This window comes from Polaromonas sp. P4_H1, assembly GCF_056400945.1.
Genome location: NZ_JBFUKG010000011.1, coordinates 1 through 113455 on the forward strand (window position 1 = coordinate 1; position 113455 = coordinate 113455).

The following is a 113455-nucleotide window of genomic DNA, read 5'->3' on the forward strand; positions in this document are numbered from 1 at the left end:
CTGAGCTTCAAGCACACGGTGCAACTGTGGACAGAGTGGGTCTCGCGAGGCCTCTCGGCCACGAAGGATTGCGGGCGGCTATTCACGTTGATCGCACAATGCAGGGTCGGCCATCGACCCGGACGCATCGAGCCGCGAATGCGAAAACGAAGGCCCAAACCCTACCCCTGGTTGAAGGTGCCCCGCGACCAGGCTCGCCGACACGTCCAGAGGCATGGTCATGCCTATGAGCCAAAGTAAGTGCCATTCAGGTTAGGGGCGCATTTATTTACAGCGTGCATACATAAAACATGGCCTAGGTTCTGGATTGATGTTTGGGTGTACGGTATATCTTTCGAGCACTGCCTCGCGAACATAGCCAGATTTTTCCAAAGTACGAGCCGAAGCCTTGTTTTCCACGTCACATGTGGCTTGCACTCGAAAGCAATCAGGTTGAGCCAATGCTAACTCTGTGAGTGCCATGATGGCTTCGGGCATTAACCCGGCGCCCCAGTGTTTTCGCCCGAGAACATAGCCAATATCAATTAAGTGCGATTGAAGGCGTGCTTCTAGCATGCCGACGGGAGTGTTTATGTCGCTAGCTAATGCGAGGATGTAAGGACGAGCTTTTCCAGTAACCCATGCTTGGCGGCAATACGCAATGAAACCTTCTGTTTCACTGACAGATTTGTGCGGCTGCCAAACCATATAACGAGCAACTTCGGCATCTTGCGTGTAGGCATGGAAAATAGCCGCCGCATCAGCGACTTGTGGCTCACGCAGAATTAAGCGGGTTGTTCGTATTTGATCGGGCAGTGCAATTGTCATTGGGTAAAGACCCTAACGTAATATCGACCGCACGGCCTGCGGCGCAGCCAGATACACCACAGCACAGTGTGGCCGGCCACTACGGCCAGAGCCCTCACACAGTCTGAGTTTTTTCAACATCGTCATGTCTGCTCCCTGCTAAAAAACCGGCCCAACCCGGCGGGCAGTCTGGCCCATTCTATTGGCGAGGCCCGCGGCCATGGTCCAGAGCCTGATCCAAGCCAGGCCCCAGCGCCGCCTTGCGCCGGTACTCCGCCGGCGAGTCGCCCGTCCATTGCCGGAAGGCCCGGGCAAAACTTTTCTCGTTGCGAAAGCCGACGGCCAGCGCGACCTGCTTGATGGGGCGCGTGGTGCGGCGCAGCGCGTCCATGGCCTGCGCCTGCCGCACCTCGTCTTTCAGCGCCTGCAAGGAGGCGCCCTCTTCCTGCAGCTGGCGGTGCAGCGTGCGCGGTGACACATTCAAGGCGTCGGCCAAGGCCTCTGCATTCGCGGGGGCGGCCTGGCTTTGCAGCAGCAAGCGCACGCGCTGCACCAGCAGCCGGTCGCGGCGGTAGGGCCGCACCACCAGGGCCAGCGCCTGCGGCAGCATGGCCGTCAGGGCTTTTTCATCGCGGCGCAGCGGCATGGCGAGGTAACGCGCGTCAAAGCGCAGGCTCGCCTGCGGCGCGTCAAACTGCACCGGCCCCGGAAACAACACCGGGTACACCGCCGCATGCGCCGGGGCGGCAAACGGAAAGCACGCCGCCTGCAGCGGAATGCGCGAGTCAATCAGCCAGCAGGCCACGCCATGCAGGTTGCGCAGCAGGGTCACCAGGCAAAATTCACGCATGGCGGGGTTCACCCCCTGGTCATGCAGTGTCAGGCTCGCCACCTCGTTCGCCACCGACAGACTCAGGACCACATCGCCCGTCAGCAGGCCATGGTGACGGCACCAGCGCTTGAGCGCCACGCCCAGGTCAGGCGCGCTCAGGGACGCCCTGAGCAACATGCCATAGCTGCCCCAAGGCAGCTTGCGCGAGAACCAGCCCAGGGCCTCGTCGTCGAGTTCGCGCATGGCCTGGGCCGCCAGAACCTCCAGCTGCTTGGACGTGATGGCGCCGCCCGGCTTCTGCAAGGCTGCTGGCGCGATTTGTGCCCTGACCAGGGCGCCGGCCGGATCAACACCATAGCGCGCATACGCCAGCAGCAGCGTCCTGACAAACGCGAGCGGTGTAGCTGAAATGGGCTTCATGAATCAGAGTGTAGAGGGGTTCTATTTGGCAGAATCAGACCCTTCGCTGGCCACACATGCACCCTCGTCCACCCTAGACTGCAAATGAACTGGAATGCCGACATGATCACACTTCACCACTGCATGAGCGCCCGCTCGTTCCGCCCCCTCTGGGTGCTGGAAGAACTCGGCCTGCCCTACACGCTGAAGATGCTGCCCTTCCCGCCCCGGGCCTTGGCGCGGGACTATCTGGCCATCAATCCCCTGGGCACGGTGCCGCTGCTTGAAGATGGGGAGCTGCGCATGAGCGAGTCGGTCGCCATCTGCCAGTACCTCGTGGCACGGCAGGCCCACCAAGCCCCCACGCCACTGAACGTGGCGGTGACCGAGCCCGGCTTCGGCAACTGGCTGAACTGGCTGCATTTCGGCGAGGCCACCCTGACCTTTCCGCAAACCCTGGTCCTGCGCTACTCGCGCTTCGAGCCCGCGCGTTCGCTGCAGGCGGTGGCGGACGACTACACGCGCTGGTTCCTGGCCCGGCTGCGCGTGCTCGATGGCGCGCTGGCGCAGCAGCCGTTTCTCTGTGCGGGGCGCTTCACTGCCGCCGACGTCTCGGTGGGCTATGCGCTCATGCTCGCGGAGCATCTGGCGCTGGAGCCGCGCTTCTCGCCCGCGGTGCGCGACTACTGGCAGCGGCTGAAAAACCGTGAAGCCTTCCAGCGCGCAATGAAGGCCCAGTGGCAAGCGGCCGTGGACCAGGGCGTGTCCACCGTCGCGGCGCCGGACACACGCCCGGCGTGACCATCGCTCCCGCCTGCGCTCAGGCCGGCCGGCGCAGCGCACGGGGGTTCACACCCAGTGCGCTGGCCGCTGCCAGGTAGACATCGGACGCGGGCTTGGAGTGGGGCAGCTCATGACCGCTGAAAATTCGTATGAATTACGGCGGATGGCCTGGGCCGCCAAAACCTCCAGCTGCTTTGACGTGATGGCGCCGCCCTGCTGTCACCTGGGGAGTTTCGGCACAGAGCGCAGGAATGAAGGCGGCAACTGCTCCTCCATAACCGTCCGGCAGCCGTCGCCTCAGCGCTCTGCAATGTAGTGCGACATGCGCGCGCTTTCGCCGTGCGCCAGGAAGGCGCGCACCTCGACTTCAAGCGTGTGATCGGCCACGGTGGCGCGAGCGCGCTGGTGCAGGTAGTCCGCCCATGAGGTCACCAGGAAGCGCTCCACATAGCGGGACGGTTCGCCCAGGTCCTTGTAGACGCGCCAGAAGGTGGCGCCATCGCGCCGGCGCGGCGCCTTCATCTGGCCGATGGTGTCGAGAAAGGCGTGGTCTTCCCCGGGGCGGATGCGGTAGGCCACCTCCACCGCCACCGGGCCGGCCTCGGGGCTGGGTTCGGCCGCCACGAACAGATCTTCCCAGGGCGTGCCCTGTGTCACTTCGTGGTCCGCGCCCACGCGCAATGGGAACGGGCGCGCCAGCAGCAAGCCGGCGGCCATCAGCAGGCCGGCCGCGACCAGCGCGGCTGTCAGGCCGGCGATGTCGGACACCGCGCCCCAGAACGCCGAGCCGAAGGCGAAGGCGCCCAGCGCGGCCACGATATGCAGCGCCACCGCGCGCGAGCGCACCCACGGCGGCGCGCTGGACTGCGTGGCGGTGTTGAAGGTCGACATGGCCGACATCCACGCGGCGCCGCCCACCGCCATGGCGCCATAGATCAGCAACGGCACGCGGACCCATGCGGTGAGCAGCATGACCGCAGAAAACGCCACGCAGCTGGCGCCAACGACAGCGTCGAGTCCGAAACGCACACGCATACGCCCGATGACCAGACCGGTGACCACCGCGCCCATGCCCATGCAACCCATCAACAGGCCGAAGCCTTGCGCGCCGGCGCCCAGCTGGCGCTGCGCAATCACAGGCAGCAGTGCCCACAGGGCCGAGCCGGCCGCACCAAAGGCCATGGCCCGCACCAGTTGCGCCAGGATCATGCGCGAGTGCCAGGCAAAGCGCAGCCCGCTGAGCGTGCCGCTCCACAGGCGCTCGGCCGGCAGGCGCGACGGCGGGTGAGCGCGTGGCGGCCAGCGACGAATCGATTCCCACATGACCAGCGTCGTGAATACCGTGACCGCGAACACCCAGCCCGCCCCCAGGAGTGCAAACAGCACACCGGCGAGCGTGGGGCCTATGGCGCGCGCCACGTTGTAGGCAATGCTGACGGCGGTGATGGCCTGCGGCCATTCATCCCGGGGAACCGGGTCCACCACGGACGAGTTCCAGGCTGGCGTCAGCACCGCCGTGCAGCAGCCGCACACAAACACCAGGAAAAGTACCGATGCCGCCCCACCCCAGCCGCCCAGCACCAGCAAGGCCAGCAGCGCGCACGCGGCCACCTGCGCCAGCAGCGCGCTGGAGATCAGGCGCCGGCGATCGCTGGTGTCGGCCAGCACGCCCGCAGGCAGCGCCAGCAGGAACATCGGCAGGAAAACCGCGGTCTGCACGAGCGCGGCGAGGAAGGACGAACCGGTCAGCTCGACCATGAGCCAGGCGGCCACCATGGACTGCATGCCATTGCCAATGAAAAAGATGCCGCCGCAAAACCAAAGCCCGCGAAAGGCGGGCTGGCGCAGGGGACTCCAGATAGAGGGGGTGATCGGCATGGGATCATTCATAGGATCATTATTTCCCAGAACGGGTAACCGCAAACGACGCTGTGCAGTGATCCGTGGTGAATTCCGGACGGACCGCAATGGGTCTATTCTGTTGAAAACCCGGTTGCGCCCCCATCCAGACCAGTCAAGAATCAAATGCTGGAAAATGGATGCAGATTCGCGTTAACTGACAAAAGACACCCATGAACGAAGCCACTCCCACTCCCACTCCCACTCCCACTCCCACTTCATTGCCCCCGCTGCCCGACCGTCTGTCGATTGACCCGCGCAGCCCCCATCACGTCGCCGCCGTGTTCGAACATGACGTGGGCATTCGACTGAATGACAAGGAGCGTCTGGATGTCGGGGAATACTGCATCAGCGAGGGCTGGGTCAAGGTGCCCGCCGGCAAGACGCTGGATCGCAAGGGCAACCCGCTGATGATCAAGCTGAAGGGCAAGGTCGAGGCGTTTTATCGATAGGTAAGGTCAGTTCACCATGGGCCGCTACCGCCCGCCCCGGCGATCAGGCGCAGGGAGGCTCGAGCACATCCGCCGAACCCGGGCTACCCGCGTTCACGCGCGCGAGCCGTGCACACCGCGCATGCCGCCCAGACCCTGCTGCCTTGATTCGGCTATTTATTGCGGCTCAATCTTGGCATCGCGGATGGCCTTGGCCCACTTGGCGGTTTCCAGGCGGCTGCGCTGGGCCAGGGCTTCAGGCGTCCCGGGCTCGACCACGAAACCAATCGGCGCAAATTTTTCCTGCAGGTCCTTGCTCTGTGCCGCGGCATTGATGGCCTGGTTGAGCTTGGCAATGATCTCAGGTGGCGTTCCCGCTGGCGCAAACATGGCGAAGTAGGCAATCAGCTCATAGTCCTTGAGCCCCAGCGCCTCATTGACGGTGGGCAGCTCCGGAATCGCGGGCGAGCGCTTGGTCGATGTCACCGCCAGGCCGCGGATCTTGCCCGCCTTGACCTGGGGCAGGGTCACGGCAAAGTCGGCCGTGAACATCATCACCTGCCCGCCGAGGAGGTCTGTCATGGCCGCAGGGCCGCTCTTGTACGGCACATTGGTCATTTCGATGCCCGCCATGTTGGCCAGCATTTCAGAGGACACCAGTTGCGAGGTGCTGGCGCTGGCAAAGGTGACATGGCCTGGCTTGGTCTTGCCCAGGTTGACCAGCTCGCGCAGGGTCTTGGCGGGCACATCGTTGTTGACAGCCACGATGAGCGGCACCGAGCCCATGTAGCCCAACGGCGCGAAGGCCGTGTCCTGGTCGTAGGGCAGCTTTTTCATCAAGCTCTTGAGCGCCGCGTTGGTGCTGTTGGTGCCGATCAGGATGGTGTAGCCGTCAGGTGCAGCCTTGGCGACGGCATCGGCCCCCAGCATGCCGTTGACGCCGGCCCTGTTGTCCACCACGATGACCTGCCCCAGCGTTTCCGACATCTTGGCCGCGAAAGCGCGTCCAATCTGGTCCGTGGCGCTACCCGCGGCAAAAGGCACGATGGCCTTGATGGGCTTGTTCGGGTAGGCCTGGCCGAAGGCGGCGAGCGAGAAACTCGCCACCGCCAGGAAAAGAATCGATTTGCACTTCATGTTGATGTCTCCTGTAAAAACTGTTTGTTGAACTGTTTGTTGAATACGCCAAGCTTATTCGATGGACAGGCCGAGGATGGCGGAGCTCAGGCACTTGCCATGCGCATCCAGCGCGAGAGACCGGGTGACACCCCCACCCAGTGAGTCGTGCAGAACGAAGTTCAAGGCCCCCAGGTGCGGCACGACGTAGCGGTCAACCTCGCCTTTGACGATGTCCGCGTACAGCGCACGCACACGATCCGCCGTCACGGAACGCTCAATCGCCGGGAAGTCCCTGAGATCGTAAGCAATGACGGAAATGGTCGACCGGTTTCCCTTGTCTCCGGTGCGGGAATGGGCAATTTCTCGCAATAGCATTTAAAGCTCCATCGTTGTGACAGTTGGCTGAACAAGGTCGCGCGGAACCAGCGTGGAAGCCGCTGCGATCACCTCGCGGACCGACTTGGTGACACCTCCGCCACTGGCAGGCCCATTGAGGTACATGGCCTCCACTTCATTGGCCACCCGCTCGGCGTCTTTCCTGCTTCCCACGCGCATGGCCACGCGTGCCCGGACTTCATAGGGCTGGTAGCCAGAGGCCAGGGTTTGACCATGGATGGAATTTACCCCGATGAGCTCATAGCGGCTATCGAGGGCATCAATACCCGAACTCTCCAGGCGCTGCCGCAGTACGTCCAGGGCCAGCCGACCCCGCGCCTCGGCCCCCAGGCCAGCGTAGGAAATCTGGCCTTCGCCGATGAAGCCGTCGCGGTGTCCCACGGTCACCTTCAACGTCGCCGGTCGCGGATGACCGTTGGCACCTGCTATGCGTACCCGATCGGGCCCGACCTGGGTCAGCGTGACACCCGAAAAGTCCGCGACGACATCCGGCTGCAGGTATCTCGCGGGGTTTTCGACCTCATACAAGAGCTGCGCCGCGCAGGTGGCAGTCGTGACGCAACCGCCCGAGCCCTCCACTTTGGTGATGATCGCGCCCCCATCCGCGGACACTTCCGCGACGGGAAAGCCCAGTCTGGCCAGATCGGGCACATCGCGATAACCCGGATCGGCGAAATACCCGCCGGTGATTTGCCCGGCGCACTCCAGAAGATGCCCGACCACCGTGCCCTGACCCATCATTTTCCAGTCCGACATGGACCAGTCGAACTCATGGATGAGCGGGGCGAGAAACAGGGCCGGATCGGCGACACGTCCCGTGACGACCACATCGGCGCCGAGGCGCAGCGCCCTCACCAGCGCCTCGGCGCCGATGTAGGCATTCGCTGAAAGCACGGAGCTCCCAAGAGAGCGCAGCGGCGCGCCACTCTCGAGGAGGGTCAACTCGTGGTCATGGAGGCGCGGCAACACGTCGTCGCCCTGGACCACCGCCACCTTCAGGCGGTCCAATCCCAGCTCCCGCGCGATGTTGATAATTTCCCGTCCCGCCGCCTGGGGGTTGGCGGCCCCCATGTTGGTGATGATCTTCACCCCCCGGTCGACGCATGACAGCAGCACCGCCTCCATGCGGTCCCTGAGCAGGGGGTCAAAGCCCAGGCGGGCATCCCTGCTCCGCTCCAGCTGGGCCAGGGCAATCGTGCGCTCCGCCAGGCACTCGAACACCAGATAGTCCAGCTCGCCCTTTTCCGCCAACTCGATGGCAGGGGGAATGCGGTCCCCCGAGTAGCCGGCGCCGGCACCAATGCGGATGGTTTTCATGGAATGGTCTTTCAGCGGGTATCTCTGTTTCAAAGTACAACGTGACAGCGTACGCAACAGCGTCGCACCAGACGAACTATGGATGAAGCAAGGGCCCCTGTAAATTCGAAACTTTGAATGGGACTCAAAGGAAAATCGAATGACTCCCCTTCCCAAGGGCAAGGGCAGGAGCGCCTGCGGGTTCCCGTATCCGGCATCCGTGGCTATCATCGTCACGGATGAACCTGTCCACACGTCAACTCCGTGCTTTCCTGGCACTTTCTGACCTTCGCAGCTTCACGCGCGCTGCAGAGCAGATGCATTTATCGCAGCCGGCCTTCAGCTCCCTGATCCGTTCGCTGGAAGACACACTGGCGGCGAAGCTGTTTGACAGGGACACCCGGAAGGTCGACCTCACAGCCGCTGGCCGGCGCTTTGACCGCGCCGCGCGTGAGGTGATTTCACACTTTGACGAGGTGATGGGCGGCGTCTGCCGCGATCTGAGCATTGTTGATCGCGTCGCGGTCGCGGGTATCCCATCGCTCTGCGCCCGCTTCCTGCCCGTCGTCGTGGCCGGCTTCCGGCGCAGGCATCCGGCTATCGACATCGAGATCGTCGATGCGCTCCCGCCGCAATGCGTGGATCTGGTTCGCGACGGAAAGGTTGATCTGGCGCTGTCGACCATTGATGCAAAAGACGCTGACGTTCACAAGGAATTACTCTGTCTTGACCGCTTTTACGTCGTCTGCAGGCAGGACCACGTTCTCGCCGGCAAGGCGACGATAGACCTCGAAGAACTCGCCCGGTTTCCGTTTATTCACTTCACCCGCCCGACCCGCCTTCGCCACCAGATCGACGCGGCATTGCGGCCACACAAACTCAACACCGTTCTCGAGGTTGAAAGGGTCGAGGCGGTCAAGGGGCTGGTGGAGAGCGGGGTGGGAATCAGCCTGGTCCCCAGCCTCACCCTGTTTCATTTCACGAGCAGCCAGATTGCGATCAAGCCCCTCACCCCACCGGGCGTCGTTCGTGAGATTTTTCTATTGAGCGCGCAGGGTCGCACCCCATCCGCCGCAGCCGGCGCCTTGGCCGAACCCATCAGAGTCCAGATGCGGGCGCTGCTGCAGCCCGGCAGCCTTGAACTCGACCATGAAAAATTGGCCGCCCTGGTGCCGGGTCTGCCGACATAGCGCCGCAAGACGCCATTCCAAATCGCCGCGGTCCGCAGGAGCTCACGTCATCGCCAGCCGGGGAGCGGCTCACGCCAATTTGCAGCGCCCGCTGAACCACCGCGTTCGATGCCGGAGTGGTTTCCGTGCGACACACAGGGCGTCTGCCGGCAGGCGAAGCCTTACCATTGGGGCATGAAAACAACCTACATCCTTGGCGCCATTTTGGCCTGCAGCGTGACCGGCACATTGGTCGGCGCTCGCTCCGCAAAGACCGCACTCCTGCTGGTATCCGCAATACTTGCGCTCTACGGCTTGGTGCGCCTGTTGGGTTGAGCGCACGGGAGGGCTGGTCTGGCGCCCTGCATTGATACGTTGATACGCTGACAGGCAACCGCCCGGCATTCAACTCATTGGCCGGAATTCTGCCGCTCTCCCAAAGCGATGTCGACCATCATCTCGCGGGCCAAGGTGCCGAGTTCCTGTCGCAACGCATCGACGGACAGGGCGGCAGGTACCAGCAAGTGCGCTTCGATTTTGAAGGTCTGCTTGCCGGACACGCCGCTGCGGACGATCTCGGTATGAATGCTCTCGATGCTGATGGCGCGCTCCGCCAATATCCTGGTCACTTTGCTGACGATCCCGACCCGATCCTCGCCGACCAGTTCAAGCTCAACCACTCGAAGCGAGGTGGGCACGTTGGCGCCGTCGCTCCTGGCGATGACCACCTGCAAGCCGCTGGACTCGAGTCCGCGCAGCGCAGCCACCAGCGCGTCCGCGTTCCCGCGCGGCACCTCGAAGTGAACCGTGCCGGCAAATTCATTGGCAAGTTTTGTCATGCGGCTCGCCGCCCAGTTGGCACCGAAGCGCTCCGCCCGCTCAGCCAGCGAGCTCACGATGCCGTGACGGTCGGCACCCACGATCGAGACGACGAGCGATGTGTTCACCGAAGAGACTTCCTCGGTCAACACAACAGACTTGCGGATCATGGGGGCCTTGGTGGCAAAGCCCGGATCTTGCGGGTAGGCGGGAACGGAACCCTGCAACCGGGCCTGATGAACCACCTTGCGCAGGAGGGCCAGGCCCATCGGCGCCAGGGCGCGCTCCCATAATTCGCGCGCCGTCTCGCCCCTGGCGACAAAGCACCAGTCCTGGGCGGCGATGGCGCCCGCATCCCACCCGTCGGCCAGGTGATAGATCGAGCCCCCAGCAATCGGATCGCCTTCCAGAATCGTCCATTCGACAGCTGCAATGCCACGATGCCGGGGCAACAGCGAAGGGTGATAACCGATGCCGCCCAGGCGCGAACGCGCGAGCGCCTCGTCGCTCACCCGTGCGTGCGTGTGCGCGGCGATGATGAGGTCGGTGCCTTCGGCAATCGCGTTGCCCGGAACGAACCTGGGGTTCTCGAGCACATGCACCGGGATGCCGGCCGCTTGTGCAGCCAGCGCCAGCCGATCATCCGCAGCGGGAGCGACGATGCTTGTGAACGCTATCCCCTCTTCCTTGCGCATCGCCTCGAAGACCGAGGCGGCAAAGAAACGGGAGCCCACCAATGCGCATTTCATAGACACAGCTCTTCATTCATCTGAAAGGGGAGAAAAGAAAAAGGGGAGAAGGAAAAAAAGGAGACCGCCGGAGCCGGCCGGTCTTCAGCCGGTCTTCAACCGGTAACGGTCTCGGCAACCGGCGCTGTCAAGCCAATGCGATCCAGCGCCGCCGCCAATTGCCCCACCGTGCGATCCGACTGGTGCCACTTCTCGAGCCCGAACAGCCCGACGCGGAAGGTCATGAAGTCGGCGCCTTCGTCGCATTGCAGCGGCACACCGGCGGCCGTCTGCAGCCCCTGGTCCATGAATTTTTTGCCGGACTGGATCTCGGGGTCGGTGGTGTAGCTGACCACCACGCCGGGCGCCTTGAAGCCTTCGGCGGCGACGCTGGGCAGGCCGCGGCTTTCGAACAGCGCGCGCACCTTGCCACCCAGTGCTTCCTGCTCGGCGCGCACTTTGGCAAAACCGTAGGCTTGCGTTTCCTTCATGGCGGCACGCAGGCGCGTGAGAGCGTCGGTCGGCAGGGTGGCGTGGTAGGCGTGGCCACCTTTTTCATAGGTTTCCATGATCTGCAGCCACTTCTTCAAATCGCAGGCAAAGCTGGTGCTGGTGGTGCCTTCAATGGCCGCGCGGGCGCGCTCGCTGAGCATGACCATGGCGCAGCAGGGTGAGCTGCTCCAGCCTTTTTGCGGCGCGGAAATCAGCACGTCCACGCCCGTGGCTTTCATGTCCACCCACATGGCGCCCGAGGCGATGCAGTCAAGCACGAACAGGCCGCCCACGGCATGCACGGCATCGGCCACGGCGCGCAGGTAGCTGTCGGGCAGGATCATGCCGGAAGCGGTCTCCACATGCGGTGCGAAGACGACGGCAGGCTTTTCTTTTGCAATGGCGGCCTGCACTTCGGCGATGGATGCGGGCGCCCAGGGTGCCTGAGCCCCCGGGCCGGTCTGGCGGGCCTTGAGAACGGTGGACGAGGCGGGAATGCTCCCCATGTCAAAGATCTGCGTCCAGCGGTAGCTGAACCAGCCGTTGCGAATGACCAGCACCTGTTTGCCCGTGGCGAACTGGCGCGCCACGGCCTCCATGCCGTAGGTGCCGCTGCCGGGCACCAGCACGGCCGAGGGCGCGTTGTACACCTCCTTCAGGATGCTGGAGATGTCGGTCATCACGCCCTGGAAACTGCGCGACATGTGGTTCAGCGCGCGGTCGGTGTACACCACCGAAAATTCAAGCAAGCCATCAGGGTCGACGTTGGGCAGCAGTCCGGGCATAGGGTTTTCTCGGGGTAGTTTGAAAAAAACGACTTGGCAGCTTAGCATGCCGAGCCATTTTTTTGGCTCCCGAGGTTTTGCGCAGCGCCGCCGGGCTGTATCTCCCGAATGCGCACGAAACACGGGGCGAAGACGCATATGACCAAATACCTTCTTTGCCACCGCCTTTGCGCAATGACCTACTGGTTAAATGCCTGCTCAAAAAACCCAATAGGGTGCAGCTCGATCGCCCAGCCGACGTTTTCGCCCAAGGTGGCCGCCGGATGCAGCGAAGCCACCCGCACCGCCTCGTCACGGTCAGCCGCCTCAATGATGAAAAAGCCGCCAACCATTTCTTTGGCCTCGGCATAGGGACCGTCGGTCACCTGTGGTTTGCCACCGCGCGGGCGCAAGGCAAAGGCGGCCTGCGGGCCCTTGAGCGAGGCGCTCACCACCAGGCGGCCGGTCTTCTTCAGCTCGGCGTCTTTGGCTGGGCACTGGCTCACCAGGGCCTGGACCTCGCCAGGGGCCAGTGCGGCGAATTTTTCGGGGTTGTAGTAGGCGAGGCAGAGGTATTTCATGGGGAAGTCCTTTCAGATTTTGAACCTTACACCCCTACGACGAACGACAAACCTGCATTTCGACACCCGATCCGCAAACCTTGAAAAAAGAGTTCTCTCCCTTGCAAATGTCCGGCTCTCAAGTTGGCAGCGCGACAGTTATGCGCCTGGACAGCGCCGACTCGCGTTGCCACAGAAAGGCGCGCAGCAATTCAGGGTAGTCGGGACGGACCGCGTTGCGGACCGATTCGCGTTGTGCCAGCGCACGCCGCCAGGCGTTCACCTTGGGCATATCGGTGAAGCCGGCGAAGACACCGAAATCGCCCAAATCACCGATTTCGTCGAATACGTCGAAGTACCGGAAGACCGGGCCAAAGACCGCATCCACCATGCTGAACTGTTCGCCAGCGAAGTAGGGGCCGCTTCCCAGGGCCGCTTCCACCTGCTGGAACTTTGCGCGCAGGTCGGCAGCGCGGGCCACCAGGACTTCTTCATTGGGCGCGTTATAGAAGGCGCCGATGGTGTTGAGGATTGCAGAACCGAACTCCATCCAGCTACGGTGCCGGGCACGTCGCAGCGCGTCTTCGGGGTGCAGGCGGGGTGCGGCTGTTTCATCGAGGTATTCACAGATGACGGTGGATTCAAAAATCGCTTCGCCGTCCACCCGCAGCACGGGCGTCTTGCCCAGCGGCGATATCTTGAGGAACCAGTCGGGCTTGTGGGCCAGGTCAATGTCCTGCCGCTCAAAACTAATGCCTTTCTCGGCCATGACAATCGCTGCGCGCTGGACATAAGGGCACAGCGTGTGGCTGATCAATGTATGTTGGGAGGCCATGGTGCTCCTTCACAAAGCAGGCACAAACCGCTGGCTGCGGCGCAGGGCGAAGGCGCCGTCGCCGGCCAGCCAAAGCGCCACGGAGGCCACGGTCAGAAACACGGGGTATTCCCAGCCGCCACCCTGGCTGGTGTGGACCCAGCCGTTGCCAAAGTGCACCGACGCGGCCACGGCCATGATGGGCGCGAGAGCCAGCGACACCTGGCGGGCATACAGCCCGAGCAGGATGGCCAGGCCGCCCAGCAGTTCCGCGGCGAACACGGGGTAGGCCAGCACGCCGGGGAAACCCACGCTCGCAAAAAACTGCGCCGTTCCGGGCAAGGTAAATACCAGCCATTTCAACAGGGCGTGGGCCATCCACATCACGCCCAGGCTGAGACGAAGCAGGGTCACGCCGTAAGGGGCGGTGTTGTTGGCTTCCGGTTGCCGCATTGCATTGCTCCATTGAGTTGATTGACGGGGGTAATGTAGTATTGCAAACAAACAATGAAAATAGGCACAAGTGCAATCCATGAATGCAGCAACGCAATACAAACTCAGCGCCCCGGATATCGAGGTCGTGCTCGCGCTGGTGCGGGCCAACACCCTGGCCGGAGCGGGCGAGCGGCTTGCGGTGGATGCATCAACGGTTTTCCGTTCGCTGCAGCGCATCGAGAAGGGTTTGGGCCAGCGTCTATTCGAACGCTCAAGGACTGGCTACCAGCCGCTGGAACTGGCACAGGTGCTGGCAAGTCACGGCGAGCAACTGGAGGCGCAGCTGGAGTCGGCCCGCTCGGCCGCGCAGGCCAGTCCCGAACAGGTCTCCGGCAGCGTGCGCCTGACCACCACCGATACCGTGCTGCATGGCCTGGTAGCGCCAGCGCTCAAGTTGCTGCAGTCAACCCACCCGCTGCTGGTCTACGAGCTGCACACGGGGAACGAATTGGCCAGCCTCACGCGGCGCGATGCCGACATTGCCGTGCGTGCGACCAGACGGCCGCCGCAGCACCTGGTGGGCAAGCATGTCGGCCCGATCCGGGTGGCGTTGTTTGCCGCCAAAAAAGGCGGCCCCAGGCGCTTCGACGCCGACATGGCCGGAAAAGTCGACTGGATAGCCCCGGACGACGCCTTGCCGGAGCACCCGTCGGTCGTCTGGCGCAAGAAGCATTTCCCCAGGGTGTCACCTCGCTATCGGGTCAGCAGCATCCTCACCGTCGCGGAAATGGTGGCGCAAGGCATGGGCATCGGGTTGTTGCCACTCTTTCTTGCGCAAGGCCGGGCCGACCTCGTGGCCTTGACCGGCGCACTGGATGAATGCCAGACCGAGCTCTGGCTTCTGACGCATACCGAATCGCGGCACCTGCGGCGGGTCTCCACGGTGTTCAGCCATCTGGCCAAACACATGGCGCTGACCTGAACTGAATGGGGCCGCGCAAGCTCAGTTCAACAGCGCCGGCAACCCGCTCATGGCCACAAAGACCTGGACGGCTCCCGTCTTCGTCAACGCACCTGGCGCGTCATGCCCGGCTTCGGGCGGACTGTAGCCAAACACGGTCGCTCCTGCCGCCACGCCTGCCGTGACGCCGGTCACCGTGTCCTCCACCACCGCGCACCGCTTCGGGTCAACACCCAGCGCTGCAGCCGCCGCCAGGTAAACATCCGGCGCCGGCTTGGAGCGAGGCAACTCATGCCCGCTGAAAATGCGCCCCTTGAAGTAGGGCATCAGCCCGCACTTCTCCAGTTGTAGCTCCACCTTGAAGCGGTCAGCTCCCGACGCGCAGGCGATGCGGCCCTGGTACAGCGCATGAATCTTCGCCACAGCCTCCACCGCGCCGCGAATGGGCTTGACGCCCTCCATCAGCCCCACGTTGCGCCGCTCGCGAAAACGCACCATCCAGTCCTCGGTCAGCGGCTGGCCGGTGTGGGCTTCGATGGTGGCGACCTCGTCCTTGACGGCCTTGCCGACGAAGATGCGCATGCATTCCTCGCGCGTGAGCTTCCAGCCCCGCTCTTCCAGCATGTCGCGCAACACATCGTTGGTGATCGTTTCGCTGTCGACCAGCACGCCATCACAGTCAAACAACACCGCATCAAATTTCAAAGCAAAAACCTTTCAATACTACGCATTCAGTATGCGCACTACACCCGCCAGACATGGTTCGGATTGAGTCCCCCCGCGTTACCCCTTCCCGCCTTTGGGGGAAGGCCGGGATGGGGGCTCACCGCATGTGGGCGAGCGCGCCCTGGACTTGACTCCTCTTGTGGTTAGAGACAAAACTACCCGGACGGCCCTGACTAATCGAGCAAACCGTCTCCAGCCCCATTAAAGCGGAGCAAGCTGCCATGAACCAAACAGCGTTTCTCATGGGTCGCATGGCCCCCATCCCAGCCTTCCCCCAAAGGCGGGAAGGAGCAAGAAGGGCACAAAGGGAACGGCTCAGCGCCATGTGCTGTGACCGGTGTGGTTACCTCAATCACCACGTATCGCCGTCCACATAGTACCAACGGCCTGCCTCGTGCACGAAGCGGCTGCGCTCGTGCAGACGCACAGCCGGGCTGCCGGGGCTTTTCTGTCGGGCGACAAATTCAACTTCGGCATGGGTAGCATCCAGCGCGCGGTGTTGCCGCACTTCCAGGCCCAGCCATTTGACGCCCGGATCAAAATCAATCGATGGCGGCCGGTGACTGGCGTGCCACGTGGCCAGCAGGTACTCGGCCCGTTCCCGCACAAAGGCGGTGTAACGCGAGCGCATCAGCGACTCGGCGTCGGGCGCGGGCGAACCCGCAAAGTCATCCAGGTAGCGGCCGCAGCATTGTGAAAAAGCGAGGGGCTTTCCGGAGGCGGCCAGGCGGCCGCAGGGGCAAGGCTGCGACGGCAGCAACGGGGGCTGGGGCATCAGCAGTATCAGCTTTTGCCGGCCTTGCGCTTTTCCCGGTCTTCCAGTGTCTCGGTCGGCCCGCCCTGCTTGAGCCATTCGGCATACCCGCCGTCCATGTGCGCGACATTGGTCATACCCATGTCCTGCAGCGTCTTGGTGGCCAGCGCACTGCGCCAGCCGGCGCCGCAGAACAGGATGAACTCCTTGCCCTCGTCGGCAAACACGGGCTTGTGGTAAGGCGAGGCGGGGTCCACCCAGAACTCGAGCATGCCCCTGGGCGCATGGTAGGCGCCCACCACCGTGCCGCCCGCCAGCTCGCGCACATCGCGGATGTCGACGACCTGCACGTGGGGATCAGCAAGTTTGGCCTTGACCTCGTCCACCGAGTAACTCTTGACCTGCGCCATGGCTTCATCGACCAGGGCACGGAATCCTTTGGTAATCGGCATGTTTTTTGTCTCCTGCTGTGGATTGCGACTGAATCGGCAAGTTTACGGCGTGCTTTCCACGCGGCGAAGGCAAGGCCCATACCCAAACCAGCAGGGGCCGCGGAACCGGCTTTGCCGGGCCGCAGGCGCAGCGGCCTCCTCGGGGGGCAGGGAGTTACACGCAGTGAACGACCGTGGGGGCCTAAAGTGCTCTCTGGATGATGATTTTCTGCACGTCAGAGGTGCCTTCGTAGATCTGGCAAACCCGCACGTCACGGTAAATGCGCTCCACCGGAAAGTCGCTGACATAGCCATAGCCGCCCAGCGTCTGGATGGCGGCGCTGCAGACTTCTTCGGCCATCTCGCTGGCGAACAGCTTGGCCATGGCGGCTTCCTTCAGGCAGGGCCGGCCGGCATCGCGCAGGCTGGCGGCGTGCCAGATCAGCTGGCGCGCGGCCTCCAGTTTGGTCGCGCACTCCGCCAGCCGGAAGCCGACCGCCTGGTGGTTGAAGATGGCGGTACCGAAGCTCTGACGCTCCTTGGCGTAGCCCAGCGCAAATTCAAACGCGCTGCGGGCCATGCCCACGCTTTGCGCGGCGATACCGATGCGCCCGCCTTCGAGCGCGCCCAGGGCAATCCTGTAGCCCTCGCCTTCGGCGCCAATCAGGTTTTCGGCCGGAATGCGGCAGCTGTCGAAGTTGATTTGCGCGGTGTCACTGGAATGCTGGCCCAGCTTGTCTTCCAGCCGGGCCACCACGTAGCCCGGTGCATCGGTGGGCACGATGAAGGCGCTCATGCCTTTCTTGCCGGCGCCCTTGTCAGTGACGGCAATGACGATGGCCGCGTGGCCGTTCTTGCCGCTGGTGATGAACTGCTTGACGCCGTTGATCACGTAGCTGTCGCCGTCTTTCACGGCGGTGGTTTTGAGCGATGAGGCATCGCTGCCGACATGCGGCTCGGTCAGGCAGAACACGCCCAGCATCTGGCCCTGTGCCAGCGGGGTCAGCCACTGCTTTTTCTGGGCGGCATTGCCGTAGCGCATCAGGATGGCATTGACCGGGCAGTTGGTCACGCTGATGGCCGTGCTGGTGCCGCCGTCGCCCGCGGCGATTTCTTCCAGCACCAGCGCCAGCGTCACATAGTCGAGGTGGGCGCCGCCAAACTCTTCCGGCACACAGATGCCGTAGGCGCCGAGTTCGGCCAGGCCCTTGTGCGCGTCCTTCGGGAAATGATGCTCCTTGTCCCAGCGGGCGGCGTGGGGCCAGAGCTCCTCCTGCGCAAAGGCACGCACGGCGTCACGGATCATTTCCTGGTCTTGTGTCAACAGCATGTGGTCACCATGATTCGAATGGGCGCCCGTCGTAGTCGAGGAACGCGCCTTTGTGTTGGGCCTTCAGAGAGGCAACGGTTTTGCGCAGGGCGGCCACGCTGTCGCTGACCGCCAGCGGCGCGCCCGGGCCGCCCATGTCGGTCCGCACCCAGCCGGGCGACAGCGCCACCAGGATGGCTTGGGGGTAGTCGTGCTGGGCCGCAACCACGGCCATGTTGAGTGCAGCTTTGCTGACGCGGTAAGTCCAGCCAAAGCTGGAGCCCACCCCGCCGATCCGCCCCATGCCGCTGGTGATGAAGGCAAACTTGCCGCCCGCCGCCTCCACCAGCGGCGCGACCTGCGGGATGACCTGCATCGCGCCCAGCACATTGGTGTGCAGGGTGCGGTCAAATTCCTCGCATGTGGGCGGCATGGTGGCATCTGCCGTGGTGTAAACGCCGGCCACGTAGAAGGCCACGTCGATCTGCTCGCCGTCCAGCAGCCAGGCCAGGCCGCTGACGCTGGCCGGGTCGGCCACGTCCACCTTCAAGGTGTGGGCACCGAGCGCGCGCAGCCGCTGCAGGCCGGCATCGTCGCGCGCCGTGGCGATCACGCGATCGCCGGCCTCACGGTACTGGCGGACCAGTTCCAGGCCAATCCCGCGGGAAGCGCCAATGACCAACACCGTGCTCATGCGAAAGATCTCACGTAAAAGCCAGTCCGGGCCACCTCGCGCGGATGCGGCCAGCGGCCCTGATGACAAGACATTACATCAGCTCAACCGCCAGCGCCGTGCCTTCTCCGCCGCCGATGCACAGCGTCGCCACGCCTTTTTTCAGGCCGCGGGCTTTCAGCGCATGGATCAGCGTCACGATGATGCGGGCGCCGCTGGCGCCAATCGGATGGCCCAGCGCGCAGGCGCCGCCATTCACATTCACGATGTCGTGGCTGATGCCGAGCTCTTTCATGGCGGCCATGGGCACCACGGCAAAGGCTTCGTTGACTTCCCACAGGTCCACGTCCTTGACGCTCCAGCCGATCTTCTTGAGCAGCTTTTGCACCGCGCCCACCGGTGCGGTGGTGAACCACTCGGGCGCCTGGGCAAAGGTGGCGTGGCCGACGATGCGGGCGATGGGTGTGGCGCCCAGCTCTTTGGCGGTGGATTCGCGGGTCAGCACCAGCGCGGCCGCGCCGTCGTTGATCGACGAGCTGGATGCGGCGGTGATGGTGCCGTCTTTCTTGAAGGCGGGCCGCAGCGTCGCGATCTTGTCGAGCTTGACCTTGCCCGGGCCTTCGTCGATGGAGATCACGGTGTCGCCGGCGCGGCCCTTGACCGTGACGGGCGTGATCTCGGCCTTGAAGGCACCGGACTCCGTGGCCGCCTTGGCGCGCTGCACGCTGGCCACCGCGAAAGCGTCCTGCGCTTCACGGGTGAACTGGTATTTTTCAGCGCACTGCTCACCAAAGGTGCCCATGGCGCGGCCGGGTTCGTAGGCGTCTTCCAGGCCGTCGAGCATCATGTGGTCAAAGATGCGGTCGTGGCCAATGCGCACACCGCTGCGGCCCTTGAGCAGCAGATGCGGTGCGTTGGTCATGCTTTCCATGCCGCCGGCCACCACCACGTCGCGGCTGCCCACCATCAGCTGGTCGTGCGCCAGCATGGTGGCTTCCATGCCGGAGCCGCACATCTTCGAAAGCGTCACGGCGCCTGCGCTGGCAGGCAAGCCGCCCTTGAAGCCGGCTTGCCGCGCCGGCGCCTGGCCCTGGCCCGCCATCAGGCAGTTGCCAAACAGGACTTCGTCGACCTTTTCAGGCGCGATGCCGGCGCGCTCAATGGCGGCCTTGATGGCGGCGCCGCCGAGGTCGTGCGCGGCGAGCGCACTGAAGTCGCCCTGGAAGCCGCCCATGGGCGTGCGGGCGGCGCCGAGAATAACGATGGAATCCGACATGATGTGTGTCCTTTCAGGGTTGAATGAAAACTGTGGTGCTGTTCTTGCGCGCTTGCCAGGCTCTTGCCGCGCTCAGGGTGTCATGCCGCTGAGGCCGGTCAACACCGGCTCAGGCGGAAGGTGGGTCAACAATTGGTTGTCATGGCGGTCGGATGCATGGCGCCGCGTGAAGCGCTTTTCCCGTTCATAGGGAAAGACGTCGTGCACATGGCCGGCCTGTATGCGCGCCTGGTGGCTTTGCCAGAAATCGGCATCCAGCAAATCACCGTGGTGCTTCATAAAGACTTCGCGCACGGCATCGTTGCCCAGCAGGAAGGGCGCGAAGGTTTCGGGAAACACGTCCTTGGGTCCGACGGAATACCAGACTTCACCGCTCATTTCTTCTTCGTCATTGTGCGGCGCCGGCACGCGGCGGAAATTGCAGTCGGTGATGTATTCGATCTCGTCGTAGTCGTAGAAAACAACCTTGCCGTGGCGCGTGATGCCGAAGTTCTTCCACAGCATGTCACCCGGAAAGATGTTGGCCGCCACCAGGTCCTTGATGGCGTTGCCGTATTCGACCACGGCGCGCTCGATCTGGTCTTTGGCGGCGGGCTCGCCGACGCCGGCGTCAAATGCTTCCTGCAGGTAAATGTTCAGCGGAATCATGCGCCGCTCGATATAAACGTGCTTGATGATCACTTCGGTGTTGCCGTCGCCGTCGCGGTCGCTGATCTCGAGCTGGCTGGGCGCAAACTTTTGAAGTTCGGCAATCAGTTCGTCATCAAACCGCGCGCGCGGAAAGGCCACTTCACTGTACTCCTGGGTATCGGCCATGCGGCCCACGCGGTCATGCTGCTTGACGAGCAGGTATTTGCCCTTGATCTGCTCGCGACTGGTGTCTTTTTGCGGCGGATAGTAGTCCTTGATGACCTTGAAGACATAAGGGAACGAGGGCAGGTCGAACACCAGCATCACCATGCCCTTGATACCTGGCGCAATGCGGAACTTGTCGGTGGAGTGCCGCAGGTGATGGAGGAAGTCGCGGTAAAAAAGCGTCTTGCCCTGCTTGGCCAGGCCCAGTGCGTTGTAGATTTCCGCACGCGGCATGTGCGGCATCATGCTGCGCAGAAACTGCACGTATGCCGACGGAATGCCCATGTCCACCATGAAGTAGGCGCGCGCAAAGCTGAACAGGATGAGCAGGTCATCCTCGCCAAACAACGCGGCATCGATCACCAGCTTGCCGCACTTGCTGTGCAATATCGGCAGGGCAAACGGCACTTCGTTGAAGCCGTTGATGATCTTGCCGACGACGTAAGCGCCCTTGTTGCGGAAAAACAGGCCCGACAGCACCTGGATCTGGAAATTGGCACGCAGCTTTACGTCGCTGAGCCGCTCGCTCATGGCCTCCAGCACATAGCCGGCATCGCGCTCCAGGTCTTCAAAATCCAGGCGCAGGTCAAAGTCGCGCACCAGCCTGATGATGATCTCGCGCAGGTTGTCGCGGGTCGGGTAGTACGCGCGGTAAGTCGGCCGCGCCGTCGGCTCCTCGTTTTCGATGTACTCGGTGCTGACGGCCGGCCGGACAAAGATGAAGTCGTTCTGGAAATAGCTGCGATGCAGTATCTTGGTGGTGACCGAGTTGAAAAAGGTCTCGGCCAGTTCGGGCTGGTGGTGATTGACCAGCAGCCCGATGTAATGCAGCTTGACCTGGTGCCAGACATCCATGGACTGCTCGCCCGCCTTGAACTCACGCTCCAGCCGCATCGACGCCTCGCGCACGCGCAGGTCGTAAAACTCGATGCGTTCGCGCTGGGCGCGTTGCTGGCCGTGCCAATCGGCGGTTTCGAAACGGTGCTTGGCGCGCGCCGACTCGGTGCGAAACAGCTGGTAGTGGCGGTTGAACCCGTCCATCATCGCTTTCGCAATGTCGTAGGCAATGGTGGAGTCAAGGCGCTGGGGAAACACGGCGAGTCCTGGTTTTGGCGCTGTCTGGCGTTATCTGGTGTTAACGGCTGTTCCAGAGGTCCCAGACGCGGTCCACCGCCTGGCGGTAGCGGGCATCCAGCTCCTCGGGGTCTGAAACACTCATCTGCAGGTCCTGCAGCAGGCCGTCATGCACGCCAAAGGCCCAGCCGTGCACGGTGACGTCCTGGTTGCGAGCCCAGGCGTCCACCATCACGGTGCTGACCGAGACGTTCACCACCTGCTCGATCACGTTGATGTCGCACAGGGCATTGGCCCGCACGTCTTCGCGCAGGCTGTCGAGCAGTTGGCGGTGCCGGTGGCGCACGTCCTGGATGTGGCGTATCCAGTTGTCGGCCAGGCCAATGCGCGCACCTTCCAGCGCGGCCTGCACGCCCGAGCAGCCGTAGTGCCCGACCACCATGATGTCCTTGACCTTGAGCCGCTCCACCGCGAACTGGATCGCGGACAGGGCGTTGAGGTCGGAATGCACCACGATGTTGGCCACGTTCCGGTGAACAAACACCTCGCCCGGCTCCAGCCCGGTGATCTGGTTGGCCGGCACGCGGCTGTCGGAGCAGCCAATCCACATGTACTTGGGGGTTTGCTGCTTGACCAGGCTGGTGAAAAATCCTGGCCGTTCGGCTTCCATTTGTGCCGCCCAGGCGCGGTTGTGGCTGAAAAGGTTTTCAAGTGATGCTGTCATGGGAACGATCTTAATCAGTTGCAGGCCGGGCGGCCTCACAGGGTCATCCCTTGGCCATTCGTTGCGCCAGGGTACGGGCCTCAGCAGGTTTCGGCAAACAGCTCACGGCCTATCAGCATGCGGCGGATTTCGCTGGTGCCGGCGCCGATCTCGTAGAGTTTGGCGTCGCGCCAGAGGCGTCCGAGCGGGTAGTCGTTGATGTAGCCGTTGCCGCCAAAAATCTGCACGCCCTCGCCGGCCATCCAGGTGGCCTTTTCGGCGCACCAGAGAATGACGGAAGCGCAGTCCTTGCGGACCTGGCGCGCATGCTCCACGCCACGCATGTCCAGGTTTTTAGCCACGGTATAGGCAAAGGAGCGGCCGGCCTGCAGCACGGTGTACATGTCGGCGACCTTGCCCTGGATCAGCTGGAATTCGCCGATGCTCTGGCCAAACTGCTTGCGGTCGTGGATGTAGGGCACCACGTTGTCCATCACCGACTGCATGATGCCCAGCGGCCCGCCGGTGAGCACGGCGCGTTCGTAGTCGAGGCCGCTCATCAGCACCTTGGCGCCGCTGTTCAGGCCGCCCAGAATGTTTTGCGCCGGAACTTCGACGTTGTTGAACACCAACTCGCCGGTGTGGCTGCCGCGCATGCCAAGCTTGTCAAGCTTTTGCGCCACCGAAAAACCCTTCATGCCCTTTTCGATCAGGAAGGCGGTCACGCCGCGGGCGCCCAGCTCGGGCTCGGTTTTCGCATAGACCACCAGGGTATCGGCGTCGGGGCCGTTGGTGATCCACATCTTGCTGCCGTTGAGCAGGTAATAGCCGCCCTTGTCTTCGGCCTTGAGCTTCATCGAAATCACGTCGCTGCCGGCGCCGGGCTCGCTCATGGCCAACGCGCCGACATGCTCACCAGAAATGAGCTTGGGCAGGTATTTCTGGCGCTGCGCATCGGTGCCGTTGCGCTTGATCTGGTTGACACACAGGTTGCTGTGCGCCCCATAGGACAGCCCCACGGAGGCGCTGGCCCGGCTGATCTCTTCCATGGCCACCATGTGGGCCAGGTAACCCATGCCGGCGCCGCCATACTCCTCGCCGACGGTGATGCCGAGCACGCCGAGCGCGCCCATTTTTTGCCACAGGTCCATCGGGAACTGGTCGTTGCGGTCAAGTTCGGCCGCACGCGGCGCGATTTCGGCTTGCGCAAATTCACGCACGGCGTCACGCAGGGCATCGGTCTCTTCGCCGAGCTGGAAGTCAAGTCCTGGCAGGTTGGTCATGATGGGCTTTCTGGGTAGGTTGCAGGTTATAGCCAGGCGCCTTGGGGCAGCTTGTGGCGGCTCGGCAGCTTCTGGGCGGTTTTTCTGTGAGTTATCAGTGAGCGGTCAAAGAGCCGTCAATAGGTCTTGGGGACGGGAACAAGCGTCTGCTGCATCAGCGCGCAAGCGCTTTCCTTCCCGTTGGCACCGACATGCACCACGTCGGCAGTGGTCACGATGATTCGCTTGCCGGCCCTGACGACACGGCCGGTCGCCCGGAGTTCACCATCCTTGAAGGCGGCCATGAAATTGATCTTGTATTCGACCGTGGTGACTTCAGCCTCGAGCGGTGCCACCGTCAGGGCGGCATAGCCCCCGGCAATGTCCGCCAGCGCACCCATGGCGCCGCCATGGAAACCGCCCTGCTGCTGGGTGACGCGCTCTGAATACGGCAGCGCAATTTCGCACAAGCCGGTCTCCACCCGCAGCAGCCGCGCGCCGAGGTGCTGCATCATGCCCTGGCGTAAAAAACTCGCTTCAATGCGCTGAAAAAGCGCTGACGGCGCGGAAAGTGCATCCATGGGGAGGGCCTTCTGTCGAGAGTGCTGTCGGGAGCAAATGGGGTCACGCCTTAATTGACGTTTACGTAAACGTCAATTATGAACCATTTGACCCGGGCGCAGCAAGCCTCCGGCAATTGTTGATACCGCTGAGATGGTTGAAATGGTTGAAAACAGTTGAACCAGCCAGGCGCAGAAACAGGGATTCAAGCGTGGCTGTTTTTGGTTTTGGTGTTGTCTTTGGCTTTGGCCGCCTTGTCGAGCAGCGCCTTGGCCTCTTTCTCGTGGGTGCGGATCTCGTCCAGATTGGCCTGCAGGTCGAGCATTTGCGCTTCCAGCTTCTTGCGGTGCTCGGTCAGCACGGCCAGGAATTTTTTCAGTTGCGGGGCGGTGTCGCGCGGGCTGTCGTAGGAATCGATGATTTCCTTGGCCTCCACCAGCGACAGCCCCAGCCGCTTGGCGCGCAAGGTGAGCTTGAGCCGGGTGCGGTCCCGCGCCGTGTACACGCGGTTGCGCCCGCCCGGCCCGATGCGCTGGGGCTGCAGCAGGCCCATGTCTTCGTAAAACCGCATGGCGCGGGTGGTCAGGTCAAACTCTTTGGCAAGGTCGCTGATGGTGTAAGTCGTGGCCATGATGAATTGGGTGGGTACTGAACAGGGATCAACAGGACAAAAGCCGGCAAAAAGCAGGGAAGCAGGGAAGCAGGGCGGCACAGGCACAGCGCGCGGCCGGCGTCGTCACTACAATGATTCAACATGACGTTTACGTAAACGTCAAATATAGCGCGAATATTACATGAACCACCTTGAACAGCAGCTCGAGTACCCGTTTGCCGACACCCTGCCCGAGGCCGGCACGGCGCTCGAGGTCGCACCAGGCGTCAAGTGGATACGCATGGCGCTGCCGTTCGCGCTGGACCACATCAACCTGTGGCTGCTGCGCGATGAGCTCGATGATCCGCACAACGCCGGCGCAACAATCCAGGGCTGGAGTGTGGTGGACTGCTGCATCAGCAGGGAGGAGTCCAGAGCGCAGTGGGAAAGCATTTTTTCGACCCAGCTGGAGGGCCTGCCGATCCTGCGTGTCATCGTGACCCACATGCACCCGGACCACATGGGCCTGGCGCACTGGCTGTGCCGGCACTGGACGACGGCAAGCCATGTTTGCCGCCTGTGGATGAGCGCCACCGACTACCATAGCGCCCGCCTCGGCGCTCAGAGCACCACCGGCTTTGGCGGAGACAGCGCCGCCCTCTTTTTCGCCTCCCACGGCCTGACCGATCCGGAATCCGTCGAGAAAATCAGGGGCCGGACCGGCTACTACGCCAGCATGGTGCCCGAGGTGCCGGACAGTTTTTGCCGCCTGGCCGACGGACAGGTGATCCGCATTGGCGGGCGGGACTGGCGGTGTATCAGCGGCTATGGCCATGCGCCGGAGCACATGGCGCTGTACTGCGCCGATGTCTCCTCGTCCACCTTGTCCGCCCCGTTCACCTCCTCCCCGAAACCGGCGCCGGTGCTGATTTCCGGCGACATGGTGCTGCCGCGCATTTCCACCAATGTGAGCGTTTACGACATGGAGCCCGAATCCAATGCGCTCAGCCAGTTTCTCGCGTCCATCGACAAATTCGCGCCGCTGGATGAGGCCACGCTCACCCTGCCTTCGCACGGCAAACCGTTCCGCGGCCTGCACACACGCATCCAGCAGCTTCATGACCACCACCGGGACCGGCTCGAAGAGGTGATGCAGGCCTGCAAGGCAAGCCCCTGCAGCGCTGCGGACATCCTGCCCGTCATGTTCAAACGCAAGCTGGATTTGCACCAGACGACCTTCGCGATCGGCGAGTCGATCGCGCACCTGCATTTGCTGTGGTTTGGCGGGCAGCTCAGGCGCTCGCTGGACCCTGACGGGGTTTACCGCTTCAGCGCAGCCTGACATGCCGCGGGCGGTGCTGCGGTACCGCGGTGCGTGATGTGTGGTGTTTGGTGTGTGATGCGTCGGGCTTTCAGGCGGCCATCAGGCGCTGTCCGCAGCGTGCGGCAGCGCCATGAAAAAACTGGCCCCGGCCTGGTCAGCGGTTTCAGCCCAGACCTTGCCGCCGTGCAGGGCCGCAACCCCCTTGACGATCGCCAGACCCAGGCCGTTGCCCGGGAAGTCGGCTGAAGAGTGCAGGCGCTGGAAAGCGGTGAAAAGCTTGCCGCTGTAGGCCATATCAAAGCCCGCACCATTGTCGGACACCAGCAGGACCAGTTCGCCGCGCCTGCGGCCGGGCGTCAGCCCCACCTTGATCCAGCCCTCGGCTTTTTTCGAGGTGAATTTCCAGGCGTTTTCCAGCAGGCAGGCCAAGGCCGTCGCCAGCAGCCCCTTGTCGCCGACCAGCAGCAGGCTGGCATCCATCTCGATCGCCACGTTGCGGCCCGGCTCGCGTTTGCGCAAATCGTCGACCAGTGCGCGGCAGACGGGTACAAGGTCGAACTTCTCAGGATTGCCGGAGAGCTCCGGCAGCTGGACCAGGGTTCGCAGGTCATCCACCAGCTTGGCCAGCTGACGGGTGCTGGCCTGAATGCGGTTCACATAGTGCAGCCCGGACGCATCGAGCGCCGTCGAATAGTTTTTTGCCAGCATTTTCGCGAACCCGTTGACGGCATGCAGCGGCCCCTGCAAGTCGTGGGACACCGCACGGGTGAAAGCGGCCACATCGCGCCTGGCTTTTCCCAGTTCGCTCTGGCACTTGGCCAGCTCCTGCTCCAGTTCTGCATTGACCCGCCGCAAGGCGCCATCGGCCAGGTGGCGCTGCGAGACATCCGCCAGGCTCACGAAAACAGCCTGCTGGCCGTTCCAGCTGAGCGGGCCGCATGCCAATTCCACCAGCACCTGCTGCCCATCCGCCTTTTGCTGTTGGCACAGGCGCAACTCGAGCTGGCCCTCCGCGACGCCTTTGTCCAACGCCAGCGAACCGAGCAACGCGGCGCCTTCTCCCTCGGGAAATAGCGCCTCCATGCCCAGCGCCAGGAACTTCTTGCGCTCAATGCCATAAAACTCGACGGCCGCCTGGTTGACAGCGAGGATGCGCATGGAGCTGTCGTCAAAGATCCACATCGGATTGGGATTCGCCTCAAAAATCAGCTGGTTGTAGCGCTCGCTGTCTTCCAGCACATCCAGCAACCTTTGCGTGGACGAGACATCCCTGAGGCTGACGACGTAGCCGGGGGGCTGCCTCGTGAACGCATACCGGACCCACTTGTCTTCAAACTTGTCGTGGGCAACGAAGGCGTGCCGCGCGGCAAAGGTCAGGGCCTGGCCCGTGGCGCTCTGATGCTGCTCGGTGATTTCTTCGGGCACGGCGTCCCAAAAATCGAGGCCGGACAGGGCCGGCAGCGCGCAATGCAGGAGTTCCAGCGCGCGGGAATTCGCCTCGGTGATCCGGCCCTGGTCGTCGAGCAATACCGTACCGTCGCCGGCCTGCTCCAGAGGCCCCCAGCCCAGTTCCGCCGGCGCCGCCGAACGATCCCCGTTCTGCGCACCCGGGCCGGGCATCTTGTCTGCCAGCTTCATCCCGAACAGGTTGAGGAATCGGCTCATGAGGATTGTTTGCTTCGGGCTCGCTTGCTTCAGGTTTCGGTGCAGCCTGTTAATGCCACTTGCGGTTGGCGGTCACCAGTGCCGTGACATACCCGTGCAGCCAGTCGAAATTCACCGGCTTCTGCAACCGGTGGGCATCCGGCGGCAGACCGCCCCGCTCTTCAATGGCCTCGGGCGGCAAGCCACTGATCACAATAATCTGCATGTCCGCCAGCTGCTGGTTGCGCTTGAGGGCCTTGAGCATTTCAATGCCATCGACGCCGGGCATGGACAGGTCGGTAATCAGCAAGTCCGGACGCATGCTGGCAATGTCCATCAAGGCCTCGAGTGCGGATGGCATCCAGGTGCAATCGACCGGCAGGTCCCAGTCCTCAAACTGGAGCTGGTACAGCTCCCGGGTGGCCTCGTCGTCCTCGACCAGCAGCACGCGCAAACGGTTCTTCGGGTCGGTGTCGACCTTGGTGGTTTGCGGGTTGTTTTTGGCCAGATAGGCATTGATGGACTGCAGGGCAATCCGGCGATGGCCTCCCAGGGTCTTCCAGGCGTCTATTTCTCCTTTTTCGACCAACGACTGCACCGTGGCGACCGATAGCCCGAGCAGCTTGGCAGCATAGCTGGTGCCACAGTAATCTTCACTGGAGAAGTCCGTCGCACTGATGGCATCTTCAAAGGATTTGGGTTCACGCGGCATGGTGGCCTGTTGTAACAGAGATGGGACTTGTCATTTTCAGCATTTTAATTACTTCAGCAATTTAAAACAGGCGGCGAAAACCGGGGCAACGCAAATAAAGACCGGGGCGAGGTGTGGCGTCCGGCGGGGAATGCGTGAGGAAAGCGAGAAAAGTTGGCGAGAGTGGGGTGGATCGGGCTGATCTGCTCAGACCGAAATAGCGGTCCTGGGCAGGGTAAAGAAAAAAGTGGCCCCGCCGCCGGGCTCGGATTGCGCCCACAGCCGGCCGCCGTGCCTGCCAATCACACGGCTGGCCGAGGCCAGCCCGATGCCGGTGCCGGCAAACTCCGACGCCGCATGCAAACGCTGAAAAGGGTTGAACAGTTTGTCGACATACGCCATGTCGAAACCGGCACCGTTATCCCGGACCATGAAGACCGGCAGCCCTGCTGCGTCGGGTTGCTGGCTGACGCTGATGCTCGCCTCGGCTTTACGCGAGGTGAACTTCCAGGCATTGCTCAGCAGGTTTTCCATCACCACGCCCAGGAGGCGCGAGTCGCCATGCGCCTGCAGGCCACGTTCAATATGGACCGCGACCCGGCGTTCGGGATCGCGCGCCTGCCACTCACCCAGAATCCGCCGGGACAGCGCAGAAAGGTCCACCGCTTCCATCCGCAGCTGCGCGCGCGATACCTGTGCCAGCGAAAGCAGGTCTTCAATCAATTGCCCCATCTGCGCCACGCCCGCCTGGATGCGCGACAGGTAGTGCCGGCTCTTCTCGTTGACATTGCCGGGAAGCTGCTTGGACAGCAGGCGGCTGAACCCGTCAATGGTGTTGAGCGGTGAGCGCAGGTCGTGGGAGACAGAATACGAGAAGGCCTCGAGCTCGTGGTTTGACAGGCGCAAGGCGGCCTCGATGGCCTTGATTTCGGTGATGTCCGCATCAATGCCCACCCAAAAGGCCAGTTCGCCCCGCTCGTCAAGCACCGGCGTGGCCCGGGAGGACATGGTGTGGTAGCTGCCGTCCCTGGCGCGCAGGCGGCGGATGTTCTCATACTGCGACTTGCTGGCGCTGGCCAATTGCCAGCTCGCCTTGACCTCGGGCAGGTCTTCCGGATGGATCGCAGTCAGCCATCGCGCCCCGGCCCAGTCCCTGAACCGGCCTCCCACCAGGTCAAACCAGGCCTGGTTGTAATACGTTGCGGCGCCGCCCGGGTCGGCGGTCCACACCACCTGCGGCGCCCGCTCGGCCAGGGCGCGGAACAAAGCCTCCTGCCGGGTCAGCGCGGCGGTGCGCTCCGCAACTTTTTGCTCGAGCCCCGCATTGAGCCGACCCACTTCTTCCAGCAACTGGACATTTTCTATGGCGATGGAGGCGAGCTGCGCAAGCTCCATCGCCACATATTCATCCTGCTGGGTGAACTCGCCCTCGTATTTGTCCGAGAGCTGGAGCACGCCCATGTTTTGTCCGCTCCGGGCCACCAGGGGTACCGCCAGCCAGCCGCGCATCGCGGGGTGCTTGTCGGCATGGCTGCCAAAGCCGCGCCAGCGCGGGTGCGCTTCCAGCTCGGCCTGGGTCAGCCGCATGGACCGGTTGTTCTCGCAGATGGCGGCGTAGATGCCGGTGCCGTCCGGTGGCTTCATCCGATCACGGTATGCCGCATATTTCTCGGACAGGGACAGCGCGTTGATGGCCTGCGCCCAGTCGCTGTTCATGGTCAGGCTCACCGCGGACTGGTGGGCGCCAATCACCCCCCGGGCCTGCTCGGCAACTTCCTGCATGGTGCCATCCAGCGTCTGGTGCCAAGTGATGGCCGCGGCGGCGTCGGCGGCGCGCTGCAGGGTGAACAGGTATTCCTGGGCATCCTTTTCGGCCTTCACCTGCGAGCTCACATCGAACGCAACCACCAGCCGCGCCGGTCTGCCTTCGTACTGGATCTTGCGGGAAACCGTCTCGACATGCCAGTCGGCGCCGTCCCTGGCACGGTGCACGCGGCGGTTGACGGGCTTGTGGACTCCGCTGGCGATTTCAGCCTTCAAGCGCTGGACCTCATCCTCCGAACGGATATCAAAAATCGTCATGCCCAGCAATTCTTCGCGCGTGTAACCGTAGCGCTCGGTGCACGCGCCATTGACCGCCAAAAAGGCATTGGTCTGTCCATCAACGATCCACATCGGCACCGGTGCGGCCTCGAACAGCGCGGCATAACGCTGCTCGCTGTCGATGAGCGCCTGCCGGGCCAGCTTGCGCTGGGTGATGTCCCGCTCGACCGCCACCCAATGCCTGAACCCGCCCTGGGCGTCGGCAACGGGAACAATGTCGAGGTCGAGCCAGAACGGCTCGCCGCTCTTGGTGTAATTGATCAGCTCAGCCTGGACCGGCTGCCACTTCCGTAGCGCCGCACCGATGCGATCAAGCTCGGCGAGCTGGGTCTGGGGTCCCTGCAAAATGCGCGGGGTCTTGCCCAGCACCTCTTCACGGCTGTAGCCCGTGCGGCGCACGAACGCGTCATTGACAAAGACAATGCGGGGCCCGGGCTCGTCAAAGGGCTCCGCTTCGGTGATGACCACCATGTCATTGAGGCGTGAAATGCTGGCCTCCAGCAGGCGCAGGTGCTCCCTTGACTCATGCTGCGCAGTGATGTCCTGTAAGGCGCCGGCAAGCCGCACCACCTTGCCATCCTGCATGAACGCCTGGCCCTGCGTCCGCACCCAGATGCGCCGGCCCGTCCGCGTGGTCAGGGGTGACTCCAGGTCCCAGGGCGTCCCATGGTCGATCGCCGCCTGCACCGTCGCCAGGAACACCTCCCGCGCGCCCGGGGGGTAGGCATTTTTGACATCTTCCACATTCAGCGCGGTGCCCGGCCTCAGGTCAAGCAGCCGGTACAGCTGTTCAGAGTAGGTCAGGTGCAGGCCCTCCACCACCAGTTCCCATCCACCCACCTTGGCCATTTCACCGGTGCGACGCAGCAGATCGGAACTGGCGACGAGCGCCAGCTCGGACTGTTTGCGCGCCGTGATGTCCTGCACCATGCCGGAGAAGTGGGCCGCCTGCCCTTTTTCGCCCACGTGGTACTTGCCCAACTGGTAAAACCACAGGACATTCATCGCCGGTGTCATGATGCGGTACTCGGCCACAAAATCGGAACCCCGCTGCAGGGACTGTTCACGGCTCAGCACGTAATCGGCCCTGTCGTCCGGATGAATCAGCTGCAGGAAGGTTTCGTAACGCCCGTCAAACGACTCAGGCGTGAAGCCGGTCAGCTCGTAGACCTCGTCCGACCACCAGATGCGCTGGGTCACCGGATCAAGCTCCCAGCTGCCCATGCGGCCCAGACGCTGGGAATCCAGCAGCTTGTGCTGGACCGCGCGCAGCTTGTCATAGCTGCGTGCCTGCGCCAGCTGCAACTGCTCCAGCTTTGTGATGTCAGCAAACACCATCAACGCGCCCACCTGCCCGGCGCTGCCGTGCAGGGGCCGGTAAGTGCAGCTGATCAGGCGTCCCGCAGGCACGGCGGCGTTGCGCATCAGGATGTGCTGCGGCCCACCGCTTTGCCCCTGAAGAGCCTTGTACAGCGGCAATTGGTCAAAGGCGTACAAAGTGTCGGTGCCGGGCACATACAGCCCGAGGTGCTGCGGCCATTCGGCGGACAACACCGTGGGGGCCTGCGCCAGCACATCCGCGGCAAACAGCCGCGAGGAGGCCGCTTCGTTGACCAGCAGCGGGCGGCCAGAGGCGTCTACGGCGACCAGGCCCTCCTGCATGCTGTTGATCGTCAGGTCCAGCGTGGCCCGTGCCTGCTGGCTTCGCGCCAGTTCGGCTTCAAGGTCCTGCTCGCGCTGCTGAAGCGCCTCGGCCATGACGTTGAAACCGCCGGCAATTTTGGTGAACTCACCCGCATCCTCAACCGCGGGCATCGGGATGCGTACATCCCGCCGGCCGTTCTGAAGCAAGCGGGTCGCGTCAAGAATTTCCCGGGTGGGCTTCACGATGGTGCGCCCTCCCATCATCCAGGCAATCCAGGCCCCGAGAAACGCCACCAGCGCGAGGACGGCCAACTCAATCCACAGCTGACGCTGACCGGGCCCCACGACGAGTTCACGGTTGATGCTGATCGCGACGAAAAAGGCTGTGTCTGCCAGGGGACTGCTGGGCATGAAGGCCCAGAGCCGCTGCTGACCCGCGGCGTCCACGCCTTCGCGCACGCCGGTGCTCATCGTCTTCACGGCGTCCTGCAAAACCTGGCTGGCAGCCTTTTGCCCAACCTTGATGGGGAGCTCGGGTTTGCTCGCCAGCAACACGCCATGGCGATCGTGGATGCCCACCGCGGCACCGGGCGGCACCTGAATGGCGGCAACCGACTTCGCCATCTCGGTCAAATCGACCGCAACATAGACAACGCGCAGGACCTGCCCGTCCTCGCCAAGCACCGGCAACGCAAATGTGATGCTGGGTTTTCCCGACAGGCGCCCCAGGATGTACTCGCCGGCGACAAAACTGCGGCGAGCCACTGCGGCGCGAAAATAGTCGCGATCCCCCAGGTAAGCCGGCCGGCTGTCGATTCCGTGGCAACGTGCATAACCGTCAACGCCAATGATGCCCAGGTTGGCGTAGATGGAGAACTTCTCCCGCAAGGTTTTGAAATACCGTTGGCAGTCCAGTGATTTCTCGCTGGTCAGGCCGGGCATGCTGGCAATCGAAATCAGGATCTGGTGCGCAGATTCGGCTACCCGGGCCTGGTTGGCAGCGACCAGTGAAACGGCAAACTGCAGGTTGGCGGTGGCGCGTTTGATGGCCGCATCCGAGTCGACCCAAGCCTTGAAAATGGACAGGCCAAACAGCGGGACAATCGCCGCAACCACCAGCATAACCAGGCGCGTCCGCAGCGTCATCCGACCCATCATCGCATCAGCCTTTCAAATGGCGACTGCCGTGCAGGAATTGGCACGCCGGCCAACGCAGGCACAGCCCGCATCAAGCGGTGGAGCCTGAATGTGGGATGACGCGCGGACCGTCATCCCGTCGCGGTTGACTCATTGACGTTCAGCCAATAGGCCTGCAGGCAATTGAGTTTTTCGGTGAAGTCCCCAAAGTCGACCGGTTTGCGCACAAAACCGTTGGCCCCACTCTGGTAGCAGGCCACGATGTCAGACTGTTCGCTGGACGACGTCAGCATCACCACCGGCACCAGGGCCGTCAGGGGATTGCTGCGGACACTGCGCAGCACGTCCAGTCCGGACAGCTTGGGCAGCTTCATGTCCAGCAGGATCAGCGAAGGCTGCTTTTGGGTGTCACGGCCGGCATGGCTGCCCTGCCCAAACAGGTAATCCAGCGCCTGGGCGCCATCGCGCGCGACCGCAATCTCGGCGGACACGCCCTGCTCTTCCAGCGTCAGTACAGTCAGCTCAAGGTGGTCGGGATTGTCTTCAACGACCAGTATCAGCTTGTGGTTCATGAGTTTTCCCGATTACGACTATCAACTTCCCTGTGATTTTATGGTTTTAGTCAGATTAAGGGGTTAAACTCCATTGTTACGATTCCTTACTTTCGTGACTTACCTCATGGAAGCACCAAATTTTTGCCGCGGACCAGCACACTCCGGGCCCTGAGTCACCAGCGGGGAATGGCTTCATCCTTCAATTGCCCGCGCAACTCAGCATAATCGGGTACGACCGCCCGCACAGTGTCCCAGAAACGCGGGCTGTGATCCATCACCCGCAAGTGGCTCAACTCGTGAACCACCACGTAGTCAATCACCGACTGCTTGAAATGAATCAGCCGCCAGTTCAGGCGGATGGAGCCATCAGCGCTGGCGCTGCCCCAACGCGTGCCGGCACTGCTCAGGCTCAGCTTGCGCCACTGTACCCCCAGATGCGGGGCAAAATGATTCAGCCGCTCGGTGAAAATGCGCTTGGCCTGGCGCATCAGCCAGGCCTGCACGGTATCGCGGATCTGCTCGGGCGTGGCGCTGTTGGGCAGGCCCACATGCAGGCTCAGCTGTGCCACGCCGGGCCGCATGTCGTTATGCGGCTCATTGTCAGCGTGCAGCAAAACCTCGGCGGCGCGGGTCTTGAGCTCGGCGCCCACGCCGCCAAACGCATGGCGCGAATCGATCGCCACCATGACCGGCTCACCCAGAAAAGGAAGGGTGACGCCGTCTTTCCAGTCGATGCGCGCAGACTCGAGCCGGTGATGGCGCTCGCGGCTTTCCTGCAGCTTCTTGAGGATCCAGCCCGACTTCTCCAGCACGGCCTTGTCAATTTCATACAGCGGCACCCATTTGGGCGCACTGACCGCGAGTCCGTCGGTGCCCACAGAAAACCCGATGGTGCGGCGTTTACCCCGTCTGAATTCATAAGCCACCAACACGCCATCGAGCAGGGCCTCGCGCTTGGCGCGTGGATGGCGAAAAGTGGCCGGCCCCAGCGCCTGCTGCAGGGTCTGAGGGGGAAGATCATCCGTGGACGGGCTGGCGCTTGCTATTTTTTCAATAGCAGAATGCGCGTTACTTTCGGGGACTTGCGGCGGTATGTCGTTTGAAGCCGGCGCGGCTTCAGGACCTGCGGCGTTCGCAGGAGGTGCCGGCTCCCGCTCAAAGAGGTCGAGAGTGAGCTGTACAAGCCTTTGCATCATGGCAGTTTAGCGGGCGCGGCGGCCGGGCACCAGACCGATCTCGGCTTGTAAGCCACTTGTCCGCCTGAATGGCTCAGGCAGAGGGCGCGTTTGGCACCGCGTCACTGACGGTGGTGTAAGCCTCCGGGTCGAGCCGGTGCATCTCGGCTTCAATCCACCGCTCCACTTCCCGCATCAGCTCATCGGGTTTTCGGCCGGTGCTGTCAATCGGCTTGCCAATCGAGATGTCCACCACGCCCGGCCTTTTGATGAAGGCCTTGCGCGGCCAGCACTTGGCCGACGTCACGGCAATCGGAATCACCGGCGCGCCGGTTTCAATGGCCAGCCGTGTGCCGCCGGATTTGTAAACCCCTTTTTGCCCGCGTGGAATCCGCGTTCCCTCGGGAAACATGATCACCCAGGTCCCCTGGCTCATCAGCCGCTTGCCCTGCGCGACGACCTTGTTGAAGGCCTGCGCCCGCTGGCTGCGGTCGATATGGATCATGTCCATGCGCGCCATGGCCCAGCCAAAAAATGGCACGTAGAGCAACTCTTTCTTGAACACGTAGGCCAGCGGATGCGGCATCAGCGTTGGCATGCACAGGGTCTCCCAGGTGCTCTGGTGCTTGAGCAGCAGCACTGCGGCGCTGGTCTGTCCCGTGGGCAGGTTTTCCATGCCGGTCACCCGGTTTTTGATGCCCAGGATGACCGTGCCGCCGCTGACCGCCACGCGCAGCCAGCCCGCGCACATCCAGTACATGGTGGTGCTGCTGACAAACAGCGAGGCGATGATCACAAAAATGGCCCACGGAATCACCGTCAGGGCCATCCACAGCATGTGCAGGATGGATCGGATCAGGGGCATGTCAGTGTTCCGGCATTCGGGATGAATTTGAAAATCTTTTGAAGTTCTGCAAGCACTTGACGCCTGCTCCACCGGGCGCAGCAAGAACAGCAAGCCATACTGTTCACAGCGACGTCGGCAAAGGCCGGGCGTTGCGCTCCAGGAGGAAGTCGGCAAACGCCGACAGGTCCTGGTGCACCACAGTGCCCGGCGGCAAGCCTTCGGGCGGCGGGCCGCCGCGGTACTGCGCCGACTTGCCGGTGAGCACCAGGTGCGGCTCGCAACCGGCCGCGGCACCCGCCAGCAGATCACGCAGGGAATCACCGGCGGTCGGCACCCCCTTGAGCGGCACGCCAAAACGCGCACCGATCTGCTCGAACAGGCCCGGCAAGGGCTTGCGGCATTGGCAAGCCTCCTCGGGGCTGTGAGGACAATAAAACACGGCGTCGACACGCCCGCCCAGGGCGGCCAGCATCTGGTTCATTTTGGCGTGCATCGCATTGAGCGAGGCCACATCAAACAAGCCCCGCCCCAGGCCCGACTGGTTGGACGCAATGACGACATGCCATCCGGCATGGTTGAGCCGGGCAATCGCCTCCAGCGCACCGGGCAGCGGCATCCACTCCTCCGGCGTCTTGACGAAGTCGTCGCTGTCGCTGTTGATGGTGCCGTCGCGGTCGAGGATGACGAGTTTCATGGTGCTTTGCATTGAAGGGTCAGCCAGCGAGGGGGCTCATGTTGCCAGCTTGGACAGGTCGGCCACGCGGTTCATGGCCTGGTGCAGCGTGGCCAGCAGGCCGAGGCGGTTGGCGCGCAGAGCCGGGTCTTCGGCATTGACCATCACGCCATCAAAGAACGCGTCGACGGGTGCTTTCAGGGCGGCCAGCCCCTGCAGGGACGCCGCGTAGTCACCGGCGGTGAAAGCCGCATCGGCTTTCGGCCCGACGGACTGCAGCGCTTCGGCCAGTGCCTGTTCCGCCGCTTCCTGCAGGAGTTCCGGCCTGATGCTGGCCTCCACCGCGCCATCGGCTTTCTTCAGGATGTTGCCGACACGCTTGTTGGCCGCGGCGAGTGCCGGCGCCTCGGGCAATGCCGCGAAGGCGCGCACGGCAGCCAGGCGTTTGGCGACATCGCCCAGGCGCTGGGGCTTGAGCGCCAGCACGGCATCGACTTCTTGCGCGCTGTAGCCCTGCTCGCGCAGGGAGCCGGCGAGGCGGTCGTAGATGAAGCTTGCAAGTTCCTGCCCCGTTGAATTAGCCACTCCAAAGTGTTTATTCAACGACTGCAGGAGATTCTCATCCGCGTCTGGTGGCATCAATTGGATGGGTACAAGCGTTCCTCCGCAGAACTGCTCTACAAACGGACGAGTCGCCACTGCAAGCAAGCGATGAAGTGAAAGCGGCAGATCCTTCTCAACCAGCATGCGAATCACGCCCAGCGCATGGCGGCGCAGCGCGAACGGGTCCTTGTCGCCCGTGGGTAGGTTGCCAATGCCAAACATGCCGACCAGGGTTTCCAGTTTGTCGGCCAACGACACGATCACGCCAACATTGCCGCGCGGCAAGTCGTCGCCCGCAAAACGCGGCTTGTAGTGGTCTTCAATCGCATCGGCCACGTCCACGGCCAGGCCATCATTGAGCGCGTAATAGCGACCCATGGTGCCTTGCAATTCCGGGAACTCGCCGACCATGTCGGTCACCAGGTCGGTCTTGGCCAATTGCGCAGCCTGATCGGCTTGTTGCACCAATGTCGCGTCGCCCAGCTTTTCGGCGATTGCCCGGGCAATGGCGCGGACCCGCTCCATACGCTCGCCCTGCGAACCCAGCTTGTTGTGATAAACCACCTTGCCCAGCCCGTCCACGCGCGAGGCCAGCGTTTTCTTGCGGTCCTGGTCGAAGAAGAATTTGGCATCGGCCAGGCGCGGGCGTACGACGCGCTCGTTGCCGCCAATCACCGCGCTCGCATCGGTGGGGCTGATGTTGCTGACCACAAGGAACTTGTGGGTCAGCTTGCCCTGCGCATCGAGCAGCGGGAAGTATTTCTGGTTGGCCTTCATCGTGAGGATCAGGCACTCCTGCGGCACGTCGAGGAATTCCTTTTCGAACTCGCAGACCAGCACGTTGGGGCGCTCGACCAGTGCGGTCACCTCATCGAGCAAGGCGTCGTCTTCAATCGCCCGGGCACCACCGCCCACCTTGGAAGCAGCAGTCGCCAGCTGGCGGGCGATCTCGGCCTTGCGTTCGGCAAAGCTGGCGATGACCGCGCCATCCATTTGCAGCGTGGCCGCGTAGCTGTCAGCGTTCTGCAGCACCACCGGGTCGACCGCAGCCTCAAACCGATGGCCGTGCGTGATGTTGCCGGCCTTCAGGCCCAACGCTTCAATGGCGACGACATCGCTGCCGTGCAGCGCGACCAGTCCGTGCGCGGGGCGCACAAACTTGACGTCGCTCCAGCCATCGGCCAGCTGATAGGTCATGACCTTGGGAATCGGCAGTTTGGCAATCGCTTCGTACAGGGCTTTCTGCAGGCCCTCCGCCAGCGTGGCGCCAGTCACGGTGCTGTTGTAGAAAAGCGCTTCCGCCTTTCCATCCGGTGCGCGTTTGAGGCCCGCCACGGCAGAGGCATCGGCGCCCAGCGCCTGCAGCTTTTTCAGCAGGGCCGGTGTGGCACTGCCCGACGCGTCGAGCCCGACGGTGACGGGCATGAGTTTTTGCGAGACCGCCTTGTCGGCGGCCTGCGCAGCGACAGCCGTCACATGCGCGGCAAGACGGCGTGGCGAGGCAAAAGACGTGAGTGCCGATTCAGCAGTCGTCAGGCCTTGCGCCTTGAGCTGCTCAAGCAGCACGCCAGCAAACGCATCCCCTAATTTCTTGAGCGCCTTGGGCGGCAGCTCCTCCACAAACAGTTCAACCAGAAGGTTTTGGGTAGTCATCGTCATCGCTCTCACGCCGCCTTCTTCGTCATCTGTTCCACCCACTCGCGGGGCGCCATCGGAAAGCCGAGCCGTTCGCGGCTTTCATAGTAGCTCTGTGCCACGGCACGCGCCAGGTTGCGGATGCGGCCGATGTAGGCGGCGCGTTCCGTCACCGAAATCGCGCCCCGGGCGTCCAGCAGGTTGAAGCTGTGCGCGGCCTTCAGCACCTGCTCGTACGCGGGCAGGGCCAGTTGCACGCCAATCAGGTGTTTGGCCTGCTTTTCATGCGCCGTAAAGGCGGTGAACAGGAAGTCAGCGTCGCTGTGCTCGAAGTTGTAGGTGGACTGCTCCACCTCGTTTTGCTTGTAGACGTCGCCATAGCTCAACTTCTCGCCCGCCGGGCCTTCGGTCCACGTCAGGTTGTAGACGTTGTCCACGCCCTGCAGGTACATGGCCAGGCGCTCCAGTCCGTAAGTGATCTCGCCGGTGATGGGCTTGCAGTCGATGCCGCCGACCTGCTGGAAGTAGGTGAACTGCGTCACTTCCATGCCGTTGAGCCAGACTTCCCAGCCCAGGCCCCAGGCGCCGAGCGTGGGGTTTTCCCAGTCGTCCTCGACAAAGCGGATGTCGTTTTTCTTCAGATCAAAACCGAGGGCTTCCAGCGAGCCGAGGTACAGCTCCAGGATGTTGGCCGGTGCGGGTTTGAGCACCACCTGGTACTGGTAGTAGTGCTGCAGGCGGTTGGGGTTCTCGCCATAGCGGCCGTCCTTCGGCCGGCGGCTCGGCTGCACGTAGGCGGCCTTCCACGGCTCGGGGCCCAGCGCTCTTAAAAAAGTAGCAGTGTGTGACGTTCCGGCGCCGACTTCCATGTCATAGGGCTGCAACAGGGCGCAGCCCTGGGCATCCCAGTAGGACTGCAGCTTCAGGATAATTTGCTGGAAAGTGAGCATAGGAGTGTTGGTGACAAAGGCGCGGCGCCTGCTTCGGCGCCGCGGGTAGCGACAACTGACGTGGCAATCGCTAAACCGTTCATTTTACGCGGCGATGACGGGCCGCCCGGGCAGCCGCCTTCTCCGGCACTCCCGGCCCCGGCGGGACTTCCCACGCAGGGGCGGGCCGGAACGCCTCCACCAGAAAATCCACCATGACCCGGACCTTGGCGCTCAGGTGACGGCGGCTGGGGTAGACGGCCAGCACGTCGATGTCAGGCATGCGGTAGCCGGGCAGCAGGGCAACCAGCCGCCCGGCCCTCAAATCGTCCCCGATCAGGAAGGCCGGCTGCCAGATGACGCCCTGCCCGGCAATCGCCGCTTCGCGCGCCGTGTCGCCGTTATTGGCATGCATGACGTAATTGACCTTGACCATGTGCGGCCGGCCCGCGTCATCCACAAAATGCCATTCGTTGGCGGTGGCCGCATAGGTATAGCCGAGGCACCGGTGCCCCACCAGGTCTGCGGGCTTTTCGGGCTGCCCGTGCGCTTTCAGGTAGGCGGGTGAGGCGCAGACGATGTTGCGGGACGTCGCCAGCTTGCGCGCCGCATGGGAGGCCGACCCGGCGCGTGAGATGCGGATGGCCAGGTCATAGCCCTCTTCCACGATATCCACCACGCGGTCGCTCAGCGCAATGTCCAGTTCCACCTCGGGATAGCTCTGCATGAAGTGCGGCCACAGCGGCGCCAGGTGCCGGATGCCAAAACTCACCGGCGCATTGATGCGCAAGCGCCCGCGCGGCTGCAGGGTGGCCGACGAGGCCAGCGCCTCGGCATCGGCGACTTCTTCCAGGATGGATTTGCTACGCTCGTACAGCGCCTCGCCGCTTTCCGTCAGAGACAGCTTGCGCGAGCTGCGATTGAGAAGCCGCGTGCTCAAGTGGGCTTCCAGCTCATTGATGTAGCGCGTGACATTGGCCGGGGAGGTGTCGAGGGCGTCGGCGGCACGCGTGAAGCTGCCCCGGCTCACGACGGAGGCGAACACCTCGAAAGCACGCAAGCGGTCCATCACACCCCCCAAACATTCATAAAAGCTGAACGATTAAACCACTTTTCAGGCCTTCCTCCAAGCGAAGGTAAATCCTACAGTTCATCCATCGGCGGGCACATCGCCCACCGACTTCCTCCACACCTCCTCCAGACCTCCTCACACAACCCAAGGAATCATCATGCGGAACTTTGACAACAAAACCGTACTCGTCACCGGCGGCAGCAGCGGCATCGGCCTGGCCACCGCGCTGCAATTTGCCCAACAGGGCGCACGCGTCATCATCACGGGCCGCGACCAGGCCGCGCTGGACCGGGCTCGTGCCGAGCTCGGCGCCAACGCAGTGGCCCTGCGCCATGACGCCGGTGATATCCACGCCGCCAAAGCCCTGGCGGCCAACCTGAAGGAGCAGGGCATCACACTGGACGCGCTGTTCGTCAACGCCGGCGTGGCGAAATTCGCGCCCCTCGAGGCCGTTGAAGAAGACCTCTGGGACCAGACCTTCAACACCAACGTCAAGGGCGCCTTCTTCACCATCCAGGCGCTGTCACCGTTGCTCAACACGGGCGCGGCCATCATCCTCAATGGCTCCATCAACGCCCACATCGGCATGCCGAACTCCAGCGTGTACGCCGCCAGCAAGGCTGCGCTGATTTCGCTGGCCAAAACGCTGTCGGGTGAACTGATCAGCCGCGGCATCCGCGTCAATGTGGTGAGCCCCGGCCCGGTGCAGACGCCGCTGTATGGCAAGCTGGGTGTGCCTGCCGACCAGCTCGATGCGCTGGCCGCCGGCATTCAGGCGCAAGTTCCGCTGAAACGCTTCGGCACGCCCGATGAAGTGGCCAGCGCCGTCGTGTACCTGTCGTCGCCGGCGGCAGCCTTCATTGTCGGCACCGAGCTGATCGTGGACGGCGGCATGAGCCAGCTCTGAGCAAGGCGAACCACAAAAAAAAAGGCGGTACCGCAAGGCCCGCCTTTTTTTACAACGGCGCGTGCCGCGTAACGAGTCAGTACTGCCAAAAAATCCGCTGCAGTTCCTTGCTGTCGAGGGTTTTGGTCATGGCCACCGCCGCCAGGATGCGCGCCTTCTGCGGGTTCAGGTCGTGCGCCACCACCCAGTCGTATTTGTCATCGGGCTGCTCGGCGTTGCGCAGCACAAAGCCATCGGGCACGCGCGAGGAGCGAATCACCTGGATGCCCCTGGCGCGCACATCCTGCAGCGCCGGCACGATGCGGTCAGCCACCGAGCCATTGCCCGTGCCGCCGTGGATCAGTGCCTTGATGCCTGACTTGCCCACGGCGTCCAGCGCGGTGCGCGAGACATTGCCGTAGCCATAGACAACTTCCACCGGCGCCAGCGTGTCGATCTCGTCGATGTTGAACTCCGACTGCAGGGTATGGCGCTTGACCGGCGCGCGGAACCAGTAGTTGTTGCCCTCCACCACCATGCCCAGCGGGCCCCACTGACTCTTGAAGGCCTCGGTCTTGATGTTGATGGTCTTGCTGACGTCGCGCCCGCTCTGGATTTCATCGTTCATGGTGACCAGCACGCCCTTGCCGGCGGCGTCCTTGCTGGCCGCCACGCTGACGGCATCAAACAGGTTCAGCGCGCCATCGGCCGACAGCGCCGTGCCGGGCCGCATGGAGCCGACCACCACGATGGGCTTGTTGGTGCGGATCACCAGGTTCAGGAAGTAAGCCGTTTCTTCCAGCGTGTCCGTGCCGTGGGTCACGACAATGCCGTCCACATCGGGCTGCTTCACCAGCGCCGAAATGCGCTTGCCGAGCTTGAGCAGGTTGTCGTTGGTAAAGCTTTCAGACGCAATTTGCGAGACCTGCTCGCCCTTGACGTTGGCCACGTTGGCCAGCTCGGGCAGGCCCGCCAGCAGCTTGTCGACGGGTACCTTGGCGGCGGCATAGGTGGCACTGTTGAGGGCGGACGCCCCGGCGCCGGCAATGGTGCCGCCCGTGGCCAGAATCACCACATTGGGCTTGGCAGCCTGCGCTGCGGCAAACGTGGCCAGCACAGCCAGCCCCATGCCCGCTACCAGCTTCTGGATGTTTAACTTGACTTGCATTTCGGTTGTTTCCTGATCATTGAATTAAGGCCAAGGCCAATGACGGCCAATTGGCAGGCAGCGCGGGCTTGTAGCCCGGGCTGTGCCACGATCTGTCCCCGGTCGCCGCGCTTCAGGGCGAAAGGTGGCTCATCGTAGCCACGGCAACCAGGCATGGCGATGCATAATCAGGCGCAGGGTATGAGCAAAACTCACACCCCCCTCCTACGCCATGAACCTCCGGCAACTTGAAGTCTTTCAGGCCGTCATGCAGGCCGGCAACATGAGCGCGGCCGCGCGCCTGATCTGCATCACGCCTTCGGCCGTCAGCAAGACCATTGCACACACCGAGCTCCAGCTCGGCTACAAGCTGTTCACGCGCGGCAAGGGCACGCTGGCCCCCACCCCTGAGGCCCGGGTGCTGTTCGACGAGTCGACCCTGATCCACCGCAAGCTCGATGAGCTCAAGCGCATTGCGCTCAATTTGCGGCAGCCTGACGATGGCCAGGTGCGGCTGGCCGCCATCCCCTCGATCAGCCATGAGTTTTTGCCGCTGGTGCTGGAAAAGCACCTGGCGCGCTATCCGCGCGTCAAGATTGAAGTGCGCACCCTGCACCAGGACCAGATGGTGCAGGCCCTGCTCACGCGCAGCGTCGACTTCGCCCTGGGCTACTACGAGCACCCGCACCCGCTGCTGACCAGCCAGATGCTGGTCAGGGGGCCGCTCTATCTGGCCGTGACGCGGGATGTCTGGCTGCGCGCGGTGCGTACGCGGCGCCTGAACCCGATGTCGTTTCTCGCCAGCATGCCGCTGATCCGGCTGGTGGGCGAAGACCCCATGTGCCAGTCGATTGACGAGCTGGCCGGCCATCTGGGGCTCACGGCGCCGGCCGGCCTGCAGGTGCACACCTCCCGGCTGGCGTTGGAACTGGTCAAGCGCGGCATGGGCTGGACGGTGGTCGACTTCCTCACGGCCAGCAACCTGGATCCGTCATCCATCAGTGCCGTGGCCCTGCATGACTTTGCACCGATTCCACTGCAGATGTACTTTGCAACCAGCACGCCACCGGGCCAGGACGCCTTGCGCATGCTGGGCATGCTGCCGGACTTGCTGCGCGGGGTGATGGCGTCCAGCCATTGAGCAGGCCGGATATCGCGTATCGCGTATCGAGAGAAGGGCTCAGCGGCGGCGCAGCACCAGCGCCAGCCCCACAATCCCCAGGCCCAGCGCCCACAGCGGCCACAAGCCATAGCGTGACACCCACCAGGCGTAAGGCGTGATGCCGCTGCGCCCCTGCACCTCGCCGACCAGCGCACCGCGCGTGTGGCGCGGCAGGGCATGGGTCACCTGACCGCGGTGGTCAATGATGACGGTGGCGCCGGTGTTGGTGGCGCGAAGCATCGGCCGGCTGAACTCCAGCGCCCGCATGCGCGAAATCTGCAGGTGCTGGTCAATCGCCACGGTGTTGCCAAACCAGGCAATGTTGCTGAGGTTGACAAACACGGTGGGCGCCAGCGCCGGATCGGTAAAGCGTGCGCCCAGCTCTTCACCAAACAGGTCTTCGTAGCAGATGTTGGGTGCCAGCCGCTGGCCCTTCCAGTCGAAGGAAGCCTGCCCCACGGCGCCACGGTTGAAGTCGCCCAGCGGGATGTTCATCATGTTGGTGAACCACCGGAACCCCGGTGGAATGAATTCCCCAAAGGGCACCAGGTGATGCTTGTCGTATCGGTAGGGCTCGGCGGGATGGGGCGATGAACCCGGTAATGAGCCCGGTAATGAAGCCGGTGATGCGCCCGCTGATGCAGCCGGCTTGAGTCCCACCACCGAGTTGGCGTAACCCGTCTGGAGATTGCCCAGCGGGATGCCGATCAGCGCGGCCTGCTCACCCGTGGCAAAACGCGACTGCACGGCCCGCCAGTAGCCGTCGGGCAGCTGTTGCGGCAGCAGGGGAATGGCCGTTTCAGGCGCGACCACCAGCGCGGTTTTGGCGTCGCGCAACTGCTCGCCGTACCAGCGCAGTGACGTGACCACGCCGGTCCCCGGCTGGAATTTTTCGTTCTGGGGAATGTCGCCCTGTAAAAGGGTGACGGGCAGGAGGGCGGACTGGTCTTTGCTGTAGGCCGCATCGGTGACCGGCAGCCACGCCACCGCAACGCTTGCAAAAACAAGGCTCAGCGCCGCCAGCCAGCGGGTCTTGCGCGCGCGCAGGCACATGGCCAGCAAGGCCGCCACCAGCGCGGCCAGAAAGCTCAGGCCATGCACACCCACCCAGGCCGCCAGCGGCCTGGCCCAGCCGTCCACATGGGCGTAGCCCGCTTCCCCCCAGGGAAAACCGGTGAACAGCTTCACCCGGGCCAGCTCGGCCAGCAGCCAGAGCGCGGCAAAAACAAGCGCGCGCTGCGCCCGCTGTGCGGGAGCCAGCACCACGAACAAGGCAGCGGCGGCGGCATAGTACAGCCCCAGAAACGCCGCGAGCAGCACAATGGCCAGCACCGTGAGCGGCGCGGCCAGGCCGCCGTACACATGCATGGAGATGAACAGCCACCAGAAGGTGCCGCACAGCATGGCGGTGCCAAACAGCCCGCCCAGCCAGGCGGCGCGCGCCCAGGAGCGGCAGCCGTCCAGCTGCGCGGCCAGCAGCGTCAGCGCCAGCAGCTGCAAGCCCCACAAGGGCTCGCCTTGCGCAAAGGCGAAAGGAAACGGCCATGCCAGGCTGGCGGCATGCACGCTGCCCGCCATCAACACAATGGCGACCTGGATCCAGGACAAGCGGCTGCGCGTGGGCGTCTGGCCAAAGTGCTGCAGCAGCGCCGGCAGGGTGGGCAGCGCGGACATCATGCTTTGAATTGAACTCGGCTCCATCGGTCTCTTTCTTCTGAGGGCTCAGGCCCTGGCCACAACAGGCGACACCTTGAACCAGCGCACGGCACCGCCTTTGGTGTGCAGCACCGTGAACTGCAACCCGGCCAGCGCGTAATGTTCGCCCCGCTTGGGCACATGGCCCATCTCGTGCGCCACCAGGCCGCCAATGGTGTCAAAGTCGGTTTCGGGCAGCGTCACCTCAAACGCTTCGTTGACGCGCTCGATCGAGGTGTCGCCGCTGACCCGGTAGGTGTGGTCCGAGAGCCCGAAGATGTCGCCCTCGTCCTCGGCGATATCGAACTCGTCCTCGATCTCGCCCACGATCTGCTCCAGCACGTCTTCAATGGTGATGAGGCCGGCGACGCGGCCGAACTCGTCGATGACGATGGCCAGGTGGTTGCGGTTGCCGCGGAATTCGCGCAGCAAATCATTCAGGCCCTTGCTTTCCGGCACAAACGCAGCCGGACGCAGCAGCGCCTTGATGTTGAGTTCGGGCGCGCGCTGCAGCTTGAGCAGGTCCTTGGCCATCAGAATGCCCAGGATGTTTTCCTTCTCGCCCTCGTAGACCGGAAAGCGCGAGTGGGCGGTGTCGATCACCAGATGCAGCAGTTCGTCGAAGGGCGCGTCGATGTTGATCACATCCATGCGCGGGGCCGCCACCATCACGTCACCGGCCGTCATGTCGGCCATGCGGATCACGCCTTCAAGCATTTCGCGGCTCTGGGCGCCGATGACTTCGTTGTCCTGGGCTTCGACCAGGGTTTCGATCAACTCGTCTTTGGAGTCGGGACCGGGGTGGAGCATTTCAGCGAGCTTCTGCAGAAAGCCGCGCTTGTCTTCCGGCCTGGAAGATCGACTGGGGGGGGTGTCGGACACGAAGGGTGTTCGGTAGTTGTGAAGCTGCCAAGGATAGCGCAATTCCCCGGCGTATCGGGCCATTCCGCCCTGCCGGCGCTTTCCGGCTGCTGCACCCGCGCCGTGCGGCGGCGCCAAGGGCAACTTTCCCACAGAAAGGCTGCCACCCCGTCACTTCAAAACAGCCACCTTTTCACTTGAATTCAAAGCCTGTTCGCAGGAATATCAAGCTGCCCGATCTGGCTTGTCCGCGGGTGCGATCCAGTGGTTGGTCAAGTGGGTTTTTGCAAGAACGGGCGACAGCCCTTTCGGAGGTCTTCAGATGAAAAACCTGACCTTGCTCAAATTTGGAATTTTCCTCATGTCCTGCTCTTTGAGTGCCCACGGTCAGCTCGGCAGGGAGGAGGTCGCCGGGCTGTCTGCCGAGCAGCTCAAGACGTCCTACCTGATGTGCGACCGGCGTGCCGCCCGCGAATTTCTTGGGTTTGCAGATGCAGTGGTTTGCTCCCACGTCTCGGAGGCCCTCAAGCACAAGGTCTTTGGCGGTGATTTCGACAAACTCATCGAATGGTGGCAGGCCCACAAGCTGTCGGAGCCCTGCGCCGTCTGCCCGCCGGAAAAAACAGAAGTCCCATTGAACGAATGATGGGGGCTCGGGGAGGGGCGGGGCTCGGAGCGGAGGGGACCCAAGCGGGGTTGCCCCCGCGTGCTCTACATCGGCATGCGGTCGCGCGAATCCCGCACGCCCTGCCGGACCTCCTGAAGCACGCCCAGGAAGTCCCAGAACTGCTTGGCCTGGACCTTGAGGCGGTAGTCGGTCTGGGCGATCTGCTCTTCAACCATTTCGGTCACGCGCGAATCCAGGTCGGCCGGCGGCAGCTTGAGGTAGGCCTCGCTCTCGGAGCCATCGCGCTCAATCGTGGCGCCGGCCTTGCGGGCAATCGTGAGCATGGCGGTGTTCTCGCTCAGCGCGTGGATGAACATCATGTTGACGCCGTCATTGCGGGCATGCATCACGGCGCGGTCAAACAGGCGCGCGCCATAGCCCCGGCCCCTTGCCTGGGCCTGCACCGAAACGCCAAACTCAGCGCAGCTCTTGAGCTCCGGGTCGGTCGAAAATGCCAGGTGAGCCATGGCAATCAATTGCAGTTTGCGGTTGTAGATGCCAAAAATCTCGTCACGCTCAAAGTCGAGCCCGTCCACGTAGCGGCGAATCTGCTCGTCGTTGGCCGCATAGCCAAAGCGCAGGTAGCGGTCATGCGCACTGAGCGCCAGCAGGTGCGTGGCGATGCGCTCGCCGTGGCTCGGTCCGATGGAGCGGATGGGCACCATGACCTGCGCCGCGGGAGAAACGGCCGGCGGGCGCGCTGCGCCCTCGTCCACGGGGGGGCGAAAGAACTCCTTGCCCGCGTGGAGGGAAGCCTTCAAAAGTGCGCTCGGTGTAACCATGGCTCAAATATAAGGGTTTTCCCTAGATTTTCCAGCTAAAAGGGCTTGGAAGCCCCTCAATAGGGAGGCCCACCAAAACCCACATCAAATTCGCCTTTTCCCAATAAACACGCCGGATGTCTGCCATCAAATTAATAGCAAATCCCGCCGTCGGCCTTAAAAATGTTGCACCGCAGCAACATTTACGACCGCTAAATGTCTGCCACCTCCCCAAAACCGCCGCTCCAGGCGTCCGGGCGGCTCACCTGGCCGCCCCGCTACAGCGGCACGGCCGTCGTCGCTTTCACCCGGTCCAGCACAAAACTGGTTTTGCAGTCCTGCACGCTGGGGTGCTTGAGCAGGGTGTCCATGATAAAGCGGCTGTAGTGAGCCATGTCTTGCACCACCACACGCAGCAGGTAGTCCATCTCACCCGTCAGGGCCGCGCACTCCACCACCTCCGGCCAGGTTTGCACGCTGGCACGAAACAGGTCCATGGGGTTGCGCTTGTGGCTTTCAGTGTGTTTTTCCAGCCGGACATTGAGGTAGGCAGTCAGTCCCAAGCCAACCGACTCGGGCTTGACCAGCGCCACATAGCGGTCAATAACCCCGGCCTCCTCCAGCCGTTTCACACGCCGCAATACGGCACTGGGGGAGAGGCTCACCTGCTCGGCGAGCTGGTCGTAGGTTGCCCGCCCGTCAGCTTGCAGGCTGCGCAAAATATGCCGATCAAGCTTGTCTAGTGTTTCCATTGCCTTAATTTTGCAGGTTTATTGCGTCAATGGCAACTTACACGCCCCAGTTTGCAATAAAAAAGACAGGCGGTGCCGCTAAAGTTGGTTGTTGAAGCCAGTGAATGAAACCCGCAAACACTCGGTAGCCAATAGCCCATCAGCAATAGCCAAGCCAAGCCAATAGTCAGTCGATATTTTTACGGAGACACGCATGAACGCACCCCTATCTTTCGAAACAGGCGCGGCCTGGGACAACCCCATGGGCACCGACGGTTTCGAGTTCATTGAATACGCCGCGCCCGACCCCAAGGCCATGGGCGCGCTGTTCGAGCGCATGGGCTTCAAGCCGATCGCCAGGCATCGCCATAAAGACGTGACGCTGTACCGCCAGGGCGGCATCAACTTCATCCTCAACGCCGAGCCCGATTCGTTTGCACAGCGCTTTGCACGCCAGCATGGCCCCAGCGTGTGCGCCATTGCCTTCAGGGTGCGGGATGCCAAGGCCGCGTACGAGCGCGCGATTGCGCTGGGCGCCTGGGGCTACGCCCACACCGCCGGCCCGGGCGAGCTGAACATCCCGGCCATCAAGGGCATTGGCGACTCCATCATCTATTTCATTGACCGCTGGCGCGGCAAGAACGGCGCCCGGGAAGGCGACATCGGCAACATCGGGTTTTACGATGTCGACTTCGAGCCCCTGCCGGGCGTGAGCGGCCCCGAGGCGCTGAACCCCGCCGGCCACGGCCTGACCTACATTGACCACCTGACGCACAACGTGCACCGCGGCCGCATGGACGAATGGGCCGGGTTTTACGAGCGGATGTTCAACTTCCGCGAGATCCGCTACTTCGACATCGAAGGCCAGGTGACCGGCGTGAAAAGCAAGGCCATGACCAGTCCCTGCGGCAAGATCCGCATTCCCATCAACGAAGAAGGCAATGAGAAAGCCGGCCAGATCCAGGAGTACCTGGACCGCTACCAGGGCGAAGGCATCCAGCACATCGCCATGGGCAGCGGCAATTTGCCTGCCACCGTGGACAAGCTGCGCGCCAGCGGCGTCAAGCTGCTGGACACCGTGGACACCTACTACGAACTGATCGACAAGCGCATTCCCGGCCATGGCGAGAATGTGGCGGAACTGCAAAAGCGCAAAATCCTCGTGGACGGCAAGAAAGGCGCGCTGCTGCTGCAGATCTTCAGCGAAAACCAGCTCGGCCCGATCTTCTTTGAGTTCATCCAGCGCAAAGGCGACGAGGGCTTTGGCGAAGGCAACTTCAAGGCACTGTTCGAGAGCATCGAGCTGGACCAGATGCGCCGCGGCGTTCTTTCCGCTGCGCAAGGTGCAAAATAAAACCTCGCCACACAACCACCGGAGCCTGACCATGCCATTTCGCTTTTCCTCAACCAGCCGCCTTCGCACATTCGCCCAAAACATGGCGCTGGCCGCAGCGGCCTGCGCGCCGCTGATCGCGCCCCATGCGTCCGCGCAAACGGCGCCGCCGGCGTCCAGCCTGGATGCCGTGCAGAAGGCGGGGGTGCTGCGTATCTGCACGCCGGGCGACTACAAGCCCTTCAGCTTCCAGAAGCCGGATGGCGCCTTTGAAGGCATTGACGTGGACCTGATGGCGTCGCTGACCGCCAGCCTGGGCGTGAAGCCCGAGTGGGTCAAGACCAGCTGGTCCAACCTGATGCCCGACATGGTGGCCGGCAAATGCGACATGGCCGTCGGCGGCATCTCGGTGACGACAGAACGGCAGAAGAAAGCGTTTTTCAGCACCGCCTACATGGTCAACGGCAAGACGCCGATTGCCCGCTGCGCCGATGTCGCCAAATACCAGACGGTGGCCGACATCGACAAGCCGTCCACCCGCGTGATCTTCAACCCCGGCGGCAGCAACGAGCGCTTTGCCCGCGCCAACTTCAAGCAGGCGCAGATGCGGATGAACCCCGAGAACCTGACGATCTTTGACGAAATCCTGGCCAACCGCGCGGATGTGTTCGTCACGGAATCGGCCGAGGCGATCACCCAGCAAAGGCTCAAGCCCGGGCTGTGCGCCATCAACCCGGACAAGCCCCTGCAATACGGCGAAATGGCGTATCTGCTGCCGCGCGGCGATGTCACGTTCAAGGCCTATGTAGACCAGTGGCTGCACCTGGCCAAAGCCAGCGGCGATTACCAGCGAGTGGAAGGCCAATGGCTGAAGTAAACACCCCCAGCCCCAGCCCCAGCCCGGCGGTCTACGGCGAGTCGGCTCGGCCACCGCGGGGCGACTATGCGCGCGGCGGCCTGGTCCAGGCCGACTACACCTGCCCGCAAAACTATGCCGCCTACACCGCCGCAGACCACGACATCTACCACCGTCTGTATCAGCGGCAGTCGGCGCTCGTGCCGGGCCTGGCCTGCGATGAATTCATCGCGGCGCTGCCCTTGCTGGGAGCGAAAGAGCGGATTCCGCGTTTTGAGGAAATCAACGACCGGCTGTACAAGGCCACTCGCTGGGAAGTCGTTGCCGTGCCGGGGCTGATCCCTGAAGTGCCGTTTTTTACCTTGCTTGCCAACCGCAAGTTCCCGGTGACCGACTGGCTGCGCACGCCGGCGGAGTTTGACTACATCGTCGAGCCCGACGTGTTTCACGACCTGTTTGGCCATGTGCCGCTGCTGTTCAACCCGGTGTTTGCCGACCACATGCAGGCCTACGGCGCCGGCGGGCTGAAGGCCCATGCCCTGGGCGCCTGCGAGCAGCTGTCGCGCCTGTACTGGTACACGGTCGAGTTCGGGCTGATCCGCCAGGCGAACGGCCTGCGGGCCTATGGCGCCGGCATCTTGAGCTCGTCCGGCGAGCTGGCCTACGCCGTACAAAGCCCCGAGCCCCAGCGGATTGCGCTGAATCTGCTGCGCACCATGCGTACGCGCTATAAAATCGATAGCTACCAGCAAACCTATTTCGTGATCGACAGCTTCCAGCAGCTGTTTGACATGACGGCGCCCGATTTCACGCCGCTGTATGCCCAACTCAAGACCCTGCCCGAGCTTGCGGCCAATGCGCTTTTGCCGGAAGATGTCGTAATTCAGCGCTGAAACAACAGTGCGCCGCACTCTGGAGGCGCACTCACCCATTCAATGTTTCGTTAGAGCGGTTCCTCCTCCAAAATGAGGAGGCGAATAATTGTTACACCGCTTACGATGTCTTCCTCTCTGATTGAACTCCCCCCTTTCATGCATCGCAGTACCAAGGTGCTGCTGGTGATGGATGTGGTGGAGTCAGTCAGGCTCATGGAACAAGACGAACATGACTTTGTACAGCGGTGGCAACAACTGGTGCAGCAGGCAGAACAGCAAATTTTGCCGCTGCATGGCGGGCGCATTGTCAAAAGCCTGGGTGATGGCCTGATGCTGGAGTTTGCCAATGCGCAAAGTGGTGTCCGGGCGGCCTTCGCCCTGCAGCAGTTCAGCCAGCAAGCCAACGCCGGCCTGCGCCCTGAGCAGCAGATGCACTTGCGCATGGGAGGCCATCTGGCCAGCTTTGTAGCGGACCAGCATGATATCTATGGCACCGATGTCAACCTGACGGCGCGCTTCGCCACGCTGGCCGGCCCCGGTGAACTGGTTGTCTCGGCTGATCTGCGCGACGGCCTGACCGCGGGGCTTGACGCGGACATTGAAGACCTGGGCGAGTGCCACCTGAAGCACGTCAAGGAACCCGTCCAGGCTTACCGTGTCGGGCCAGCAGGTCATGACCCGGTGGTGCACGCCAGCGACGCGGCACCGCCAGATTTTCGACCGACTGTGGCCGTCATTCCGTTTGAAGCCCGAAGCAATGAACCGGAACACTTTGTCATTGGTGAGCTCGTGGCCGATGGCATCATTGCCCAGTTGTCGCGCAGCGCCGACCTGCGTGTCATTTCCCGCCTGTCCACCACCGCATTTCGGGGACGGGCGAATGCGATGCCGGAAGTGGAGTCCCGCCTGGCGGCCTCTTTTGTTCTGTCGGGCAGCTATGTTGCCAGCGGCGGGAAAATCCTCATCATGGCCGAGCTGGCCGATGCCCGCAAAAACCAGGTCATCTGGGCTGATCGCCTGTCGGGCGACACCCTGGATTTGCTTCAAGCCCAAAGTGAGCTGGTCAACAACATCGCATCAGCGGCGAGCCGGGCCCTGATTGATACCGAAGTCCAGCAATCACTGGCGCAACCGCTGCCGCGGCTGGACAGCGGCGCACTTCTGCTCGGGGGCATTGCCCTCATGCACCGATCCTCTCTGCACGACTTTGACCGCAGCCGGCAAGTGCTGGAAGCCTTGCTGGAGCGGCACAACCGGGCCGCTACCCCGCGTGCCTGGCTGGCCAAGTGGTACACCATGCGGGTGATCCGGGGGATGAGCGACGAACCCGGAAAAGATACTCAGCTGGCACTTGAGCAGACGCGCAGAGCCTTGGATCTTTCCCCGGACAACGCTTTGTCTCTCGCGATTGAAGGCTACGCTAGATGCCAGTTGCTGGGCGAGGCAGAGGTTGCGCGGACTTGTATCGATCGTGCGATTGAACTCAATCCGAATGAGCCGTTGGGATGGCTCTATAAAAGCGTGTGGTCTTCGATGTGGGGTGGGGCAGCCGACTCTGTCACCGAGGCCGCTCACGCCTCGCAACTGTCGCCCATTGACCCGTTGAAATACTATTTTGACATGCTGCTCGCAGCGGCATTGCTTGCGAACAACGACCATCATGGCGCTATCGCACACAGCCTACAGTCGCTGCGTGCAAACAGGCAGCACTCACCAACACTGCGCGTTTTGTTAACCGCCCAGGTCGAGCTTGGATCGATTGACGATGCGCGTGTCACGTTGGGTCGCCTGCTCGCAGAAGAACCGCACTTGACGGTTTCGGGCTACTTGGCGATGGGCAGTGGACACAGTGTTACCAGAAAGCGGTGTGCCGCAGCATTAAGGCTGCTCAGCGTACCTGAATAAAGAAGTAAACATTACAAGGAGCTAAGAATGTCTGAATTGTCTTCAATGGGTGGGGGGTTTGGTGGGGGGTTCGGTGGAGGTTTTGGAGGTGGTTTTGGTGGGGGGTTCGGCGGAGGTTTTGGGGGTGGGTTCGGCGGAGGCTTCGCCGAGGCGCCAGAATCTCCACTCGTTGCCAGCGCCTTGACGCTGAGCCGGGCAGCGCTGGTTGGGCCTTTTCAAGGAGACACCTTGCCCATCAATTTGCCAACGCCGCTGGATACACCAGAACGATTAGCAGACTGGGCTGTAGGCCCCCGCTTGCAGATTTGCGAGCTTGATCTTCTGGCAGGATTGCACTTCACAACTGATCAGGCCAAGGAAGCCGTGGCCTTGGCGTTTGTAAATCTGAATAAAAAGCCCCTCAAAAGCCAAAATTTAGTGAAGCTCGTGCGGCCCACCGCAAAAGTTTTCAAGAAGCAGTTGGAGCTTGTTGCCAACTACGCACAACTTCGCGAAGACCGCGGCGGAGAAATCCTCGCGCAGATGGGCGGTGCGCTGGATTTTTACGCCTCCATCGTCGGCCTGCAGCCGCACCGTCACAAGTACACGATCGAACTACTCGCTTTGGCAATGTCACTCGCTACTCATGTGGAGATGCGTTTCAAGCACGCCTTTGCATGCCCTCGCCCCGTTGAATTGTCGCCCCAGATTCAGCCCATGATTCCCACGCCGGGGCATGCAAGTTGGCCCAGCGGGCATGCCACCGAAGCATTCATGGCAGCGACCTTGCTGCAAGCTTTGATCCCTCAAGGCGAAAAGTACAAAGAACAACTTGAGCGACTGGCGGCTCGCGTGGCCGTTAACCGAACGGTTGCCGGCCTGCATTACCCCGTCGACAGCGCGGTGGGGCGCTTGCTCGGTACGACTTTGGGTGAGTTCATGGTGGCCCGCTGCATGGGCAGTTCAAAACTCCACCAACGCGGCTTTGACGGCCCCAAGTTTCATGATGCCAAAGGGCATGCAGTGGACTTCGACCTGCGTGTTTCCATGACAGACAACAAGAGCGGCTACTACCAACTGCTCTCGTCAGCGGGCGCGGTGGCCGCGTCGCCGCTGCTGGCCTTCATGTGGGGCAAAGCCGTTAAAGAATGGCAGCCGGTCAAGTAAGCAGATAAAAAATACAAGCGGAGCACCTGCCATGACCATGAAATGGACTGCCCTTCCGACAGGAAGTTTTACAAACATCGACTGGGCCAAGCCGGGCGCTACCACCGGCTTCGACCCTTATCTGGTGTGGGCTGAAGCGGATCAGTTCTCTGGCTATGGAAAACACAAGCCCAAGTGGTTATCCTTGGCCATTGAGCTGACACCGGGCACCAGCGTGGCCCAGTTTGAAGCGGCGGCATCACCCGCCTGGCTGCATGTGCCGCCGGTGTACACGTCACAAGCAGCCCCTGTCGGCCTGCGTTTTTGCACGGCAAAGGTAAAGCCGGCCTTTTTCAAGCATATCCAGCCCGGCGGCTCGCTGCATAAGCTCGTCAAGCGGTTTGAGTTGGGCATGACGCTTGGTAAGGATATGGACGACCCCAAGGCCGCAGGCGCGCCGGCTTACGCACCAGCCGGCCCGCGGTTGAAAGGCAAAGTTCTCGGCCTGATTGATGGCGGGCTGGCCTTTGCCAATGCCAACTTCCTGACGAAACAAAACGACAAGGGCAAGGCCCGTACGGCCTATTTCTGGCGGCAAGATCAGCGGGGCAAGGGCCCGTCGCCAGCCGCCATGGGCTACGGACACGAGCTGACGGCGGCAAATATCGACCAAGCCTTGCAACACCATACCTTCAACGGCCTGGTTGATGAAGAGGCGGTGTACCGATATTTCCAGATGGGCATGGAGCTTGAGAAGCGGGTGAGTCATGGCTCCCATGTGCTGGATCTGGCGGGTGGGCCGCGCACCCTGCAGGCGCAAGTGGCCGGGCCAGATGCCCCGCCGAGCTGGACCCTCGCCGATGACGACGCGAGCCGCGCACCCATCGTGGCGGTACAGCTGGACTGGGGTACCGTTAAAGACACGTCAGGCGGCTCGCTGAACGTTTATGTTCTTGATGCCCTGATGTACGTCCTCTCGCGGTGTGAGGCTGAAGCCAAACTGGCCGTCAACCTGAGCTGGGGCACCTTGGCCGGCCCGCATGACGGCACGTGCCTGCTGGAAGCTGCCATGGATCAGCTCATTGAACTCAAAGCCGGGCATCTGCAAATTGTGCTACCGGCAGGAAACAGCTACCAGAGCCGCACCCATGCCAATGCGACGCTATCAAAAAATGAGCGAATTGAGCTTAATTGGCGGGGACAGCCGGGTGATTCAACCCAGAATTTTCTGGAACTCTGGGTGGAACAAGGCCACGAGGGACTGGAAATCCAGGTGACACCCCCCGGACATCCGGCACTACCGCCTCTGCAGTTCGGTCAGTCCGGCCTATGGACAAACAGCGGGGGGAAACCACTGCTGGCCCTGATCTACCCGGCGAAGGTCGCGACCGGAGAGCATGGAACCTGCGCCCTGCTGGCCGTTGCACCGACGTTCAGTTTTGACGAAAGCACAGCGACCGCTCCGAGCGGTACCTGGAAAGTCGTGATCACCAACCGGGAAAAAGGCACCGCAACTTTTGATGCCTATGTAGAGCGCGATGACGACATACTTCAACTTGGCACCGGTGCCAGGCAGTCGTACTTTGAAGACAAATGGTACGACACCAGTGGCAACCCCGATTCCTTCGTCGACCATCCCGACAATCCAACGCCAATACGCCGCAGCGGAAATTTCAACAGCATTGCTACGGGCAAAAAAACCCTGACGGTGGGCGGCATTCGCCTCTCGGATGGCAGTTGGGCCCGTTATTCGCCACGCAAACCCGATCCGGACCAGGCCAGACCACAGCGTCCAGGCGTTGTCAAAGTACCGAAGACCCAAGCCGCCAGCGACGAGAATCCGGCATTAACCGGCGTTCGTGCAGCGGGCACCCGCAGTACGGCGGTGGTGCGCATGCGGGGAACCAGCGACGCGGCACCTCAAGAAACGCGTCAGACCCTCAACGCGATGTAGCCATTGAGGTCGACTACCAGCGCTGGGGCAGCTTCTTGAGCAGCGTGATGCGCTTGGTTTCCATCTCGATGTAGCCGCCCTTTTCCAGGTCCTTGAGCAGGCGGCTGACCATCTCGCGGGACGCGCCGACGCGGCTGGCGATTTCCTGATGCGTGATGGCTTCGAGCGTGACGCCGGCAGCCGTGGTGCTGGTTGTCAGGCCATCCTGCTTTTCAAGCACCGCGATGAGCCGGCCATACACGTCCAGCAACGCCATGTTGCGCGCAGCCTCGGTGGCGTCGCGCGCGCGGCGGATGACCCGCATCACCAGGCTAAGTGCAAACTCGGGCGCGCTGGCCAGGTGCTCACCCACTTCGGTGCGGTTGACGACGGCACATGTGCAAGGCTCCACGGTGATCACCGACGCCGAGCGGGGCCCGCCATCAAGCGACATTTCACCAAAATAATCACCCGCATAAATTCGGCCAAAGGTGATCTCCCGGCCGCTTTCGTCCATCGAAAACACCTTGACGCTGCCCTTGAGCACCACAAACAGGCTGTCGCCAATTTCGGCCTCATTGATCACCACAGCTTTTTTGGGATAGCTGCGCACCACGCCGCGCATGGCGAGCGCATGCAATTCGGGGGTCAAATGGGCGTACAGATCCTCGCCTGAGGCGGTAAATGAACTCATGATGAGCCGTAATCTAGCACGTTAGCGTCAAAAAGACGGACCGGAGCCTTTAAAAGCGCATGCTGGCGCCTGCAAAACCGGTCTTTTGCTGGATTCGGAAGCGCCGGAAGCGCCTCAACACGGCTCAAGCCGTCCGGCAACACCCCGAGCAAGGCGCCAACCTGCCGGCAGCAGCAGGTGGAGGGCCCCAAGTCACGTCACGATAGCCCTCAGTGCATTTGCCCCAGGGGCAGGGGCGCAATGGGCGGCAGGATGGCCACCCGGTTGACCAGCTCGCGCACGCCGCTGGAAGCGGTTTTGATGCACAGGCTGCGCACGTGGCTGCGCACGGTCGACACGGCAACCTTCATTTGAAGGGCGATTTCCGGGGTGCTCAGGCAGCGGCATAAAAAGGCCAGCACCTGCTCTTCGGTGTGCGTGAGACCATGGCTGCGGGCAAAAGAGCCGAAGACGCCCGAGTCGCAGACGCCCGGGCGCGACAAAAACAGCGCGATGCGTTCGCAGGGTGCACCCATCTGGCGATTGAGGGGGATGACGGCCAGCATGACATCCGCGCCGCTGGCCGTCAGCTTGAGCAGGCTGCGCTTGCCGTCGACCGCTTTGCCCAAGGCAACCTGGAGTGCCGTGGCATCGGTGGATGAAACGACCTTGAGTTCACCATGACTGGCGTTCAATACAAAACCACGCGCAAGCTCGCGGCGTGCCGCCTGGTTGGCGTGGAAAATCCGGCCCTGCACGTTGGTGACCAGCACACCATGGGCCAGTTCATCCATCAGCAGGGCCATCAGGTCCGGTTCATTGTCCGTGGCCGCATCCAGGCCACCAGGAGCCAGCGGCAGACTGGCATTTAAAAGGCCGTTATCCAGCATTGTTTGCATATTCCAGGCACTCCATCCTCTAAATAGATGAGCGTAGAAAGTCACCGCTGATCTGGATAGTGAATTTGCCTACCGATTTTTGTGCGAAATTACCATCCGCCATGGAAATGGTCCTGACCCCCCTGGCCCACCGCCAGCGCCGGGGCATGCGTCGCCCGCGGTTTGATTGGCATCTCACCGGCCATACAACCGGCATGGCCAAAGCTCAGGGCGACGGATCGTCCAGCATGGCCAGCGTGGCATTCATGACCGGCGGCAAAAACGCCAGTTGCACGTGGGCGGCGCCGCGCACCAGCCGGTTGTCGGCGTCGGGCAGGGTGGCGGTCGAGGCGGGAAACACGATGTTGTCGCAGTTGGAATACCAACAGGTAAAAAGCGTGTGGCGATCCTCTGGCATCTCATGGTCCAGCTGCGCCTGCCAGTCGGACAGCAAACGCATCTGGCGGCTGTTGTGCCCATGACCGAATCGCGCCAGCCAAGTGCCGCGGTGCGGTGTTCCTATGGTCACCACCTGGAACACCCGGGCCTCGGCTTTCATGTGCTTGAGCCAGGCCCTGGCGGCCAGCCCGCCCATGCTGTGGCAGACCAGCAGCGGCGGCAAGCCGGTGGCACGGGTGACCCGCTGGACGGCGTCTTCGATTTGCAGTGCGTAGTCGTCAATCGATCCGAACAGGGGCTCCAGGCTGAGGGCGACGAAGGCGTGTCCTCGGCCCTGCAGGCGTTGCAACCAGGGAGTCCACAAACCGCGGTTGCAGAAAAAACCATGCACGAACACGACACCACGCCGCCCGTGAACCACAGAGTGCGGTGCAAGCTGGTCCGGGATGGCATTGGCGCGAAAGGGCTGGCGCCAGCAGAACACCTGCGGCGCCGTGCCTGTTTCGCCCAGCCAGGCACGCAGGAGTTCTTTCCAGGTGGCTTGAGGCACCGGCACCGGATCTGCCTTGTTGATCACCCGAAGCAGCATGAATTCGATGGCAAGAAAGGCCGCATGGCCAAAGGTGATGACCAGGAACCCCGCCATGGCCAGCCAGGGCCTGCTGCTGCCGAAGTAAAGCAGCCAGCCGCAGGCCGCGGCCGCCAGGGTCAGGGTGATGAGTCTTTGTAGATATGCCAGCATGGAGCAACAAGCGCAGGCCTGCAGTATCTCAGGCCCTTACCTCAGGCCCGCAGGCCCTCAGGCCAGTGCGACATCCCGGCCGGACAGCCGTTTGGCCAGGTCCTGCGCGAGACGGTTCACCGCACCGTAAATCGACAGCTGCGGATTGGCACCGATGCTGGTGGGAAACAGGGACCCGTCATGAATCGACAGGTTGTCCAGCTGCCAATGCACGCCGTCGGGGCGCGTCACGCCCAGGCGCTCGGCGCCTGCCAGTCCGCAGCCACCCATGACGTGCGCACTCACGACCTTGGTGAGCCTGGGTTTCATTGGCAGCGCCTTCACGGCTTCGCGTGCCTGCGCCCACGAGGTGTAGGGCTGCGCCATTTCATGCAGGGGCAACACCTGCCGGGCACCGGCGGCAAACTGGATCTCCATCATGGACAGCAGCGCACGGCGGCCGCCCTCCATCACATAGTCTGTCAGCGGATAGTCCAGCACGGCGGAGTCGTCACTTCGCAGCTTGACCTTGCCGCCGGGCGACTCCTCATGAAAGCCGTCGCGCAACAGGGCCAGCAGCGTGTGGTTGTGTGGAAATGACTTGAGCAGATCATGCTGCCCCTGGCCGAAGCCTGGCACCGTTGACGCAAAAATCACCGGGTGCAGCGGCGGCGCCTCCAGCTTGTAGCCCATGGGGCCGTCCAGCGCCTGGGTGTCCAGAAAATGGTCGGAGTAGATGGCTTGCGGCGCGCCATTCCAGGCCTCCACCTTTTGCTCGAACACGCTGGAAGACATCACCACAGGATGCAAAAAAGTCCTGGCACCCAGCCGGCCGTGCGGGTCGGGCGCGCCCGAGCGCAGCAGCACCGCCGGCGAGTTGATTGCGCCGCCGGCCAGCACGTAGTGTTTTGCTTTTATTTTTATAGCTTCGCCTGATGGATTGACAGGGGCCAATGCCCCATTGGGCGCGACAGCCCGGCAAATCAGCGCGGTTACCTTGCCGTTGGCGAGCTCAAACTTCTCGGCGCGGGTTTCGGTTAGCAGCTGCGCGCCCCCGTCGAGCGCGGCGGGAATGGAGGTGACCAGCATGGACTGCTTGGCATTGGTGGGGCAGCCCAGCCCGCACGAACCGAGATTCCAGCAGTCTTTGACATTGCGTGAAATGACGGCGACGGGAATCCCGAGCGCGGCCGCACCGCGGCGCAGTAAGTCGTTGTTCTCGTTGGGCGCGACGCGCCATGGCTGGATGTTCAGTCGCTGCTCGGCCTGCGCGAAGTACGGCGCCAGGGCTGAGGCGGTGTAGCCGCTCAGGCCAAACCGGTCTTGCCAGAATTGGAGCGTAGCGGGCGGGGTGCGAAAAGAACTGGTCCAGTTGACGGTGGTGGAACCACCGACGCAGCGCCCCTGCAGGATGTTGATGGCCTTGTCTTCGGTTTTGCGGGCAGCGCTTTCCTGGTAGAGCGAAGGATACGCTTCGGACTCCTTCTGGTTGAAGTCGCTGCTGCTCTTCAAGGGCCCCTCCTCGATGATGAGCACCTGCAGCCCGGCCTTGGCCAGCAACTCGGCCGTGATGCCGGCGCCCGCGCCACTGCCAATGATGGCTACGTCGCAAACAATTTTTGCCGGGACAGGGCCCAGCGCACCACCCGAGACTTTCCAGCCGCGCTGAATGCCCTCGCGGATCGGGTCCCTCATTTGACTCATGCCGGTATTGATCCTCAGATTTTCAGGGGGCCGGGATACCCCAGCATGGACCAGTTGGCCTGATCCGAGAAGTAGGCGCCCGCCGTGATGTCGTGGAGCGCCGCATACGCCTGCTGCCGCAAGGCGAGGCTGGACAAGCGCATGTTCTGCAGCACCTGCTGGATGTCGGCGACAGTCGCCTCGGCCCACGGCTGGGCAAGGCCGGCAAATGTGCGGCGACCCGCCGCGCTGGCCAGCAATGACAGCAGTTGCGACAACTCGCTTTGCGCGTGAGGTGGTAGTGATTGCACGAGGGCATCAATCCGATGGAGCAAGCCCTTGAGCGCCATCTGGCGTGCAGCGGGATCAACCGGCAGGCTCTTGTCGAGAACAGCTTGGGCGACGGCCGCAAACACCTCCCGCCCGGCGGAACTCAATGAGCCGTCCTCGAGCCCGGGCTGCAGCAAGGCCGCAGCGCCGCCGGCCAACGTGAGCACAGCCGCCGAGGTCATGCCGAGCTTGAGAAGCGTTCGCCTTTGCATGCGGGAAGTTTCTCACGGGCTCCCGCGTTTCAATAGAGCACCATACCTAGATAAACTCCGGGTTTGTATGGACGCAACTGCAAACGATATCCGCGACGCACTGCAGGCTGTGGCCGGGATTCGGCAGTTGCACGCGGAGGATCCCTCACTGGCGCGGGCCAGCGCTGAAATCAAGCGTTTTCAGGCGCGCCGCTTTGAGGCCACTTACGTTGACCTTCTGCACAGCCCGCGCTATCAAACCGCTGCCTCCTTCTTCCTGGAGGAGCTGTACAGCGACCAGGACTACACCGAGCGTGACCAGCAGTTTGCCCGCATCGCCAACACCATCGCCAGGCTCTTTCCGCAACCTGTTGTGAATACGGCGGCTGCGCTGGCCGAGGCGCATGCATTGACGGAGAAGCTGGACGACCTGATGGCCCGGCAGTGGCTGGCTGACAAGTCGGCCCCTTCGGGCGGCAGCGAGTGCGCGCGCTACATCCGGTGCTGGCGCCGCGTGGGGGACGCGGGTGCACGGCAGAGGCAGCTCGACGTGGTGCTTCACCTGGGGCACGAATTGAACCACCTGACACGCACGCGGGGACTGCGCACGCTGCTCAAGATGATGCGCCGACCGGCAGCCGCTGCGGGGCTGAGTTCGCTGCAGCATTTTCTGGAAACCGGCTTTGATGCTTTCGCCGGCATGCGGGGAGCGGACGACTTCCTGAAATTGGTTGCCCAGCGCGAGACGGAGTGGATCCGCTCCCTGTTTGAGGACGAAACTGTCACGTGCGAGACCCAATTGAGCCATTTGCTGGCTGCCGGCGCACCGCATTAGGACAAGCCCCATGGGCCTTCGTCTGCAGGGCTTACACAATGAGCCGCAAGGAGTTTGTATGAACAGGCATTGGCTTAAAAGTTACCCCGATGGCGTCCCACACGAGATCGACCCGGAGCAGTTCCGCTCGCTCAACCAGCTGCTGGAAGATTCTTTCAGGAAAAATGCGTCGAAACCCTTTTCGGTCTGCATGGACCGCTGGATGTCTTACGGACAACTCGATGAGTTGTCATCGGCCCTGGGCGCCTGGCTGCAAAATCTGGGGCTGGAGCCGGGCGCACGGGTGGCCATCATGCTGCCCAACGTTCCCCAGTTCGCCGTAACCATGGCCGCCGTGCTGCGTGCCGGCTACACCTGCGTGAACGTGAATCCGCTGTATACCGCGCGCGAACTGGAGCACCAGCTCAAGGACTCGGGCGCCACCACGATTGTCATCCTGGAAAATTTTGCGGGGACGCTGTCCGAAGTCATTGAGCGGACACCCGTCAAAAACATCGTCATGGCCTCCATGGGTGATCTGCTCGGCTTTTGGTACGGGGCCTGGATCACCTTCGCAGTCCGCCACCTTGCCAAACTGGTACCAGCGTACAAGCTCCCGCTCGGTGACGGCCGCACCGTGACCACCTTCGGCCGGGCTGTGGCCGAGGGAGCCCGGCTCCCGCTCACGCCTGCGCAAAGCAATCTGGATTCGATCGCCTTTCTGCAATACACCGGTGGCACCACAGGCTTGTCCAAGGGGGCAATCCTCACGCACCGCAATATCGTCGCCGCCATCCTGCAGGCCGAAGCCTGGTTTACTCCGGCACTGCGGCGCATCGGCGATGTGAGCACGACGAACAACATTGCGGCACTGCCGCTGTATCACATCTTCGCGCTCACCCTGTGCCTGCTCACCATGCGCTGGGGTGCGCATTTGACACTGATACCCAATCCGCGCGATTTCGGAAAATTCATTGAAGTGCTGAAGAAACGGCCCTTTCACCTGCTGCCGGGAGTCAACACCCTGTTCAATGCCTTGCTGCAGCACCCACAGTTCAAGACCGTGGATTTTTCCAGCCTGTGCGTCTCCCAGGCGGGTGGCATGGCGGCGTCTGCGGGTACCGCCAGGCACTGGCTGCAAGTCACCGGCTGTCCCATGATCGAGGGCTGGGGCATGAGTGAGACTTGCGCCATCGGAACGAACAATCCCGTGACGAACCGGGAGTTCACCGGCACGATCGGGTTGCCGCTGCCCAGCATTGAAGTGGCCATCAAGGACGAGGACGGCAACTCCCTTGCGCCCGGCGAGTCGGGCGAGATCTGCATCAGGGGGCCGCAGGTGATGACCGGCTATTACCGCCAGCCAGACGAAAATGAGAAGGCGTTTACCCGCGACGGATTCATGCGCACGGGCGACATCGGCATCATGGATGAGCGCGGATACACCAAAATTGTGGACCGCAAGAAAGACATGATCATTGTTTCGGGATTCAATGTATTTCCGAATGAGCTGGAGAACGTGATTTCCTTGTGCCCGGGTATCGTGGAGTGCGCGGCCATTGGCATTGCTGATGAAAAGCAGGGGGAAGCCATCAAGGTGTTTGTCGTGAAGAACGACCCTACGCTGACTGAAGACGATGTGAGCGCCTATTGCAAAGAGCATTTCACGGGCTACAAACGCCCCAAGTACATCGAGTTTCGCGATGATCTACCCAAATCCAATGTCGGAAAAATCCTCAGGCGCGAACTCCGCGCAACGGCCTGACGCCGCGCCCACGGTTGCGTTCTGATGTCTAGTCAAACTTTGCCTGGCGGCATGCACGTTTTTGAGCGTGGCTGGCTTTCTTCCAACAATATTTTGTTTATGGCTGGCGAAGAAAGCCTGCTGGTGGACAGCGGCTACTGCACCCACTCGGCACAAACGCTGTCGCTGGTTGAGGCGGCACTGGGCGGCCGAAGCCTTGGCTTTCTCGTCAACACCCATTTGCACAGTGATCACTGTGGCGGCAATGCGGCCTTGCAGGCCCGTTACCCGGCCATGAAGACATTGATCCCGCCCGGGCATGCGCAGCAGGTGGCCCAATGGGACCCCGTGGCGCTGACCTATCAGCCAACCGGGCAGCTTTGCCCGCGCTTCGGATTCGACCAGACGCTTCAGCCAGGAACGCAAGCGCGGTTTGGCGCCAGTGATTGGCAAGTCCATGCGGCAACCGGGCACGACCCTCACTCACTGGTGTTTTTTGAACCTGCCGAAAGGGTGCTCATATCTGCCGACGCTCTCTGGGAGAACGGTTTTGGCGTGGTCTTTCCGGAGCTGGAGGGGGTCGATGCTTTTGCAGAGGTGGCCGCAACACTGGACATGATTGAGCGCCTGGATCCGAAAACCGTGATCCCGGGGCACGGCCGGGTTTTCGCCTACACCCCCGAGGTCCTGGCTCGCGCACGCCAGCGCCTCGACGCCTTTGTCAGCAACCCTGTCAAACACGCACACCATGCGGCAAAGGTGCTGCTCAAATTCAAACTGCTCGAGACGCAAAGGCAGTCTTTTGACGGGTTCACCCAGTGGGCCGCCAGGACGCCCTATTTCATACTGCTCAATGAACGATTTTTTGGAAGCATCCCCGTTCGTCCGTGGATAGAGCAGCTGTGCCAGGAGCTGGTCAGCGCCGGCGTGGCCCGAAGAGAAGGTGCCTATCTGCTGAATGCGTGACTCGCGATGTTGCTGAAGCGCGCCACGAGCCTGGTGCTGCTGTCTTATTCCAGGCAAGTGAAAAGTGAAATACAAAAAAGCCCACATCCAAGGATGTGGGCTTTTTATTTCAGGTTTCTTATTTCAGGTGTGCAACTGAAATCGTTGGTGCACAAAAGAAAACGCCCGGCTGATCAAAAATCAACCGGGCGTTCCTCGCTGTAAGAGCCTGACGATGTCCTACTTTCACACGGGAATCCGCACTATCATCGGCGCTAAGTCGTTTCACTGTCCTGTTCGGGATGGGAAGGAGTGGTACCAACTTGCTATGGTCATCAGGCATAACTTTTTGATCGATTGTTCAGAGAACAACCCATCGAATTCATAGAGCAAATCAGCTTTTGTTTAGTAGTTGCACATCTTTTGACAGATGCGTCTTTTGAATGCGTCAACTTGGCATAACAACTTTGAATGAATCAAAGTTATAGGGTCAAGCCGCACGAGCAATTAGTATCAGTTAGCTTAACGCATTACTGCGCTTCCACACCTGACCTATCAACGTCCTGGTCTTGAACGACTCTTCAGGGGGCTCAAGGCCCCGGCAGATCTAATCTTGAAACGAGTTTCCCGCTTAGATGCTTTCAGCGGTTATCTCTTCCGAACTTAGCTACCCGGCAATGCCACTGGCGTGACAACCGGTACACCAGAGGTTCGTCCACTCCGGTCCTCTCGTACTAGGAGCAGGCTTCCTCAAATCTGCAGCGCCCACGGAAGATAGGGACCAAACTGTCTCACGACGTTTTAAACCCAGCTCACGTACCTCTTTAAATGGCGAACAGCCATACCCTTGGGACCGGCTACAGCCCCAGGATGAGATGAGCCGACATCGAGGTGCCAAACACCGCCGTCGATATGAACTCTTGGGCGGTATCAGCCTGTTATCCCCAGAGTACCTTTTATCCGTTGAGCGATGGCCCTTCCATACAGAACCACCGGATCACTATGTCCTGCTTTCGCATCTGCTCGACTTGTCAGTCTCGCAGTTAAGCACGCTTATGCCATTGCACTATTAGCACGATGTCCGACCGTACCTAGCGTACCTTCGAACTCCTCCGTTACACTTTGGGAGGAGACCGCCCCAGTCAAACTGCCTACCATGCACTGTCCCCGATCCAGATAATGGACCTAGGTTAGAACCTCAAACACACCAGGGTGGTATTTCAACGTTGGCTCCACCCGATCTAGCGACCGGGCTTCAAAGCCTCCCACCTATCCTACACAGATCTGTTCAAAGTCCAATACAAAGCTACAGTAAAGGTTCATGGGGTCTTTCCGTCTTTCCGCGGGGAGATTGCATCATCACAAACATTTCAACTTCGCTGAGTCTCAGGAGGAGACAGTGTGGCCATCATTACGCCATTCGTGCAGGTCGGAACTTACCCGACAAGGAATTTCGCTACCTTAGGACCGTTATAGTTACGGCCGCCGTTTACTGGGACTTCAATCAAGAGCTTGCACCCCATCATTTAATCTTCCAGCACCGGGCAGGCGTCACACCCTATACGTCGACTTTCGTCTTAGCAGAGTGCTGTGTTTTTAATAAACAGTTGCAGCCACCGATTTTTTGCAGCCTCATTGGGCTCCCCAAGTAAATGGTTCACCTACTAAAGGCACACCTTCTTCCGAAGTTACGGTGTCAATTTGCCGAGTTCCTTCTCCTGAGTTCTCTCAAGCGCCTTAGAATACTCATCTCGCGCACCAGTGTCGGTTTGCGGTACGGTCGTGTGTAGCTGAAGCTTAGTGGCTTTTCCTGGAAGCAGGGTATCACTCACTTCGTCTGCAAGCAGACTCGTTATCACCCCTCATCTAAGCCCGGCGGATTTACCTACCAGGCACGACTACAGGCTTGAACCAACATATCCAACAGTTGGCTGAGTTAACCTTCTCCGTCCCCACATCGCACTACACATCGGTACAGGAATATTGACCTGTTTCCCATCAGCTACGCATCTCTGCCTCGCCTTAGGGGCCGACTCACTCTACGCCGATGAACGTTGCGTAGAAAACCTTGCGCTTACGGCGAGGGGGCTTTTCACCCCCTTTAACGCTACTCATGTCAGCATTCGCACTTCTGATACCTCCAGCAGGGTTTACACCACCACCTTCACAGGCTTACAGAACGCTCTCCTACCACTTGCAATAAATTGCAAATCCGCAGCTTCGGTAACTGGCTTAGCCCCGTTACATCTTCCGCGCAGGACGACTCGATCAGTGAGCTATTACGCTTTCTTTAAATGATGGCTGCTTCTAAGCCAACATCCTGACTGTTATAGCCTTCCCACTTCGTTTCCCACTTAGCCAATTTTAGGGACCTTAGCTGGCGGTCTGGGTTGTTTCCCTCTTGAGTCCGGACGTTAGCACCCGGTGCTCTGTCTCCCAAGCTGTACTCGTCGGTATTCGGAGTTTGCATTGGTTTGGTAAGTCGCCATGACCCCCTAGCCAAAACAGTGCTCTACCCCCGACGGTAATACTTGAGGCACTACCTAAATAGTTTTCGGAGAGAACCAGCTATTTCCAAGTTTGTTTAGCCTTTCACCCCTATCCACAGCTCATCCGCTAGTTTTGCAACACTAGTCGGTTCGGACCTCCAGTGCGTGTTACCGCACCTTCATCCTGGCCATGGATAGCTCACTTGGTTTCGGGTCTACACCCAGCGACTGATCGCCCTATTCGGACTCGATTTCTCTACGGCTACCCTATTCGGTTAACCTTGCCACTGAATGTAAGTCGCTGACCCATTATACAAAAGGTACGCAGTCACCCCTTGCGAGGCTCCTACTTTTTGTAAGCATGCGGTTTCAGGATCTATTTCACTCCCCTCCCGGGGTTCTTTTCGCCTTTCCCTCACGGTACTAGTTCACTATCGGTCAATGATGAGTATTTAGCCTTGGAGGATGGTCCCCCCATATTCAGACAGGATTTCTCGTGTCCCGCCCTACTTTTCGTTAGCTCAGTACCACAAGTCTCTTTTTGCATACGGGGCTATCACCCGCTATGGCCAGCCTTTCCAGGCTGTTCTGCTAAGAGTCTTGCTATCACTAACAGGCTTCTCCGATTTCGCTCGCCACTACTTTCGGAATCTCGGTTGATGTATTTTCCTCGAGCTACTGAGATGTTTCAGTTCACCCGGTTCGCCTCGCATACCTATGTATTCAGTATGCGATACCCCGAAGGGTGGGTTTCCCCATTCAGAAATCTCCGGATCAAAGCTAATTTGCCAGCTCCCCGAAGCTTATCGCAGGCTATCACGTCTTTCGTCGCCTATCATTGCCAAGGCATCCACCACATGCTCTTATTCACTTGACCCTATAACTTTGATTTCTCAGAAGTCATCTTCAAGGAATGATGTCTGGTCTTTCACCAGACGCGTTATGCCGTCTTCAAAAATCGATTTGACTCGAAATTGGAAGTTTCTTTTGACGCAATCAAAAAATTACTATGTCGCTAGCGGCACGGTCTGCACTAAACCTTTACGAATGTGCAGTTTCCGCTAGCAACGCTGATTTAACTCTATGAATTTTTAAAGAACAGCCAATAATTGAAATGAATCAATTAACACAAAACATCCTCAAAGAAGATGCTTTGCATTAATCAAGTACGACCAGGATAAGTTGGTGGAGGATGACGGGATCGAACCGACGACCCCCTGCTTGCAAAGCAGGTGCTCTCCCAGCTGAGCTAATCCCCCAGGATTCAAACTACTTCAAACCTGATTTGGTGGGTCTGGTTGGGCTCGAACCAACGACCCCCGCCTTATCAAGACGGTGCTCTAACCAGCTGAGCTACAGACCCTCTCGATTCAGCGTTGAATTCCGAAGGCGGCACCAATTAGATTAATAAATTAACTCTAAAACTAAATTGATAACCAATGCTGTTGTTTAAGACAACAGCCGATAAGAATGGGCGTAAGAATTTGATTGCATATTTCCAGAAAGGAGGTGATCCAGCCGCACCTTCCGATACGGCTACCTTGTTACGACTTCACCCCAGTCACGAACCCTGCCGTGGTAATCGCCCTCCTTGCGGTTAGGCTAACTACTTCTGGCAGAACCCGCTCCCATGGTGTGACGGGCGGTGTGTACAAGACCCGGGAACGTATTCACCGTGACATTCTGATCCACGATTACTAGCGATTCCGACTTCACGCAGTCGAGTTGCAGACTGCGATCCGGACTACGACTGGTTTTATGGGATTAGCTCCCCCTCGCGGGTTGGCAACCCTTTGTACCAGCCATTGTATGACGTGTGTAGCCCTACCTATAAGGGCCATGAGGACTTGACGTCATCCCCACCTTCCTCCGGTTTGTCACCGGCAGTCTCATTAGAGTGCCCAACTAAATGTAGCAACTAATGACAAGGGTTGCGCTCGTTGCGGGACTTAACCCAACATCTCACGACACGAGCTGACGACAGCCATGCAGCACCTGTGTTACGGTTCTCTTTCGAGCACTAAGCCATCTCTGGCGAATTCCGTACATGTCAAAGGTAGGTAAGGTTTTTCGCGTTGCATCGAATTAAACCACATCATCCACCGCTTGTGCGGGTCCCCGTCAATTCCTTTGAGTTTCAACCTTGCGGCCGTACTCCCCAGGCGGTCAACTTCACGCGTTAGCTTCGTTACTGAGTACTAATGCACCCAACAACCAGTTGACATCGTTTAGGGCGTGGACTACCAGGGTATCTAATCCTGTTTGCTCCCCACGCTTTCGTGCATGAGCGTCAGTACAGGTCCAGGGGATTGCCTTCGCCATCGGTGTTCCTCCGCATATCTACGCATTTCACTGCTACACGCGGAATTCCATCCCCCTCTACCGTACTCTAGCTATGCAGTCACAGATGCAATTCCCAGGTTGAGCCCGGGGATTTCACAACTGTCTTACATAACCGCCTGCGCACGCTTTACGCCCAGTAATTCCGATTAACGCTCGCACCCTACGTATTACCGCGGCTGCTGGCACGTAGTTAGCCGGTGCTTATTCTTACGGTACCGTCATTAGCCCTCTTTATTAGAAAGAGCCGTTTCGTTCCGTACAAAAGCAGTTTACAACCCGAAGGCCTTCTTCCTGCACGCGGCATTGCTGGATCAGGCTTTCGCCCATTGTCCAAAATTCCCCACTGCTGCCTCCCGTAGGAGTCTGGGCCGTGTCTCAGTCCCAGTGTGGCTGGTCGTTCTCTCAAACCAGCTACAGATCGTCGGCTTGGTGAGCTTTTACCTCACCAACAACCTAATCTGATATCAGCCGCTCCAATCGCGCGAGGTCTTGCGATCCCCCGCTTTCATCCTTAGATCGTATGCGGTATTAGCGTAAATTTCTCTACGTTATCCCCCACGACTGGGCACGTTCCGATATATTACTCACCCGTTCGCCACTCGCCACCAGGATTGCTCCCGTGCTGCCGTTCGACTTGCATGTGTAAGGCATGCCGCCAGCGTTCAATCTGAGCCAGGATCAAACTCTATAGTTTAATCACTGCAATAATTTTCAACTCCCCGCATTTGACTGCGGGAAGAAAACTCATAAAAACGGAATTGATGAGAAATCTTGACGATTTCACATTTTCTATCTCTATGAGCGTTTAAGGTCAGAAGACCTGGCTGATTAACTTTCGTTAACTTCGCCTGGCAATCGCCTTCAAACGCCCATACTTATCGGCTGTAAATTTTTAATGATCCTGACTACTTACTCGGCAACTTCGTCGCTTCGTTTTCGTCGTTTGCTGTGATCAGCTGAGCYTCAAATTATATACCGGATTTTGCAGCCGGGTCAACTTTTTTGACTCTTTTTTCTTCTTCTCTCTGCCGATATGAGCTTCTTGCGAAGCGCTTATTTATCAGCTGAGCCATAGACTATAACACTATTTTTCAGGCCCTGAAGAAGAAATCGAAACGCATTTGAGGCGGGCGTTCCATCCACTGCCGTACGCCGGCGCCCACTCATCCCGGACGGCCAGCTACCACTAGAGGGACAGGGGCAAGGAACGCATACGTTTACCGGTCAAGGTGAACAGCGCGCCGGCCAAGGCGGGCGCCAGGGACGGCACACCAGGCTCGCCCACGCCGGCCGGTGGGCGCGTGCTGGGCACCATATAGGTCTGTACCAATGGCGCCTGCGCCAGCTGCAGCATCGGGTAGTCGTGAAAGTTCTTCTGCTGCACCACGCCTTCATGAATATCGACCCGTCCGTACAGCGCTGCAGTCAGCGCGAAGACAACGGCGCCTTCCATTTGCTGCGCCACGATACCCGGATTGATCACCGTGCCGCAATCTATCGCACACACCACGCGGTGCACGCGTGGCGTCCCGCCCACCAGCGACACCTCCACCACCTGCGCCACGATGGAGCCGAACGATTCATGCAAGGCGAGGCCTCGCGCACGGCCGGCGGGCAGCGCAGCACCCCAATCAGCCTTGCCGGCGGCCAGATCCAGCACCGCGAGATGCCGGGGCGCGTGTCTTAACAAGGCACGGCGGAAGGCCAAGGGGTCCTGTTTGGCATCCCAAGCCAGCTCATCAATAAAGCTTTCCGAAAAAAAGGCGTTGTGCGAATGTCCTACCGAGCGCCAAAAGCCCACGGGTACGCCCATGCGGGTGGCCACATGGGACATTTTTTGGCTGGCGAAGCCGTAAGGCAGGTCAAACAGGCCTTCCGAAGTGGTTTTGTCAGGGGTATCTACCGGCCCGGACAACGCGGGCAGGCCACGGGCCATCCAGCGCGGCGTGATGGCGTCGCCCGCCGATTTGATGCGCAGACTGGTCACCTGGCCTTCTGCATTGACAGCGGCACGCAGCATGGCGACATGCATGGGCCGATAGAAGTCATGGGTGGTGTCTTCCTCGCGGGACCAGATCAGCTGCACCGGCCGGCCGCCGCACTCCATGGCCACGCGCACGGCCTGCGCTACAAAGTCCACCTCCAGCCGCCGCCCAAAGCCGCCGCCCAGCAAGGTGACGGTCAGCTTGACTTTCTCCACCGCAACGCCCGCCACCCGCGCCGCCGCCGCCACAGCCATCTGCGGCACCTGTGTTGGCGCCCACAGCAGCACCTTGCCATCCACCACTTGCGCCGTGCAGTTCATGGGCTCCAGCGTCGCATGCGCCAGGTACGGCGCACGGTACAGCGCTTCGATCTTGCGTACAGCGCCCGCTTCGGCAGTTTCCACGGCGCCTGTTTCATAAAAGGTAAAGCCATCCGTGCGCTCCAGGACGGTTTCCAGCTCTTTTTCGATCAGCCGGCTGTCCAGCGCGCCAGCGGGGCGCTGCTGCCAGTCGACCTGCACGGCCAGCGCGCCCTGCTGGGCATGCCACCAGGTTTTACCCACAACGGCAAACCCGGCGGTGGAGCCGGCGTAGGCGGGCAGGCGCACCAGGCGTTCCACACCGGGAAGGCCCAGCGCGACATGGGGGTTGATGGCGCCGGGCGAGCCGCCGAGCATGGGGCAGAGGCGGACAGCGGCAAACACCATGCCGGGCAGACGCACGTCCAGCCCAAAAGTGGCGCTGCCATTGACTTTGGCGGGCACGTCCTGGCGCGGGGCACTCTGGCCTATCAGTTTCCAGTCCTTGCGGCTCTTGAGTGTTACTTCGCCCGGCGGGGTGGCGGCGGCAAACCTGGCCAGCTCACCGTAATGGGCCGAGGGGCCCGAAGGATGCGAAATGACCCCGTTGCTGATGCTGAGCTCATCCACCGGCAGCTTCCAGTCCAGCGAAGCCGCCCCCAGCAGGCTGGCCCGTGCGGTGGCCGCGGCCGTCCGCAGCACCTCCCAGGCATCGGCCACGCTCGACGACCCGCCGGTCGCATTGATGCCCAGCTCGCGAGCAATCTTGCCCACCATCCATTCGCTGACCCTGATTTTGACCGGCCGGACTTTGGGCGCCCCCTCTGCAGAGTAGGTGTCCAGCTCAGTCGGATGAAAGGGCAAGCTGGCCACCAACATGGCCACATTGCCGTAAATGGTGTCGCTGCCGGCCTGCTCCAGGCTCACCCGCGCCAGGGGCACATCCAGCTCTTCAGCCACCAGCATGGCCAACGCGGTATGCACGCCCTGCCCCATTTCGCTGCGCGGCATGGCCAGCACGACGGATCCGTCGTCCCGAATCTTGATCCAGCCATTGAGCGCCACCGCGGTTGACGCCGGCATGCCGGCCACAGGCTCCGCAGGCGGGTGCAGGACAGCGCTGCCCAGCCGGGAACGGGGCGGCAACACACTCCAGCCGATGACCAGCGCCCCTGCAGCCCCCGCAGCACTCAGCAGCCAGGCGCGCCTTTTCATCGGTTGGCCTTTTTCACCGAACCATTGGGCGCCATACCCGCCGCCCGCTTGATGGCCACCCGGATGCGCTGGTAAGTACCGCAGCGGCAGATATTCGTCATGGCCGCATCTATGTCGGCATCGGTGGGTTTGGGCTTCCTGTCGAGCAAGGCCGCCGCGGCCATCAGCATGCCCGACTGGCAATACCCGCACTGGGGCACCTGCTCCGCGATCCAGGCCAGCTGCAGGGTATGGGGTTTGTCCGGCGTGCCCAGGGCTTCAATGGTTTGCACGCGTTTGCCCAGCACGGCCGACACAGGAGTCACACAGGAGCGCACGGCCTGGCCGTCCACCCGTACGGTGCAGGCCCCGCAGGCCGCCACACCGCAGCCAAACTTGGTACCGGTCATGTTCAGTACATCCCGCAGCAGCCAGAGCAGTGGCATGCCGGGGTCGGCCTCGACCTGCACAGCGCGGCCATTGAGGTCCAGCTTGATCGGTAACTCCACGCGGCGTCCTCCTGAAAGTCCATCAAGGACAGGACCACTATAACGCGACGATGCGGCGGCCAGCCCACCGCCCGCCGAAGCCCGGAAGCCCTGACAAATCGCCGTCCTTGGCCTCCGGCCGGATAATCCATGCCCTATATGGCACTGATTACCCTACTTGACGCCCAACTCGCTTTTGGGCACGTCGCATTGCTGGACCACGCAGATTTCGCTCTCGAGACCAACCAACGCATTGGCCTGATCGGCCGCAACGGCACGGGCAAGTCCTCCCTGCTCAAAATCCTGGCAGGCCTGGAGAAGCCCGACGACGGCACCCTGCAGCTGCAGCAAAATCTGCGCATTGCCTACGTGCCGCAGGAACCCAGCCTGGACCCGCACGCTACGGTATTTATCGCCGCCAGCGCGGGGCTGGCGCGGACCCGGCACGTGGTCGAGCAATACCTGGCGGCCGATGAGCACACCGATCTGGACGCCCTGCAATCCGAAATCGAGGCGCTGGACGGCTGGAACTGGGAGCAGCGCGTCGAGGAAACCCTGCACCGCCTGCACCTGGACAAGGACGCCATCGTCGGCTCGCTCTCGGGCGGCACCAAAAAACGCGTGGCGCTGGCCCAGGCGCTGGTCGCCAAACCCGACGTACTGCTACTTGACGAGCCGACCAACCACCTGGACCTGGACTCGATCGCCTGGCTGGAGGAACTGCTGGTCAATTTCAACGGCAGCATCATCACCATCACCCACGACCGGGCCTTCCTGGACCAGGTCGCCACCGCCATCGTCGAGTTGGACCGCGGCAAGCTGACCAGCTACCCCGGCAACTTCGCCCAATACCTGGTGCAAAAGGAAGAGCAGATGGCGCAGGAAGCCGTCATCAACGCCAAGGCCGACAAGCTGCTGGCGCAGGAAGAGATCTGGATCCGCAAGGGCGTGGAAGCGCGCCGCACTCGCAGCGTGGCCCGCATTGGCCGGCTGGAAGCGTTGCGCGACAACCGCGCGGCCCGGCGCGATGCCGTCGGCCGCGTCAACCTGGACGTTTCCAGCGGCGAGAAAAGCGGCAAGATCGTGGCCGAGCTCACCGATGTCTCGAAAAGCTTCGGCCACCCGGGTTCGGAAAAAATCATCGTCAACCGCTTCACCGGCACCTTGCTGCGCGGCGACAAGGTCGGCCTGCTGGGCCCCAATGGCGCGGGCAAGACCACACTGCTCAAGCTCATCCTGGGCGAGCTGCAGCCCGACGTGACCACGCCGCCCGGCAAGATCCGCCAGGGCGCCAACCTGCAGGTGGCCTACTTCGACCAGATGCGCGACAGCCTGGACCTGGACGCGACCCTGGAAGACTTCATCAGCCCGGGCAGCGAGTGGGTCGAGATCAACGGTCAGAAAAAGCACGTCAAGAGCTACCTCACCGACTTCCTGTTCTCGCCCGCGCGCGCCAACTCCCCGGTGCGCACCCTCTCGGGCGGCGAGCGCAACCGCCTGCTGCTGGCGCGCCTGTTCGCGCGGCCGGCCAACGTGCTGGTGCTGGACGAGCCCACCAACGACCTGGACATCGACACCCTGGAGCTGCTGGAAGACCTGCTGCAAAACTACGAAGGCACGGTCTTCCTGGTCAGCCATGACAGGCGCTTCCTCGACAACGTGGTCACCAGCACCATTGCCTACGAAGGCACGCCCGAGAACCCGGGCTTCTGGCGCGAATACGAAGGCGGCGTGACGGACTGGATTACCCAGTCAAAGCGGGCCGCCCAAATCAGCGGCGGTAAAACTGCGGCTACGGCCACAGCCGCGGCCTCCAGCCCGAAAAATGCCGGCAAAAGCAGCATCGAGCCAAAGAAGGACGCGGCAGCATCGCCATCAAAAAAGAAGCTGAGCTACAAGGAGCAACGTGAGCTGGAGGGCCTGCCAGCGCTGATCCAGCAACTTGAGTCGCAGCAAAAGGCTATTGAGCAGGAGCTTTATGACGGCACGCTATACACACGCGACGCCAAACGGGCGGCCGAACTCAATGCGCGCAACAGCAAGATCGAGGAAGAGTTGATGGCGGCATTGCAGCGCTGGGAAGCCTTGTCTTCCTGATTTGCTGGTCTTGCTGGTTTTGTCTTTCTGGCCTGTCCTCCTCAACGCTTCCTGCAGGAACGGACAAGCCGGGCGCCTACAGAAAGTGTAGACAGACACCGGGGCGCCGCGGGCGCACAAATCCCCCAGCCTGCGCTAAAGTGGTCTGCATCATGCCCACCACCGCAGCATCCAGCCGGGCAGGCCTTCCCTCTTTCCGGGCCTTTTCTGCAGCCCGTTTATCGCGCGGCGCACAGTGGGCCTGCGCACTGCTGTTGAGTTGCTGGATCAGCGGCTGCGCATCGCTGCCCACTGAGGTCGACAGGCCGGTCTCGCACGCCCTGGCCGCTCCTTCGGAAACCGCGCTGGGCCGGGCCGTCGAAGTCTGGGCTGCCAGGGCCGGCACCCGCAACGATTCCGGATTTGCACTGGTGGGCAGTGCCGAGCTGGCCTTCACCACCCGCATGACGCTGATCCAGTCGGCGCAAAAAACGCTGGATATCCAGTACTACGCCATCTTTGCCGACGACACCACCGAGCGCATGTTTGAGGCGCTGCGCGACGCCGCCAACCGGGGCGTGCGCATCCGTATCCTGCTGGATGACTTCAACACCTCAGGCAAGAACGCCCAGGTGTTGAAGCTGGCCTTTGAGAAAAACATCGAACTGCGGCTGTTCAACCCCTTGCCCGGCGGCCGCAGCTCACTGTTTTTCCGGATCCTGAGCAACCTCAAGGACGCGGACCGCATCCAGCGGCGCATGCACAACAAGATTTTCATTGCCGACAACGCCGTGGCCATCACCGGAGGCCGCAACTTGGGCGAAACCTATTTCGGCCAAAGTGAGAACACCAACTTTGTCGACATTGACATCCTGGCCGCCGGCCGCATGGCGCGCGACCTGTCCGGCAGCTTCGACCAGTACTGGAACAACCCGCAGGCCTACCCGGTGCAGTCGCTGATGACCGCCAGGCAAATCGAAGCCCTCAAGCCCCGGGCCGACAACACGGCAGCCATTCCCGGCACCCAACCCGCCAATCCGGACAAACCCGCCGCCGCAGCCACCGCCGCCAGCGTCCCGGCTGCCGCGACGGGCGGCGCCAACCCCACCACCACCGAGCGGGTGGTCACGTCACCGAACGGCGGCACCACCACCCTCCCGGCCTTGCCCAATTCAACCAACCTGCAACTGCTGAGCTGGACCTGGGCGCCATCGGCCATGCTGGTGGACAAACCGTCCAAGATCGCCGCCGATGCTGACAGTACCGAAGAGTCGCAAGACACGGCGGTGGATGGCCTGTTGCAACTCATGTCGCAGGCCAAAACCGACCTGCTGGTCGTCTCGCCCTATTTTGTGCCCGGGGAACGCATGATGAAACAGTTTGCCGACCTCCGGCAACGCGGCGTGCGCATCCGGGTGCTGACCAACTCGCTGGCCTCCAACGATGCACCGGCCGCGCACGTCGGTTATGCCCGCTATCGCAAGGCGCTGCTCGGCATGGGTATCGAGCTTTACGAAATGCGCGCCAACCAGGCAGGCTCCCTCAGCAGCCTCGGCTCGTCCTCGAGCTCCAATGGCAGTTCGCGGGCCAGCCTGCACGCCAAGGTGGTGGTGATGGACGACCGCCTGCTGGCAGTGGGCTCCATGAACCTGGATCTGCGCTCCAAGCTGCAGAACAGCGAGGTCGCCATCGTCATCCGTAGCCGCGCCCTGTCGCAGGAAGCTGCGCGCCTGATCGAGCCGGCGCTGGCGCGCGGCGCCTACCGGGTGGAGCTGGTGGACGGCCAACTGACCTGGCGCGCGCCGCAAGGCTCCCAGCTGAAGGATTCGACCTCCGAGCCGGATGCCAGCGTGGGCTTGAAGCTGATGCTCAAGCTGATCGGGCCGTTTGCCCCGGAGGAGATGCTTTGAAGAACCGTTGACGAACCGTTGAAGAACCGAAGCGCGCCGGTTTTTTGATGAATTCGGTTGGGGCCGGTTTTCGCTTTCGAAGTCCCAAGCCCGGCAGACTCCTAGACATGCACGACCGCCAGGACGGCTGGCTGGTTGCCGAGCACGCGGCTGCAATGACCCATGCCGGTGGTGTCTTCCAGCAGCAACGCACTGCCGGGCGCAATTTTTTGCTGCTCGCCGTCGCCCGCCTCGAACTCCATTTCCCCCGACAACACGATGATCCACATGCGCAGGGGCGAGGGGTGCAAATCTCCGACCCACCCCGCGGGCAAATGCAGGAATCCATAGCGCGACGCAGTTTCGAGGGGCGAAACGCTGAACGGCGGAGCCGGCGGCGCGAACTCGCGCGGCGACATCTCGACGTCAAGCGGCGCAAAGTGCGAGACACCGTCATCGTCGGGGTACAGGCACCGGAAATTGAGGATGGTCGACATGTTTTACCTCCTTTGCCGCTTAAAGCCTCAAACTTCGCCTGGAACTTCGTTCACTGCACCAAATAGCGTTCGATGTGGGCTTCATTCCAGTTGCTCCACCGCCTTCACCAGGCTGAATTTTCCTGCAGTTATAAACCGCCCCACGCCAGGGCGCAATCCGCCGCACGGATTACTTCATCCCATCCCGCAAGCGCGCAAACACCTTCCAGAACGCCGCGGTCGCAAAGTTGATACCGATTATTTGATGCGCGCGGTCAAACCCAGGCTGTACGAGGGATACGAACCAGAACCGCTCCAGGCCGCCATCTTGCCCTTGGGATTGATCCGGATGTTGGTCACTGCGGCGTCGTAACCGGCACCGTTGGGCGCCGGTGTGTAGGTGAAACTGGTGCCGCCGTCGTTGGAGAACGTGACGTCGTCCGTGGCGCTCGACAGCGATGTGAAGGTGTACGAGAGGTTGCTCGAAATCGTGCCGTCAGTGAATGCCACCGGACCGCCCGCAGCGCCTACGTACAGCTCCAGATTGGGTGGAATCGGATCGCTGATGGTCATCACATCAGTGTTGACCGTCCCCAGGCCGGTATTGCTGATGGTGATGGTGTAGAGCACCTGCGCACCCGGAATGTTCTTGGGGTTGGTCGTGCCGTTGACCGGGTCGCTGATCACCGAGACGGTCTTCATGTTGAGCAGACCCGGGTAGACGATCGTGTCCACGTCGCTGGCGCTGTTGGTCTGGCTGTTGGCGGTGACGGTGGCGACGTTGGTCAGGGTTCCGGTCGGGTTGCCGCTGAGCTGCGCATTGACCGTGAACACCACGGCGCTGTTCACTGGCATCGCGGGAATCGTGACGCCCGAGGCGCCTTGCATGTTGGCCACCGTCAAGGCCGTACCGGCGCTCGGGCAGGTTGCACCGCCCGAAGCCAGACAGGTCACGCTGCTGACGTTCAGGTTGCTCACCGCCGGGTCCTTGAAGACTGCGGCATTGCTGTTGGCAGTTGACAATACGATGCCGGTGGAATTGGTGATGGTGATCGTGTAGCTCGTCGCGTCACCCGGCGTGATGCTGGTGATGCCGTCGGTCTTGCTGATGGTGGGCAGCACGATCACATCAACCGAGCCCTGGGCGATCGTGGGTGCGTTGCATTTCGACTTGGTGTTGGGCACCGGGTCGTTGATCGAGGTGCAGGTGCCGCCCGACGGGCTGGACTGGTTGTCCCAGCTCACGACGAACGGGATGAACAGCTTGCCCGTGGTCGCCTGCGCCTGGCACGGCAGGCTGACGCCGGTCATGCGCAACACGGCGTTACCGGTGCCGCCCCGGATGCTCCCGTTGCCGTCGCCGCAGGTATCGCGCGTGCCGCTCCATGGCCCGGGATCCAGGTCGAGAAAGGGCGATGTTGCCAGAATCGAGGGGGTGGGCAGAATCGCCACCGAGCAAGAAGCCGCACCGCCACTGGCCGGGAGCAACTGCGGACTCTTGCCGTCGTTTGAAATGAAGATGCCTACGTCCCATCGATCAGGCGACGCGAACTGGACAGTGACATCCAGATCGAGCGTGATGTTCTGACCGCCGGTGCAGGAGGCCGGTCCACCCACCACGGTGATGGCGGTGATCTGGACGTCGTTGGCCGTGCAGCCGAGGTCCGACCCGAAACGCGATGCCGCGCATTGGGTCGCACCGAAAGCATGGGCCAGACCCGGCATGAGCAGCGCCAGCCACAAGGCCAGAAAAATCTTGATGAGGTCGTTAAGTCGCATGGGATGTCTAGGGCTTGAATGACAACTGACTCTTGTTCCGGTCGTTGAGGTTGAAGGTGTCCTGGTCAAACTTGACGCGCAGGTTCAGGTACAGGCCACGGGCCCGGTACTGCGCGCCGGTGAAGTCGGCATCGACAAAGCCGCGCTGGTTGTAGCCCACGCTCAGCCAGGCGTTGCCGGTGACCTTGACACCGACCGAAACGCCGAGATGGTAGTCGCGCGCGTCCGTCTTCCACGAGCGCAGCATGCTGGTATGCAGGCCGATGTCCCAGCGCTCGCCCAGGTCTTGCCGCGCCTCGATGCCGATCAGGTCGGTGAAGCCCTTGTAGGCGGTGTTGTCGATGCTGTCGCGCACATACTTGGCGCCGTATTGCAACGCTATTTGGGTGCGCCGGTTCGGCATCCAGTTGGCGTTGGAGTTGTTGATGAGCTTGCGTGTGAACAAACGGCCCGCCGGATCCTGCGTGGACTCTTGCACGTACTGTAGCCGGTCGAGCCAGATCCACTCGCTGTTCAACGGCCGGTGCGCGTAACTGAGGCGAGCATCGACCTTGGTGTTGTCAACGGTGCCTGTGACCCGGCTGTAGGTCAGGCCTGCGGCCATGGTGCGGCCGTTATCGAGGTTGCGCTGCGCGCCCAGCAGCAGGTTGATCTTGGTGTCGGTGTTGCTGTCGCGCCATTCGATGCGGGCGTTGCTGCTCCAGTCCCTGGTTCTGTAGGCCGCACCCGCAAACAGCGCCGTGTAGTCGCCGGTCACGAGGCCGGGCGCGGCGCTTGTCGCCGTGCCGGACATCAGGCTGGACGAAGTGCTGGCCGTGGTGCCGGAGGCCAGCGGCTGCGCGGCGTTGAACGGGTTGACCGCAACGCCGCTGAGCGTCTGCGAGCGGTCGATGCCGAAGTCGGCGGCCCATTGCTCGTCAATCTGCCACTTCTGCACCAGCCCGAGGTTGCCGTACAGCCGTCCGCCATCGGGACTGACCTGGTTACCCAGTGACGCGAGGGCCTCGGCGCCGTTCCAGGGCCGCGTGCGCAGGCCCGCGCGGGTAGTGTCGGCCTGCAGCGCCGCGCTGCGTGCCAGCTCATGCTCGGCGAAGACCGTGGTTTGCGCCGTCAGTTTGTAGTCGACACCCAGGATCATCCGGCTCGGGAAGGTGGTGCTGTCACCACGGCCACCCATGTCCAGCTCGGTGCTGGCGCGCAAATTCAGCTGCTTGTCCAGCATCTCGTAGCCCACGCTGCCGACGAGCTGGCGTGCGCTGGCGTCTTTGCCCTTGCCGTCGCTCTCGCTGGCCGCGCGCACGCCGGCGCTGGTGGTGAGCGCCTGGTGTTTCCATTGCCCGCGCGCCTCGGCCACGTCACGTCGCGCGTTGTTGACCTGGTTTTCCTGGCGGTAGGCCTCCGCCTGGATCTGCGTCGAATCGGACAGCTTGAACCGTGCGTCGGCGCCGGTCTTGCGCGTTCCGGCCTCGGAACCGGCCTGCTGACCCAGGCCGAAGCCGGCGTCTTGCTGGCGCGCGTAGGCGCGCGCGTCCAGGTTGCCATCCACATGGCTCAACTCCGCCAGATAGGCGTTGCCGCCTTCCTTGCCTGCTGCCGCGTTGCGTTGGCTCTGGGCGAGCTCGGCGCGCAACTTGATGCTGTCGCCAAAGCGCAGCGTCGTGTCGGCGGCCGTCAGCGAGGCTTCCCGGCCCACGTTGCCCTCGTGGATACGGGTCAGGCCCAGCTCGCTTTGCTCACCCACCTTCATGGCGACGCGGCCACCGTATGTCAGCTTGGCATCGGCCTGGCTCCCGGACTCGTATTCGGCGACGATGAACACCGGGTTGAAAGCGGCGTCGCGCGGGGCAATCGGTTCGCGAAAGAATAGCGTACCCAGCGCGTGGTCGATCTGGTAGTCGAGATAGCGCGTGTAGGTTCTGGTGCTGATGATGATCTCCGGCCGCAAGCGGTCGCGCACCTCGACGCGCACCTTGTCGGAATTCACCACGATGTCACGGCTGGTCAGCCGGTACAGGCCCGAAGTGCCGTCACCCTGGATTTCGTCCTTGCGAAAGCTCTGCGCGGTCACGCTCGCGAAGGTGTTGTAGCCAAAGCGCTCGCCCTTGTACTCGGACTTGAAGCCGTTGAGCGTGCGGCTGTAGCGGCCCAGCTCGGTCACGGACAGGCCGGTGTCGTAGTCGCCGAACATCGCATAGAACTGCGCCTTCTCGATCTTCAGGTACAGCTTGCGCGCGCTGGCCGCGTCGAACTGCGGCTGGGTGGCATCGGCATACAGCGTGTAAAACAGGTTCGGGTCGACCGCCTGCTTGAGCACCGTGCTGCCGGCAGCATTTTTTTCCTTGGCACTGTCGTAGGCCATGGTCAGCAGGTACTCGCCCTTGATTTGACCCTTGGCATAAAACGCCACGCGGTCCTGGTCGAACAGCTGCTCGTCGGCGCCCGCAGCCTTCAGGCTTTCCATGTTGCCGCTCAGGCCCTTGAAGCCCCGGGTTCCCTCGGCAAAACCGACCAGCACCCATTCGCGCAGGTCGGGCTTGAGCCAGGCCCGGATCTCTTGCGTGCGGCTGCTTCCAAAGTCGAAGTTAAGCACCACCTCGCCGGCCTGCGTGGTGGGCTGCAGCGCAATCAGCGCCACGCCGTCGTCGCCGACTTGGTACCGCGCCTTGCCCCCGAGTTTGCCCGTCAGGGGCTCGCGCTGGATCGCCTCGGCCTGGTCTTGCGACAGATAGGGCGCCGCGACCTGGAACTCGCCGCCCGCGCCGCGCCGCACCGGCTGCCCCTCCTTGTCCAGCATGCGCACGGCGATCAGCGGCTGCGAGCGGCCGTCGGCGACCAGCCGTGAACGCTTGGCGTCGAACACGGCGCTGGCCGGCCCCACGGCGTAGTGGATGTTGCGGCTTTCCTGCAGCACGATCTGCCCTTGCGGGTCGCGCACCGTCACTTCCATCAGATTGGCGCCATCGCGCAGCTCCACGGCGCGCCAGCTGGACAGCGCCAGCGTGCCCGCCGGGTTCATCACCATGCCGTCGTAGCGCAAGACGCCAACCGGGGCGCCGTTGACCTTGAGTTCCACCTGGTGCCGGGGCTCGTGCTTGACCGCCACTTTCACCACGGGCAGCGCCGGTACAAAGCCGGCTTGCGGGTGCAGCCATTCGGCGCCGGGTGCGGCCGCGGCAATCCATTTGTCATCGTAGGGCAACTGTTCGACCAGTTGCTGCAGGGGAGCGGCCCGGCTGACAGTGGGCGCTGGAGCGGAAGGCTTGGGCTCGGCACCCGCGGCAGCTGGTGCCGGCAGGGCGATGGGCGCGCACTGCGCGGCTTCGGTGGCCGGCGCCTTGAGGTGCAGCGGCAACAGGCTTTGCGCCGGCTGATCGTTCGGCTGGACCTGCACGCTCACCGCGAAATCTGCGCTGGGTGCCGATTCCAGCTCAAAACTCAGCAACCGTTGCCAATTGCCGGACTGTGCGCCCAGCCGCGCCACCAGGAAGCCGTCGCCTGGCTCGGCCTGGGCGAATGGCTTTCCGTCGAGCTTGACGCTGCCGCCCACCACCTTGGCGCCATGGGGCAGCATCACGGTGGCGCTGAGGGCCTGGTTGGCGACCGGTGCCGCGAGGCGCAGACTCACAGCCTTGCCTTGCACCTGCACCTGCATCTGCTGGCTCAGGCAGCTTGCCACTTTCTTGAGCCGGAAGTCGGCGCGCCAAAGGGTGCCGCCGCGCACGTTGACGAACTGCGAGAAATTGCGGCCGCCGGTCCGGGTGTTCTGCTCGCAAGCCTGCAGTTCGAAGCCCTTGGGAAGGCTGGTTTCGTCGAGCTGCACCACATGCGTACCGGGCCGGATGTTGTCGGCATGCCAGCGGCCTTCCTGGTCGGTCACGATGTAAGTGCCGTCTTGCAGCATCACACGCACGCCCTTGAGCCCCAGCGGCATGCTTGCCGGGTCGGGTTTCGCGTCGTCCTTCTCGTTGCTGGCGTCGTTTTGGCAGGATTCGACCAGCGTCACGCGCCCCATCAGGATGGCGCGGCTGCGATTCAGGTCCTCGCGCACCAGCACGCTGGCCCGCGCGATGTTGGAGCTCGCTCCACCTATGGCCTGCGCGGTGTTTTCGGCCTGGCCCACCTGGGCACCGGCCTGTACCGCCGCGACGTAGCGCAGGCTTAAGGTGCCGTTGCCGGGCAGCGTGCCGATGCTGAACTCCAGGCCACGCCCGTCAGCGCTGATACGGGGGTCTGCCAGCACCGTTTTCTCCAGCCTGGCCGAGCCGGCCTGGTAGCGAAAGCCCACGGGCAGCCGATCGGCAATCCGCACCCCGGCCACCGATTTATTGCTGCCATTGCTAATGGTGACGGTGTAGGGCACGAATTCGCCTATGGCGACCGACGCCTTGCCTGCGCTCTTGGTAATCTGCACGCCGGCCGTGGCCAACGGGTCGAGCGGCATGTCGATTTCGAGCGCTGGGCCGGGCAGCACCGGAAAGGTTTCGCCGCGCGAGCCTGTGACAATCAGGAAAGGCCCACCGGGCAAGGCCTGCAGCGCAGGCGTTGATGCCAGGGAGGGGAAGGCATAGCCGGCAGGTGGCGCAAGCGCCAGGCGGTAGCTGCCCGGCGCGATGCGCGGAAACTGGTAACGCCCTGGCGCGAAGGAGTAAACCGCGCCGCCGCTGTCGGTGACGCTGCCGCCGCTGGTCACGGTCGAGGGAAAGCTGCTCGTGCCGTCGTCGCCCAGCACCGTGGCGGGCTGGCCCGTCGCCATGTTGATCAGCGTGATCTGTGCGCCATTGACCGGCAGGCCGGTGGACGAGTCGAACACCAGCCCGAAAGGGTCCACCAGCGCCGCCGCAGTGACGGCAATGCTGCCCGCGGACTGCCCCTTGTAAGTGGCCAACAAGCGGTGGTTGCCGCCGACGTTGAGCTGGCAGTTGCCCGACTGGGCCGCACCGGACTTCGCGGGAATGTAGCCGATGAACACACCGGTAGAAGGGCCGGTTTCGGTCAGCCGCAGCGATTCGGTGTCGACACCGTTGCTGGACACCGTGACCACGACGGTTTCGGCCACCAGTGGGTCCATGTCCTGGTCGTAGTCGGTAACGCGCACAAACACCGTGTCGCCGTTGGCATACAGACTGGCGGGGGCCAGCAACTGGCTTCCCGGAATCGCCAGCGACCGGCCGCCCGGCAGAGCGGGTGTGGGCAGCGGGTTGAACCCGGCACCCGCGTTGCACTGCGTGACCGGCACGTTCTGCGAGGTCGCAACGCCGGCAGGCAGGCCATTGGTGCTGGACACATACTGCATGAACTCGATGGTCGCGGGCGGGCGCGCGGCCGTCAGCACGGTGACCGAACCGGTCACCGTGACCGGCGTGCCTGAAATGCTGTAGATGGCGCTGGCGATGTTGGTGATCGGCGTATTGGCGGGCGTGGCGGCCAAAGCGCCGCCCATGCCGCCCATGCCGGTCAAGGCGATCACGCCTCCGACCAGCAGGCGGCGCGCCAGCGCCGCAGGCGCGCCAAGGCAACCGGTAAACCAGGCCTTTGCATGGGCACGAGGCGTACCCATGCAAAGGCCCGCTGAAGCGGACTTCAGCGAGCGCAAGGCAGCCGCTCCCGCGCGGAGGACCGCGCTGGAGGGCTGGAAGATGCCGTGAATCTGGCGCAACTTCTGCTTAGTTGATCTTGACCTGGTAGATCACCGAGACGGATTCGGTCGCCTTCAATTCACCGGCCGTATAGGTTCCCTCCACCGGCAGCACCAGTCCGAAATTGACGTTGACGACGTTGCCGCCCGTCAGGTCGACACCGTCGACGCTGCTTGTCGTGGTGTAGTACTTCGGAAAGCCCGCGCGCGTGTCGCCCGCGACGTCAACCAGGAAGCCTGAACCAGCCGCCGATGTAGCGGTTCCCGTGGCTGCACTGCAGGTCGTCGCCGGTGCGGCCGTGCCCACGCCCGTGATCAGGTTGGCGTCGAAGGTCACCAAGGCGGTCAACGTGTCGGTGATGGTGCTCAGGGTGGCCGAGGCGGCACCGATGTTGGCGATCGTGATCGTGTAACGAACAAAGCTGCCCGGTATGTTTTTCGGATTAACGTCGCCGTTAAACGGATCGCAGACCGGTGCCACCGCCTTGGTGACCGTCAGGGTGGCCGTCACGACCTTGAAGACGTCGCGCGAGGAGGACTTGGCATCACGGGCAACGTCATCCGTGCCGGCTGCGTCGGCAAACACGATGTCCACGCCCGCTGTGTTGGCGGTAGTGGTCTCGACGAGGGCAACGCCTTGGCCGGCCGCACCGCCGACAAGGGCTGTGGCGGTCAGCGAGACCACGCCGATGTCATTGTTGATCTGGCCGGACGGGATCGAGCAGATCACGTAGACCGTCTTGCTGGCATCAGCCGCCAGCTCGTCGATGAAGGTCGCCGTGTCTTCGAGCACCTGGTAGCCTGCGGTGGCGCCGCTTTCAACCTTGACCGAGCAGGCGGTGGGATCGAAGTTGTCGGTGCCGCCGAACAGTACCGTGCCATTGGCAAGGTTGGCTGTTGACAGCGAGAAATCCTGCGTGCTGTTGCCTGAGTTAAGCACGTTGAAAGTGGCAGTCGCCGTCGTCGAGCCCGGCACGACGGACACGCCGGGGCTGACGTCGGTTGTCGTGACCAGCAGGTTGATTTTGTTGTCGACCACGAAGCTGGTATTGGTGCCCGCGCCAGATGTGTTGCCCGTCGCAGACGAACCGATAGGGCTCTGGGCCGTGCCACCGACCGAATAATTCAGCGTGGCCAGGTTGGTGATGGCCTGGCCGGCCGCGGTACCTGCCGCATGGGCCGCGCCGCCGCTCATTAGGCCGGACACCGCGAGCGCGATGAGCACCCCCGGTCTGGCCAGGATGTTACGAAAGAATAAGTTCATGGTGCTTCCTTGTAAAAAGTTGAACGTTGAAAGTGGAAAGTGGAAAGTGGAAAGTGGAAAACCAAAATCTGAAATTGGGTTTGTGTTGCGATTCGGTTCTTTCTTGAAGGCGGCTTGAATCGCCGGCGCGGCGACCACACAAGGCGCGGCTTGATGCAGGGTGTTCATGGCGGGTTTTCCGTGGGCGCGCGCGGCTCAGGCGGCGCCAGGCCGTCGCAAGCCGACTGCGCGCCCCGCGGGGCAACGCAGCACACAAAGTCAGGCGTGGGGGTTGGGCTTAGTTGACGACGACGCGAAAGCCTGTCTCGCCCTGCTTGCCCGGCGCAAGTTCGCCGCGCAGGCTCCACCGGATGTGGGTGAACTCGGAAATACCGGCCGGGCGCTCTTTGCCGTCGGCGCCCTTGACCTTGACCTTGTCGGCCGCAGCCCAGGTTTTGCCGCCATCGGCCGAGTAAGTTATGTCCATGCCCTCGCCATAAGCACTGGCGGCCACCAATGTGGTGTTGGCGGGGACGGGATTGTTGATGTTGATGTTGCCGGCCGGCTTGGCGCTGATGTTTTTGAAGGTGGAGGTGTAGATCACCACCGTGCCGGGAATGGCCTTTTGCACCGGGCCGCGTTTTTTCTCGATCTTGCCGTCGGCGGCCTTGACCTCGACTTCAACCTCGGCGATGTTTTTGAACTCGATGTTGCCGCCAGCCGGGCGGGCTTGCGCGTAGGCCAATGGGCCGGCGGTAGCGGCCAGGCCGAACAGGAGGATGCTGGTTAAAGTTTTGCGCATGGTGGTTTTCCGGGATTCCAAGATTTCAGGGTTAATTGACGGTGACTTTGAATTCGATGACGCGGGCGGCTGGCACGGGGGTGTTACCGAACAGGACACCGACCGCGCCGCCGGCAAAGCTGGCGTTGTCGGCGTCGGCGCCATCGCTGCGCGCGACACCATCGACGGTGATGCTGGCGGGCACATAGGTGGTGCTGGCAGGCAGCGGGTCGGCGAAGGAAAAGTTTTCGGCGATGCCCGAACCCGTCAGGGTCAGCACCACCCGGTAGGTCAGCACTGCGCCCGGCATGACCAGGCTGCCGCCCAGCGGGTCGCGCACGGCAACGACCGTCTTGACCACCGTCAGCGATATGCCCGAGACGATGTAGCCGCCGGTGACGGTTGATTGCGCGCGGCTGCCGCCGACGACCGCGTCCACCCCGCCCTGGCCGAGTCCGGCCAGCGTAGCTCCGGGCCGGGCACCGGCCGCGCCAGGCGTCGTCGAGCTGGCACTCAGGCTGACGTTGCCGGTTGCGCCAGTGGCAAGCGCTGCGGGGATGCTGCTGAAAACGTAGACGGCTCGGCTGGCATCGGCTGCCAGCACCGGGTCGTTGATGCCGGGCAGGTACAAGATGTCGGCATTGGGGCCGCTCGGCTGGAAGCCGGGTTGCACGCCGCTTTCGAGGTAGATCGCGCCGGCAGCCGCGTTTGTCGGGTCGAACTGGTCGCCCGCGATCGCGTTGTTACGCGCCAGCCCAAACGTCTCGGCTCCATTGCCCGTATTGGTCAGCACAAAAGTCAGTGCCTTGCCCGCGTCCGGGGAGTTCACGGCCACCGGAGTGCCGTCCTGCCAGGTCAGTACCACGTTGATCACCTCGGCCACAACCACAACCGGCGCGACCGCCGTGACGGGTGTCGCCGGCCGACCGGCGATGGAGTAGGTGAGCGTGGCCGCGTTCGGGATCGGCGTGCCCGCAGGGGCGCCTGCGGCGAAGGCAACAGGCGCGGCGAAGCCAGCCACGGCAACCGTCAGGCCCGCCAGGCTTTTTCTCCAATTACCGAATCCTCGACGCAATCTCATCCATTACTCGATTCCAGTTGCCAACCTCGGGCCAAGACAGAGCACCTTTGCCTCCACCCCCAACAAGGTGTAAATATTTCTCACCAATTGACCGGTGTATGTAACTTTTTGTATCGTAACAAAAGCCAGCTACAACTGGCGAATTTAGTGATACGAATGAATCAAATAAATCGGTTCATTGCCTAAAACCACACATATTCCCTGAACATTTCTTGTATGGCGTGCTTTTTCACGAAACTTTTCCCAATAAAAACGCCTATCCCCTCAATCGTCATCACGGCAAATTTAAGTATTTAGATTTACTTTTTTCTGGGTGATTGTGTAAATTTACGTAACAACGACAGGCGCCCCGAGTCCGGGTTGCTTGTGAAAAAGGCAAGCCAGGTTTTCGCCCTGTATCTGATGCGGGCAAGCAGACGATGGCACCCAACCTTGGCCTCGGCTTTTTTTCGTGGGAGGGGATGTTTTGCGTAACCTTGCCAGGCAAAGTCAGCGAATGAAGGGTGACGGGTGACGGCGAATGATTGCTACGAATCAGATAGCTACCTGCGCCTGCAGTCACTGGGCTGGAAACCAAAGCCGCTCATAAACTCAAGGCAAATCTCAGCGCACCCCATCGCGCAAGCGCGCAAACACCTTCCAGAACGCCGCCTCCTGCGTGGTCGCAAAGTTGATGCGCATCAGGGTGCTGGGCTTGCGCACCGCATGGAACAGCGCGCCGGGGGCAATCAGGTAGCCCTCGTCGAGCATGCGCTGCGCCAGCGCGTCGGTGTCTACCCCGGTATCCACCCAGCCAAACAGGCCGGCCGGCTCGGCCGCGAAGGTGCAGCCATGCGCCAGCGCCAGCTTGACGCTGCGGGCGCGCGCCTGGTCGAGCCGGGTGCGTATGCGTTCGGCATGGCGGCGCAACTGGCCCTGGTCTATGCACCAGGCCAAGGCTTTTTCGAGCAGGGCGGGTGTGGTCAGCGTCGCCAGCAGCTTGGTGTCGAGCAGGCGCTCGACCAGGTCGGGCGGCGCGGCCATGAAGCCGACGCGCCAGCCGGGCGCGAGGATTTTGGCAAAACCACTGACATAAATCGTGCGCTGCAGGCCATCCAGGGCGCATAGCCGCGTGGCGTGCTCGGGCGCCAGGTGGCTGTAGGTGTCGTCTTCGGCGATATGAAAGTTGTGCTGATTGGCCAGCTGCAGCACACGGTGGGCGCTGCCGGGCGTGAGGCAGTAGCCGGTGGGGTTGTGGAACACGCTAACGCTGACAAACAGTTTGGGCTGGTGGATTTCGCAGTACTGCGCCATCACCTCCAGGTCGGGCCCGTCGGCGCGGCGCGGCACCGGCAGGATGCGCATGCCCAGGGCGTCGAGCCGCGCAAACTCCACGGCCCAGCCGGGTTCTTCCACCATCACGCAGTCGCCAGCGCGCAACAGGGTGCGGCTCACGATGTCCAGCGCATGGGTGGCGCCGACGGTGGTGATGATCTGCTCGGGCACGGCGTGCACATTGAGTGCGCTCAACTTTTGCGAGAGTGCGCGGCGCAGGCCGCTGTCGCCCATGGGTTCGCCGTACTGCAGCGAAAAATCCCGCAGCGCACTGACGCTGGTGACCTTGCGGACGGCCGTCGGCATGAAAGTGGTCTCCAGCCAGTCCGGTGGAAACACGCCCATGCCGGGCTGCGGCTTGTTGCTGATCTTGTGGAACATGCCGCGAATCAGTGCGGTGGCGTCCACCGGCGCCTGGCGTGTGGCCATCCAGGTGGCGGTGCTCCAGCTGTTCAGCGGGGCCGGGGTTTCGGATGCGGGTGCGGCGCCCGGCGCAGTCGCTATGTTTTTCATAGCTGATAGCACTTTGTTGGCGGGAGTCAACGCCGCATTGAGCGATGCATCGCGGACAAAAAAGCCGCGATTCTTGCGCGCCTCCACCAGCCCCTGCGCCAGCAGCTGGTCATAGGCCGCCACCACCGTGGACGCGCTCACGCCCTGCTGTTCGGCACACAGCCGCACCGATGGCAGACGCGCGCCGGGTGCCAGCAGGCGGCTGCGAATGCGCTCGGCAAAGCGTGCGCTGAGCTGTTCTGTCAGGGACTGCGAAGCGGTTTTCATCAACATGGCGTGGCCTTGATGGGTAAGTGTGCCGACACGGTTATCAATACAGTTTTGAAATTTGTACCCTTAACTGTATTGGTAGTGTGTTGGTTTCAACTATAAAGTCTGAGTCATGAATTGGCAAGAATTTATGGCTTTACTGGTACTGGCCACGGCGATGAGCTTCACGCCGGGGCCCAACACCACGCTGTCCACGGCGCTGGCGGCCAACCACGGCCTGAAGCGCGCGCTGCCTTTTGTCTGCGCCGTGCCAGTCGGCTGGGGCGTGCTGCTCAGCCTGTGTGCGCTGGGCCTGGGCGCGCTGCTGCTGGCGGTGCCACTGCTGGGCTGGGCCATCAAGGTGGTCGGCGTGGCCTATTTGCTGTGGCTGGCCTCAAAAATGGCCCGCTCTCGCCAGTTCGGCGAAGCCGATGCGGCCCGCATGAATGTCACCTTCTGGCAGGGCGCGGCGCTGCAGTTTGTCAACATCAAGGCCTGGATGCTGGCGCTGGCGATTGTCAGCGGTTGGATTGCCGGGCGCAGCGACCCCGCATTGCGCATGGCCGTGGTGCTGCCGGTGATGCTGGCCTTTGCCTTTGTCAGCAACCTGGCCTATGCGCTGGCGGGTTCCCTGCTGCGTGACTGGCTGTCGGGGCCTGAAGGCACGGCCCGCCGGCTGCTCCGGTTTAACCACGCCATGGCGCTGGTGCTCATGATCACCGCCATCTGGATGCTCTATCTATGAACCGAGATATGAACCGGGACTCCCAACTCAACAAGGGGCTCTGGCTCGGCCTGCTGGGCATCGTGATTTTCTCCGTCACGCTGCCGATGACGCGCCTGGCCACGGGCACGCCCGACGCGCCGCAAATGTCGGGCGTCTTCATCGCACTGGGCCGGGCCGTGGTGGCGGCTGGCCTGTCGGCCGTGTTCCTGCTTGCCACACGGGCGCCTTTTCCCCGGCGCCAGGACTGGTGGCCGCTGGCTGTCACGGCGAGCGGTGTGGTGTTTGGCTTTCCGCTGTTCACCTCGGTCGCCATGCGCCATGTGGAAGCGGTGCATGCGAGCGTGATTGTGGGCGTGCTGCCGCTGGCCACCGCTGGCGTGGGCGCACTGCTGCACCGCCAGCGCCCCTCCGCGGGCTTCTGGCTGTGCGCCGCGCTGGGCAGCGCGCTGGTGGTGGCGTTTGCCATGCTGCGCTCGGGCGGCGCTGCGGGTGGCTTGTCGATTAATTTCGCAGACCTGTTGCTGCTGGCCGCCTGCCTGTGCGCGGCCATAGGTTACGGCTACGGTGCGCGGCTGTCGCAGCACATGCGAGCCGAGCATGTGATTTGCTGGGCACTGGTGATGGCGCTGCCGCTGACCCTGCCGCTCTCCCTCATCAGCTGGCCGGCAGCGCCGCTCAAGGCCAGCGCCTGGTGTGGCTTTGCCTATGTGGCGGTGTTCTCGATGTGGCTGGGCTTTTTTGCCTGGTACCGCGGCCTGGCGCTGGGCGGCACGGTGCGCGTCAGCCAGGTGCAGCTGGTGCAGCCCTTTTTGTCGATGCTGTTTGCCGTGCCGCTGCTCGGCGAGTCGCTCGATGCGGTGACGGTGGGCTTTGGCGTGGCCGTGATCGCCACGGTGTTTGTCGGCAAGAAAATGCCGGTGCACCAAGCCACGCGCGCGCCGATGGCCGGCCCAGGCCCGCTACTGAACACCGGGGAGCAGTGATGTATTCGGCCGCCTTCATCTTTGAACCGGGCACCTACGACGAGCGATTCCACGCGCTGGACGCGCTGATCGAGCAGGCCGCCCACGCCACCCCCGGTTATCTGGGCGCGGAGTTGTGGAAGTCGCCGGACGGCACGAAGAGCAACGCCACCTACTTCTGGGAGACCCAGGAGTCACTGCGCGCTTTCTCCTTGCACCCCAAGCACCTGGAAGCCAAACGCCAGTACACCCAGTGGTACAAGGGCTTTCACATTGTCATCTCGCAGGTGCTGCGCTCGTATGGCGATGGCACGATTGCGCACATCACGCCCAACCAGCGAACGCGGCAGGAAGAACCGATAGCATGAACATCAGCAACATCCCCTTTGGCACGACCGACTGGTCCACCGTGGACCGCACCGAGCATTCGGCGCTGGCAGGCAAGGCCTTCTGGCGTACCCAACAATTTGGCGGCGTGCGCGTGCGCATGGTCGAGTACACCGCCGGCTATGTGTCCGACCACTGGTGCAGCAAAGGGCATATCCTGTTGTGCCTGGAGGGTGAATTGCACACCGAGCTGGAAGACGGCAGGCAGCATGTGCTGCTGCCGGGCATGAGCTACCAGGTGGCCGACGGGGCCGAGGCGCACCGCTCAAGGGCACTGAATGGCGCCAAACTGTTTATCGTGGACTGAATGCCGAAAAGAGAAAAGGAAAACACATGAAATGGAACATGGCCGCACGTGCCGAAAAAATGAACCCCTCCGTGATCCGCGAGATCCTGAAGGTCACCGAAAAGCCCGGCATCATCAGCTTTGCCGGCGGGCTGCCCTCGCCCAAGACATTTCCGGTCAGCGCCTTCAGCGCGGCCTGTGAAAAGGTGCTGCGCGAAGACGGCCACGCTGCGCTGCAGTACGCGGCCAGCGAAGGCTATGCGCCGCTGCGCGAGATGGTGGCGGCCATGCTGCCGTGGAAGGTCGATCCGGCGCAAGTGCTGATCACCACCGGTTCGCAGCAGGGCCTGGACTTGATCGCCAAAATCCTGATCGATGCCGGCAGCCGCGTGCTGGTGGAAACGCCCACCTACCTGGGCGCGCTGCAGGCCTTCACGCCGATGGAACCCGACATCGTCAGCGTGACCAGCGACGACCAGGGCGTGGACCTTGCCGACCTTCAACGCAAGGCGGCCGGCGCCCGTTTCTTCTATGTGCTGCCCAACTTCCAGAACCCGACCGGCCGCACCATGACCGAAGAGCGCCGTGCGGCGCTGAGCGCTGAAGCCGCGAGCCTGGGGCTGCCCATCGTGGAAGACAACCCTTATGGCGATCTCTGGTTTGACAACCCGCCGCCGCTGCCGCTGACGGCGCGCAACCCCGAAGGCTGTGTTTACCTCGGTTCGTTTTCCAAGGTGCTGGCGCCGGGGCTGCGGCTGGGCTTCATGGTCGCGCCCAAGGCGCTCTACCCCAAGCTGCTGCAGGCCAAGCAGGCAGCCGACCTGCACAGCCCGGGTTTTAACCAGCGCATGGTGGCTGAAGTCATGAAGGGCGGTTTTCTGGACCGCCACGTGCCGACCATACGGGCGCTCTACAAGTCGCAGCGCGATGCCATGCTGGCCGCGATGCAACGCGAAATGCCGGATGGCGTGTCATGGAACACACCGGCGGGCGGCATGTTTCTGTGGGCGCGCCTGCCCGGGGGCATGAATGCCGTGGACCTGTTGCCCCATGCGGTTGAGCGCGGGGTGGCTTTCGTGCCCGGCGCCGCGTTTTACGCTGATGGGGCGGAGGCGGGCACCCTGCGCCTGTCGTTTGTCACCGCGAGCGTCGAGCAGATCAATATCGGCATCGCCGCGTTGGCCGCCGCGATTCGCGAGCTGCAGGCGCCTGCCGCGCTGGCGGCTTCACAGGCCGCGACGGATCAGGCACTGGCAACCAGCCTTTAAACCCTCCAAAATTCGCCAATATTTCAGGAAAGACATTCAGCATGCTGCATATCTGGGGACGCATCAGCTCCATCAATGTCAAGAAGGTAGTCTGGACCGCGCAGGAGCTCGGGCTGAACTTTCAGCGCACCGATGCCGGCGGCCTGTTCGGCATCGTCAAGACGCCCGAGTATGTGCGGCTGAATCCCAACTCCACGGTGCCCGTGATCGAGGACGACGACTTCGTGCTGTGGGAGTCCAATGTGATTGTGCGTTATCTGTGCGCCAAACACTCGGCAGGCCAGATGTACCCCACCGACCTGCGCGCGCGTTTTGACGCCGAGCGCTGGATGGACTGGCAGCAAACCACGCTGAACCCGGCCAGCCGCCCCGGCTTCTGGCAGCTGATCCGCACGCCTGTGGAGCAGCGCAATGCGGCGGTGATTGCCGAGTCGAACGCCGCGGTCGAGTCCCTGATGGCGACGCTGGACCGGCACCTCGCGCAGCGCGCCTTCATGGCCGGCGAGCATTTCTCCATGGCCGACATTCCACTGGCCTGCGAAGTGCACCGCTGGTTCGGGCTGCCGCAGCCGCGCCAGAGCCGGCCGAACCTCGAGCGCTGGTATGCGGGCATCCGCGCCCGGCAGGCCAGCAAGGGCGTGCTGGACCTGGCGTTGTCCTGACACCTTCAAACGAACCCACACCATGAAAACCAGACCCTATCAACAAGTCGATGTGTTCACCGCAGCACCTTATTTTGGCAACCCGCTGGCCGTGGTGCTCGACGGTGGCGGCCTCGATGACGAGACGATGCAGCGCTTTGCCCGCTGGACGAACTTGTCGGAGACCACCTTCGTGCAGCCGCCAGCCGACCCGTCGGCCGACTACCGGGTGCGCATCTTCACGCCCGGCGGCGAGCTGCCCTTTGCCGGCCATCCCACGCTGGGCAGCTGCCACAGCTGGCTGCAGGCGGGCGGACAGCCGCGCAACCCGGACTTCATCGTGCAGGAATGCAAGATTGGCCTGGTGAAAATCCGGCGCGAGGGCGCGCGCCTGGCCTTCGCAGCGCCGCCGCTCAAACGCTCCGCGCCCAGCCCGGCGCTGCTGGCCCAGGTCGCCGCCGCCCTCGGCGTGAAAGCGCCGCAGATTCTTGCCGCGCAGCTGCTCGACAACGGGCCGGTCTGGCTCGGCCTGCTGCTGGACAGCCCGGAAACCGTGCTGCAGCTGACGCCCAACCACCTGGAGCTTGAAAAGCTGGACGCCAAGGTCGGCGTGGCGGCCGTCTACCAAGCCGAGGAAACGCCGTCGCTGATCGCCCGAGCCAACCGCGAAGCGCAGGCTTTTGTGGCCCCCACGCTTGCCACTGCGCGTGCTGCGCTGCCCCCCGAGGGGGCTGAACTTGCTCGGGGCGGCCCTTCGCTGCGTTCGATGGCCTCCATGACGGCCAGCGTTGCGCCGGACCTGGAAGTGCGCGCCTTTGTCGCCTCCATCGGCATCAACGAAGACCCGGTGACCGGCAGCCTCAACGCCGGCCTGGCGCAGTGGCTGATCGCGGAAGGTCATGTGCCCGAGCGCTATCTGGCCGCGCAAGGGGTGTGCCTGGGCCGCGCCGGACAAGTTCATATCGAGCGCGATGCCTCAGGGCAGGTGTGGGTCGGCGGTGAATCGGTGACCTGCATCACCGGCCAGGTCATGCTGTAGACCGGGAAAAGACCATGAAAACCGCGGCCCATGCCCACCCGCCCCTGGCGTCGCACGTCGACCACCTGGTGGTGATGGCGGCCAGCCTGGCCGAAGGCGTGCAATGGTGCGAAGCCTTGCTGGGCATCACGCCCGGGCCGGGCGGCGAGCATGCGCTGATGGGAACGCACAACCGTCTCTTCACCGTGGCCTCGCCGGCTTATCCGCAGACCTACCTCGAAATCATGGCCATCCACGCAGGCGCCCCCTGTGCCCGCACGTCCGGTGCCAAGCGCTGGTTTGACCTGGATGACCGGGAGCTGCAGCTGCAACTAGCCAAGCACGGGCCGCAACTGGCGCACTTTGTCGCGAGCACGACGCAGGCACAGGCCGGCGTGCGGGCGCTGGCCCGCCTGGGCCTGGACCGGGGCGAGGTACTGCAAGCCTCGCGCATGACACCGCAGGGCTTGCTGGACTGGAAGATCACCGTGCGCAACGACGGCCAGCGGCTTTTTTACGGCGCGCTGCCGACGCTGATCCAGTGGGGCGCGGTCCACCCGACGCACAGCATGGCCTCCTCAGGCGTCACGCTGCAGTCACTGCACGCCAGCCACCCGCGGCCCGATGCGCTGCGAGCAGGCTACCAGGCCATCGGACTCACCGGCGTGGAGGTTGTGCAGGGCTCCCCCAATCTCATCGCCACGCTGCAAACGCCGCGAGGTGTCGTCACGCTGGAGTCCATGGGCATTTAAAGCGTGGCAAAAGTAAAGAGTAAAGAGAAGAGAAAGAGAAAGAGAAACGCCATGTTGACTGTTCAGGAACTCGCCTGGTTTGCACTTGCTGCGCTCGTGCTGGTGCTCACGCCCGGGCCAAACATGATTTATTGCATTTCGCGCACCCTGTGCCAGGGCCGCAGTGCCGGGCTCATGTCGCTGGGCGGCGTCGTGCTGGGCTTTGTGGTTCATCTGCTGGCCGCCTCATTCGGCCTGACGGCCCTGCTGCTGGCCGTTCCGCTGGCCTTCGACACCATCAAGCTGGCCGGCGCGATGTATTTGCTGTGGCTGGCCTGGCAGGCTGTCAAGCCGGGCGCCTTGGCGCCGTTCGAGACGCGCGAATTGCCGCACGATCCGCCGCGCACGCTGTTCCTCATGGGCTTCATGACCAATCTGCTCAACCCTAAGGTGGCCATGTTTTACCTGTCTTTTTTCCCGCAGTTCCTGCATCCGGAACGCGGCGAGCTGCTGCTGCAAAGCCTGAGCCTGGGCGCCGTGCAGATCGGCATCAGCACCGGCGTCAACACGGTGCTCATCTGCTTCGCGGCCGGGATGGCCGGCTTCCTGAATCGCAACCGCCGCTGGATGCGCGTGCAGCGTTATGTGATGGGCAGCGTGCTGGGCATGCTGGCGCTGCGCCTGCTGTCCGAGAAGCGGGCCGCGGCATGAGCCGCCGGGCCGCTCCCAAGGCGAATGGCACCGCCGCGCGTAGTGCGGAGCTTAAGCCATGAGCACCGCGCTGCACGACGCGCCCGCGGTCACCCCGCGGGCCGATGCCCTTCCTTCGCTGCGCGCCATCGAAGAGGCGGCCGGCGTGGTGTACCGGCAGTTCCAGGCCACGCCGCAATACCGCTGGGGCCTGTCCAGCGAGCGGCTGGGCACCGACTGCTGGATCAAGCACGAGAACCACACGCCCGTCGGCGCCTTCAAGCTTCGCGGCGGGCTGACCTACTTTGACGCGCTGAAAAAAAGCGGCATGCTCCCTCGTGAGATCATCAGCGCCACACGGGGCAACCACGGCCAGAGCATAGGCTGGGCCGCCCGCGCCCATGGCGTGGCCTGCACCATCGTTGTTCCCCACGGCAATTCGCTCGAAAAGAACGCAGCCATGCGTTCACTGGGCGCGACGCTGATCGAGCAGGGCCAGGACTTCCAGGAGAGCCGCGAGTTCGCCATCCGGCTGGCCGCCGAACGCGGCGCCCACATGGTGCCGAGCTTTCATGCTGACCTGCTGCGCGGCGTGAGCACCTATTGGTGGGAATTCATGCGGGCCGTGCCGCAGCTGGATGTGGTGTACGTGCCGATTGGCCAGGGCTCCGGGGCCTGCTCGGCCATTGCCGCCAAGCTGGCGCTCGGGCGCCGGCTGCGCATCGTCGGCGTGGTGAGCGCGCACGCTACCACCTACGCCGACTCCCTGGCGGCAGGCCGCGTGGTGGAGGCGCCGGTGACAACCCGGCTGGCCGACGGCATGGCCTGCCGCATCGCGGACCCGGAAGCGCTTGAACTCATGGCGCCGCACATCGACCACGTGGTGCAGGTCACCGATGACGAGGTCGCGCAGGCCATGCGCGATCTGTATGCGGACACGCACAACGTCGCCGAAGGAGCAGGCGCGGCCAGCTTCGCCGCCGCCATGCAGGAGCGCAGCCAGCTCAAGGGACAGGTGGTCGGCACCACCCTGTGCGGCGGCAATGTGGACAGCGCCACGCTGGCCAGCGTGCTCGCGGCCGGTTAGCGCCACCCGCACGGACCCGCCGGCGGGTCCGTGTCACCCCGGTATCACCCCGCCGCCTCCCCGTCGCCCTTGGGACACGCTCCGGCGCCCGTCTGGCCTAAATTTCAGCCATGGGAACCCTTTACCTCGTGCGCCATGGCCAGGCCTCGTTTGGCGCCGATGACTACGATGTGCTCAGTGCAATGGGGCACCAGCAAAGCCTGCGCCTGGGGGAATACTTCCAGCAGCGGGGCGTGACATTTGACGCCGCACTGACCGGCACCCTGAATCGCCAGATCCAGACCCTTGCCGGCATCTGCCGAGGCATGGGCGTGGAGTTTGTTGCACCGGACAGGGCCGAACGCCGCGACGGGCCGCCCCAAGCAAGTTCAGCCCCCCCGGGGGGCAGCGAAGCACACGCAGTGGCGAGCGTGGGGGCCCATATCCTCTGGCCAGGCCTGAACGAATACGACAGCCATGCGGTCATTGAAACCATTCACCCGCACAAGCTCGAAAAGCCGACTTCGCCCGAGATGTACCGCAGCCACTTTCGCCTGCTGCGCGACGGCCTGGCCCAATGGATGGCCGGCGTCGTCAGCCCCCGGGGCATGCCCAGCTACAACGACTTTGTGGTTGGCGTGACCAGCGCGCTGGACCACGTCCGAAAAAACTGCGAGGGCAATGTGCTGCTGGTCTCCAGCGGCGGGCCGATCGCGACTGCGGTGGGCCATGTGCTGGGCACCAGCCCGGAAACGACGATCGAGCTGAACCTGCGTATCCGCAACTGCTCCGTCACCGAATTCGCTTTCACGCCCAAGCGCCACATGCTGGTGACCTACAACACGCTGCCGCACCTGGAGGGGCCCGAATACGCCAGCTGGATAACCTACGCCTGAGCCCGCGGAGGCCGGCTGGCATGCGGTGTTTTCCCGGTATTGCCGGATCTGCCGCCAGCCCGGATACTCTGCGGCAACATGAGCGCCGACCCTCTTCCCGCACCCCACCTCATACCCGACCCCGGACCCCGCCCCGGCGGCATCCGCCTCCACACCGAAACCAACGAGGCGCTCACAGCGGCCAGCCGCAGCCTGCAGGAACAGCTGGTGCACCTCGGCCTGCAGCGCTACGTCGACATGACGCCCGTGCGCCCGTCGCCGGACAACAAGGGCGTTGAACAGAGCGTTCATCTGCGGGCCGACCTGGCTGACCGCTGGGCGCCCGGCCTGGACACCACCGGCCTGAACCAGCACCTGCAACTCGATACCGGGCAGCGCAACGACGACCTGGACCGGGAAATCCTGCTGGCCATGCTGCTGAGCCCGGTGGGATTTTCGTTTCCCAGCCATGCAGAGCTCGCGTCGGCGGTGCGCATTCGCCGCAACATCGTGCTGGCCGCGCGCAAGACGGCGCTGGCCTTTCACACCAGCGAGGCGGAGCGGCCGCACGACTGCTGGACCTACGCCGAGGGACGCGGCTTTACCGTGCGGCCGGGCCACGCCCTGATTGCGGCGCTGCAGAAAGCCACCCAACCGGAGGACTCGGGCAAGCTGTACTCCTTTTCATGCTACCGGGCCACCGAATACGTGATCCTGCTGGCGATTGCGCAGGAGCTCGAGCGCAGCAATCCGGCACTGCTGCACCAACTGCAGCAGCAGTGGGAGCGCCGGGCCATCATGTCGGGTCAGTTCCATGACGTGTTCCTGCGCGAATACGGCTCCATGGAGGCGCCGCTGCCGCCCCGGTATTACGTGCCGGGCGACCGCCTGTGGTTTCGCAACCCGGACCCGCACTCATCCGATGTGACGGGCTATGAGGGCTCCTGGGTGTTTTATCTGGGCGGCGGGCTCTTCACCAATTTCTGGAAACGGGAGCAGCCCTACACCTTGACATCCAAATGCCTGGAGCTGTTTCATTGGCGCCATGCCACCTACACGGATGCAGCCGGCGAGTTGAAGATCGACGAAAGCATTGTCGAAGCCCGCGTGCAAGACTCGCTGGCCGACGCGACCCAGGCGGCGCAAATCCTGGAGTTGATGCTGCGCCTGCGGGAGCCCAAGGGGGTGTACCAGTCGGGTGGCTGCATAGACACCTCGCGCGAGTACCCGCGCTGGATCCGCCCGGAGACGGCCGACCTGGTGCTGCCGCCCGCCTGAACCGCGTCGCTTCAGTCCGGCCCGTCAACGCGATTGAAGGCGACGTGGGCCATACGTTGCCTTGGTTGCCTTGTTTTGCCAGCAAGGTCTCCTTGCTGGCACTTACTTCGCCGGCATGCCGCCGACGCGCCAGATCACATTGCCGACATCGTCGGCCACCAGCAGCGCGCCGCGCGGGTCCATGGCCACGCCCACGGGCCGGCCGTAGGCCTCGCCGTCAGCGCTCAGAAAACCGGTCAACACATCGACCGGAAGGCCCGCCGGCTTGCCCTTCACAAAGGGCACGAACACGACCTTGTAGCCACTGTGCGGCTGGCGGTTCCAGGAACCATGCTCGCCGACAAATGCGCCGCTGGCCAACAGCGGCGGCATGGCCTGGCCGCTGGAGAAAACCAGGCCCAAGGGCGCAACGTGGGAACCCAGCGCGTAATCGGGTGCGATGGCTTTGGCCACCAGGTCGGGCCGGGGCGGCTGCACCCGCGCATCCACGTGCTGGCCGTAGTAGCTGTAGGGCCAGCCGTAAAACCCGCCGTCGCGCACCGAGGTCAGATAGTCGGGCACTAGGTCGCTGCCGATCTCGTCGCGCTCGTTCACCACCGTCCAGAGTGCGCCGCTTTCAGGGGCCCATCCCATGCCGTTGGGATTGCGCAGGCCCGAGGCAAACACGCGGTAGCTGCCGGTTTTGGGGTCGATCTCCCAGATCGCGGCGCGGCCTTCTTCAGCCGCCATGCCGCGCTCGCCGACATTGCTGTTGGAGCCCACCGTCGCATAGAGTTTGCTGCCGTCGGCGCTGGCGATGATGTTCTTGGTCCAGTGGTGGTTGATGGGGCCGCCCGGCAAGTCCACCACCTTGACCGGCGTAGCAGCGATGCTGGTTTGCCCGCTCTGGTAGGGAAAGCGTACCACCGCGTCGGCATTGGCCACGTAAAGCGTATCGCCCACCAGCGCCATGCCAAACGGCGAGTTCAGGTCTTGCAAAAACACCGTGCGGGTCTCGGCTTGGCCGTCGCCGTCGGCATCGCGCAGCAAAGTGATGCGGTTAGCCGAAGGGCCCGCGGCACCGGCCCGCTTCATCGCCCATTTCATGATCATGCCCTTGAGGCCCTTGCCATCTTCGGGCTTGGGTGGTGCGTTGCTTTCTGCCACCAGCACGTCCCCATTGGGCAGCACATAGACCCAGCGCGGATGGTCCAGGCCGGAAGCCAGGGCGGTGACGGCCAAGCCGGCCATGGGCGTGGGCATCACGCCGGCCGGCCAGCCTTTGGCCGGCGCTATGTTCACGGTGGGAATCAGGCGGGTCGCAGGCTTGGGCAGCGTCGGGTTGGTGCCCATGTCTGCGGAAGGCGGCAGCCGGGTCACGTCACCACAGGCGGCCAGACCGCCCAGCAGCAGGCAGGCCCATGCACCGCGCAGCACCGCTTTCAGGTGGACGTGCCGCTGGAAAGGAACAATCAGCGACTGCATCAATCAGCCCTCCTTTAAAACCGGTGTTTGCCCGGCAGGTAGACGCCCAGATGGACGCCTGCTTGCGCCGATGTAAAAACGCCCCGCGCAAGGCCTTGAAGCGGGCGTTTTGACTATCCGTCTTTTGGATGGCCTTGCCTGTCAGCCGCCCGCGCGGCGCAATGTCAGGGTTTTGCTTCCCGCGTGACCTGCCTTCTCCGTCTGCCACCCAGGCCCTGCGCGTAGCCGACGGCTGGCTGGCGGGGGAATTCGTCCGCAAAACATGAAGGACTTTTTGCCTCAATCTTCCAGTGCAGACAATTCATCTGATTTAGCCGGTTTTTTAGAATTTAAATTCCGTATTTTGGAAATAACCCAGCAAATCCAGCAAATTATTCGGCAGTGGCTACCCGATAATTGAGTCACACTGCGGCAGGGCTTACCGGTCAGGCCCGCAGCACAAGGCTCCAGGCAGGTTACCCCCGGCCTGGGGCCTTGTTTTTTGAGGCCCTAAATCTGCACCCGCGTTCCCAATTCGATGACGCAGTTATTGGGCAGGCGCATGAAACCCACCACGCTGCCCGCATTGCGGGACATGGCGGCAAACAGGGCTTCGCGCCAATGGGCCATGCCGGCCCCCCTGGTCGGCACGACCGTTTCACGGCTCAGGAAGTACGACGTTTCAAACAGATTGAGGGCCAGCCCCTGGGTGCGGCAGAGTTCCAGGGCCTGTGGAATGTCGGGCGTGTTCTTGAAGCCGTAATTCACCTGGACTTTCCAGAAACCGGGAACCAGCGGTGTGACCTGCACGCGCTCCTCGAACGGAATCCAGGGCACCTCGTGGAACACCACGGTGAGAATCAGGTTGCGCTCGTGTATCACCTGGTTGTGCTTGAGGTTGTGCAGCAGCGCCTGCGGCACGGTGTCCGGGTTGGCGACGGCATACACCGCCGTGCGCGGGGTGCGGTGCATGTCGTCGTTCGCCAGGCTGGTGATGAAGGGCAGCAGTTCCGGGTCGTCCTGACGGATGTTCTCGATCAGCAATTCACGTCCGCGTTTCCAGGTCGCCATGACCGTGAAAATGGCTACGCCCAGCACCAGCGGGAACCAGCCGCCCTGCCAGAACTTGAGCGAGCAGGCGATGACCAGCACGGTATCCAGCACCAGGAACACCCCGGTGGCGGCAATCGCTACAGGCAGCGGGTAGCCCCAACCATGGCGGACGACGAAAAAGGTCAGCACCGTCGTGATCAGCATCGTCATGGTCACCGCGATGCCGTAGGCTGCCGCCAGCGCAGACGAACTGCCGAAGCCCACCACGGCCAGCAACACCGCCACCAGCAGGATCCAGTTGACCTCGGGCATGTAGATCTGCCCGGCTTCCCTGGCCGACGTGTAGTTCACCTGCATGCGCGGCAGCAGGCCGAGTTGAATCGCCTGCCTGGTCATGGAGTAGGCGCCGGAAATCACCGCCTGGGAAGCAATCACCGTGGCACAGGTCGCCAGCAGCACGGCAGGAATCAGCCAGGCCTGGGGGTACAGACGGAAAAACGGATTCTCCAGCGCCGAAGGGTCGCGCATCAGCAGCGCACCCTGGCCCATGTAATTGAGCGCCAGGGCGGGCAGCACCAGGCCCATCCATGCGAGCTGGATGGGCCGTTTGCCAAAGTGCCCCATGTCGGCATACAGCGCCTCAACGCCCGTGAACGCCAGCACGATGGCGCCGACCGCGACAAACAGGTGCCACCCCTGTGCATGCAAAAACGCCACGGCGCGCAAGGGGTTGAGCGCCGCCAGGATGGCCGGCTGCTGCATGATCTGCACGACACCCGTGAACGCCAGCACGGCGAACCAGAGCACGATGACCGGGCCGAACAGCTTGCCCACCACGCCGGTACCGTGGCGCTGCACCATGAACAGCCCCATCAGCACCGCCAGGGAAATGGGGAGCACATAAGGTTTCAGCCCCGGCGCCACCACCTCCAGCCCTTCGACCGCGCTCAACACCGAAATGGCGGGGGTGATCACACTGTCGCCGTAAAACAGGGCCGCGCCCAGCACCCCGGTCAGCAGCAGTGCGGTGCGACGCCCCGGCGTCTTGCCGGCGGCCTGGGCCGCCAGGGCCGTCAATGCCATGATGCCGCCTTCGCCACGGTTGCTGGCACGCAGGATCAGCAGCACGTACTTCAGCGTGACGACCATCATCAGGCCCCAAAATATCACGGACACAGCGCCGATCAGGTGGGTGGCATCCAGGGGAACACCGGTGGCCGGGCTGAAGATTTCCTTCATGGTGTACAGCGGGCTGGTGCCGATGTCGCCATACACCACGCCAATGGCGCCCAGGGTGAGCGCCGCCACACCCTGCTTGTCCGAAACTTTATTCATTGAAAGCGATCGTTGAAGAACACGGCAGCACTATCGCCGTGCCTGCATCAGGAACGCATAAGGATGACGCCGGACAAGCGCCGTCCCCAGAGCCTGCGCCGACTCATTCCGTTTCCAGATCAAGCGTGAACGCGAAGGCTCGCCGCAGACAGTGCTATGGCACGGCAAGGCGGGCCGACAAAGTGCACGTTTGATTTGGAAATGGAATCAGGCGTCGGCCAGCCGGTAGCCCACCCCGGTCTCGGTCAGCAGATGCCGCGGCTCGGCCGGGTCCTGCTCGATTTTTGCGCGCAGCTGGGCCATGTACAGCCGCAGGTAGTGCGTGTGCTCGGTGAATTCAGGCCCCCAGACATCGACCAGCAGTTGCCGGTGCGTCACCACCCGGCCGGCGCTGCGCACCAGGCGCGCCAGCAGCTTGAATTCGGTGGGCGTGAGATGCAGGGTTTCACCGGCGCGCTGCACCACATGCGCCGCCAGGTCAATGCGCAGATCGTCCAGCTCATGCACCGTCACGGCCGCGGCCAGCGCCGTGCCGCGATGCCGCAAGGCAACCCGGATGCGTGCCAGCAGCTCGCCCACGCTGAAGGGCTTGGTGAGGTAGTCATCCGCCCCTGCATCGAGCAGCGCGATCTTCTGCGCCTCCTGATGGCGGGCCGACACGACGATGATGGGCACCGACTTGTGTCGGCGCACTTCGCGCACCAGTTCCACGCCATCCCCATCGGGAAGCCCCAAATCGAGAACGATGACATCGGGCGGGTCATGGCGCAGCAGCGCGCCAGCTTCGCTCAGCGAGGCCGCGGTCTGGACGTCAAAACCCTCGACGGCGAGGGAGGACTGCATCAGCGCCCGTATTTCCCGGTCGTCTTCCACGACCAGCACCCGCAGGGTCATGGCAGGTCCTTCCCGGCGGGTTGGGCCTCGATCGGCAGGCTGACGGTGAAACAGCTGCCACCCCCACTGCGGCGCCTGAGCGCCAGCTGCCCGCCATGGGCTGCGGCAATGGCGCGGCACACCGCCAGGCCCAGCCCGGCACCCCGGTGGCCGGATTGCTCACCGCGCGCATAGGGCTCGAAAATCGTTTCCTGATCTGCCTCGGCAACGCCGGGTCCGCGGTCTTTCACCGCGATCTCCAGTTCCTGGCCGTTGGCGTTGGCGCTCGCACCCGCCCCACCCGCCTTGCTCACCACACCCACTGTCAGGTCGATGGTGCCGTCGCTGTACTTCAGCGCGTTACGAGCAGGTTGCCCAGCATCTGGGCGAGCAGCACCGGGTCCGCCCTGACCAGCGGCAAGCCACTCGCCACTCTGGATTTGATGCGGCGCTGCGGGTCACGCTGGCGCACGCGCGCCAGCACGGCCCCGACGATCTCCTCGATGGACTCCCAATCGCGGCGAAGCGCCTGCTCCGAGCTCGACAGCCGCACGAATTGCAGGGTGTTCTCCGTCACCTCGGTCAGGTAGGACGCCTCATTGACAATGCTGCCCAGCAGCCGGTCCTGATCCGGCAAGGGCAGCCGGTCGCGCTGGGTTTGCAGCGACGATGCGGCGCCCACGATCGCGGCCAGCGGGGTGCGCAGATCGTGCGACACCGCGGCGAGAAAGGTGCTTTGCAGTTGATGGCGTTGCATCTCGCCCTGCGCCGCGACGACCGAGGCACTGAGGCGCAGCCGCCACAGGGACTGCGCCAGCAAGGCACACAGCGCCTGCGCATGCTCCCGGCCATCCGTATCGCCAGACAGCGCGGGACGAACACAGGCCGCACCGACAACAGTGCGCTCCTTGTCACCCAGCGGGAGGTACCAGGCATTGAGCCCCGGCCAGCGTCCGGTTCCCGGCCCGAGCACGGCAGCCTCGGTCATGCAGCAGCGCAGGCCATCCAGCACGGGGGTCGGCGGCGCGGCGCCATCGGGTGCCTCGGGTGCCTCCTGCGGCTCATTGGCCAATATCAGGGTGCACGGCCCGGCGAAGGCAGCGGCCAGCGCCTGCCGCCCCAGCGACAGGACTTCCGCCGGTGAGGCCGCACTGGCCAGGTCGGTGGACAAGCCCTGCAGCTGGCGCGCCCGCCGCTCACTCAGGCGGGCCATCTCCGACTCGCGCCGAAGACGCGTCGCCAGATGGCTGATGACCAGCGCCAGCACCAGCATGGTCGCCAGTCCGATGAAGAGCTCGCGATTTTCGACGACCAGCGTCCAGCGTGGGGGCACAAAAAAGAAGTTCAATGCGGTGACGGCACCGACTGCGCAAGCAACCGATTCGATCCAGCGCAGCCGGTACGAGGCGATGACGACGGCCAGCACGTAGACCATGGCCTGGCTCATGAGCGCCACATGCTGGTCGAGCAACATGCCGACAAGCGTGGCCGCCAGCAGCAGCAGCGCAACCGTGACCCAGCCTCGGGCTGATGCGACACCGCCTTCCCGGACCGTTGGAGCATTCATCATGCGATCAGCGTAACACCGGGCATATCAGGATCGCATTAGGAACGCCTCTGGAATGCCTCCGGAACACTTTTGGATGCAACAGGAACGGAGCCGAGGAGGCGGCGATTACCGCGGAATTCAGCCGCCCCTCAGAACGCGATCCGGTCGCTCAGCGTGTCGGCCGGCAACTGGTCCATCTCATCAAGCAGTTTCGCCAGGCTGCGGCCAGCCGCATCCAGCAGGGCGTGGCCCTTGGCGGCCGTGGCAGCGGCCGCATTGCCCACGGCACCCTGCGGGTTGTAGTCCTGCATCTGCCAGGCCAGCTTGGCGCTGCGGCCATCGCCCAGGATGCTGAATTTCCCGGCCCGGTCCTGCGAGGTGGAATGAAAGTCCTGCGCCTTCGTCATATCCACCTGCTCGGGCTTGAGGGCCAGCATCATCGAGGTCTCCATCTCGCCGGCATGGATACCGAAGCGGTGCTCCTGCGCACTGAACAGGTCTGCCACGGAATCCCCTTGTTCGTTGACCAGAGGCAGGTTGAACCAGTTCACGCTGTACACCAGCATGCCAAGGCGTGCACGCAAGTCACGCGCCACCACATCCAGCAGCCCCACCTGACCACCGTGCGAGTTGAGCAGCACGAGTTTTTGAACGCCTGCCGCCGCTACCGACTCGGCGATCCCGGTCCAGAGCTGGATGATTGTTTCGGCATTCAAGGTGAGCGTGCCCGCAAAGCGCGTGTGCTCGGGACTGAAGCCGACCGATTGCGTCGGCAAAAACAGCACAGGCAAATCCACCGGCAGCTGCGGCAGCGCGGCGGCAATCACGCCCTCCACCAGCGTCGCATCCACATTGAGCGGCAGGTGCGGGCCGTGCTGCTCAATCGCCGCGACCGGCAGCACGGCAATGGCACGGGCCATGTCGAGCCGCGCAAAGTCGGGACTTTTGAGGTCAGCCCAGAAACGGGAGGCAGCGATGGGGACGGCCAGGGTGGGCGTTGCAGGGTTCATGGGCGTATTTTGGGGGCATTTCGACGGCGGCTGAAGGGGCCGGCTTCAACCACCTATGAAACAGCCTGCGACCTCGCTTCGCGCAACGACGCAGCCAGCAGGCCAAGCCCCAGAGCGCCGACAATGACCGACGCGATGCGGTTGGCGACATGTCGTGTGCGGGAATAGGCGCTTCGGACTCGCTCGCGAGAGAACATGTAGGCGAGCAGCAGGTGCCAACACAGCGCATTCACCACAACCATTGCGACCGCCGACACCTGAAGAAGCAGGCCCGGTTCAGCTGGAAACGACGCAGCAAAGACGCTGCCGAAGAACAGTGCCGCCTTGGGATTGGTGATGTTGGTGAGAAAACCGAGACGAAAGGCTGCCAACGCAGAGGCTGACGTGGCACGCCCGTTCAAGGCCATGCTGTTGGAGCGCCACAGGCGACTGGCGACATGCAGCAAGTACAACCCGCCAGCGATTTGAAGTGCCAGACGCAACTGGGGAAATGCCTGAAAGAAGGCGTGCACGCCGAGCACCGCACAACTGGCCCATATGCAAGCGCCGACAGTGACGCCCATCGCCGCGAATGCCGCGCTTCGCGCACGATCACTCGCCGCCAGCTGAGACACCAGCAGCACGTTGGCACCGGGACTGAGCAGCGCAGCAACGTGAAGAAACCAGATGCCAAGGAGAGTTGAGAGCATGAAGAGACCTCTTCGGAAGGGGAAACCCATTATCCCCAAGACAATGAAACGTTGCCGTGAATGTACTTGCCGTGCATCGCACGCATGCAAGAACTTCGACAGGCTCAGCCCGAACACTGAAAATTTAACGGCGCCAGTTATTTTGCTAATCATTCAACAGCCTCTTTTTCCCGCGCCACGCACGGGATAGAAGCACAAGGCGCTGATAAATTCAAACCCGCACATGGCAAAGGACGGCGAGGGGTCAGCCCTCGACATCAAAGAACCCCTTGTACATATTGATGCTTCTCTCTTCGTTCTTTGGGAGCAAAGAGACCAACTCCGTGGCGAAAGGCTCAGGAAGCCCCGTTCCCCGGGTGATCCGGCTGTCGATATACCAGTCGGCCCTGTGCCGCTTGAGTGCTTTTTCAATGAGAAAGCAGTTGGCCATGGCCCAGCTCGACGTCTTGAGCACTATGGCACGCGGCTGCCCGGCGGGTGAGCCCTGGAAGACAGGGGTGGTCAGCGTGTCGTCCGGGAAGGTGCGCCCCCTGACCGCCATGGCATAGGTACGGATGCCGGACTGAAGCTCCAGCGCGCGCTTGAATTCGCTCAGCTCATGCAGAACCGCCAGCCTGGTGTGCGCCGGCGTCGTGTTGTACGAGAGCAGCAGTACCGAGTCATTCCAGACGTATCCGTGGCTGTGGTGTGGCAAGCCTGAATTGATCTTCTCGACCGCGAACCGATGCATCTCGATCATCGCCAAGGATGCGCGACCGCTTGCCGCGTCGCCCTTCGTTCCCACGAAGTCGAATGCCGTCACGATGCACGCAGGCCAGTCGATGGAAGGGCTGGGCGTCATGTGGCTCGACGCGCGGGCTATTCCAACCTGGCCTCGCGTTCGGCGAGCAGCGCACGCAATACGGAACGATGGCAATGCGATTCGTCTTCGCAATAACACCCGACGGAGAAGTTGGCGTGCTGCGACAGCGTGGCAAGCAGATCGAGTGTCCGGCTGTTGTCGGGTGTGGCCATTTCGGTGCGGTACTTCTTGATGAAGGAAAGCCATTCTTTCGGCGTTGTGGCCTGCTGGGAAAACTTCATGGTGTCGACGCTGGGCGCCAGGTTGGGGAACCAGACGTCGTACCAGTTCTGCGCAGCAAACGCCTCTTTGGGAACGCCGCGTGGCGGACGGCGGACCGTGCCAATGCGGGTGCCTTCATCCTCGAGTCGCGCGCTACCCAGCCTGACAACACGAATGACCATGTGTATCCCCTCGGTTCGGCGTCATGTTTACGCTGCGCGTTCCGGTTGAAGATGCCTTGTTCAGTTGGGCTCCAAACCCTTGGCCTTCAGGACCACCTTCGTGGCTGGGGTAGTCAGCACATCAATGAACGCCTGAGCGGCACCGGGGTCCTTGGCTCCGGCCGCCGCAGCCGCCGTAAACGCGGAGTAGACCTGAACTTCCGACGGCAGCGGGCCGACCAGTCGAGCACCCTGCACATCAAGAATCTCACTGATCTGGGTAAAGCCCATTTCGACCTGACCCGCTGCCACGGCCTCCGGTGCGGTTGTTGTGGTAACCACAACAGTCTTCGCGCTCATCACGTCGGTGATTGCAAAGCGCTCGAATATTCTCTTCATGATTGGCCCCGTTGCGCCCTGCGCGGAGTACGCAATCGACTTCGCGGATAGCAGCGCCTGCTTCAGTTCCTCGCCTGTAGTGATGGGCCGTGTGGCGGCCCCTTTCGTGACGGCAATACCGACGCCTGACCTGGCCACATTGATTCGGCCGTCCTGTGTCAGCCGGCCCTGTTTGATCAAGTCGTCTACTGCGGCAACCGTCAACAGCGCAACGTCACAAGGCGCGCCCCTTTCGATTTCAGCCTTGAGCTCCGCTGTTGTCGCAAATCGCAAGGTTAGCTTGTGCTTGGAGTCGCGTTCAAACGCTGGGGCAATCTCCTCCAATACGGACTTTGCCGCCATCGTACTGAAAACAACGATCTCCGCCGCTTGAGCGCTGGCGCTTAACGCGCCCCACAACGAGACCGAAATTGCCGCGATCGCGGCGACAGAGCGAAGTGCCATGGTATGTCTCCTGATTAATTAGGCTGACCACTGCATTGCACAGGTCTGCGGTGCGCAGTGATTGCCCACACGGAAAGGCCACGTCACGCCTAACGAATGAAAGGGACTTCCCCGGCCGAAGCTAGCCGGGGGAAGTGCGAACTTTCATCAACTCACCCGGAAGGGGAAATCATGGCCATTATCACCATGGGGATTGCTCTCGCCAAGAGCATCTTTGCCGCGCATGGCGTGGATGCGTTTGGCGCACCCACACTTGTGCACCCGCGTCCCACGCGACGCCTTGCCGGGATTGATGGCCAAACGGCCACCGCTACCGGCTTTTGGCGGCGGTGGCGATGTAAAGGCTGGCGCTCAGCGCTTGCCCAGCGACGCCAGCACCGCGGCGGCGTCGGCGTCCTCCACGCAGGGCGTGACCACGATCGGGAGCAGGTCGGCCCATTGCGCCTGAAAGAGGTACAGAGCCTTGGCGTCGCCAGACTCGATGACCGCGAAGCCCTGGCCGTTCATGCCGTGCCAGCGTCCCAACATCTCCACACCCTTGGGCGGCGCGCCCCCGGTCTCCAGAAAACGCGCCACGGCGGCGCTATACGTACCCGGCGGCAAGGTCCAACTGAGGATGTACTTCATGACAATCTCCAGAAATCATTGACAAGGCTTGCCGCTGCTTGCACCTCGGCCTCGCGGCATCCCTATCCCATTGGCCGACCTGGGGCTTGGGAAGCGTACTCCGCAAATCAGTCGAACGGAAGCCCCATCCGTTCTTGTTTGCAACATGGGGTGACATGAGGTGAAGCGAAGGCTTCGACCGGTTCAGTCCGAACGGTGAAAACTGGAACTGCGCGCTTGCGCAGTGCCCAGTGTCCGTCAAGCGGCAGCCGCAGCCTTCTGTATCTCCTCACGATGCACCTGCTGACTGACATGCCGGCTTTGCCGCTCAGCCCTGAGCTTCCCGGACACGGCCGGCAAGGCAAGCCGCTCGGCACTCAGCAGTTCAGCCAGGCACTGGGGCCGCCCCCGCGCCCCACTGGCCCGGTAGTCCGCCATCAACGCGGCGCGCACTTCGCCCGCCGCCAATCCGCGCGTCAGGGTGAGGTGCTCAAACAGCAGATCCACCAGCTTCTCCAGCGCAAATTCGTGCGTCTTGCCGGTGGTTTGCCAGAGCCAGTCGCTGAAAGCCAGGAAATGGTTAAACGCCGAACCGGGCTCCAGCAGCAGTTTGAGCCCCAGCGCAAACCGCCCCGAGTTGGCCACCATCTCCCAATAGCGTGCAAAGCGGTTGATGCGCTGCATGGTGGCGAAGTCAATCGTCGAATTCTGCAGAATCGTGTAGGGCGTCTGCGGGTCGTAGGCCATTGCAAAGTCGGCCGTGTGCCGGGTAATCGGCGTGCCGCGCAGGCGCTTCAAAATGCCAAACTGGATTTCGTGGGGGGCCAGTTCATACAGGCGGTCAACCCCCTGGGCAAAGCTTTCCAGCGTTTCACCGGGCAGGCCAAAAATCAGGTCGGCATGCACATGCGCCTGGCTCTGCCCCACCAGCCAGCGCAGGTTGTCAGCGGTTTTGACGTTGTCCTGCTTGCGTGAAATGCGCTGCTGCACATCGGGGTTAAAGCTCTGGATGCCGACTTCGAACTGCAGCGAACCGGCGGGGAACTGCACGATCAGCGCTTTCAGCCGGTCGGGCAGGCTGTCAGGCACCACCTCAAAATGCACGAACAGATCGGGTGCGGCCTGAATCCGGCCGTCCGCATCCTTCATGCGGTCCAGGAAAAACTGCAGGATGCGCACCGAGTGCTCCACCTTCAGGTTGAAGGTGCGGTCGACAAACTTGAAGTTGCGCGCGCCGCGCCGGTAGAGCGCCTCCATCTCGGCCATGAACAGGTCCAGGTCAAAGGCCCAGGCGGTCTTGTCGAGCGAGCTCAGACAGAACTCGCACTTGAACGGGCAGCCGCGCGAGGCCTCCACATACAACAGGCGCTTGGCGAGGTCTTCAGCGGTGTACTCGCCGTACGGCAAGGCCAGTTCCGCGAGTGCGGGCTGCTCGCCGGCAATCACCTTCATCAGCGGCTTCGGGCCGTCCAGCAGGGCGCGGCAGAGTTTGGGAAAGCTCACATCGCCCCAGCCGGTGACCACATGGTCGGCCAGGCGGCAAATCTCCTGCTCGCCCGTTTCGTAGCTGACCTCGGGCCCGCCCAGCACCACCTTGATGTCCGGCCTCAGGGTTTTCAAAAGGCGCACCACCTGGGTGGTTTCGACCACGTTCCATATATAGATGCCGAGACCGATCACCGCGGGGTTGAGCGCCAGCAACTCCTCGACAATCTGCATGGGCCGCTGCTGGATGACGAACTCCCGCAGCTGTGTCTGGGCACGCAGCCCCGCTCCGCCATGCGCATCCATATTGGCCAGCAGGTAGCGCAAACCCAGGGAG

At 62.7% G+C, this 113455-nt stretch carries 95 protein-coding genes, 2 tRNA genes, 3 rRNA genes and 2 pseudogenes (1 of these 102 cut by a window edge); 33 read left to right on the forward strand and 69 right to left on the reverse strand.

From position 1 onward, the window contains the following. Positions 1 to 240: pseudogene (locus AC1DS5_RS14995) on the forward strand (IS4 family transposase); the annotation flags it as partial. Between the two features lie 24 nt (positions 241 to 264). Here AC1DS5_RS14995 and AC1DS5_RS15000 read toward each other — a convergent pair. Then, positions 265 to 807 (reverse strand): GNAT family N-acetyltransferase, encoded by a 543-nt coding sequence (locus tag AC1DS5_RS15000; protein ID WP_477719054.1) that lies wholly within the window; start codon positions 805 to 807, stop codon positions 265 to 267. 178 nt (positions 808 to 985) lie between these two features. Then, positions 986 to 2038 carry an AraC family transcriptional regulator gene (locus tag AC1DS5_RS15005; RefSeq protein WP_477719055.1) on the reverse strand — a complete coding sequence of 351 codons (1053 nt, stop codon included), beginning with the start codon at positions 2036 to 2038 and terminating at the stop codon, positions 986 to 988. Between the two features lie 102 nt (positions 2039 to 2140). Here AC1DS5_RS15005 and AC1DS5_RS15010 point away from each other — a divergent pair, with 102 nt between their 5' ends. Beyond that, the gene (locus tag AC1DS5_RS15010) at positions 2141 to 2818 is read left to right on the forward strand and encodes a glutathione S-transferase family protein (RefSeq protein WP_477719056.1); all 678 of its coding nucleotides are present in this window, start codon (positions 2141 to 2143) and stop codon (positions 2816 to 2818) included. Positions 2819 to 2858: 40 nt separating this feature from the next. On the opposite strand, the pseudogene AC1DS5_RS15015 reads toward AC1DS5_RS15010, so the two are convergent. Next, positions 2859 to 2948 (reverse strand): annotated as a pseudogene (locus AC1DS5_RS15015) (HAD family hydrolase); the annotation flags it as partial. A 149-nt stretch (positions 2949 to 3097) separates the two neighbouring features. Further along, entirely contained in the window at positions 3098 to 4678 is a 1581-nt protein-coding gene (locus tag AC1DS5_RS15020; RefSeq protein WP_477719057.1) for an MFS transporter, read from the reverse strand. A 194-nt stretch (positions 4679 to 4872) separates the two neighbouring features. On the opposite strand from AC1DS5_RS15020, the gene AC1DS5_RS15025 reads away from it, so the two are divergent. Continuing rightward, positions 4873 to 5151 (forward strand): DUF3297 family protein, encoded by a 279-nt coding sequence (locus AC1DS5_RS15025; protein WP_477719058.1) that lies wholly within the window; start codon positions 4873 to 4875, stop codon positions 5149 to 5151. A 156-nt stretch (positions 5152 to 5307) separates the two neighbouring features. Here AC1DS5_RS15025 and AC1DS5_RS15030 read toward each other — a convergent pair whose 3' ends face one another. The 3 genes from AC1DS5_RS15030 to AC1DS5_RS15040 are packed head-to-tail and all read right to left on the reverse strand — an operon-like array spanning position 5308 to position 7962. Then, positions 5308 to 6267, reverse strand: a complete 960-nt coding sequence (locus AC1DS5_RS15030) for a Bug family tripartite tricarboxylate transporter substrate binding protein (protein WP_477719059.1) — start codon at positions 6265 to 6267, stop codon at positions 5308 to 5310. A gap of 54 nt (positions 6268 to 6321) precedes the next feature. Beyond that, positions 6322 to 6624 (reverse strand): AtuA-related protein, encoded by a 303-nt coding sequence (locus AC1DS5_RS15035; RefSeq protein ID WP_477719060.1) that lies wholly within the window; start codon positions 6622 to 6624, stop codon positions 6322 to 6324. Beyond that, complete coding sequence (locus AC1DS5_RS15040; RefSeq protein ID WP_477719061.1) at positions 6625 to 7962, reverse strand: acyclic terpene utilization AtuA family protein; 1338 nt, start codon at positions 7960 to 7962, stop codon at positions 6625 to 6627. A 218-nt stretch (positions 7963 to 8180) separates the two neighbouring features. Between AC1DS5_RS15040 and AC1DS5_RS15045 the strand changes: the two genes are divergently transcribed. Next, positions 8181 to 9131 carry a LysR family transcriptional regulator gene (locus AC1DS5_RS15045; protein WP_477719062.1) on the forward strand — a complete coding sequence of 317 codons (951 nt, stop codon included), beginning with the start codon at positions 8181 to 8183 and terminating at the stop codon, positions 9129 to 9131. 174 nt (positions 9132 to 9305) lie between these two features. Continuing rightward, entirely contained in the window at positions 9306 to 9446 is a 141-nt protein-coding gene (locus AC1DS5_RS15050; protein ID WP_477719063.1) for a hypothetical protein, read from the forward strand. Positions 9447 to 9520: 74 nt separating this feature from the next. On the opposite strand, the gene AC1DS5_RS15055 is transcribed toward AC1DS5_RS15050, so the two are convergent. The 5 genes from AC1DS5_RS15055 to AC1DS5_RS15075 form a co-directional block, all read right to left on the reverse strand. After that, positions 9521 to 10678 carry a formyltransferase family protein gene (locus AC1DS5_RS15055; RefSeq protein WP_477719064.1) on the reverse strand — a complete coding sequence of 386 codons (1158 nt, stop codon included), beginning with the start codon at positions 10676 to 10678 and terminating at the stop codon, positions 9521 to 9523. 95 nt (positions 10679 to 10773) lie between these two features. Next, on the reverse strand, positions 10774 to 11934 hold the full coding sequence (locus AC1DS5_RS15060) for an aminotransferase class V-fold PLP-dependent enzyme (protein WP_477719065.1): 1161 nt from the start codon (positions 11932 to 11934) through the stop codon (positions 10774 to 10776). A 179-nt stretch (positions 11935 to 12113) separates the two neighbouring features. Then, positions 12114 to 12494 (reverse strand): YciI family protein, encoded by a 381-nt coding sequence (locus AC1DS5_RS15065; protein WP_477719066.1) that lies wholly within the window; start codon positions 12492 to 12494, stop codon positions 12114 to 12116. A 118-nt stretch (positions 12495 to 12612) separates the two neighbouring features. Then, complete coding sequence (locus tag AC1DS5_RS15070) at positions 12613 to 13308, reverse strand: glutathione S-transferase family protein (protein ID WP_477719067.1); 696 nt, start codon at positions 13306 to 13308, stop codon at positions 12613 to 12615. Positions 13309 to 13317: 9 nt separating this feature from the next. Continuing rightward, entirely contained in the window at positions 13318 to 13740 is a 423-nt protein-coding gene (locus tag AC1DS5_RS15075; RefSeq protein WP_477719068.1) for a DoxX family protein, read from the reverse strand. A gap of 79 nt (positions 13741 to 13819) precedes the next feature. Here AC1DS5_RS15075 and AC1DS5_RS15080 point away from each other — a divergent pair, with 79 nt between their 5' ends. Then, positions 13820 to 14704 carry a LysR family transcriptional regulator gene (locus AC1DS5_RS15080; protein ID WP_477719069.1) on the forward strand — a complete coding sequence of 295 codons (885 nt, stop codon included), beginning with the start codon at positions 13820 to 13822 and terminating at the stop codon, positions 14702 to 14704. Positions 14705 to 14725: 21 nt separating this feature from the next. Here the strand turns inward: AC1DS5_RS15080 and AC1DS5_RS15085 are convergent, their stop codons facing one another. From AC1DS5_RS15085 to AC1DS5_RS15135, 11 genes are all read right to left on the reverse strand, one after another. Then, positions 14726 to 15388 carry an HAD family hydrolase gene (locus tag AC1DS5_RS15085; RefSeq protein WP_477719070.1) on the reverse strand — a complete coding sequence of 221 codons (663 nt, stop codon included), beginning with the start codon at positions 15386 to 15388 and terminating at the stop codon, positions 14726 to 14728. 373 nt (positions 15389 to 15761) lie between these two features. Beyond that, positions 15762 to 16184, reverse strand: coding sequence for a YchJ family protein (locus AC1DS5_RS15090; protein WP_477719071.1), 423 nt, complete (start codon positions 16182 to 16184; stop codon positions 15762 to 15764). An 8-nt stretch (positions 16185 to 16192) separates the two neighbouring features. Beyond that, complete coding sequence (locus AC1DS5_RS15095; RefSeq protein WP_477719072.1) at positions 16193 to 16615, reverse strand: rhodanese-like domain-containing protein; 423 nt, start codon at positions 16613 to 16615, stop codon at positions 16193 to 16195. A gap of 181 nt (positions 16616 to 16796) precedes the next feature. After that, positions 16797 to 17924: an acyl-CoA dehydrogenase family protein gene (locus AC1DS5_RS15100; RefSeq protein ID WP_477719073.1), complete on the reverse strand. Its 1128-nt coding sequence runs from the start codon at positions 17922 to 17924 to the stop codon at positions 16797 to 16799. Between the two features lie 4 nt (positions 17925 to 17928). After that, positions 17929 to 18597 (reverse strand): SDR family oxidoreductase, encoded by a 669-nt coding sequence (locus tag AC1DS5_RS15105; RefSeq protein WP_477719074.1) that lies wholly within the window; start codon positions 18595 to 18597, stop codon positions 17929 to 17931. A 73-nt stretch (positions 18598 to 18670) separates the two neighbouring features. Continuing rightward, complete coding sequence (locus AC1DS5_RS15110; RefSeq protein ID WP_477719075.1) at positions 18671 to 19852, reverse strand: acetyl-CoA C-acyltransferase; 1182 nt, start codon at positions 19850 to 19852, stop codon at positions 18671 to 18673. A gap of 72 nt (positions 19853 to 19924) precedes the next feature. After that, positions 19925 to 21802 carry a bifunctional isocitrate dehydrogenase kinase/phosphatase gene (gene aceK, locus AC1DS5_RS15115; RefSeq protein WP_477719076.1) on the reverse strand — a complete coding sequence of 626 codons (1878 nt, stop codon included), beginning with the start codon at positions 21800 to 21802 and terminating at the stop codon, positions 19925 to 19927. Between the two features lie 40 nt (positions 21803 to 21842). Then, on the reverse strand, positions 21843 to 22505 hold the full coding sequence (gene can, locus AC1DS5_RS15120; protein WP_477719077.1) for a carbonate dehydratase: 663 nt from the start codon (positions 22503 to 22505) through the stop codon (positions 21843 to 21845). A gap of 80 nt (positions 22506 to 22585) precedes the next feature. Then, complete coding sequence (locus tag AC1DS5_RS15125; protein ID WP_477719078.1) at positions 22586 to 23767, reverse strand: isovaleryl-CoA dehydrogenase; 1182 nt, start codon at positions 23765 to 23767, stop codon at positions 22586 to 22588. 116 nt (positions 23768 to 23883) lie between these two features. Further along, a complete protein-coding gene (locus AC1DS5_RS15130) occupies positions 23884 to 24327 on the reverse strand; it encodes a PaaI family thioesterase (protein WP_477719079.1) in 444 nt (147 codons plus the stop codon). Between the two features lie 185 nt (positions 24328 to 24512). Next, positions 24513 to 24938, reverse strand: a complete 426-nt coding sequence (locus AC1DS5_RS15135) for a MerR family transcriptional regulator (RefSeq protein WP_477719080.1) — start codon at positions 24936 to 24938, stop codon at positions 24513 to 24515. Between the two features lie 163 nt (positions 24939 to 25101). Here AC1DS5_RS15135 and AC1DS5_RS15140 point away from each other — a divergent pair, with 163 nt between their 5' ends. Beyond that, positions 25102 to 26241: an MBL fold metallo-hydrolase gene (locus tag AC1DS5_RS15140; protein ID WP_477719081.1), complete on the forward strand. Its 1140-nt coding sequence runs from the start codon at positions 25102 to 25104 to the stop codon at positions 26239 to 26241. A gap of 81 nt (positions 26242 to 26322) precedes the next feature. On the opposite strand, the gene AC1DS5_RS15145 is transcribed toward AC1DS5_RS15140, so the two are convergent. The 10 genes from AC1DS5_RS15145 to AC1DS5_RS15190 form a co-directional block, all read right to left on the reverse strand. Beyond that, positions 26323 to 27888, reverse strand: a complete 1566-nt coding sequence (locus AC1DS5_RS15145; protein ID WP_477719082.1) for a sensor histidine kinase — start codon at positions 27886 to 27888, stop codon at positions 26323 to 26325. Positions 27889 to 27937: 49 nt separating this feature from the next. After that, entirely contained in the window at positions 27938 to 28579 is a 642-nt protein-coding gene (locus AC1DS5_RS15150; protein WP_477719083.1) for a response regulator, read from the reverse strand. Between the two features lie 186 nt (positions 28580 to 28765). Next, the gene (locus AC1DS5_RS15155; RefSeq protein ID WP_477719084.1) at positions 28766 to 33451 is read right to left on the reverse strand and encodes a PAS domain S-box protein; all 4686 of its coding nucleotides are present in this window, start codon (positions 33449 to 33451) and stop codon (positions 28766 to 28768) included. A gap of 122 nt (positions 33452 to 33573) precedes the next feature. Then, a complete protein-coding gene (locus AC1DS5_RS15160) occupies positions 33574 to 34014 on the reverse strand; it encodes a response regulator (protein WP_477719085.1) in 441 nt (146 codons plus the stop codon). Positions 34015 to 34169: 155 nt separating this feature from the next. Continuing rightward, positions 34170 to 35192, reverse strand: a complete 1023-nt coding sequence (locus tag AC1DS5_RS15165) for a M48 family metallopeptidase (protein ID WP_477719086.1) — start codon at positions 35190 to 35192, stop codon at positions 34170 to 34172. A 73-nt stretch (positions 35193 to 35265) separates the two neighbouring features. Further along, positions 35266 to 36036 (reverse strand): lysophospholipid acyltransferase family protein, encoded by a 771-nt coding sequence (locus tag AC1DS5_RS15170; RefSeq protein WP_477719087.1) that lies wholly within the window; start codon positions 36034 to 36036, stop codon positions 35266 to 35268. 103 nt (positions 36037 to 36139) lie between these two features. Further along, positions 36140 to 36712 carry a D-glycero-beta-D-manno-heptose 1,7-bisphosphate 7-phosphatase gene (gene gmhB / locus AC1DS5_RS15175; protein WP_477719088.1) on the reverse strand — a complete coding sequence of 191 codons (573 nt, stop codon included), beginning with the start codon at positions 36710 to 36712 and terminating at the stop codon, positions 36140 to 36142. Between the two features lie 36 nt (positions 36713 to 36748). Then, positions 36749 to 38947: a glycine--tRNA ligase subunit beta gene (glyS, locus tag AC1DS5_RS15180; RefSeq protein WP_477719089.1), complete on the reverse strand. Its 2199-nt coding sequence runs from the start codon at positions 38945 to 38947 to the stop codon at positions 36749 to 36751. Positions 38948 to 38958: 11 nt separating this feature from the next. Further along, positions 38959 to 39879, reverse strand: a complete 921-nt coding sequence (gene glyQ, locus AC1DS5_RS15185) for a glycine--tRNA ligase subunit alpha (RefSeq protein WP_477719090.1) — start codon at positions 39877 to 39879, stop codon at positions 38959 to 38961. Positions 39880 to 39958: 79 nt separating this feature from the next. Continuing rightward, positions 39959 to 40927, reverse strand: coding sequence for a LysR family transcriptional regulator (locus tag AC1DS5_RS15190; protein ID WP_477719091.1), 969 nt, complete (start codon positions 40925 to 40927; stop codon positions 39959 to 39961). A gap of 160 nt (positions 40928 to 41087) precedes the next feature. On the opposite strand from AC1DS5_RS15190, the gene AC1DS5_RS15195 reads away from it, so the two are divergent. Then, positions 41088 to 41837: an SDR family oxidoreductase gene (locus AC1DS5_RS15195; protein WP_477719092.1), complete on the forward strand. Its 750-nt coding sequence runs from the start codon at positions 41088 to 41090 to the stop codon at positions 41835 to 41837. A gap of 76 nt (positions 41838 to 41913) precedes the next feature. On the opposite strand, the gene AC1DS5_RS15200 is transcribed toward AC1DS5_RS15195, so the two are convergent. Continuing rightward, on the reverse strand, positions 41914 to 42945 hold the full coding sequence (locus tag AC1DS5_RS15200; protein ID WP_477719234.1) for an asparaginase: 1032 nt from the start codon (positions 42943 to 42945) through the stop codon (positions 41914 to 41916). A 250-nt stretch (positions 42946 to 43195) separates the two neighbouring features. Here AC1DS5_RS15200 and AC1DS5_RS15205 point away from each other — a divergent pair, with 250 nt between their 5' ends. Further along, on the forward strand, positions 43196 to 44104 hold the full coding sequence (locus tag AC1DS5_RS15205) for a LysR family transcriptional regulator (RefSeq protein WP_477719093.1): 909 nt from the start codon (positions 43196 to 43198) through the stop codon (positions 44102 to 44104). Between the two features lie 39 nt (positions 44105 to 44143). Here AC1DS5_RS15205 and lnt read toward each other — a convergent pair whose 3' ends face one another. After that, entirely contained in the window at positions 44144 to 45799 is a 1656-nt protein-coding gene (gene lnt / locus AC1DS5_RS15210; protein ID WP_477719235.1) for an apolipoprotein N-acyltransferase, read from the reverse strand. A gap of 48 nt (positions 45800 to 45847) precedes the next feature. Further along, positions 45848 to 46702, reverse strand: a complete 855-nt coding sequence (locus tag AC1DS5_RS15215; protein ID WP_477719094.1) for an HlyC/CorC family transporter — start codon at positions 46700 to 46702, stop codon at positions 45848 to 45850. Between the two features lie 301 nt (positions 46703 to 47003). Here AC1DS5_RS15215 and AC1DS5_RS15220 point away from each other — a divergent pair, with 301 nt between their 5' ends. Further along, positions 47004 to 47327, forward strand: coding sequence for a hypothetical protein (locus AC1DS5_RS15220; protein ID WP_477719095.1), 324 nt, complete (start codon positions 47004 to 47006; stop codon positions 47325 to 47327). A gap of 65 nt (positions 47328 to 47392) precedes the next feature. Here the strand turns inward: AC1DS5_RS15220 and AC1DS5_RS15225 are convergent, their stop codons facing one another. Both AC1DS5_RS15225 and AC1DS5_RS15230 read right to left on the reverse strand, forming a co-directional pair. Beyond that, on the reverse strand, positions 47393 to 48130 hold the full coding sequence (locus tag AC1DS5_RS15225) for an N-acetyltransferase family protein (protein WP_477719096.1): 738 nt from the start codon (positions 48128 to 48130) through the stop codon (positions 47393 to 47395). A 257-nt stretch (positions 48131 to 48387) separates the two neighbouring features. Beyond that, a complete protein-coding gene (locus AC1DS5_RS15230; RefSeq protein WP_011485093.1) occupies positions 48388 to 48861 on the reverse strand; it encodes an Lrp/AsnC family transcriptional regulator in 474 nt (157 codons plus the stop codon). Between the two features lie 193 nt (positions 48862 to 49054). On the opposite strand from AC1DS5_RS15230, the gene hppD reads away from it, so the two are divergent. The 6 genes from hppD (at position 49055) to AC1DS5_RS15260 (ending at position 56888) form a co-directional block, all read left to right on the forward strand. After that, positions 49055 to 50194, forward strand: a complete 1140-nt coding sequence (gene hppD / locus AC1DS5_RS15235; RefSeq protein ID WP_477719097.1) for a 4-hydroxyphenylpyruvate dioxygenase — start codon at positions 49055 to 49057, stop codon at positions 50192 to 50194. A gap of 82 nt (positions 50195 to 50276) precedes the next feature. Next, positions 50277 to 51050 (forward strand): transporter substrate-binding domain-containing protein, encoded by a 774-nt coding sequence (locus tag AC1DS5_RS15240; RefSeq protein ID WP_477719236.1) that lies wholly within the window; start codon positions 50277 to 50279, stop codon positions 51048 to 51050. Next, positions 51038 to 51922, forward strand: coding sequence for a phenylalanine 4-monooxygenase (phhA, locus tag AC1DS5_RS15245; protein ID WP_477719098.1), 885 nt, complete (start codon positions 51038 to 51040; stop codon positions 51920 to 51922). Before AC1DS5_RS15240 ends, phhA begins: the two co-directional genes overlap by 13 nt. 138 nt (positions 51923 to 52060) lie before the next feature. Next, on the forward strand, positions 52061 to 53809 hold the full coding sequence (locus AC1DS5_RS15250; RefSeq protein ID WP_477719099.1) for an adenylate/guanylate cyclase domain-containing protein: 1749 nt from the start codon (positions 52061 to 52063) through the stop codon (positions 53807 to 53809). A gap of 27 nt (positions 53810 to 53836) precedes the next feature. After that, positions 53837 to 54955 (forward strand): phosphatase PAP2 family protein, encoded by a 1119-nt coding sequence (locus AC1DS5_RS15255; protein WP_477719100.1) that lies wholly within the window; start codon positions 53837 to 53839, stop codon positions 54953 to 54955. A gap of 31 nt (positions 54956 to 54986) precedes the next feature. Then, entirely contained in the window at positions 54987 to 56888 is a 1902-nt protein-coding gene (locus AC1DS5_RS15260) for a S8/S53 family peptidase (RefSeq protein WP_477719101.1), read from the forward strand. A gap of 13 nt (positions 56889 to 56901) precedes the next feature. On the opposite strand, the gene AC1DS5_RS15265 is transcribed toward AC1DS5_RS15260, so the two are convergent. The 5 genes from AC1DS5_RS15265 to AC1DS5_RS15285 form a co-directional block, all read right to left on the reverse strand. Further along, positions 56902 to 57561 carry a Crp/Fnr family transcriptional regulator gene (locus AC1DS5_RS15265; RefSeq protein WP_477719102.1) on the reverse strand — a complete coding sequence of 220 codons (660 nt, stop codon included), beginning with the start codon at positions 57559 to 57561 and terminating at the stop codon, positions 56902 to 56904. Positions 57562 to 57770: 209 nt separating this feature from the next. After that, positions 57771 to 58439 carry a helix-turn-helix transcriptional regulator gene (locus tag AC1DS5_RS15270; protein ID WP_477719103.1) on the reverse strand — a complete coding sequence of 223 codons (669 nt, stop codon included), beginning with the start codon at positions 58437 to 58439 and terminating at the stop codon, positions 57771 to 57773. A gap of 205 nt (positions 58440 to 58644) precedes the next feature. After that, positions 58645 to 59559, reverse strand: a complete 915-nt coding sequence (locus AC1DS5_RS15275) for an esterase/lipase family protein (protein ID WP_477719104.1) — start codon at positions 59557 to 59559, stop codon at positions 58645 to 58647. Positions 59560 to 59616: 57 nt separating this feature from the next. Further along, entirely contained in the window at positions 59617 to 61242 is a 1626-nt protein-coding gene (locus AC1DS5_RS15280; protein ID WP_477719105.1) for a GMC family oxidoreductase N-terminal domain-containing protein, read from the reverse strand. Positions 61243 to 61256: 14 nt separating this feature from the next. Further along, complete coding sequence (locus tag AC1DS5_RS15285; RefSeq protein WP_477719106.1) at positions 61257 to 61763, reverse strand: hypothetical protein; 507 nt, start codon at positions 61761 to 61763, stop codon at positions 61257 to 61259. Between the two features lie 67 nt (positions 61764 to 61830). Here AC1DS5_RS15285 and AC1DS5_RS15290 point away from each other — a divergent pair, with 67 nt between their 5' ends. From AC1DS5_RS15290 to AC1DS5_RS15300, 3 genes are read left to right on the forward strand one after another with little or no spacing between them, the layout of a single operon-like run. Then, on the forward strand, positions 61831 to 62577 hold the full coding sequence (locus AC1DS5_RS15290) for a DUF8198 family protein (protein WP_477719107.1): 747 nt from the start codon (positions 61831 to 61833) through the stop codon (positions 62575 to 62577). Positions 62578 to 62635: 58 nt separating this feature from the next. Beyond that, a complete protein-coding gene (locus AC1DS5_RS15295) occupies positions 62636 to 64321 on the forward strand; it encodes an AMP-binding protein (RefSeq protein ID WP_477719108.1) in 1686 nt (561 codons plus the stop codon). Between the two features lie 24 nt (positions 64322 to 64345). Further along, a complete protein-coding gene (locus AC1DS5_RS15300) occupies positions 64346 to 65266 on the forward strand; it encodes an MBL fold metallo-hydrolase (protein ID WP_477719109.1) in 921 nt (306 codons plus the stop codon). Between the two features lie 206 nt (positions 65267 to 65472). On the opposite strand, the gene rrf is transcribed toward AC1DS5_RS15300, so the two are convergent. From rrf to AC1DS5_RS15335, 7 genes are all read right to left on the reverse strand, one after another. Beyond that, positions 65473 to 65585, reverse strand: a 5S ribosomal RNA gene (gene rrf / locus AC1DS5_RS15305). A gap of 146 nt (positions 65586 to 65731) precedes the next feature. Beyond that, positions 65732 to 68611, reverse strand: a 23S ribosomal RNA gene (locus AC1DS5_RS15310). 306 nt (positions 68612 to 68917) lie between these two features. After that, positions 68918 to 68993: transfer RNA gene (locus AC1DS5_RS15315), tRNA-Ala, on the reverse strand. 27 nt (positions 68994 to 69020) lie between these two features. Further along, a tRNA-Ile gene (locus tag AC1DS5_RS15320) sits at positions 69021 to 69097 on the reverse strand. A gap of 139 nt (positions 69098 to 69236) precedes the next feature. After that, positions 69237 to 70771 (reverse strand): 16S ribosomal RNA (locus AC1DS5_RS15325). The 16S, 23S and 5S rRNA genes sit together here with 2 tRNA genes alongside, the layout of an rRNA operon. A gap of 492 nt (positions 70772 to 71263) precedes the next feature. Next, a complete protein-coding gene (locus AC1DS5_RS15330) occupies positions 71264 to 73576 on the reverse strand; it encodes a xanthine dehydrogenase family protein molybdopterin-binding subunit (RefSeq protein ID WP_477719110.1) in 2313 nt (770 codons plus the stop codon). Next, on the reverse strand, positions 73573 to 74052 hold the full coding sequence (locus AC1DS5_RS15335; protein ID WP_477719237.1) for a (2Fe-2S)-binding protein: 480 nt from the start codon (positions 74050 to 74052) through the stop codon (positions 73573 to 73575). The genes AC1DS5_RS15330 and AC1DS5_RS15335 overlap by 4 nt, the downstream gene beginning before the upstream one ends. A 150-nt stretch (positions 74053 to 74202) precedes the next feature. Here AC1DS5_RS15335 and AC1DS5_RS15340 point away from each other — a divergent pair, with 150 nt between their 5' ends. Together AC1DS5_RS15340 and AC1DS5_RS15345 are read left to right on the forward strand one after the other, a co-directional pair. After that, on the forward strand, positions 74203 to 76140 hold the full coding sequence (locus AC1DS5_RS15340) for an ATP-binding cassette domain-containing protein (RefSeq protein WP_477719238.1): 1938 nt from the start codon (positions 74203 to 74205) through the stop codon (positions 76138 to 76140). A 152-nt stretch (positions 76141 to 76292) separates the two neighbouring features. After that, positions 76293 to 78029 (forward strand): phospholipase D family protein, encoded by a 1737-nt coding sequence (locus AC1DS5_RS15345; RefSeq protein ID WP_477719111.1) that lies wholly within the window; start codon positions 76293 to 76295, stop codon positions 78027 to 78029. Between the two features lie 101 nt (positions 78030 to 78130). Here the strand turns inward: AC1DS5_RS15345 and AC1DS5_RS15350 are convergent, their stop codons facing one another. From AC1DS5_RS15350 to AC1DS5_RS15380, 7 genes are all read right to left on the reverse strand, one after another. Further along, the gene (locus AC1DS5_RS15350) at positions 78131 to 78505 is read right to left on the reverse strand and encodes a cupin domain-containing protein (protein ID WP_477719112.1); all 375 of its coding nucleotides are present in this window, start codon (positions 78503 to 78505) and stop codon (positions 78131 to 78133) included. 237 nt (positions 78506 to 78742) lie between these two features. Further along, positions 78743 to 80263, reverse strand: a complete 1521-nt coding sequence (locus AC1DS5_RS15355; protein ID WP_477719113.1) for a COG1361 family protein — start codon at positions 80261 to 80263, stop codon at positions 78743 to 78745. A gap of 7 nt (positions 80264 to 80270) precedes the next feature. Further along, the gene (locus AC1DS5_RS15360) at positions 80271 to 85820 is read right to left on the reverse strand and encodes a hypothetical protein (protein WP_477719114.1); all 5550 of its coding nucleotides are present in this window, start codon (positions 85818 to 85820) and stop codon (positions 80271 to 80273) included. Positions 85821 to 85926: 106 nt separating this feature from the next. Further along, the gene (locus AC1DS5_RS15365; RefSeq protein ID WP_477719115.1) at positions 85927 to 87162 is read right to left on the reverse strand and encodes an autotransporter outer membrane beta-barrel domain-containing protein; all 1236 of its coding nucleotides are present in this window, start codon (positions 87160 to 87162) and stop codon (positions 85927 to 85929) included. A 277-nt stretch (positions 87163 to 87439) separates the two neighbouring features. Continuing rightward, positions 87440 to 87943 carry a hypothetical protein gene (locus tag AC1DS5_RS15370; RefSeq protein ID WP_477719116.1) on the reverse strand — a complete coding sequence of 168 codons (504 nt, stop codon included), beginning with the start codon at positions 87941 to 87943 and terminating at the stop codon, positions 87440 to 87442. Between the two features lie 31 nt (positions 87944 to 87974). Further along, on the reverse strand, positions 87975 to 89003 hold the full coding sequence (locus AC1DS5_RS15375; protein WP_477719117.1) for a DUF11 domain-containing protein: 1029 nt from the start codon (positions 89001 to 89003) through the stop codon (positions 87975 to 87977). A 603-nt stretch (positions 89004 to 89606) separates the two neighbouring features. Further along, on the reverse strand, positions 89607 to 91103 hold the full coding sequence (locus AC1DS5_RS15380; RefSeq protein WP_477719118.1) for an aminotransferase-like domain-containing protein: 1497 nt from the start codon (positions 91101 to 91103) through the stop codon (positions 89607 to 89609). 109 nt (positions 91104 to 91212) lie between these two features. On the opposite strand from AC1DS5_RS15380, the gene AC1DS5_RS15385 reads away from it, so the two are divergent. The 12 genes from AC1DS5_RS15385 to AC1DS5_RS15440 all read left to right on the forward strand — a co-directional run bounded on the left by AC1DS5_RS15385 (position 91213) and on the right by AC1DS5_RS15440 (position 101008). Continuing rightward, entirely contained in the window at positions 91213 to 91824 is a 612-nt protein-coding gene (locus tag AC1DS5_RS15385; protein ID WP_477719119.1) for a LysE family translocator, read from the forward strand. An 8-nt stretch (positions 91825 to 91832) separates the two neighbouring features. Continuing rightward, positions 91833 to 92789 (forward strand): DMT family transporter, encoded by a 957-nt coding sequence (locus AC1DS5_RS15390; RefSeq protein WP_477719120.1) that lies wholly within the window; start codon positions 91833 to 91835, stop codon positions 92787 to 92789. Then, positions 92789 to 93136, forward strand: a complete 348-nt coding sequence (locus tag AC1DS5_RS15395) for an antibiotic biosynthesis monooxygenase family protein (RefSeq protein WP_477719121.1) — start codon at positions 92789 to 92791, stop codon at positions 93134 to 93136. Before AC1DS5_RS15390 ends, AC1DS5_RS15395 begins: the two co-directional genes overlap by 1 nt. Next, positions 93133 to 93462: a DHCW motif cupin fold protein gene (locus AC1DS5_RS15400; protein WP_477719122.1), complete on the forward strand. Its 330-nt coding sequence runs from the start codon at positions 93133 to 93135 to the stop codon at positions 93460 to 93462. Before AC1DS5_RS15395 ends, AC1DS5_RS15400 begins: the two co-directional genes overlap by 4 nt. 26 nt (positions 93463 to 93488) lie before the next feature. Continuing rightward, positions 93489 to 94709 (forward strand): aminotransferase-like domain-containing protein, encoded by a 1221-nt coding sequence (locus tag AC1DS5_RS15405; protein WP_477719123.1) that lies wholly within the window; start codon positions 93489 to 93491, stop codon positions 94707 to 94709. Between the two features lie 41 nt (positions 94710 to 94750). After that, complete coding sequence (locus tag AC1DS5_RS15410; protein ID WP_477719124.1) at positions 94751 to 95371, forward strand: glutathione S-transferase family protein; 621 nt, start codon at positions 94751 to 94753, stop codon at positions 95369 to 95371. Positions 95372 to 95393: 22 nt separating this feature from the next. Further along, positions 95394 to 96389, forward strand: coding sequence for a PhzF family phenazine biosynthesis protein (locus AC1DS5_RS15415; protein ID WP_477719125.1), 996 nt, complete (start codon positions 95394 to 95396; stop codon positions 96387 to 96389). A 14-nt stretch (positions 96390 to 96403) separates the two neighbouring features. Further along, positions 96404 to 97120 carry a VOC family protein gene (locus tag AC1DS5_RS15420; RefSeq protein ID WP_477719126.1) on the forward strand — a complete coding sequence of 239 codons (717 nt, stop codon included), beginning with the start codon at positions 96404 to 96406 and terminating at the stop codon, positions 97118 to 97120. A 51-nt stretch (positions 97121 to 97171) separates the two neighbouring features. Further along, entirely contained in the window at positions 97172 to 97810 is a 639-nt protein-coding gene (locus AC1DS5_RS15425) for a LysE family translocator (RefSeq protein ID WP_477719127.1), read from the forward strand. A 58-nt stretch (positions 97811 to 97868) separates the two neighbouring features. Continuing rightward, entirely contained in the window at positions 97869 to 98876 is a 1008-nt protein-coding gene (locus AC1DS5_RS15430; protein ID WP_477719128.1) for a threonine dehydratase, read from the forward strand. Between the two features lie 110 nt (positions 98877 to 98986). Further along, positions 98987 to 99751 (forward strand): histidine phosphatase family protein, encoded by a 765-nt coding sequence (locus AC1DS5_RS15435; protein WP_477719129.1) that lies wholly within the window; start codon positions 98987 to 98989, stop codon positions 99749 to 99751. Between the two features lie 78 nt (positions 99752 to 99829). Beyond that, positions 99830 to 101008: a hypothetical protein gene (locus tag AC1DS5_RS15440; RefSeq protein WP_477719130.1), complete on the forward strand. Its 1179-nt coding sequence runs from the start codon at positions 99830 to 99832 to the stop codon at positions 101006 to 101008. A 102-nt stretch (positions 101009 to 101110) separates the two neighbouring features. Here AC1DS5_RS15440 and AC1DS5_RS15445 read toward each other — a convergent pair whose 3' ends face one another. The 12 genes from AC1DS5_RS15445 to AC1DS5_RS15500 all read right to left on the reverse strand — a co-directional run. Next, positions 101111 to 102472 (reverse strand): PQQ-dependent sugar dehydrogenase, encoded by a 1362-nt coding sequence (locus AC1DS5_RS15445; protein ID WP_477719131.1) that lies wholly within the window; start codon positions 102470 to 102472, stop codon positions 101111 to 101113. 489 nt (positions 102473 to 102961) lie between these two features. Beyond that, the gene (locus tag AC1DS5_RS15450) at positions 102962 to 104839 is read right to left on the reverse strand and encodes a potassium transporter Kup (protein WP_477719132.1); all 1878 of its coding nucleotides are present in this window, start codon (positions 104837 to 104839) and stop codon (positions 102962 to 102964) included. A 207-nt stretch (positions 104840 to 105046) separates the two neighbouring features. After that, positions 105047 to 105733 (reverse strand): response regulator, encoded by a 687-nt coding sequence (locus tag AC1DS5_RS15455; RefSeq protein ID WP_477719133.1) that lies wholly within the window; start codon positions 105731 to 105733, stop codon positions 105047 to 105049. Further along, positions 105730 to 106029: a sensor histidine kinase gene (locus tag AC1DS5_RS15460; RefSeq protein ID WP_477719134.1), complete on the reverse strand. Its 300-nt coding sequence runs from the start codon at positions 106027 to 106029 to the stop codon at positions 105730 to 105732. Before AC1DS5_RS15460 ends, AC1DS5_RS15455 begins: the two co-directional genes overlap by 4 nt. A gap of 35 nt (positions 106030 to 106064) precedes the next feature. Continuing rightward, positions 106065 to 107279: a DUF4118 domain-containing protein gene (locus tag AC1DS5_RS15465; RefSeq protein ID WP_477719135.1), complete on the reverse strand. Its 1215-nt coding sequence runs from the start codon at positions 107277 to 107279 to the stop codon at positions 106065 to 106067. Positions 107280 to 107410: 131 nt separating this feature from the next. Continuing rightward, positions 107411 to 108271, reverse strand: coding sequence for a creatininase family protein (locus AC1DS5_RS15470; protein ID WP_477719136.1), 861 nt, complete (start codon positions 108269 to 108271; stop codon positions 107411 to 107413). A 53-nt stretch (positions 108272 to 108324) separates the two neighbouring features. Continuing rightward, on the reverse strand, positions 108325 to 108960 hold the full coding sequence (locus tag AC1DS5_RS15475; protein ID WP_477719137.1) for a LysE family transporter: 636 nt from the start codon (positions 108958 to 108960) through the stop codon (positions 108325 to 108327). Positions 108961 to 109204: 244 nt separating this feature from the next. Continuing rightward, positions 109205 to 109801 carry a hypothetical protein gene (locus tag AC1DS5_RS15480; protein WP_477719138.1) on the reverse strand — a complete coding sequence of 199 codons (597 nt, stop codon included), beginning with the start codon at positions 109799 to 109801 and terminating at the stop codon, positions 109205 to 109207. Between the two features lie 17 nt (positions 109802 to 109818). Continuing rightward, entirely contained in the window at positions 109819 to 110205 is a 387-nt protein-coding gene (locus AC1DS5_RS15485; protein WP_477719139.1) for a DUF488 domain-containing protein, read from the reverse strand. Positions 110206 to 110265: 60 nt separating this feature from the next. Beyond that, positions 110266 to 111027 carry a molybdate ABC transporter substrate-binding protein gene (locus AC1DS5_RS15490; protein ID WP_477719140.1) on the reverse strand — a complete coding sequence of 254 codons (762 nt, stop codon included), beginning with the start codon at positions 111025 to 111027 and terminating at the stop codon, positions 110266 to 110268. A 351-nt stretch (positions 111028 to 111378) separates the two neighbouring features. After that, positions 111379 to 111654, reverse strand: a complete 276-nt coding sequence (locus tag AC1DS5_RS15495) for a DUF3303 domain-containing protein (RefSeq protein WP_477719141.1) — start codon at positions 111652 to 111654, stop codon at positions 111379 to 111381. Between the two features lie 237 nt (positions 111655 to 111891). Continuing rightward, positions 111892 to 113455, reverse strand: partial view of a B12-binding domain-containing radical SAM protein gene (locus tag AC1DS5_RS15500; RefSeq protein WP_477719142.1) — the 3' portion only. The gene runs 47 nt beyond the window's last position; only the last 1564 of its 1611 coding nucleotides appear in the window; its start codon lies off the right edge, out of view — the gene reads right to left on this strand; the stop codon is at positions 111892 to 111894.

What these genes read in the sequence shown, in the direction of transcription:
- AC1DS5_RS15000 (WP_477719054.1), bottom strand. Translation starts at nt 807, where the DNA reads ATGACAATTGCACTGCCCGATCAAATACGAACAACCCGCTTAATTCTG.
- AC1DS5_RS15005 (WP_477719055.1), bottom strand. Translation starts at nt 2,038, where the DNA reads ATGAAGCCCATTTCAGCTACACCGCTCGCGTTTGTCAGGACGCTGCTG.
- AC1DS5_RS15010 (WP_477719056.1), top strand. Translation starts at nt 2,141, where the DNA reads ATGATCACACTTCACCACTGCATGAGCGCCCGCTCGTTCCGCCCCCTC.
- AC1DS5_RS15020 (WP_477719057.1), bottom strand. Translation starts at nt 4,678, where the DNA reads ATGCCGATCACCCCCTCTATCTGGAGTCCCCTGCGCCAGCCCGCCTTT.
- AC1DS5_RS15025 (WP_477719058.1), top strand. Translation starts at nt 4,873, where the DNA reads ATGAACGAAGCCACTCCCACTCCCACTCCCACTCCCACTCCCACTTCA.
- AC1DS5_RS15030 (WP_477719059.1), bottom strand. Translation starts at nt 6,267, where the DNA reads ATGAAGTGCAAATCGATTCTTTTCCTGGCGGTGGCGAGTTTCTCGCTC.
- AC1DS5_RS15035 (WP_477719060.1), bottom strand. Translation starts at nt 6,624, where the DNA reads ATGCTATTGCGAGAAATTGCCCATTCCCGCACCGGAGACAAGGGAAAC.
- AC1DS5_RS15040 (WP_477719061.1), bottom strand. Translation starts at nt 7,962, where the DNA reads ATGAAAACCATCCGCATTGGTGCCGGCGCCGGCTACTCGGGGGACCGC.
- AC1DS5_RS15045 (WP_477719062.1), top strand. Translation starts at nt 8,181, where the DNA reads ATGAACCTGTCCACACGTCAACTCCGTGCTTTCCTGGCACTTTCTGAC.
- AC1DS5_RS15050 (WP_477719063.1), top strand. Translation starts at nt 9,306, where the DNA reads ATGAAAACAACCTACATCCTTGGCGCCATTTTGGCCTGCAGCGTGACC.
- AC1DS5_RS15055 (WP_477719064.1), bottom strand. Translation starts at nt 10,678, where the DNA reads ATGAAATGCGCATTGGTGGGCTCCCGTTTCTTTGCCGCCTCGGTCTTC.
- AC1DS5_RS15060 (WP_477719065.1), bottom strand. Translation starts at nt 11,934, where the DNA reads ATGCCCGGACTGCTGCCCAACGTCGACCCTGATGGCTTGCTTGAATTT.
- AC1DS5_RS15065 (WP_477719066.1), bottom strand. Translation starts at nt 12,494, where the DNA reads ATGAAATACCTCTGCCTCGCCTACTACAACCCCGAAAAATTCGCCGCA.
- AC1DS5_RS15070 (WP_477719067.1), bottom strand. Translation starts at nt 13,308, where the DNA reads ATGGCCTCCCAACATACATTGATCAGCCACACGCTGTGCCCTTATGTC.
- AC1DS5_RS15075 (WP_477719068.1), bottom strand. Translation starts at nt 13,740, where the DNA reads ATGCGGCAACCGGAAGCCAACAACACCGCCCCTTACGGCGTGACCCTG.
- AC1DS5_RS15080 (WP_477719069.1), top strand. Translation starts at nt 13,820, where the DNA reads ATGAATGCAGCAACGCAATACAAACTCAGCGCCCCGGATATCGAGGTC.
- AC1DS5_RS15090 (WP_477719071.1), bottom strand. Translation starts at nt 16,184, where the DNA reads ATGCCCCAGCCCCCGTTGCTGCCGTCGCAGCCTTGCCCCTGCGGCCGC.
- AC1DS5_RS15095 (WP_477719072.1), bottom strand. Translation starts at nt 16,615, where the DNA reads ATGCCGATTACCAAAGGATTCCGTGCCCTGGTCGATGAAGCCATGGCG.
- AC1DS5_RS15100 (WP_477719073.1), bottom strand. Translation starts at nt 17,924, where the DNA reads ATGCTGTTGACACAAGACCAGGAAATGATCCGTGACGCCGTGCGTGCC.
- AC1DS5_RS15105 (WP_477719074.1), bottom strand. Translation starts at nt 18,597, where the DNA reads ATGAGCACGGTGTTGGTCATTGGCGCTTCCCGCGGGATTGGCCTGGAA.
- AC1DS5_RS15110 (WP_477719075.1), bottom strand. Translation starts at nt 19,852, where the DNA reads ATGTCGGATTCCATCGTTATTCTCGGCGCCGCCCGCACGCCCATGGGC.
- can (WP_477719077.1), bottom strand. Translation starts at nt 22,505, where the DNA reads ATGACAGCATCACTTGAAAACCTTTTCAGCCACAACCGCGCCTGGGCG.
- AC1DS5_RS15125 (WP_477719078.1), bottom strand. Translation starts at nt 23,767, where the DNA reads ATGACCAACCTGCCAGGACTTGACTTCCAGCTCGGCGAAGAGACCGAT.
- AC1DS5_RS15130 (WP_477719079.1), bottom strand. Translation starts at nt 24,327, where the DNA reads ATGGATGCACTTTCCGCGCCGTCAGCGCTTTTTCAGCGCATTGAAGCG.
- AC1DS5_RS15135 (WP_477719080.1), bottom strand. Translation starts at nt 24,938, where the DNA reads ATGGCCACGACTTACACCATCAGCGACCTTGCCAAAGAGTTTGACCTG.
- AC1DS5_RS15140 (WP_477719081.1), top strand. Translation starts at nt 25,102, where the DNA reads ATGAACCACCTTGAACAGCAGCTCGAGTACCCGTTTGCCGACACCCTG.
- AC1DS5_RS15145 (WP_477719082.1), bottom strand. Translation starts at nt 27,888, where the DNA reads ATGAGCCGATTCCTCAACCTGTTCGGGATGAAGCTGGCAGACAAGATG.
- AC1DS5_RS15150 (WP_477719083.1), bottom strand. Translation starts at nt 28,579, where the DNA reads ATGCCGCGTGAACCCAAATCCTTTGAAGATGCCATCAGTGCGACGGAC.
- AC1DS5_RS15155 (WP_477719084.1), bottom strand. Translation starts at nt 33,451, where the DNA reads ATGACGCTGCGGACGCGCCTGGTTATGCTGGTGGTTGCGGCGATTGTC.
- AC1DS5_RS15160 (WP_477719085.1), bottom strand. Translation starts at nt 34,014, where the DNA reads ATGAACCACAAGCTGATACTGGTCGTTGAAGACAATCCCGACCACCTT.
- AC1DS5_RS15165 (WP_477719086.1), bottom strand. Translation starts at nt 35,192, where the DNA reads ATGATGCAAAGGCTTGTACAGCTCACTCTCGACCTCTTTGAGCGGGAG.
- AC1DS5_RS15170 (WP_477719087.1), bottom strand. Translation starts at nt 36,036, where the DNA reads ATGCCCCTGATCCGATCCATCCTGCACATGCTGTGGATGGCCCTGACG.
- gmhB (WP_477719088.1), bottom strand. Translation starts at nt 36,712, where the DNA reads ATGAAACTCGTCATCCTCGACCGCGACGGCACCATCAACAGCGACAGC.
- glyS (WP_477719089.1), bottom strand. Translation starts at nt 38,947, where the DNA reads ATGACTACCCAAAACCTTCTGGTTGAACTGTTTGTGGAGGAGCTGCCG.
- glyQ (WP_477719090.1), bottom strand. Translation starts at nt 39,879, where the DNA reads ATGCTCACTTTCCAGCAAATTATCCTGAAGCTGCAGTCCTACTGGGAT.
- AC1DS5_RS15190 (WP_477719091.1), bottom strand. Translation starts at nt 40,927, where the DNA reads ATGGACCGCTTGCGTGCTTTCGAGGTGTTCGCCTCCGTCGTGAGCCGG.
- AC1DS5_RS15195 (WP_477719092.1), top strand. Translation starts at nt 41,088, where the DNA reads ATGCGGAACTTTGACAACAAAACCGTACTCGTCACCGGCGGCAGCAGC.
- AC1DS5_RS15200 (WP_477719234.1), bottom strand. Translation starts at nt 42,945, where the DNA reads ATGGGGCTGGCTGTGCTGGCCACGTTTGCCGCAGCGCAGGCTGCCAAG.
- AC1DS5_RS15205 (WP_477719093.1), top strand. Translation starts at nt 43,196, where the DNA reads ATGAACCTCCGGCAACTTGAAGTCTTTCAGGCCGTCATGCAGGCCGGC.
- lnt (WP_477719235.1), bottom strand. Translation starts at nt 45,799, where the DNA reads ATGTCCGCGCTGCCCACCCTGCCGGCGCTGCTGCAGCACTTTGGCCAG.
- AC1DS5_RS15220 (WP_477719095.1), top strand. Translation starts at nt 47,004, where the DNA reads ATGAAAAACCTGACCTTGCTCAAATTTGGAATTTTCCTCATGTCCTGC.
- AC1DS5_RS15225 (WP_477719096.1), bottom strand. Translation starts at nt 48,130, where the DNA reads ATGGTTACACCGAGCGCACTTTTGAAGGCTTCCCTCCACGCGGGCAAG.
- AC1DS5_RS15230 (WP_011485093.1), bottom strand. Translation starts at nt 48,861, where the DNA reads ATGGAAACACTAGACAAGCTTGATCGGCATATTTTGCGCAGCCTGCAA.
- hppD (WP_477719097.1), top strand. Translation starts at nt 49,055, where the DNA reads ATGAACGCACCCCTATCTTTCGAAACAGGCGCGGCCTGGGACAACCCC.
- AC1DS5_RS15240 (WP_477719236.1), top strand. Translation starts at nt 50,277, where the DNA reads ATGGCGCTGGCCGCAGCGGCCTGCGCGCCGCTGATCGCGCCCCATGCG.
- phhA (WP_477719098.1), top strand. Translation starts at nt 51,038, where the DNA reads ATGGCTGAAGTAAACACCCCCAGCCCCAGCCCCAGCCCGGCGGTCTAC.
- AC1DS5_RS15250 (WP_477719099.1), top strand. Translation starts at nt 52,061, where the DNA reads ATGCATCGCAGTACCAAGGTGCTGCTGGTGATGGATGTGGTGGAGTCA.
- AC1DS5_RS15255 (WP_477719100.1), top strand. Translation starts at nt 53,837, where the DNA reads ATGTCTGAATTGTCTTCAATGGGTGGGGGGTTTGGTGGGGGGTTCGGT.
- AC1DS5_RS15260 (WP_477719101.1), top strand. Translation starts at nt 54,987, where the DNA reads ATGACCATGAAATGGACTGCCCTTCCGACAGGAAGTTTTACAAACATC.
- AC1DS5_RS15265 (WP_477719102.1), bottom strand. Translation starts at nt 57,561, where the DNA reads ATGAGTTCATTTACCGCCTCAGGCGAGGATCTGTACGCCCATTTGACC.
- AC1DS5_RS15270 (WP_477719103.1), bottom strand. Translation starts at nt 58,439, where the DNA reads ATGCAAACAATGCTGGATAACGGCCTTTTAAATGCCAGTCTGCCGCTG.
- AC1DS5_RS15275 (WP_477719104.1), bottom strand. Translation starts at nt 59,559, where the DNA reads ATGCTGGCATATCTACAAAGACTCATCACCCTGACCCTGGCGGCCGCG.
- AC1DS5_RS15280 (WP_477719105.1), bottom strand. Translation starts at nt 61,242, where the DNA reads ATGAGTCAAATGAGGGACCCGATCCGCGAGGGCATTCAGCGCGGCTGG.
- AC1DS5_RS15285 (WP_477719106.1), bottom strand. Translation starts at nt 61,763, where the DNA reads ATGCAAAGGCGAACGCTTCTCAAGCTCGGCATGACCTCGGCGGCTGTG.
- AC1DS5_RS15290 (WP_477719107.1), top strand. Translation starts at nt 61,831, where the DNA reads ATGGACGCAACTGCAAACGATATCCGCGACGCACTGCAGGCTGTGGCC.
- AC1DS5_RS15295 (WP_477719108.1), top strand. Translation starts at nt 62,636, where the DNA reads ATGAACAGGCATTGGCTTAAAAGTTACCCCGATGGCGTCCCACACGAG.
- AC1DS5_RS15300 (WP_477719109.1), top strand. Translation starts at nt 64,346, where the DNA reads ATGTCTAGTCAAACTTTGCCTGGCGGCATGCACGTTTTTGAGCGTGGC.
- AC1DS5_RS15330 (WP_477719110.1), bottom strand. Translation starts at nt 73,576, where the DNA reads ATGAAAAGGCGCGCCTGGCTGCTGAGTGCTGCGGGGGCTGCAGGGGCG.
- AC1DS5_RS15340 (WP_477719238.1), top strand. Translation starts at nt 74,203, where the DNA reads ATGGCACTGATTACCCTACTTGACGCCCAACTCGCTTTTGGGCACGTC.
- AC1DS5_RS15345 (WP_477719111.1), top strand. Translation starts at nt 76,293, where the DNA reads ATGCCCACCACCGCAGCATCCAGCCGGGCAGGCCTTCCCTCTTTCCGG.
- AC1DS5_RS15350 (WP_477719112.1), bottom strand. Translation starts at nt 78,505, where the DNA reads ATGTCGACCATCCTCAATTTCCGGTGCCTGTACCCCGACGATGACGGT.
- AC1DS5_RS15355 (WP_477719113.1), bottom strand. Translation starts at nt 80,263, where the DNA reads ATGCGACTTAACGACCTCATCAAGATTTTTCTGGCCTTGTGGCTGGCG.
- AC1DS5_RS15360 (WP_477719114.1), bottom strand. Translation starts at nt 85,820, where the DNA reads ATGGGTACGCCTCGTGCCCATGCAAAGGCCTGGTTTACCGGTTGCCTT.
- AC1DS5_RS15365 (WP_477719115.1), bottom strand. Translation starts at nt 87,162, where the DNA reads ATGAACTTATTCTTTCGTAACATCCTGGCCAGACCGGGGGTGCTCATC.
- AC1DS5_RS15370 (WP_477719116.1), bottom strand. Translation starts at nt 87,943, where the DNA reads ATGCGCAAAACTTTAACCAGCATCCTCCTGTTCGGCCTGGCCGCTACC.
- AC1DS5_RS15375 (WP_477719117.1), bottom strand. Translation starts at nt 89,003, where the DNA reads ATGAGATTGCGTCGAGGATTCGGTAATTGGAGAAAAAGCCTGGCGGGC.
- AC1DS5_RS15380 (WP_477719118.1), bottom strand. Translation starts at nt 91,103, where the DNA reads ATGTTGATGAAAACCGCTTCGCAGTCCCTGACAGAACAGCTCAGCGCA.
- AC1DS5_RS15385 (WP_477719119.1), top strand. Translation starts at nt 91,213, where the DNA reads ATGAATTGGCAAGAATTTATGGCTTTACTGGTACTGGCCACGGCGATG.
- AC1DS5_RS15390 (WP_477719120.1), top strand. Translation starts at nt 91,833, where the DNA reads ATGAACCGGGACTCCCAACTCAACAAGGGGCTCTGGCTCGGCCTGCTG.
- AC1DS5_RS15395 (WP_477719121.1), top strand. Translation starts at nt 92,789, where the DNA reads ATGTATTCGGCCGCCTTCATCTTTGAACCGGGCACCTACGACGAGCGA.
- AC1DS5_RS15400 (WP_477719122.1), top strand. Translation starts at nt 93,133, where the DNA reads ATGAACATCAGCAACATCCCCTTTGGCACGACCGACTGGTCCACCGTG.
- AC1DS5_RS15405 (WP_477719123.1), top strand. Translation starts at nt 93,489, where the DNA reads ATGAAATGGAACATGGCCGCACGTGCCGAAAAAATGAACCCCTCCGTG.
- AC1DS5_RS15410 (WP_477719124.1), top strand. Translation starts at nt 94,751, where the DNA reads ATGCTGCATATCTGGGGACGCATCAGCTCCATCAATGTCAAGAAGGTA.
- AC1DS5_RS15415 (WP_477719125.1), top strand. Translation starts at nt 95,394, where the DNA reads ATGAAAACCAGACCCTATCAACAAGTCGATGTGTTCACCGCAGCACCT.
- AC1DS5_RS15420 (WP_477719126.1), top strand. Translation starts at nt 96,404, where the DNA reads ATGAAAACCGCGGCCCATGCCCACCCGCCCCTGGCGTCGCACGTCGAC.
- AC1DS5_RS15425 (WP_477719127.1), top strand. Translation starts at nt 97,172, where the DNA reads ATGTTGACTGTTCAGGAACTCGCCTGGTTTGCACTTGCTGCGCTCGTG.
- AC1DS5_RS15430 (WP_477719128.1), top strand. Translation starts at nt 97,869, where the DNA reads ATGAGCACCGCGCTGCACGACGCGCCCGCGGTCACCCCGCGGGCCGAT.
- AC1DS5_RS15435 (WP_477719129.1), top strand. Translation starts at nt 98,987, where the DNA reads ATGGGAACCCTTTACCTCGTGCGCCATGGCCAGGCCTCGTTTGGCGCC.
- AC1DS5_RS15440 (WP_477719130.1), top strand. Translation starts at nt 99,830, where the DNA reads ATGAGCGCCGACCCTCTTCCCGCACCCCACCTCATACCCGACCCCGGA.
- AC1DS5_RS15445 (WP_477719131.1), bottom strand. Translation starts at nt 102,472, where the DNA reads ATGCAGTCGCTGATTGTTCCTTTCCAGCGGCACGTCCACCTGAAAGCG.
- AC1DS5_RS15450 (WP_477719132.1), bottom strand. Translation starts at nt 104,839, where the DNA reads ATGAATAAAGTTTCGGACAAGCAGGGTGTGGCGGCGCTCACCCTGGGC.
- AC1DS5_RS15455 (WP_477719133.1), bottom strand. Translation starts at nt 105,733, where the DNA reads ATGACCCTGCGGGTGCTGGTCGTGGAAGACGACCGGGAAATACGGGCG.
- AC1DS5_RS15465 (WP_477719135.1), bottom strand. Translation starts at nt 107,279, where the DNA reads ATGAATGCTCCAACGGTCCGGGAAGGCGGTGTCGCATCAGCCCGAGGC.
- AC1DS5_RS15470 (WP_477719136.1), bottom strand. Translation starts at nt 108,271, where the DNA reads ATGAACCCTGCAACGCCCACCCTGGCCGTCCCCATCGCTGCCTCCCGT.
- AC1DS5_RS15475 (WP_477719137.1), bottom strand. Translation starts at nt 108,960, where the DNA reads ATGCTCTCAACTCTCCTTGGCATCTGGTTTCTTCACGTTGCTGCGCTG.
- AC1DS5_RS15480 (WP_477719138.1), bottom strand. Translation starts at nt 109,801, where the DNA reads ATGACGCCCAGCCCTTCCATCGACTGGCCTGCGTGCATCGTGACGGCA.
- AC1DS5_RS15485 (WP_477719139.1), bottom strand. Translation starts at nt 110,205, where the DNA reads ATGGTCATTCGTGTTGTCAGGCTGGGTAGCGCGCGACTCGAGGATGAA.
- AC1DS5_RS15490 (WP_477719140.1), bottom strand. Translation starts at nt 111,027, where the DNA reads ATGGCACTTCGCTCTGTCGCCGCGATCGCGGCAATTTCGGTCTCGTTG.
- AC1DS5_RS15495 (WP_477719141.1), bottom strand. Translation starts at nt 111,654, where the DNA reads ATGAAGTACATCCTCAGTTGGACCTTGCCGCCGGGTACGTATAGCGCC.